The sequence below is a fragment of the Streptomyces sp. NPDC001002 genome (assembly GCF_053599215.1).
This window is the reverse complement of sequence record NZ_JBSFLV010000017.1, coordinates 1-99,782: the sequence shown is the minus strand read 5'-3', so window position 1 is coordinate 99,782 and position 99,782 is coordinate 1. Positions and strand designations below refer to the sequence as shown.

General features: G+C 69.1%; 86 protein-coding genes and 8 pseudogenes. 47 read left to right on the top strand and 47 right to left on the bottom strand.

All coding sequences use genetic code 11. From position 1 onward, the window contains the following. Positions 1 to 305: 305 nt before the first annotated feature. Positions 306 to 1,442, bottom strand: coding sequence for an amidohydrolase family protein (locus tag ACWDR3_RS11250; RefSeq protein WP_450352210.1), 1,137 nt, complete (start codon positions 1,440 to 1,442; stop codon positions 306 to 308). 628 nt (positions 1,443 to 2,070) lie between these two features. Here ACWDR3_RS11250 and ACWDR3_RS11245 point away from each other — a divergent pair. Beyond that, positions 2,071 to 3,755 (top strand): annotated as a pseudogene (locus ACWDR3_RS11245) (ISAzo13 family transposase). 88 nt (positions 3,756 to 3,843) lie between these two features. On the opposite strand, the pseudogene ACWDR3_RS11240 reads toward ACWDR3_RS11245, so the two are convergent. Beyond that, positions 3,844 to 4,462, bottom strand: a pseudogene (locus tag ACWDR3_RS11240) (transposase); the annotation flags it as partial. On the opposite strand from ACWDR3_RS11240, the pseudogene ACWDR3_RS11235 reads away from it, so the two are divergent. Next, a pseudogene (locus ACWDR3_RS11235) lies at positions 4,440 to 5,129 on the top strand (alcohol dehydrogenase catalytic domain-containing protein); the annotation flags it as partial. The pseudogenes ACWDR3_RS11240 and ACWDR3_RS11235 sit on opposite strands and share 23 nt — an antisense overlap. Before the next feature lie 190 nt (positions 5,130 to 5,319). On the opposite strand, the gene ACWDR3_RS11230 reads toward ACWDR3_RS11235, so the two are convergent. The 8 genes from ACWDR3_RS11230 to ACWDR3_RS11195 are packed head-to-tail and all read right to left on the bottom strand — an operon-like array spanning position 5,320 to position 12,618. Beyond that, positions 5,320 to 5,640, bottom strand: coding sequence for a hypothetical protein (locus tag ACWDR3_RS11230; protein WP_450352209.1), 321 nt, complete (start codon positions 5,638 to 5,640; stop codon positions 5,320 to 5,322). 56 nt (positions 5,641 to 5,696) lie between these two features. Beyond that, positions 5,697 to 6,812, bottom strand: a complete 1,116-nt coding sequence (locus ACWDR3_RS11225; RefSeq protein ID WP_450352208.1) for an acyl-CoA dehydrogenase family protein — start codon at positions 6,810 to 6,812, stop codon at positions 5,697 to 5,699. Then, positions 6,809 to 8,029 carry an acyl-CoA dehydrogenase family protein gene (locus ACWDR3_RS11220; RefSeq protein ID WP_450352207.1) on the bottom strand — a complete coding sequence of 407 codons (1,221 nt, stop codon included), beginning with the start codon at positions 8,027 to 8,029 and terminating at the stop codon, positions 6,809 to 6,811. Before ACWDR3_RS11220 ends, ACWDR3_RS11225 begins: the two co-directional genes overlap by 4 nt. 13 nt (positions 8,030 to 8,042) lie before the next feature. Then, entirely contained in the window at positions 8,043 to 9,191 is a 1,149-nt protein-coding gene (locus tag ACWDR3_RS11215) for a thiolase family protein (protein WP_450352206.1), read from the bottom strand. Continuing rightward, entirely contained in the window at positions 9,188 to 9,631 is a 444-nt protein-coding gene (locus ACWDR3_RS11210) for a Zn-ribbon domain-containing OB-fold protein (RefSeq protein ID WP_450352205.1), read from the bottom strand. Before ACWDR3_RS11210 ends, ACWDR3_RS11215 begins: the two co-directional genes overlap by 4 nt. 4 nt (positions 9,632 to 9,635) lie before the next feature. Continuing rightward, the gene (locus tag ACWDR3_RS11205) at positions 9,636 to 10,547 is read right to left on the bottom strand and encodes an SDR family oxidoreductase (protein WP_450352204.1); all 912 of its coding nucleotides are present in this window, start codon (positions 10,545 to 10,547) and stop codon (positions 9,636 to 9,638) included. Positions 10,548 to 10,549: 2 nt separating this feature from the next. Further along, a complete protein-coding gene (locus ACWDR3_RS11200; RefSeq protein WP_450352203.1) occupies positions 10,550 to 11,281 on the bottom strand; it encodes a hypothetical protein in 732 nt (243 codons plus the stop codon). Continuing rightward, positions 11,281 to 12,618, bottom strand: a complete 1,338-nt coding sequence (locus ACWDR3_RS11195; RefSeq protein ID WP_450352202.1) for a phenylacetate--CoA ligase family protein — start codon at positions 12,616 to 12,618, stop codon at positions 11,281 to 11,283. Before ACWDR3_RS11195 ends, ACWDR3_RS11200 begins: the two co-directional genes overlap by 1 nt. A gap of 163 nt (positions 12,619 to 12,781) precedes the next feature. Between ACWDR3_RS11195 and ACWDR3_RS11190 the strand changes: the two genes are divergently transcribed. From ACWDR3_RS11190 to ACWDR3_RS11165, 6 genes are all read left to right on the top strand, one after another. Continuing rightward, the gene (locus tag ACWDR3_RS11190) at positions 12,782 to 13,543 is read left to right on the top strand and encodes an electron transfer flavoprotein subunit beta/FixA family protein (protein WP_450352201.1); all 762 of its coding nucleotides are present in this window, start codon (positions 12,782 to 12,784) and stop codon (positions 13,541 to 13,543) included. A gap of 107 nt (positions 13,544 to 13,650) precedes the next feature. Next, entirely contained in the window at positions 13,651 to 14,616 is a 966-nt protein-coding gene (locus ACWDR3_RS11185) for an electron transfer flavoprotein subunit alpha/FixB family protein (RefSeq protein ID WP_450352200.1), read from the top strand. A 175-nt stretch (positions 14,617 to 14,791) separates the two neighbouring features. Next, positions 14,792 to 15,871 (top strand): amidohydrolase family protein, encoded by a 1,080-nt coding sequence (locus tag ACWDR3_RS11180; RefSeq protein ID WP_450352199.1) that lies wholly within the window; start codon positions 14,792 to 14,794, stop codon positions 15,869 to 15,871. Positions 15,872 to 15,885: 14 nt separating this feature from the next. Further along, a complete protein-coding gene (locus tag ACWDR3_RS11175) occupies positions 15,886 to 18,303 on the top strand; it encodes a bifunctional acetate--CoA ligase family protein/GNAT family N-acetyltransferase (protein WP_450352198.1) in 2,418 nt (805 codons plus the stop codon). Next, the gene (locus tag ACWDR3_RS11170) at positions 18,300 to 19,274 is read left to right on the top strand and encodes an LLM class flavin-dependent oxidoreductase (protein ID WP_450352197.1); all 975 of its coding nucleotides are present in this window, start codon (positions 18,300 to 18,302) and stop codon (positions 19,272 to 19,274) included. Before ACWDR3_RS11175 ends, ACWDR3_RS11170 begins: the two co-directional genes overlap by 4 nt. Positions 19,275 to 19,329: 55 nt before the next feature. After that, a complete protein-coding gene (locus ACWDR3_RS11165) occupies positions 19,330 to 19,890 on the top strand; it encodes a PaaI family thioesterase (RefSeq protein WP_450352196.1) in 561 nt (186 codons plus the stop codon). Here the strand turns inward: ACWDR3_RS11165 and ACWDR3_RS11160 are convergent. Then, positions 19,884 to 21,035: an acyl-CoA dehydrogenase family protein gene (locus tag ACWDR3_RS11160; protein ID WP_450352195.1), complete on the bottom strand. Its 1,152-nt coding sequence runs from the start codon at positions 21,033 to 21,035 to the stop codon at positions 19,884 to 19,886. The two genes, ACWDR3_RS11165 and ACWDR3_RS11160, sit on opposite strands and share 7 nt — an antisense overlap. Positions 21,036 to 21,110: 75 nt before the next feature. Here ACWDR3_RS11160 and ACWDR3_RS11155 point away from each other — a divergent pair, with 75 nt between their 5' ends. Next, positions 21,111 to 21,443 carry an MmyB family transcriptional regulator gene (locus ACWDR3_RS11155; protein ID WP_450352194.1) on the top strand — a complete coding sequence of 111 codons (333 nt, stop codon included), beginning with the start codon at positions 21,111 to 21,113 and terminating at the stop codon, positions 21,441 to 21,443. Here ACWDR3_RS11155 and ACWDR3_RS11150 read toward each other — a convergent pair. Next, positions 21,408 to 21,497, bottom strand: a pseudogene (locus ACWDR3_RS11150) (hypothetical protein); the annotation flags it as partial. The gene ACWDR3_RS11155 and the pseudogene ACWDR3_RS11150 sit on opposite strands and share 36 nt — an antisense overlap. Before the next feature lie 203 nt (positions 21,498 to 21,700). Between ACWDR3_RS11150 and ACWDR3_RS11145 the strand changes: the two are divergent. Then, on the top strand, positions 21,701 to 24,391 hold the full coding sequence (locus ACWDR3_RS11145; protein ID WP_450352193.1) for a LuxR C-terminal-related transcriptional regulator: 2,691 nt from the start codon (positions 21,701 to 21,703) through the stop codon (positions 24,389 to 24,391). Between the two features lie 203 nt (positions 24,392 to 24,594). Here ACWDR3_RS11145 and ACWDR3_RS11140 read toward each other — a convergent pair whose 3' ends face one another. After that, a complete protein-coding gene (locus tag ACWDR3_RS11140) occupies positions 24,595 to 26,097 on the bottom strand; it encodes an MFS transporter (protein WP_450352192.1) in 1,503 nt (500 codons plus the stop codon). Positions 26,098 to 26,445: 348 nt separating this feature from the next. Next, positions 26,446 to 27,300: a LysR family transcriptional regulator gene (locus ACWDR3_RS11135; protein WP_450352191.1), complete on the bottom strand. Its 855-nt coding sequence runs from the start codon at positions 27,298 to 27,300 to the stop codon at positions 26,446 to 26,448. Positions 27,301 to 27,371: 71 nt separating this feature from the next. Here ACWDR3_RS11135 and ACWDR3_RS11130 point away from each other — a divergent pair, with 71 nt between their 5' ends. The 7 genes from ACWDR3_RS11130 to ACWDR3_RS11100 all read left to right on the top strand — a co-directional run bounded on the left by ACWDR3_RS11130 (position 27,372) and on the right by ACWDR3_RS11100 (position 34,860). Next, positions 27,372 to 28,235 (top strand): PhzF family phenazine biosynthesis protein, encoded by an 864-nt coding sequence (locus tag ACWDR3_RS11130; protein WP_450352190.1) that lies wholly within the window; start codon positions 27,372 to 27,374, stop codon positions 28,233 to 28,235. Next, complete coding sequence (locus ACWDR3_RS11125) at positions 28,232 to 29,233, top strand: ornithine cyclodeaminase family protein (protein ID WP_450352189.1); 1,002 nt, start codon at positions 28,232 to 28,234, stop codon at positions 29,231 to 29,233. The genes ACWDR3_RS11130 and ACWDR3_RS11125 overlap by 4 nt, the downstream gene beginning before the upstream one ends. 110 nt (positions 29,234 to 29,343) lie before the next feature. After that, positions 29,344 to 30,318: a threonine ammonia-lyase gene (locus ACWDR3_RS11120; RefSeq protein ID WP_450352188.1), complete on the top strand. Its 975-nt coding sequence runs from the start codon at positions 29,344 to 29,346 to the stop codon at positions 30,316 to 30,318. Between the two features lie 231 nt (positions 30,319 to 30,549). Continuing rightward, complete coding sequence (locus tag ACWDR3_RS11115; protein ID WP_450352187.1) at positions 30,550 to 32,721, top strand: MMPL family transporter; 2,172 nt, start codon at positions 30,550 to 30,552, stop codon at positions 32,719 to 32,721. A gap of 175 nt (positions 32,722 to 32,896) precedes the next feature. Then, positions 32,897 to 33,595, top strand: a complete 699-nt coding sequence (locus ACWDR3_RS11110; RefSeq protein ID WP_450352186.1) for a DJ-1/PfpI family protein — start codon at positions 32,897 to 32,899, stop codon at positions 33,593 to 33,595. Positions 33,596 to 33,833: 238 nt separating this feature from the next. After that, a complete protein-coding gene (locus ACWDR3_RS11105) occupies positions 33,834 to 33,983 on the top strand; it encodes a hypothetical protein (protein WP_450352185.1) in 150 nt (49 codons plus the stop codon). A 427-nt stretch (positions 33,984 to 34,410) separates the two neighbouring features. Then, the gene (locus tag ACWDR3_RS11100) at positions 34,411 to 34,860 is read left to right on the top strand and encodes a spore-associated protein (protein WP_450352184.1); all 450 of its coding nucleotides are present in this window, start codon (positions 34,411 to 34,413) and stop codon (positions 34,858 to 34,860) included. An 82-nt stretch (positions 34,861 to 34,942) separates the two neighbouring features. On the opposite strand, the gene ACWDR3_RS11095 is transcribed toward ACWDR3_RS11100, so the two are convergent. Both ACWDR3_RS11095 and ACWDR3_RS11090 read right to left on the bottom strand, forming a co-directional pair. Next, entirely contained in the window at positions 34,943 to 35,776 is an 834-nt protein-coding gene (locus ACWDR3_RS11095) for a PIG-L family deacetylase (RefSeq protein ID WP_450352183.1), read from the bottom strand. A gap of 434 nt (positions 35,777 to 36,210) precedes the next feature. Next, complete coding sequence (locus ACWDR3_RS11090) at positions 36,211 to 37,461, bottom strand: CynX/NimT family MFS transporter (protein WP_450352182.1); 1,251 nt, start codon at positions 37,459 to 37,461, stop codon at positions 36,211 to 36,213. A 183-nt stretch (positions 37,462 to 37,644) separates the two neighbouring features. On the opposite strand from ACWDR3_RS11090, the gene ACWDR3_RS11085 reads away from it, so the two are divergent. Next, a complete protein-coding gene (locus ACWDR3_RS11085; RefSeq protein ID WP_450352181.1) occupies positions 37,645 to 38,664 on the top strand; it encodes an NADP-dependent oxidoreductase in 1,020 nt (339 codons plus the stop codon). Positions 38,665 to 38,792: 128 nt separating this feature from the next. Further along, complete coding sequence (locus ACWDR3_RS11080; RefSeq protein ID WP_450352180.1) at positions 38,793 to 39,365, top strand: TetR/AcrR family transcriptional regulator; 573 nt, start codon at positions 38,793 to 38,795, stop codon at positions 39,363 to 39,365. Positions 39,366 to 39,393: 28 nt separating this feature from the next. On the opposite strand, the gene ACWDR3_RS11075 is transcribed toward ACWDR3_RS11080, so the two are convergent. From ACWDR3_RS11075 to ACWDR3_RS11065, 3 genes are all read right to left on the bottom strand, one after another. After that, entirely contained in the window at positions 39,394 to 39,573 is a 180-nt protein-coding gene (locus ACWDR3_RS11075; protein WP_450352179.1) for a hypothetical protein, read from the bottom strand. An 89-nt stretch (positions 39,574 to 39,662) separates the two neighbouring features. Then, positions 39,663 to 40,118, bottom strand: coding sequence for an ATP-binding protein (locus tag ACWDR3_RS11070; RefSeq protein WP_450352178.1), 456 nt, complete (start codon positions 40,116 to 40,118; stop codon positions 39,663 to 39,665). Between the two features lie 308 nt (positions 40,119 to 40,426). Then, positions 40,427 to 41,137: a DUF4232 domain-containing protein gene (locus ACWDR3_RS11065; RefSeq protein ID WP_450352177.1), complete on the bottom strand. Its 711-nt coding sequence runs from the start codon at positions 41,135 to 41,137 to the stop codon at positions 40,427 to 40,429. Positions 41,138 to 41,777: 640 nt separating this feature from the next. Here ACWDR3_RS11065 and ACWDR3_RS11060 point away from each other — a divergent pair. Both ACWDR3_RS11060 and ACWDR3_RS11055 read left to right on the top strand, forming a co-directional pair. Continuing rightward, complete coding sequence (locus ACWDR3_RS11060) at positions 41,778 to 44,918, top strand: discoidin domain-containing protein (RefSeq protein WP_450352176.1); 3,141 nt, start codon at positions 41,778 to 41,780, stop codon at positions 44,916 to 44,918. A gap of 116 nt (positions 44,919 to 45,034) precedes the next feature. After that, positions 45,035 to 45,553, top strand: coding sequence for an N-acetyltransferase family protein (locus ACWDR3_RS11055; protein ID WP_450352175.1), 519 nt, complete (start codon positions 45,035 to 45,037; stop codon positions 45,551 to 45,553). Here the strand turns inward: ACWDR3_RS11055 and ACWDR3_RS11050 are convergent. After that, positions 45,546 to 46,217 carry a TetR/AcrR family transcriptional regulator gene (locus tag ACWDR3_RS11050; RefSeq protein WP_450352174.1) on the bottom strand — a complete coding sequence of 224 codons (672 nt, stop codon included), beginning with the start codon at positions 46,215 to 46,217 and terminating at the stop codon, positions 45,546 to 45,548. The two genes, ACWDR3_RS11055 and ACWDR3_RS11050, sit on opposite strands and share 8 nt — an antisense overlap. Before the next feature lie 112 nt (positions 46,218 to 46,329). On the opposite strand from ACWDR3_RS11050, the gene ACWDR3_RS11045 reads away from it, so the two are divergent. From ACWDR3_RS11045 to ACWDR3_RS11035, 3 genes are all read left to right on the top strand, one after another. After that, the gene (locus ACWDR3_RS11045; RefSeq protein ID WP_450352173.1) at positions 46,330 to 47,064 is read left to right on the top strand and encodes an SDR family NAD(P)-dependent oxidoreductase; all 735 of its coding nucleotides are present in this window, start codon (positions 46,330 to 46,332) and stop codon (positions 47,062 to 47,064) included. A gap of 457 nt (positions 47,065 to 47,521) precedes the next feature. Then, a complete protein-coding gene (locus tag ACWDR3_RS11040) occupies positions 47,522 to 48,091 on the top strand; it encodes a PadR family transcriptional regulator (RefSeq protein ID WP_450352172.1) in 570 nt (189 codons plus the stop codon). A 22-nt stretch (positions 48,092 to 48,113) separates the two neighbouring features. Further along, complete coding sequence (locus tag ACWDR3_RS11035) at positions 48,114 to 49,094, top strand: NADPH:quinone reductase (RefSeq protein WP_450352171.1); 981 nt, start codon at positions 48,114 to 48,116, stop codon at positions 49,092 to 49,094. A 105-nt stretch (positions 49,095 to 49,199) separates the two neighbouring features. Here the strand turns inward: ACWDR3_RS11035 and ACWDR3_RS11030 are convergent. Then, positions 49,200 to 49,310 (bottom strand): annotated as a pseudogene (locus ACWDR3_RS11030) (oxidoreductase); the annotation flags it as partial. Positions 49,311 to 49,468: 158 nt separating this feature from the next. Next, positions 49,469 to 50,314, bottom strand: coding sequence for an SDR family oxidoreductase (locus tag ACWDR3_RS11025; RefSeq protein WP_450352170.1), 846 nt, complete (start codon positions 50,312 to 50,314; stop codon positions 49,469 to 49,471). Between the two features lie 174 nt (positions 50,315 to 50,488). On the opposite strand from ACWDR3_RS11025, the gene ACWDR3_RS11020 reads away from it, so the two are divergent. The 3 genes and pseudogenes from ACWDR3_RS11020 to ACWDR3_RS11010 all read left to right on the top strand — a co-directional run bounded on the left by ACWDR3_RS11020 (position 50,489) and on the right by ACWDR3_RS11010 (position 52,307). Continuing rightward, a complete protein-coding gene (locus tag ACWDR3_RS11020; protein WP_450352169.1) occupies positions 50,489 to 51,358 on the top strand; it encodes a helix-turn-helix domain-containing protein in 870 nt (289 codons plus the stop codon). Positions 51,359 to 51,409: 51 nt separating this feature from the next. Continuing rightward, positions 51,410 to 51,869 (top strand): annotated as a pseudogene (locus ACWDR3_RS11015) (oxidoreductase); the annotation flags it as partial. A gap of 27 nt (positions 51,870 to 51,896) precedes the next feature. Beyond that, a complete protein-coding gene (locus tag ACWDR3_RS11010) occupies positions 51,897 to 52,307 on the top strand; it encodes a hypothetical protein (protein ID WP_450352168.1) in 411 nt (136 codons plus the stop codon). A gap of 66 nt (positions 52,308 to 52,373) precedes the next feature. On the opposite strand, the gene ACWDR3_RS11005 is transcribed toward ACWDR3_RS11010, so the two are convergent. Next, positions 52,374 to 53,333, bottom strand: coding sequence for an NADP-dependent oxidoreductase (locus tag ACWDR3_RS11005; protein ID WP_450352167.1), 960 nt, complete (start codon positions 53,331 to 53,333; stop codon positions 52,374 to 52,376). A gap of 152 nt (positions 53,334 to 53,485) precedes the next feature. Between ACWDR3_RS11005 and ACWDR3_RS11000 the strand changes: the two genes are divergently transcribed. Beyond that, the gene (locus ACWDR3_RS11000) at positions 53,486 to 54,328 is read left to right on the top strand and encodes a helix-turn-helix transcriptional regulator (protein ID WP_450352211.1); all 843 of its coding nucleotides are present in this window, start codon (positions 53,486 to 53,488) and stop codon (positions 54,326 to 54,328) included. Between the two features lie 184 nt (positions 54,329 to 54,512). Here the strand turns inward: ACWDR3_RS11000 and ACWDR3_RS10995 are convergent, their stop codons facing one another. Next, complete coding sequence (locus ACWDR3_RS10995) at positions 54,513 to 55,271, bottom strand: SDR family NAD(P)-dependent oxidoreductase (protein ID WP_450352166.1); 759 nt, start codon at positions 55,269 to 55,271, stop codon at positions 54,513 to 54,515. A 148-nt stretch (positions 55,272 to 55,419) separates the two neighbouring features. Between ACWDR3_RS10995 and ACWDR3_RS10990 the strand changes: the two genes are divergently transcribed. After that, on the top strand, positions 55,420 to 56,073 hold the full coding sequence (locus tag ACWDR3_RS10990) for a TetR/AcrR family transcriptional regulator (RefSeq protein ID WP_450352165.1): 654 nt from the start codon (positions 55,420 to 55,422) through the stop codon (positions 56,071 to 56,073). Positions 56,074 to 56,373: 300 nt separating this feature from the next. On the opposite strand, the gene ACWDR3_RS10985 is transcribed toward ACWDR3_RS10990, so the two are convergent. The 3 genes from ACWDR3_RS10985 to ACWDR3_RS10975 are packed head-to-tail and all read right to left on the bottom strand — an operon-like array spanning position 56,374 to position 58,047. Continuing rightward, entirely contained in the window at positions 56,374 to 56,745 is a 372-nt protein-coding gene (locus ACWDR3_RS10985) for a DUF2255 family protein (protein ID WP_450352164.1), read from the bottom strand. Between the two features lie 42 nt (positions 56,746 to 56,787). Further along, positions 56,788 to 57,021, bottom strand: coding sequence for an aldo/keto reductase (locus ACWDR3_RS10980; RefSeq protein ID WP_450352163.1), 234 nt, complete (start codon positions 57,019 to 57,021; stop codon positions 56,788 to 56,790). Positions 57,022 to 57,066: 45 nt separating this feature from the next. Then, entirely contained in the window at positions 57,067 to 58,047 is a 981-nt protein-coding gene (locus ACWDR3_RS10975; protein ID WP_450352162.1) for an aldo/keto reductase, read from the bottom strand. Positions 58,048 to 58,265: 218 nt separating this feature from the next. On the opposite strand from ACWDR3_RS10975, the gene ACWDR3_RS10970 reads away from it, so the two are divergent. Then, positions 58,266 to 59,132 (top strand): helix-turn-helix domain-containing protein, encoded by an 867-nt coding sequence (locus tag ACWDR3_RS10970; protein ID WP_450352161.1) that lies wholly within the window; start codon positions 58,266 to 58,268, stop codon positions 59,130 to 59,132. Here the strand turns inward: ACWDR3_RS10970 and ACWDR3_RS10965 are convergent. From ACWDR3_RS10965 to ACWDR3_RS10940, 6 genes and pseudogenes are all read right to left on the bottom strand, one after another. Next, positions 59,029 to 59,283, bottom strand: a pseudogene (locus ACWDR3_RS10965) (hypothetical protein); the annotation flags it as partial. The gene ACWDR3_RS10970 and the pseudogene ACWDR3_RS10965 overlap by 104 nt on opposite strands. A gap of 171 nt (positions 59,284 to 59,454) precedes the next feature. Continuing rightward, complete coding sequence (locus tag ACWDR3_RS10960) at positions 59,455 to 60,564, bottom strand: Gfo/Idh/MocA family protein (protein WP_450352160.1); 1,110 nt, start codon at positions 60,562 to 60,564, stop codon at positions 59,455 to 59,457. A gap of 69 nt (positions 60,565 to 60,633) precedes the next feature. Then, positions 60,634 to 61,755 (bottom strand): XdhC family protein, encoded by a 1,122-nt coding sequence (locus tag ACWDR3_RS10955; protein ID WP_450352159.1) that lies wholly within the window; start codon positions 61,753 to 61,755, stop codon positions 60,634 to 60,636. Then, complete coding sequence (locus tag ACWDR3_RS10950) at positions 61,748 to 63,874, bottom strand: xanthine dehydrogenase family protein molybdopterin-binding subunit (RefSeq protein ID WP_450352158.1); 2,127 nt, start codon at positions 63,872 to 63,874, stop codon at positions 61,748 to 61,750. The genes ACWDR3_RS10955 and ACWDR3_RS10950 overlap by 8 nt, the downstream gene beginning before the upstream one ends. Continuing rightward, complete coding sequence (locus ACWDR3_RS10945; RefSeq protein ID WP_450352157.1) at positions 63,871 to 64,863, bottom strand: FAD binding domain-containing protein; 993 nt, start codon at positions 64,861 to 64,863, stop codon at positions 63,871 to 63,873. Before ACWDR3_RS10945 ends, ACWDR3_RS10950 begins: the two co-directional genes overlap by 4 nt. After that, on the bottom strand, positions 64,860 to 65,438 hold the full coding sequence (locus tag ACWDR3_RS10940; protein ID WP_450352156.1) for a 2Fe-2S iron-sulfur cluster-binding protein: 579 nt from the start codon (positions 65,436 to 65,438) through the stop codon (positions 64,860 to 64,862). Before ACWDR3_RS10940 ends, ACWDR3_RS10945 begins: the two co-directional genes overlap by 4 nt. A 239-nt stretch (positions 65,439 to 65,677) precedes the next feature. Between ACWDR3_RS10940 and ACWDR3_RS10935 the strand changes: the two genes are divergently transcribed. After that, complete coding sequence (locus ACWDR3_RS10935) at positions 65,678 to 66,256, top strand: TetR/AcrR family transcriptional regulator (RefSeq protein ID WP_450352155.1); 579 nt, start codon at positions 65,678 to 65,680, stop codon at positions 66,254 to 66,256. 30 nt (positions 66,257 to 66,286) lie between these two features. Here the strand turns inward: ACWDR3_RS10935 and ACWDR3_RS10930 are convergent. After that, positions 66,287 to 66,432, bottom strand: a pseudogene (locus tag ACWDR3_RS10930) (SDR family oxidoreductase); the annotation flags it as partial. A gap of 221 nt (positions 66,433 to 66,653) precedes the next feature. Here ACWDR3_RS10930 and ACWDR3_RS10925 point away from each other — a divergent pair. Next, on the top strand, positions 66,654 to 67,607 hold the full coding sequence (locus tag ACWDR3_RS10925; protein ID WP_450352154.1) for an AraC family transcriptional regulator: 954 nt from the start codon (positions 66,654 to 66,656) through the stop codon (positions 67,605 to 67,607). Positions 67,608 to 68,090: 483 nt separating this feature from the next. Here ACWDR3_RS10925 and ACWDR3_RS10920 read toward each other — a convergent pair whose 3' ends face one another. Then, complete coding sequence (locus ACWDR3_RS10920; RefSeq protein ID WP_450352153.1) at positions 68,091 to 70,265, bottom strand: FUSC family protein; 2,175 nt, start codon at positions 70,263 to 70,265, stop codon at positions 68,091 to 68,093. A 292-nt stretch (positions 70,266 to 70,557) separates the two neighbouring features. Between ACWDR3_RS10920 and ACWDR3_RS10915 the strand changes: the two genes are divergently transcribed. Continuing rightward, complete coding sequence (locus ACWDR3_RS10915; protein ID WP_450352152.1) at positions 70,558 to 71,007, top strand: DUF1931 family protein; 450 nt, start codon at positions 70,558 to 70,560, stop codon at positions 71,005 to 71,007. Positions 71,008 to 71,080: 73 nt separating this feature from the next. Here ACWDR3_RS10915 and ACWDR3_RS10910 read toward each other — a convergent pair whose 3' ends face one another. From ACWDR3_RS10910 to dnaK, 8 genes are read right to left on the bottom strand one after another with little or no spacing between them, the layout of a single operon-like run. Continuing rightward, entirely contained in the window at positions 71,081 to 72,862 is a 1,782-nt protein-coding gene (locus ACWDR3_RS10910) for an FAD-dependent oxidoreductase (protein WP_450352151.1), read from the bottom strand. Further along, positions 72,862 to 73,125, bottom strand: coding sequence for a UBP-type zinc finger domain-containing protein (locus tag ACWDR3_RS10905; RefSeq protein ID WP_450352150.1), 264 nt, complete (start codon positions 73,123 to 73,125; stop codon positions 72,862 to 72,864). The genes ACWDR3_RS10910 and ACWDR3_RS10905 overlap by 1 nt, the downstream gene beginning before the upstream one ends. 5 nt (positions 73,126 to 73,130) lie before the next feature. Continuing rightward, positions 73,131 to 73,577 carry a thioredoxin gene (gene trxA, locus ACWDR3_RS10900; RefSeq protein ID WP_450352149.1) on the bottom strand — a complete coding sequence of 149 codons (447 nt, stop codon included), beginning with the start codon at positions 73,575 to 73,577 and terminating at the stop codon, positions 73,131 to 73,133. After that, on the bottom strand, positions 73,574 to 76,213 hold the full coding sequence (clpB, locus tag ACWDR3_RS10895; RefSeq protein WP_450352148.1) for an ATP-dependent chaperone ClpB: 2,640 nt from the start codon (positions 76,211 to 76,213) through the stop codon (positions 73,574 to 73,576). The genes trxA and clpB overlap by 4 nt, the downstream gene beginning before the upstream one ends. Then, positions 76,204 to 76,572, bottom strand: a complete 369-nt coding sequence (locus tag ACWDR3_RS10890) for a chaperone modulator CbpM (protein WP_450352147.1) — start codon at positions 76,570 to 76,572, stop codon at positions 76,204 to 76,206. The genes clpB and ACWDR3_RS10890 overlap by 10 nt, the downstream gene beginning before the upstream one ends. After that, positions 76,572 to 77,507: a DnaJ C-terminal domain-containing protein gene (locus ACWDR3_RS10885; protein ID WP_450352146.1), complete on the bottom strand. Its 936-nt coding sequence runs from the start codon at positions 77,505 to 77,507 to the stop codon at positions 76,572 to 76,574. Before ACWDR3_RS10885 ends, ACWDR3_RS10890 begins: the two co-directional genes overlap by 1 nt. Before the next feature lie 6 nt (positions 77,508 to 77,513). Then, entirely contained in the window at positions 77,514 to 78,098 is a 585-nt protein-coding gene (grpE, locus tag ACWDR3_RS10880; RefSeq protein ID WP_450352145.1) for a nucleotide exchange factor GrpE, read from the bottom strand. 10 nt (positions 78,099 to 78,108) lie between these two features. Then, the gene (gene dnaK, locus ACWDR3_RS10875; protein ID WP_450352144.1) at positions 78,109 to 80,019 is read right to left on the bottom strand and encodes a molecular chaperone DnaK; all 1,911 of its coding nucleotides are present in this window, start codon (positions 80,017 to 80,019) and stop codon (positions 78,109 to 78,111) included. Between the two features lie 387 nt (positions 80,020 to 80,406). Between dnaK and ACWDR3_RS10870 the strand changes: the two genes are divergently transcribed. Beyond that, positions 80,407 to 82,167 carry a PucR family transcriptional regulator gene (locus ACWDR3_RS10870; protein WP_450352143.1) on the top strand — a complete coding sequence of 587 codons (1,761 nt, stop codon included), beginning with the start codon at positions 80,407 to 80,409 and terminating at the stop codon, positions 82,165 to 82,167. Between the two features lie 187 nt (positions 82,168 to 82,354). On the opposite strand, the gene ACWDR3_RS10865 is transcribed toward ACWDR3_RS10870, so the two are convergent. Further along, positions 82,355 to 83,260 (bottom strand): LysR family transcriptional regulator, encoded by a 906-nt coding sequence (locus tag ACWDR3_RS10865; protein WP_450352142.1) that lies wholly within the window; start codon positions 83,258 to 83,260, stop codon positions 82,355 to 82,357. 137 nt (positions 83,261 to 83,397) lie between these two features. On the opposite strand from ACWDR3_RS10865, the gene ACWDR3_RS10860 reads away from it, so the two are divergent. Then, positions 83,398 to 84,216: an inositol monophosphatase family protein gene (locus tag ACWDR3_RS10860; RefSeq protein WP_450352141.1), complete on the top strand. Its 819-nt coding sequence runs from the start codon at positions 83,398 to 83,400 to the stop codon at positions 84,214 to 84,216. 42 nt (positions 84,217 to 84,258) lie between these two features. Then, positions 84,259 to 84,855 carry an NADPH-dependent F420 reductase gene (locus ACWDR3_RS10855; RefSeq protein WP_450352140.1) on the top strand — a complete coding sequence of 199 codons (597 nt, stop codon included), beginning with the start codon at positions 84,259 to 84,261 and terminating at the stop codon, positions 84,853 to 84,855. Between the two features lie 128 nt (positions 84,856 to 84,983). Here ACWDR3_RS10855 and ACWDR3_RS10850 read toward each other — a convergent pair whose 3' ends face one another. Next, positions 84,984 to 85,883, bottom strand: coding sequence for an alpha/beta fold hydrolase (locus ACWDR3_RS10850; RefSeq protein ID WP_450352139.1), 900 nt, complete (start codon positions 85,881 to 85,883; stop codon positions 84,984 to 84,986). Positions 85,884 to 85,940: 57 nt separating this feature from the next. Here ACWDR3_RS10850 and ACWDR3_RS10845 point away from each other — a divergent pair, with 57 nt between their 5' ends. Then, on the top strand, positions 85,941 to 86,549 hold the full coding sequence (locus ACWDR3_RS10845) for a TetR/AcrR family transcriptional regulator (protein WP_450352138.1): 609 nt from the start codon (positions 85,941 to 85,943) through the stop codon (positions 86,547 to 86,549). Positions 86,550 to 87,041: 492 nt separating this feature from the next. Next, positions 87,042 to 87,836: a S1 family peptidase gene (locus ACWDR3_RS10840; protein WP_450352137.1), complete on the top strand. Its 795-nt coding sequence runs from the start codon at positions 87,042 to 87,044 to the stop codon at positions 87,834 to 87,836. Between the two features lie 133 nt (positions 87,837 to 87,969). Here the strand turns inward: ACWDR3_RS10840 and ACWDR3_RS10835 are convergent, their stop codons facing one another. Beyond that, positions 87,970 to 88,476 carry a MarR family winged helix-turn-helix transcriptional regulator gene (locus ACWDR3_RS10835; protein ID WP_450352136.1) on the bottom strand — a complete coding sequence of 169 codons (507 nt, stop codon included), beginning with the start codon at positions 88,474 to 88,476 and terminating at the stop codon, positions 87,970 to 87,972. A gap of 115 nt (positions 88,477 to 88,591) precedes the next feature. Here ACWDR3_RS10835 and ACWDR3_RS10830 point away from each other — a divergent pair, with 115 nt between their 5' ends. Continuing rightward, complete coding sequence (locus tag ACWDR3_RS10830) at positions 88,592 to 89,725, top strand: ABC transporter substrate-binding protein (protein WP_450352135.1); 1,134 nt, start codon at positions 88,592 to 88,594, stop codon at positions 89,723 to 89,725. Between the two features lie 291 nt (positions 89,726 to 90,016). Continuing rightward, on the top strand, positions 90,017 to 91,261 hold the full coding sequence (locus tag ACWDR3_RS10825) for an MFS transporter (RefSeq protein WP_450352134.1): 1,245 nt from the start codon (positions 90,017 to 90,019) through the stop codon (positions 91,259 to 91,261). 138 nt (positions 91,262 to 91,399) lie between these two features. On the opposite strand, the gene ACWDR3_RS10820 is transcribed toward ACWDR3_RS10825, so the two are convergent. Then, positions 91,400 to 92,311 (bottom strand): LysR family transcriptional regulator, encoded by a 912-nt coding sequence (locus ACWDR3_RS10820; protein WP_450352133.1) that lies wholly within the window; start codon positions 92,309 to 92,311, stop codon positions 91,400 to 91,402. Positions 92,312 to 92,443: 132 nt separating this feature from the next. Between ACWDR3_RS10820 and ACWDR3_RS10815 the strand changes: the two genes are divergently transcribed. From ACWDR3_RS10815 to ACWDR3_RS10785, 7 genes are all read left to right on the top strand, one after another. Further along, positions 92,444 to 93,427, top strand: a complete 984-nt coding sequence (locus ACWDR3_RS10815; protein WP_450352132.1) for a fumarylacetoacetate hydrolase family protein — start codon at positions 92,444 to 92,446, stop codon at positions 93,425 to 93,427. Next, a complete protein-coding gene (locus ACWDR3_RS10810) occupies positions 93,424 to 94,386 on the top strand; it encodes a cyclase family protein (RefSeq protein WP_450352131.1) in 963 nt (320 codons plus the stop codon). Before ACWDR3_RS10815 ends, ACWDR3_RS10810 begins: the two co-directional genes overlap by 4 nt. A gap of 178 nt (positions 94,387 to 94,564) precedes the next feature. Beyond that, entirely contained in the window at positions 94,565 to 95,728 is a 1,164-nt protein-coding gene (locus ACWDR3_RS10805) for an FAD-dependent oxidoreductase (RefSeq protein WP_450352130.1), read from the top strand. Beyond that, positions 95,725 to 96,735, top strand: a complete 1,011-nt coding sequence (locus ACWDR3_RS10800; RefSeq protein ID WP_450352129.1) for an amidohydrolase family protein — start codon at positions 95,725 to 95,727, stop codon at positions 96,733 to 96,735. Before ACWDR3_RS10805 ends, ACWDR3_RS10800 begins: the two co-directional genes overlap by 4 nt. A 12-nt stretch (positions 96,736 to 96,747) precedes the next feature. Continuing rightward, on the top strand, positions 96,748 to 97,686 hold the full coding sequence (locus tag ACWDR3_RS10795) for a VOC family protein (RefSeq protein WP_450352128.1): 939 nt from the start codon (positions 96,748 to 96,750) through the stop codon (positions 97,684 to 97,686). Between the two features lie 107 nt (positions 97,687 to 97,793). Then, positions 97,794 to 98,765 carry a fumarylacetoacetate hydrolase family protein gene (locus tag ACWDR3_RS10790; RefSeq protein WP_450352127.1) on the top strand — a complete coding sequence of 324 codons (972 nt, stop codon included), beginning with the start codon at positions 97,794 to 97,796 and terminating at the stop codon, positions 98,763 to 98,765. Then, entirely contained in the window at positions 98,762 to 99,499 is a 738-nt protein-coding gene (locus ACWDR3_RS10785; protein ID WP_450352126.1) for an SDR family NAD(P)-dependent oxidoreductase, read from the top strand. The genes ACWDR3_RS10790 and ACWDR3_RS10785 overlap by 4 nt, the downstream gene beginning before the upstream one ends. The last annotated feature ends 283 nt before the right edge of the window (positions 99,500 to 99,782 follow it).

Below are 99,782 nucleotides of genomic sequence, written 5' to 3'. Positions count from 1 at the left end.
CCCACCAGCGCGGTCCCCAGACCCACCGCCGAGCCGAACACCGCACCCGCGGCCACCCGGGGCCCTCCTCGTCTCCTTGGTCTCCTCAGTGCCTGTTTGCAAAGCTTCGCTGCGCGTTTGCCCAGCTCAGGATTCGAACGGCGCGGGTAGTGAATATGGCAGCGGACCGCCCGTCCAAACGGGCGCTAACAGCCTTTAGAAGAGCCTGTATGAGACCGCGTTATGGGGCAGCCGCGCACCGCATACTTCGGCCGTACTCTCGCCTTACAGCAAAGCATTCATTCACTTCGGCCGACATCAGCGTATCACTTCACGGGCACTTTCATTCTGAACAGTTTCTCTGCATTTCGGAATGCAATCTTTTCCTTGTCTTCGCGTGGCAAATCGACTCCGCGAAACCAGTCGGTCTGCTCCTTTATGTCCGCGAACGGGTAGTCGGTTGCGAACATCACTCGATCCACGCTTATGTACTTCAATAGGAGATCGAGCAGTTCGGTCTGGGGAAATGCGCTGGTTGTGACCCAGAAGTTGTCCTGGAAGTATTTCCCGATGGGCTTCTCGAGCGAGTCTTTGGTCGGCTCGCCCATGTCATTGACGATCCGCTCGTAATAGAAGGGAAGACCTTCGCCCATGTGGCCGATGATGATTTTCAGTCTGGGGAATCTGTCGAAAACACCGTACGTGATCATCCGAATGCATTGGATCAACACCTCCTGGTGCCAGCCATAGCCAGACCCACTGAAAATGTAGTCTTGGTACTCTTCCGTGTATTTAGACCGCGTGGTACTGTAGTAGATCTTGAAGACCTCGTCAGCCGGATAGCCGGGATGCAGGTAGATCGGCACATCGAGAGCAACGGCACATGCCAGTACAGGCTCGAAATCGGGATGATCGAGATACTTCTTCGCGATGTGTCCGTTGGTCAGTGCACCCAAGAAGCCGTCTTCCCGAACCGAGCGTTCCAGTTCATCCGCCGCCGCCTCCGGGCTCTGCAAGGGCAAGGTGGCGAAAGCCTTGAAGCGGTCCGGATATTTGGCGATTGGCCCGTCTACAAGTTGCCGGTTAAGACGATGAGCAAGGTCGATGCCCCTCTGCCCAGGGACATTTTGCACGGAGGGTGTGTGAGCAGAGAGGATTTGAACGTTGAGTCCCCCCGCATCCATATCGCCGATGCGGCGTTGGCCTAGATCCGAAAGACCAATTTCCTCAAGGAACGCTATGTGATCCTGATTGATGGAGTTCAGCTTCAACAACGTGGGAGTCGAAAAGGTCTCCTCCGTGCCGATGAAGGGCAGGTCCTGATCCCGCCGTGAAATGTCCAAAGTCTTGTCCGAAGTCTCGCTCTCGCTCGCTTCCGAGAGAATGGCGTGCGTGGACAGGCCGGCACCAATGCCAAGTGCCGTGCTGGCTGTGAGAAAGCCGCGGCGTCCCATGGGCTTCATGTCAGTCCCTCTCTTCAGGCGTTTGTGTGGTGAGGTATCCGTACGGCATCCGTCTGCGAGATGCTTCAGGGGGTCTTCGCGTCCTGCTCGCGCACCGCGGCAGCGCTCAGGTCGAGGAACCGCTCGCCAGTGCGCAGCGGCTGTGGTGGAGCTGACGACCGTCCGCGTGCGCGCTGTCCGGGCCGGCCGCAGCGAGCCCCGCACTGTTGTCGGCGTGTGACCCCGCATGCGGCGACAGGGAACGCCGTCGCCAGCGCCTTGGTGGCCACCCCGAACCTCCGCAGTGGACTATCAAGTTCCGGCATAGCCCCAACGCTAGGCCCGATTCCGTGCTGTTTCGTCATACTGCGGTCGTCATCCCTCGGGAGACAGGCGGTACGACGTTACTCCGACGGGAGTACGCTCTGGAGCGCCGTTCGACACCCGCACGAGAATCAAGGCCCGTCGCAACTGGGCCCGAAGTCCAGGGGCTGCCGGAAGATTTCAAGTCCAGTGAGACGGCCGTGACTTTATGAGGTTTGTGGTGCGGGTGCCCTGCGCTTTCCCCGGGTGCTGCGTCGACTGCCATCACTAAGGGCTCGCAGAGAATCAACGTGTTGCTTCGCGTGATCCGGCTCGTTGGTCTGCTGTGGGTGTTTCCGGTGAGGTTCGTGGTCAACTCGCTGTGAAGTTCGGGGTGTTGTTCCCACATCTGGACGAGCGGCAGCGGCGGCTGATGATGGGCGTCGAGGCCCGGATCCTGGGTCACGGCGGTGTCCGGGCGGTCGCGCGGGCGGCACAGGTCAGCGAGACGACGGTCCGCAAGGGCGTGGACGAGTCGGAGGCCGACGAAGAGCCTCTGGGCCGGGTACGCAGGCCCGGTGGTGGTCGGAAGAAGGCCGTGGACCTTGATCCGGATCTGAGGCCCGCGCTGCCGGCACTGGTGGAACCTGACGAACGGGGCGACCCGATGTCACCGCTGCGCTGGACGGTGAAGTCGACCAGGAACCTCGCGGCCGCGCTCACCCGTCAGGGACACCGGGTGAGCGCGGACACGGTCGGGGACCTGTTGCGGGAAGAGGGCTTCAGCCTGCAGGCCAGCGCCAAGACCATCGAGGGCAAGCAGCACCCGGACCGTGACGCCCAGTTCCGCTACATCAGCGAGCGCGCCAGGGAGTACATGGGCGCTGGCCAGCCGGTGATCAGCGTGGACGCGAAGAAAAAGGAACTCGTCGGCGACTACAAGAACGCGGGCCGCCAGTGGCGGCCGGCCGGTGAGCCGGTACTGGTCAAGACGCACGATTTCCTGGACCGGCAGGGGCCGGGCAAGGCGATCCCGTACTGGATCTATGACATCGCCGCGAACACCGGCTGGGTCAGCGTCGGCACCGATCACGACACCGCCGCGTTCGCTGTCGCCACCATCCGCCGCTGGTGGCAGGCCCGAGGCCGACACGACTACCCGGATGCCACCCGTCTGCTGATCACCGCGGACGCAGGCGGGTCCAACGGCTACCGCACCCGTACCTGGAAGACCGAACTCGCAGCCCTGGCTGCGGAGACGGGCCTGGACATCACGGTCTGCCACATGCCGCCGGGCACCTCGAAATGGAACAAGATCGAGCACCGGCTGTTCTCCCATATCTCCATGAACTGGCGTGGCCGCCCACTGACCAGCCACGACGTCATCGTGAACAGCATCGCTGCGACCACCACCCGCACCGGGCTGAAAGTCCACGCCGAACTCGACCCAGGCACCTACGCCACCGGCATCAAGGTCACCGACAGCGATATCGACGCTCTGCCCATGCACCGCCACCGCTTCCACGGCGACTGGAACTACACCCTCCACCCTCAACCTCGCGACACCACAGCCGATGCGGCCAAGAACCCGCGATCAGCCGGCCCCTCCCCGCAGTCCGGCACTGGGTGTCTACGCAACCCGGAGCTGACCGGGATGCCCGAACCGGCACTGGACGAACTCGTCGACAAACTCACCGCGAAACTCGATGAGTTACGTGAGCAAGGACGGCTCCACCAGCGAGGAGGTGAGCGCATCCGTGCTCGCGGCGCAGGCGCCAAGGACAAGCTGACCACCGCCGACAGAGTCCCGGCCACCGTGCTCTACCTGCGCAAACTCGGCACCCGAGACCTGCTCGCCCAAGTCTTCGCAGTCAACGGCAGCACCCTCACCAGAGCCTTCGCCAAGTCCAGCCCCTCCTAGCCGAGCACGGCTACACCATCCCACCCTCGACAGCCAGGTTCCGCACGCCCGCCGACATCACCGCGTTCCTCGCGAACAGCAGCCCCACGCAGATCAAATCAACACGTTGATTCTCTGCGAGCCCTTAGCCTCCGAGTTTCGGTTGGGAGTGATCGGCCGGGCTGATCGCGGCGACCCGTGGTTGTTGGCCGCTTGCCGTCAGGCGAGCATGGCTGAGGCCCGACGCTCGGGTCGGGTGCTCCACCAGGGCCAGGTAGCGGAGATCCGCAGGTAAAGGCGGCGCCCGCCGCGGGTGAAGCGGGCGGCTGCGTGCAGCAGCCGGTAGCGGAGCTTCTTCGGCTCGACGGAGGCCAATTCGCCGTTCAGTAGCAGAACTTGGGTCCAGGCAAGCAGGTCGACGGCGGTCAGAGCAAGCTCCAGCCAGGCAGCGTTGATGGCGAAGTGGCGGGAGGGGAAGCGGCCGAGACCAGTGTTCTTGCCGCAGCGGATGCGGTCCTCGACGCGGGCGTGCGCACGGTGGCGGACCTCCAGATGCTGCAGGGAAACCTTCGTCGTGGGGGGGCGGTGAGGAAACCTGGTGGCGCATGCCCTCGTCGAGATCGAACAAGGACAACTGGGCGCCGGGATGTGGGCGCTCGCGCCGGACGATGATCCGGGTGCCGTCCGGGTGGTCCGCCAGGTCCACCGTTCCGGTCAGTTCTGCCACTTCGGCGCCGGTGCGCAGGGTGCCGTCCTGCTCCAGCGCGGGGTGCCACAGGTGGTCGGGCAGGGCACGGATTGCGCGGCGGACTGGTGTCGAGGTCCTCGCCGCCAGCGTGGCGCCCTACGCGGCTGAGGTCTTCAGCGTCGAGCGGAACTACCCCCTGGTTCCTCCCGTCGTGCCCGGGATCGGCGGCGTGGGACGGGTCGTCCACGTGGGCTCCGACGCCACCCGGCTGCGCCCCGGCGACCTGGTGTGGTGCGACTCGACGGTGCGCTCGCGTGATGACGTCTTGACGCCCGACATCACGCTCCAGGGCTGGAGTTCCCGCGGCGAGGGGGGCGCGCGCCTCGCCCGGTACCTGCACGACGGTTCGTTCGCCGGGCTCATGCGAGTCCCGACGGAGAACGTCTTCCCGCTCCCCGCAGCAGCGGGGGACGACCCGGCCCGCTGGGCCGCGCTCGGCGTACACGTCATCCCTTACGGCGGGCTGCTGGACGGCGGGCTCGCAGCCGGTGAGACGCTGCTCGTCAGCGGGGCCACCGGCAACCTCGGCAGTAGCGCGGTTGCGGTGGCGCTTGCTATGGGGGCGGGCCGCGTGGTCGCCCCAGGCCGCAACCAGGCCGCGCTCGACCTCCTCGCCGATCGGTTCGGTCCGCTCGTGCGCCCGGTTCCGCTCACCGGGGACGAGGCCGGCGACCGCGCGGCGATGTCCGCGGCGGCCGACGGCCCGATTGACATGGTGATCGACCTGCTACCGCCGAGCGCACCCAGCTCGGCAGCAGCAGACTCATTCCCCCACGGCCTTCGTACTGGTCAAGTGCCTCTTTGGTCGGAGCACAGGATCAGACGAAGGCCGTGTTCACGTCCTGAGAATCCCCGTACGGGCAACCACGTTCGGGGCATCGTTCGAGGCCATCGTGTAGTCAGCCTCACGCCGCTTGGACGTCCGGCGGTCAGCGGAAGATACGTGGTCAACCAGATCGCTGGGCGCTTGGGCCGAGGTCGCGTCCGTCCAGAACTTCAATGTCGGTGATAGTGGTCCGGGAGGGATTCAAGCTCAGCCAGATGACGTCTATGCCATCGCGTTCGAGTTGGATCATCGAGGAACCCGACGAACCGGGCGGCGCGGTCAGCAGGTTGATGCAAGTCGCGGTACAGGTGCACGGGCCGTAGTAGGACAGGTCAGCAACCACCTCGGCCAGGGGTTCGCCCTCGGCACGCAGCAGTTCAGCGATCTCGGTAGCAAGGGCCGGGAACGCATCCGCCACCCGTGGGTACAGCCCGTCTGTCACCACGGCACCGTACATGTGGGCAGGCCATGAGAAGCACCAGAGGTTAAAGAACAAGCTCAGATCCCGAGCCGGTCCAGCAACCGCTCGTGGTACACGGCGGGCCCGCCGAACAGCAGCTGGGAGGACTTGGCGCGCCGGAAGTACAGATGCGCCGGGTGCTCCCAGGTGAAACCGATGCCGCCATGGACCTGGATGTTCTCCATGGCCGCGAACATGTACGCCCGTGAGCAGCACGCATGCGCCACGGCCGCCGCGACGGGGAACTCCTCGGAGCCCTCGTCGGCCAGTCGCGCCGCCTCCCGGGAGGCGGCCTCGGCCAGTTCGACCTGGACGAGCATGTCCGCGCACTTGTGCTTGACCGCCTGGAAGGAGCCGATCGGCCTGCCGAACTGATGCCGGGTGCGGGCGTATTCGGCGCTCGCCTCCAGACATCTGCGGGCCCCGCCCGACTGCTCGGCGGCGAGGGCGACCGACGCGATGTCCAGGACCTTGGCCATGGTGCGGCCTGCTGCTCCGTCCGAGCCGACGAGCGTTGCGGGCACCGCGTCGAAGGCCAGACGGGCCATCGCCCGGGTGGCGTCGAGGGTCTCCATAGCCTCTGCCGCCAGTCCCGCGGCCTCCCTCTCCACCGCGAAGAGCGAAGGGCCGGCGACGGTCCGGGCGACGACCAGGACCAGATCGGCGGTCGTACCGTCGATGACGAAGGACTTACGGCCGCTCAGCTTCCATCCGCCGTTCCCGTCCGGCACCGCACGCGCGGAGATCAATGCGGGGTCCCAGGACCCGCTGTCCTCGGCCACCGCGAGCGCTGCCGTCGTCCCGCCGGCCGCGATGCCGGGGAGATGACGGGCGCAGGCCTCCCGGTCACCGGAGGCGAGCAGAGCCTGGGCCGCGAGTACGACGGTCGCGAAGAAGGGCGCACACAACAGGGCACGCCCCATCTCCTCCAGTACGACGCCGAGTTCGACCAGGCCGAAGCCGTCGCCGCCGTACTCTTCCGGGATCACCAGGCCCGGCAGCCGCAGTTGGTCGGCCGCCTGTGCCCACACCGCCGGGTCGAAGCGCGGCTCGCTCTCCATGAGCTTGCGGACAGCTTCCTCGGGTGACTTGGCCTCCAGGAACTCCCGTACGGAGGCCCGTAGTTCGCGGAGTTCGCTCTCGTCGGCGGTCATGACCGCACCTCCTTGGGCAGTCCGAGGACGCGTTCGGCGAGGATGTTCTTCATGATCTCCTCGGTGCCGCCGAGGATGCGCAACGCCGGGGTGGCGAGGAGGAGTTCGGACCAGGCGTACGTTCCCCACTGCCCGGTGTCGGCGATGATCCGGGGTCCCAGCGCATCGGAGACGAAGTGCGCGGCGCGGGTGAGGTTCTGGGCGTACATCAGCTTCGAGACGGACCTCTCGGGACCCGGTGTGCCGCCGGCGCGCAGATCGCGCAGGGCACGGGAGTTGAGATGCCCGGTCGCCAGGACGTCCACCAGGAGTTCCGCGAGCCGGGCGCGCAGGGCGCGGTCGTCCCAGGTCCAGGTGGCACGCATCAGGGCCGAGAGGTGGTCCGGGGAGAGCGCGGCGCCCACCGGACCAACGCCCTCGCTGCCTACGGTCGCGCGCTCGTTCATCAGGGTGGTCAGGGCGACCGTCCAGCCGCCGTCGACCTCGCCGAGCCGGTGGTCGTCGGGGATGCGGACATCGGTGAGGAAGACCTCGTTGAAGTCGGCGCCGCCGGTCATCTGGCGCAGCGGCCTGACCTCGACGCCGGGGGCGTCCATCGGGACCAGGAAGGCCGTGATCCCACGGTGCTTGGGCGCGTCCGGGTTCGTGCGGGTGAGGGCGAGGCCGATCTGGCTGTGCTGGGCGACCGAGGTCCACACCTTCTGGCCGTTCAGCACCCAGTGGTCGCCCTCCCGGACCGCCCGGGTGGCCACGCTCGCCAGGTCGGAGCCCGCGCCGGGTTCGCTGAACAGCTGGCAGGCGACGGCGTCCCCGCGGTACATCGCGGGCAACCACCGTTCCTTGATGTGGGGTTGGGCGTGGGCGAGGATCGTCGGTCCGATCATGCCGAGGCCGATCACGCTGAGGACTCCGGTGTCGGCGACCTCGTACTCGGACTCGACGGCGTCGTAGAGCAGGTCGTGGACGGGGGTCAGGCCCCGGCCGCCGTACTCGACCGGGCCGGTGATCCACCCAAAGCCGTTCTCGTGGCGGACGCGTTGCCAGTCGCGCGCCCGTTGCACGTGCTCGCGTTCCGCCTCGGGCGGGAGGCTGCTGAAGTAGGCCATCGAGTCGTCGCCCTCGCCCCAGGTGGGGGCGGTGCGGTCGGGGGCCTTCGGCGCGTGGGCGTCGAGGAAGGCGCGTGCCTCGGCCGCGAAGTCCTGCATGTCGTCTGCCATGTCCGCTCTGCCCTCAGGTGCTCAGGATGGTGACCGCCGAGACGCCCGGCGCGCCGTACAGATGGGTGTAGCCAACGTGTGGTGTACCGGGGATCTGTCGGTCTCCCGCCGCACCGCGCAGTTGGAGCACGATCTCGTGGATCTGGCGCAGCCCGGACGCGCCGATCGGTTCGCCGTTGCCGAGCAGTCCGCCGTCGGTGTTGACCGGGAGTCTGCCGCCGATCTCGGTCGCGCCCTCGGCGATGAGGCGTTCCTGCTCGCCGTCCTTGCAGAGGCCGTTCTCGGCCATGTGGATGACCTCTGATCCGGCGTCGGTGTCCTGGAGTTGGGCGACGTCGACGTCCTCGGGGCCGATGCCCGCGCGTTCGTAGGCCTCCCGCGAGGCGTCCACGGTCGGGCTCGCGACGACCTCCCCGACCGGGAACGACGGGCTCTGCACCTCGAAGGCGCCGAGCCGGCGGCTGCAAAGGGCGGTGGACCGGATCCGTACGGGCTTCCCGGTGTACTTGTGGGCCTGGTCGGCCCGGCACAGCACGAGGGCCGCCGCTCCTTCGTCCGGGCCGCAGTACATGTACTGACGGAGGGGGTAGTTGAGCACGGGTGAGGCCAGAATCTCCTCCACCGACAGGGGAGTTCGGCGCCAGGCCTTCTCGTTCCGGGCCGCGTTGCCGAAGTTCTTGGACGCCACGCGCGCGAGCGTCTCGTGCGAGATGCCGTGGTCGTGCATATAGCGGTTGATCTTCATGCCGAAGAAGTGCGTGGTGAGGAAGAGGCCGGTCTGTCCGTACCAGGAGGGGATGCCGGCGACGGAGGGGTCGGCGGCGAAGGCCCCGCGCGGGTGCTTGTCCAGGCCGATCGCGATGGTCAGGTCGTGCTCGCCGGTCTCGATCGCGCGGGCGGCCAGGGCCACTGAAGTACCCGCCGTGGCGCAGCCGTTGAACACCCCGCGCAGGGGTACGCCGGTCAGGCCGAGGCGGGCGACGATCGCGTCCGGGTTGGCGACCTCATAGCTTCCGATGTAACCGCCCTGGATCTGCGGCCAGTTGACGCCCGCGTCGGCGAGCGCGAGCCGTACCGCGTCCGCCCCCATGTCCAGTGCGGGCTTGCCGGGGAAGCGGCCGAACGGATGGAGTCCCACCCCGATGATGACGGCCTCGGTCACGGTGTCTCCTCCTCAGCCGGAGCGAACGCGAACGTCATGACCTCGGTGCCGTCGTCCTGCACGCGGTACGGCACGAGCGTCAGCCGCATGTCCTGCCCGATCCGCAGCTTGTCCGGGTCGGGTTCGGTCAGGCGGGCCTCGACCAGCAACTCACCCGGGAGTTCGATGTAGCCGACGGCGTACGGCTCGAAGGCCTCGGGGCCGTCGTACGGCGGGGACGGCGGGCGGAAGTCCTGGGTGGTGTACGTCCAGAGCGTCCCGCGGTCCGCCAGGAGCCGTTCCTTGGATTCCGTGCTCGCGCACCGGACGCAGTCCGTGGCGGCGGGGAAGCTCACCAGTCCGCAGTCCGTGCACTCGGAGCCGATGAGACGAAGGGGCGTGCTCTCGTCGGGCGGCCAGGTGAACAGGCCGTCGGCGACCGGTATTTGAGTCGTCGTCATCTCCTCACGCCCCGTTCCGGTTGCCGAGGGCGTCGGCGTTCGGAGCCGCCTTGGCCACCAGGTTCGGGACGACCGAGGTGAGTTCCTCCGGTGTCCAGCGCGACTCCGCGCTCGCGCCGGGGCCGTTGACCCAGCCTTCGAGGACGGTGATGCGGTTGCCGACGACGCCGAAGACCCGGCCGGTGACCTCGCGCGAGGCGGCCGAGCCGAGCCAGACAACGAGCGGGGAGATGGCTTCGGGGGTGAGGTCCTGGGCCTCGGCGGCCTGTCTCATCATCTCGATGTCTTCGGTGAGGCGGGTGAGCGCGGTGGGTGCGATGGCGTTCACCGTCACTCCGTAGCGGGCGAGTTCGGCCGCGGCGATGACGGTGAGGCTCGCAATGCCGGCTTTGGCCGAGCCGTAGTTCGACTGGCCGGGGTTGCCGAAGATGCCGGACGGCGAGGTCGTGTTGATGACCCGGGCGTCGTTGTCGCGACCGGACTTGGCGCGCTCCCTCCAGTACGCGGCAGCATGGTGCAGGGTGGCGAAGCTGCCCTTGAGGTGGACGGCGATCACGCTGTCCCAGTCCCGCTCGGTCATCGACACGATCATCCGGTCCCGCAGGATGCCGGCGTTGTTGACCAGCACGTCCAGGCCGCCGTAGGTGTCGACGGCCTGTTGTACGAGCCGGCCGGCGCCGTCCCACGCGGAGATGTCGTCCGTGTTGGCCACCGCCTCGCCGCCGGCCGCGACGATCTCGTCGACCACGGTCTGGGCGGGCCCGGCCGAGGCACCTCCGCCGTCGCGCGCCCCGCCCAGGTCATTGACCACGACCTTCGCGCCGTGCGCGGCGAACGCCAGGGCGTGTGCCCGGCCGATCCCGTTGCCGGCTCCGGTGACGACCACGACCCGGCCGTCGACCACTCCTTCGGACATCCTCAACTCCTCGATGACGGTGACTGGTTGGCCTCGGCGAAGACGACCCGTGGGTCCTCGCTGCCGCAGGCGCAGCGGCCGGTGAGTACGCGTCCGGCGATGCCGAGCGGGGTCTCGGGAAGCAGTGATGTGCGCTCCTCCCCCGCCGCCACGGACAGCTGCCCGTCCCGCACACCGACCCGCCACTCGGCCGCGTTGACGTGCGCGCCGCCGCGCTCGGGGCACTCCAGGGCGAGGGCCGGTCCCACGGTCGCGATCACGGCGGCGGACACGCCCACCCCGCGCAGCACGGGTACGGCGGCGGGCCGGGCCAGCACGACCGGCGTCGTCCGGAACATCTCACCGACGTCGGCCGCACCGGCCAGCCCCTCCAGGGTCTCGGCCGACAGGCCGATGACCGCGTGCGGGTCGAGTTCGCGGTGGAAGACCGCGGTCCTCCTGTGGTCCCAGCCCATCGCCTCGGCGATGCCGTACGGCACCTTCAGCGCGCGCAGGGCGCCGATCACAGCGTGGCCCCAGAAGCCCTCGAAGCCGGAGGTGGTCAGCAACGCCCGCTGTCCGGCGGTCAGTCCGTGGTCCCGGAACCTGGCGGTCACCCAGCCGGTGTCGCGGGCGAGTTCGGACCAGGTCAGTTCCATGTCCCGGATGCCGTCGGGGGTGGGGAAGCGTACGAGGTAGGCGAGTTCAGGCCGGTCGAGGGTGCGGGCCCGGGCCAGGGTGTCGGCGCGGGCCATCAACTCTTCACCACCCGAGGGAACTTGGCGACACTGGTCATGGTCTTCAACAGGTCCTCCTCGGTGCGCATGTCGAGCACCGGCTTGACGCCGGTCCGCTCCCGCACGGCCTCGCCCAGGCGTCCGGCCAGGGCGTCGACATCGCCGGTGAGACGGGGGTCGTAGCCGACGCGCAGGCGCAGTTCGTCGACCTCGCGTCCGGCGCGGACGATCTGGAAGACGCCCGCCACGGTCTCGGGCTGGTCCTCCACCGCCTGCCAGATGTCCCGCAGGACCACGGAACGCCCCTGGACCAGGGTCTCGTCGCCGCGCCTGCCGGCTACCCACATGCGGGCATGGGTACGTCCGCAGCCGCAGCGGTCCCGGGAGAGGCGGACGAGGTCCTCGCTGCGGTAGCGGATCAGCGGCGCGGCCCGGTTGTCGAGGTCGGTGGCGACCAGTTCGCCGAGGTCGCCCTCCGCCGCGTCGCGCCAGCCGTGCTCGTCGACCTCGACGCACTCCGCGAAGACGGTGTCCTCCCAGAGGTGGAAGCCGTCGTGCTCACGGCACTCCCAGGCGGTGCCGGTGTCGGCGGCGCTGGTGTACTCGTAGACGTCGATGCCCCAGTCCTCACGGATCCGCTCGCGCATCTTCCGGCTGAGGGGCTGCCCGGCGCAGGAGGCGCCCTTGAGGGAGGAGAACGCCTCCTTGAGGTCCGTCCGGGCGGCCAGGTGCTCCAGCTCCACCATCTGCGGATACATCATCTGGAGGTAGGCCGGGCGGTAGGTGCGCAGGGCCTCGACGACCTCGTCCATCTTCCCGAGCCAGGTGTCCACCTCGATGACGACCGCGCCGAGCGCCTGGTAGCCAGGATCCATGAGGTTGCGGAAGGTGCCGGGCGGGCTCAGCACCCGGTCCCCGGGCCTGAGGCCGAGTTCCCACAGGTCACGCACCTGTGCGGTGACCAGGGGCGGCGCGTCCTCCCAGATCTCGGCGAAGAACTCCGGGTCGCCGGTGGTGCCCGAGCTGGAGGAGACGGAGGTCAGTTCCTCGGTCGGGACACAGAGCAGCCCGCCGAAGGGGTCGCCGGTGCGGGCCCGGTGGGCGCGCACCATGTCCTTGGTGATGAACGGGACGCGGGCCCGGAAGTCGTCCAGCGTACGGACGTCGCGCGGGTGCACCCCGTGCTCGTCCCAGAGTGCGCGGTAGAAGGCGGAGTTGGCGTAGGCGTACTCGACGAGTTCCACCACCCGCTCCTCCTGCCGTGCCCGCAGCTGGTCCCGGGCCATGGTCTCCACCTGTGGCTCGAAGTACCTGTCCCCGGTGACCCTGTCTCCGGTGTCCCTGTCCCGGGCCATGGCGCCTCCTCGCGGCTCAGCTGCCCAGATCTTCCAGCTATCAGCGCAATCAGTCAACTAATTCGACTGAATCGCGACGAACTCTCGCGCTCGCTCGATCTATATAGTTAACTATTAACACTCATTAGAGCCCCGGGAGGGCGATGTGAAGATCGTTGTCTGCGTGAAGCACGTGCCCGACGCCACGGCGGACCGCACCTTCACCGAAGACGGCACCACCGACCGCGCGGCGGTCGACTCACTGCTGTCCGAGCTCGACGAGTACGCCGTCGAACAGGCGCTGCGGATCGCGGAGTCGGGCGCGGACGTCGAGATCTGCTACCTCAGCGTCGGTCCGGACGACGCCAAGGACGCCCTGCGCAAGGCGCTCGCCATGGGCGGCGACTCGGCGGTGCACGTGGCCGACGAGGACATCGAGGGCAGCGACGTGTTCGCCACCTCGCTCGTGCTGGCCGAGGCGATCCAACGGCACGGCTTCGATCTCGTACTGTGTGGGATGGCCTCGACCGACGGCGGCGCCGGAGTCGTACCCGCACTGCTCGCGGAGCGGCTCGGCGTCCCGGCCGTCACCCACATCGAGGAACTGAGCGTCGAAGACGGGGCGTTGACCGGCCGGCGCGAGGGCGACACCGCGACCGTGCGGGTCCGGAGCGGTCTGCCGGCCGTCGTGTCGGTGACCGACCGTTCCGGCGACGCGCGTTACCCCTCCTTCAAAGGGATCATGGCCGCGAAGAAGAAGCCCCTGGAGACCCTCGGCCTCGCCGACCTCGGGATCGACGCCGGACAGGTCGGCCGTACGGCCGCTCGGTCGGCGGTGGACACCGCGACCAGGCGTCCGCCGCGCACCAAGGGAGAACTCGTCTCCGACGACGGGACGGGCGGCATCGGGCTGGCCACGTTCCTCACCGCCAAGAAGTTCGCCTGACCGACAAGTCTGCCCGGCCGACACGTCCGCCTGACCGCCCAGTCCGCCTCACCGGCACATTCGTCTGACTGGCCAGTTCGTCCGACCCACCCAAGGAGCCCGCAACCGTGGCCGAGATCCTCGTACTCGTCGATCACCTTGACGGCGTCGTCCGCAAGCCGACCCTCGAACTCCTCACCCTGGCACGCCGGTTGGGCGAACCGTCGGCCGTCTTCCTCGGCCCCTGCACGGACACTGCCGCCGAGACCCTCGGCCGGTACGGCGCGGGCAAGGTGTACGTCGTGGACGCACCCGAGGTCGAGGAACTCCTCGTCACTCCGGCCGTCGATGCCCTCACCCAGATCGCTGAGAGCACCGAGCCGGCGGCGATCCTGCTGCCGTCGGGCCCGGACGGCAAGGAGACCGCCGCTCGGGTCGCGCTTCGGCTGGGGTCGGGGCTGATCACGGACGCCGTCGACATCACGGCGGGCGCGGACGGCCGCCCGGTCACCGAGCAGTCCGCGTTCGCGGCGACCTACCAGGTGACGGCGCACGTCACCCGGGGCGCGCCGGTCATCACGGTGAAGCCGAACGCGACCGCACCCGAACCGACCCCCGTCACCGCCGAGTTGGAGAAGCGGGACATCGTCTTCGGCCCCGCCTCCGCCGCCGTGCAGGTCCTGTCCCGCACGCCCCGCGAGCGCGGTGACCGCCCCGAACTGAGCGAGGCGGACATCGTCGTCTCCGGCGGCCGGGGCGTGAACGGCGCCGAGAACTTCGCCGTCATCGAGCGCGTCGCCGACGCCCTGGGCGCTGCCGTCGGGGCGTCCCGGGCCGCCGTCGACGCGGGCTGGTACCCGCACAGCCACCAGGTCGGCCAGACCGGCACGCAGGTCTCCCCGCAGCTCTACCTCGCGGCCGGCATCTCCGGGGCGATCCAGCACCGCGCGGGCATGCAGACCTCCAAGACCATCGTCGCCGTCAACAAGGACCCGGACGCCCCGATCTTCGAACTCGCCGACTACGGCGTCGTAGGGGATCTCTTCCAGGTGCTCCCGCAGCTGGTGGAGGAGATCGAGCGACGCCGGAGCTGATCTCCGCCTATCCCGATCTCCACCTCTTCTGACCTCCGCACCTCCCGACCTCCACGCCTCCCGACCTCCGCGTCTCCCAGTCTCCGCTCCCCCGAACTTCCACCCGGCCTTCCACCTGGCGGCCGATATGATTAATATCGCTAACTGATTGCATCTATTGACCCGAAGGAGCGCCATGACGAAGATCTGGGTCAACTCCGGGGACTCCCATGTGATGGAGCCCGACGACCTGTGGATCCGAGCGCTGCCGCCGCGCCTCGCCGACCGGGCGCCGCGCAGTGAGCGCGGGGACAAGTACGAGGTCCTGTACATCGACGGCGAGCGCATCGACCGCCAGCTCAACGACTTCATGGACGCCATGCGGCCGCCGGGCGCCCGGGACCTCGACGTACGCCTCAAGGACCTGGACCAGGAAGGCGTCTGGGGTCAACTGGCCTTCCCCTCCATGGGGTTCTGGCTGGTGTCGATCACCGAGCGGGAACTCGCCAGGGAGACCGTGCGGGCCTGGAACGACTGGGCGCACTCCGAGGTCCTCGGGAAGCAGCGGCGAATCATCACCCCCGCCTGTGTGTCGACCGCCGACGTCGAGGACGCGGTCGCCGAGGTCGAGCGGGTCGCGGAGATGGGCTTCCAGTCGGTGTTCCTGCCGTGCCAGACGCGGCCCGGCGAGGAGTACGCCCTCGACCGCTGGGAACCCCTGTGGACGGCGGCCGAGCGGGCCGGTCTGGTGCTGGGCTTCCACATCGGCACCGGCGGCGAGAACGTCGTCTTCCGCGGTCCCGGCGGCGCGGTCGTCAACTACATGGAGACGACCTACCCGGGCATGCGCGTGGTGTCCCACATGGTCGCGGGCGGCGCCCTGGACCGGCACCCCGACCTGAAGATCCTGATCGCGGAGGGCGGCGCGGGCTGGGTGCCGGCCATCGGCGACCGGATGGACGAGGCCTACCGCCAGCACGGCATGTTCGTCCGGCCGAAGCTCAGCCGGCTGCCCAGCGAGATCATCAGGCAGCAGGTGTACGCCTCCTTCCAGCACGACAAGAGCTCGGTGGAGATCGTCGAGTCGACGGGCTACCGCAACGTGATGTGGGGCGACGACTACCCCCACCTGGAAGGCACTTACGGCCACACCCAGTCCACGCTGCACGAGCTGTTCGACGGCGTGCCCGCCGACATCCGTGAGCGGGTCACCCGCGGCACCTTCAACGAACTGTTCCGGCTGCCCGAGCAGACTCCCCAGGAGGCGGCCGTCTGAGCGGCGACACCCCGATGAGCAGTCCGCCGTATCCCGAGGATCTGGAGCGACCGGACCTCGTGCGCACCGGCCGGTCGACCTTTGTCCGGCCCGTCCGGCCGGAGGACGCCGACCGCCTGGTCGCCTTCGTCGGCGGCCTGTCCCGGGCGACCCTGGCGTACCGCTCGCTCGGCCCGGTGGTCCGCGCCCGCGACGACGTCATCCGGCGCGGCGCCCACGTGGACTACCTCAACGAACTGGCGCTCGTCGCCCTGGCCGGCGACGAGATCGCCGGCCTGGTGCGCTACGTCCGCGACCCCGAGGAACCGGAGCACGCGGAGGTCACCTTCACCATCCGCGACGACCACCAGAGCGAGGGGTTCGGCAGGCTGCTCCTGGAGCACATCGCGGCCGCCGCGCGCACCCGGGGCATCCGGGTCCTGGAGGCCGACGTCCTCGCCGACAACACCCGCATGATCAATGTGTTCCTCGGCTCCGGCTACCGCGTCGAGTCCGGGCCGCCGGGCCAGATCGTCCACTTCGAGATCGCCGTCGACCCACAGGCCCAGGCCGTCGCCCGCGCCGAACGCCGCGAGCACACGGCCGTACGACGCTCCCTGCGCCCCCTCCTCGAACCCCGCTCGGTCGCGGTGATCGGCGCGAACCGCAGCCCCCTGACCATCGGCCACGAGATCGTCGCCAACCTGCTGCGGGGCGGCTTCCGCGGCCCCGTGTTCCCGGTCAACCCGCGCGCCGAGCAGGTCGCCGGGGCGCGGGCCTATCCGAACCTCCGGCAGCTCCCCGAGGCGCCGGACCTGGCGCTGGTCGCCGTACGGGCCGAGGCGGTACCCGATGTCGTACGGGAGTGCGCGGAGGCCGGCGTCAAGGCGGTGGTCGTCGTCTCAACGGGCTTCGGGGAGACGGGAGTTGAGGGCCGGGCAACCGAGCTGGAGCTGGCCCGCTTCGCCCGCGCCTCCGGGATGCGGCTCGTGGGCCCGAACTGCATGGGCGTGGTCAACACGACGCCCGCGGCCCGGCTCGCCGCGACCTTCTCTCCCGCGCTGCCGACACCGGGCCGGGTGGCGATGTCCAGCCAGTCCGGGCCGCTCGGGCTCGCGGTGCTCGACTTCGCCCGGCGGCTGCGGCTCGGCTTCTCCGGGTTCGTGTCGGTGGGCCACGCCGTGGACGTCTCCACCAACGACCTGCTCCAGTGGTGGGAGGAGGACCCCGAGACCTCGGTGGTGCTGCTGCACGTCGAGACCTTCGGCAATCCGCGTCGGTTCGCTCGGATCGCGCGCCGGGTCGCGCCGCGCAAGCCCATCGTCGCGGTGCACCCCGGGCACGCGGACACGGCGGTCGACTCGCTCTTCGCCCAGTCCGGCGTCATCCGCACCCGCAGCCTCCAGGAACTCTTCGACGTAGCCCTCCTGTTGTCGCACCAGCCGCCCCCGCCGGGCAACCGGGTCGCCGTGATCACCAACGCGGGCGGCCCCGCCGCGCTGACCGTCGGCGCGTGCGAGGCGAGCGGACTGCGGGTGCCGGCACTGGATGAGCGTCTACGACACTCCCTCCGTACGGCGCTCTCGCCCCGCGCGGAGGTCACCAACCCGATCGACCTCACCCCTATGGCCACGGCCACGCACTACCGGCAGGCGCTGGACGCCGTACTGGCCGACGACGGCATCGACGCCGCCGTGGTCCTCTTCATGCCCCCGCTGGCGGACAAGCCGGACGAGGTGGCGGCGGCGATCCTCGACGCGGCCGAGTCCGCGCCCGAGAAGCCGGTGGTCGCGAGCTTCCTGGGCGGGGCGGGCGTCGCCGATCTCCTGCACCGGGGCGAACTCGTCGTACCGACCTACGCGTTCCCCGAGTCCGCGGCGACCTCGCTCGGCCACGCGGCGGCGTATCAGGCGTGGCGCAGCACCCCTGCGGGGGTCATACCGGACCTTCCGGGGGTCGACACCGACCGGGCCCACTCGCTCGTCGCCGGGTGCGTTCCCGGAGCCGTACCACCGCACGTCGCCGCCGAGTTGCTGGACGCGTACGGCATCTCGGTCCGGGACACGAACTCCCCTGGCCCGGACGCATTTTTCTCAGTCCGCGCGGACCCGGTCTTCGGCCCGGTGATCGCGTTCGGTCTCACCGGGGACTACGCCGACCTGATGGCCGACGTGGCCCACCGGATCACCCCGCTCAGCGACCGCGACGCCCGGGAGATGATCCGCTCCCTGCGGGCCGCTCCACTGCTGGACGGCCGGGTGGGCGGCCCGGGTGTGGACCTGACGGCCCTTGAGGAGACCGTCCTGCGGATCTCCGCGATGGTCGAGGACCTGCCCGAGATCGAGTCGATGGACCTGCGTCCGGTACGGCTGCTGCCGCCCGGGGACGGCGTGGCCGTCGCCCGCGCCACGATCCGACTCGCCGACAACACAAGGAGAGGTGGCCCCTCATGAAGGTCGGCATCTACTTCGACATGCGCAACCCCCCGCCCTGGCAACAGAGTTGGTCACGCGTCTATGGATTCGCCCTGGAGATGTGCGAGGAGGCGGAGCGGCTCGGCCTCGACTCGGTCTGGTTCTCCGAACACCACGGCTTCGAGGACGGATACCTCCCGCAGCCGCTCACCATGGCCGCCGCGGTCGCCGCCCGCACGAGCAGGATCAGGCTGGGCACCGCGGTCATCCCCGCGCCCCTGCACGCGGCCCCCGAGCTCGCCGAACAGGCCGCGATCGTCGACATCATCAGCGACGGCCGCCTGGACCTCGGACTCGGCACCGGCTACCGCGTACCCGAGTACCGGCTCTACGGCGCCGATCTCGCCCGGCGCTACTCCACGACGGACCAGCGGGTGCGGGAGATCCGCGGCCTGTGGTCCGAGTCCCTGGTCACTCCCGGCCCGGTCCAGGACCCGCTGCCGATCTGGCTCGGTTACCAGGGCCCGCAGGGCGCACGCCGGGCCGGACGGCTGGGCACCGGCCTGCTGTCCCTCAACCCGGCCCTGCTGACGCCGTACCGGGACGGACTCGCCGAGAGCGGCTACGACGCATCGGCGGCGCGGATGCAGGGTTCGTTCACCACGTTCGTCACCGAGGACCCCGACGGGGACTGGCCGGTGGTGCGCAAGCATCTGGCGTACCAGTGGGACAGCTATCGCCGGTACATGGTCGAGGGGACCGAGCAGCCCGTCCCTCGCCCCATCGACCCCGAGAAGTGGCGGGAGACGGGGCTGCGGGCGACCGGTGTCGGTCAGTTCCTGTACGGCACCCCACAGGACATCGCGGACGCCGTCAGGGCGTACGTGGCGGGGTTGCCGGTGGAAGGGGTGTTCCTGTGGGCATCGCTGGCGGGGATGCCCGAGGAGATGGTGGCACGCCAAGTCCAGCTGATCGCTGGGAAGTTGCGCCCGCTGCTTGCCGATGTCTGACCCGAATGTCTGATCCGTGTGGCCGATCCATGTGGCCGATCCGAGGAGAAGCAGCGTGACGAGTACGACTGGCGGGGCCAGGATGCCGACGGGGCCCTGGGCGGGCGCGGACTTCCAGGAGCCGCCCCGCACCTCCGGTGGCGTGGCACTGTGCGGTGCGTGCCGCGTCGTCGGTTCCTGCCGTCTGGGTGTCGAGGGCGAGCGGCTCGACGAGGACGGCGCGGCGGTCTTCGAGCTCACCTGTCCGCGCGACCAGGAGGGCGGCCCGAACGTCGCGCACGGCGGCTGGACGGCGGCCGTACTGGACGACTGTCTCGGTCATCTCCCGCTGCTGCACCGGGTGTTGAGCGTGACGGCGGAGTTGAGCGTGAGCTTCGTGAAGCCGGTGCCGGTGGAACGGCCGCTGGAGGTGCGGGCGTGGGTCGAGCGGCGGGAGGGCCGGCGCTGGTACATCGCGGGCGAGATGGTGCTGCTGCCGACCCGTGCCGTGCTGGCTCGGGTCACCGGGATCTGGGTGACCCGCGACCAGGGCCACTTCGCGCGGCACGAGGAGTGGCTGGCCGCCCAGGAGGCCGAGGGCCACAGCGCGGGCAACGGCAACGGCGGGGGTCAGTAGGAGCGCAGCCCCATGCTCCGGGCGATCCCGTTGCGTTGGATCTGGCTGGTTCCCCCGGAGATCGTGGCCACGATCGACTCCCGGTAGCGGAAGCTCATCACACTCTCGGTAGAGAAGCCGTGCCCGGCGCAGACCTGCATCCCGAGCCGGGCGGCAGCCACATAGGTCTCCGACCCCTTCAACTTGGCCATCGACCCCTCCCGGGTGCACGGCTTGCCCTGGGCGAGCAGCCAGGCAGCGCGGTAGGCGAGCAGCCGGGCGGAGTCGATCTCGGTCTGGAGGTCGGCCATGTCATGGGCGAGGGCCTGGAAGTTCCCGATCGGACGGCCGAAGGCGTGCCGCGTGCGGGAGTACTCCAGCATCTCGTCCAACGTGGCCTGCGCGGCGCCCAGATATCCCCCGGTGATGATCACCTTCTCCAGTTCGATGTTGGAGAGCATGACCTTCCAGCCCTCGTCGCGCGGTCCGACGAGGTTCTCCTTCGGGACGAGGGCGTCGTTGAAGAAGACCTCGTTGGTGCCGAGGATGTGCCGGGCCAGCGTCGGCGTCCGCCGCACCTCGACGCCGTCGGTCGAGGGGTCGACGAGCAGCAGGCTGATGCCGCCGTGCTTGGGTTCGCGGGGTCCGGTCCGCACGTAGGTCGCGATGGTCGTGTCGGGCAGGCCGCCGCCCGTGCACCACGCCTTCTGCCCGCGGACGAGGAACTGGTCGCCGTGATCCTCGGCGGTGGTGCGCAGAGCGGCGGCATCGGACCCGCTGTCCGGCTCGCTGAGGCCGACGGCGAGCCGATGGCGCCCGGTCATCACCTGCTCACGAATGAAGTCGCGCTGCGCCTCGCTGCCCCACCGGAACACGGTGATCCCCGGGATGAGGACGCCGATGTAGCACATGGCGACATCGAAACTGGCCCGCCCCAACTCCTCGGCGATCAGGATGAGTTCGAGCGGACTGCCGCCGTCGCCGCCCTCCTCCTCACTGAACGGGAGGGAGAACCACCCCAGGTCGGCCATGCCGCGGAACAGTTCGGGCGGCACGACGCCCTCCTCGTCCCACCGCTTGGCCTTCTCGGCCGGGCACACATCGGCGACGAACTGCCGTGCCGTCGCGCGCAACAGGTCCTGCTCGTCGGTCAACCCGAAGTCCACGGCCACTCCTCGCCCTCACCAGGCTATTCATCTATCTAATTATTCTATGTTAGCGGATACAGCGGCCCAACCGGAATGCGTCTCCAAGCGGCCAGCACGGTCGTGTCCCACAGGGACTCCACGCGGACCGCGCCGCCGGCAAGGTCGTCCAAGACCGCACTTTCGCAATCGACGAGGCGCGACGCCCTGCGGGTGGGTCGCCCATTCACCCATCCCGAGGCCGGCGACCTGACCTTGGGCTACCGGACCATGCACCTGCAGGGCTCCCCGGGCCACTCCATGGTCATGTACTACGCCGAGGCCGGCACACCCGAACACGACGCGCCGGATCTGCTCGATCTGTCCGCGGCCGACTCCGAGTTCACGCCGGAGGTCTCGCCGGACGGACAGCCCATCGACAACGCGTAAGGAGGCACCATCGGCGGCAAGAGGTTGCTCGACCTCGGCTGCGGCGGCGGCCACTACACCGCCCGCCTCGCCCGTGACCAACGCGCTCACGGCGACGCCGTCGACGTCGCCCACCCGGTACCAGCGTGCTGGCACGCATCCGACCTCTATCGCACTGTCTTCCTTTGGGCGGCGAGCGTCTGCACGGGCGACGCGGAGATGCAGTCCGCTTTGTCAGCCGGCCACTCCATGGTCGAGCCGGCGAACGTACGCGTAGCATGAGGGATCTGTCAGCCTCTGGACGGTACGTTATGCAGAGCTGGGAAGGCAGATGGCCACTCGTGGGGCGGCAGTCTCACCTGGACTCTTTCCGAAAGGAACTGTCCGTCGGCCGCACTCGCGGCTGGCTGGTCTGTGGACCCGCCGGGGTGGGAAAGACCCGGCTGACGCAGGAGTTCTTGGACCTGGCCGCTGCAGGCAAGCGGCGCACGGCCAACGCGGTGGCAAGCCGGGCGGCGGCCCAGGTGCCCCTCGGCGCGATCGCCCACATCCTTCCTGCCAGTGTCGACATGACCGACCCAGTGCAGGGATTCCAGGCCGTGGCCCAGGCGCTGTCAGAGCCGATCCAGCCAACCGTCATTCTCGTGGACGACCTGCATCTGCTCGACAATTCATCCGCTGCTCTGCTCGGTCAGCTCCTCGATTCCGGGACGATAGTCCTGATCGGCACCGCCCGCACCGGTGAGCAGGCCAGTGACGTCGTCAACGCCCTGCTGCAGCGCGGTGACCACATCCGCCGTATCGACCTTGACCACATGGTGCGCGACGAAGTCGATGAGCTCCTCCAGCACGTCCTCAAGGGTCCCGTGAGCCGACGCGCTCTCCACGCGCTGTTCGGTGCCAGCGGTGGAAACCCGCTGTTCCTGAGAGAACTCGTGCTGGGCGCGACAGCCCAGGGAAAGCTCACGCTCAACGACGGAGTCTGGGACACCACCGAGGAATCGCTTCCCGTCACCCCGCACCTCAAGGATCTGATTGCCGACAGGATCGCTTCCGCACCGCCGGCGGTACGGCCCCTGCTCGAAACGCTCGCCTTCTGCCGCGCGCTCTCCCTCTCCGATGCCACTGCACTCGCCGACCGCACGGACGTGGAGCACCTGGAGCGATCAGGCATAGTCGAGATCTCCGTCCAGGGGGCCCGGGTGGTCGTCGCCCTGGCGCATCCTCTGTACGCGGAGGTCATCGCTGCCGACACCTCCACTCTCCAGCGCTACGACCTTGCCCTCAGCCAAGCCGCGCGCATCGAATCCCACGGCCTCAGACGACGCGACGACGCCCTGCACGTCGCCTCCTGGCGACTGGCCGCCACTGGCACCGCCGCACCCGACCTGCTCCGACAGGCTGCCACGATCGCCATGAACTCCAACGACAACGAGCAGGCCATTGAGCTGCTCACCGCGATCAAAAGCGACCAGCACACCACGGAGAGCCGTGTGCTTCTTGGCCGGGCCCTCATGCACACCGGCCAGCTCGACCGCGCCGAAGTCGTCCTCGCCGAAGCCGACGCGCACACCCGCAACGACTACGAGAAGTTCCTCACGGCGACGACTCGCTGCACCAACCTCTTCTGGTCCGACCCCGACCCGGCCCAGGCTGTCGCCGTGTGCGCGGCAGCCCGTTCCACCCTGTCCGACCCGGGTGCCGCTCAGCAGCTCCACCTCATGGAAGGAGCCATGCTCACGGTGGGTGGCTCGCCGGTCCAGGGGCTGGAGATTCTCGATGACCTGCCCGATGACCCACCCCAGGAGGCTCTGGACGTCTGGCTGGCAACGATCAGTGCGAAGACCCTCGGTCTGACGTTCGTCGGCAACGTCGAACGGGCCCGGGCCCTGTCCGAACGCGCCAAGACCACCCACGAAGCAGTCGGCGAGGGCAAGCTGCTCCCCCACCCCTCCATGCAGGTCGCACCACTCGCCCTGGCGCTCATGGAAATGGGAGAGATAGACCAGGCCCGCCGGCTCTGTCTCGGCGCCGCGGACAGTTTGCAGGCCGCGCACTCGCCGGTGGCGCGTCAGTTCCTGGCTTTCGAGAGCGGCCGCACCGAGTGGCTGGCCGGCCGCCCGGTCAGCGCCCGCCGCTGGTACGCCGAAGGTGTCGCCACAGCACGCACGTACCACCTGGACAGGGTCACTCGGTTGCACATGTCGGGGCTCATGGCGTGTGCAGCGCTCATCGGCGATGTCGACACGGCCGCCTCGCTCGTCACCGAGTACGAAGCCATCGCGGCAAGCGGCGGCTTGAGCGGCGAGGAGTCGCTCGGTATGGCCTGGCTGCACGCTGCTCGTGGCGAACTCAGCCGTGCCAGGGGGCTGTTGCGTACCGCTGCGGACAGGGCTGGAGGCACTGGTCACCTCGTCTCCGAAGCGAATCTGCTGACGGACATCGCCCGTCTGGGGGACCCGAAGGCGGTACAAGAGCGCATGACCGAACTGTCCGCACAGGTCGACGGCGCATTCACCCCTGCACGCGCACGGTTCGTGACCGCCCTCGCGCAGAAGGATCCGCAGCCGCTCATGATGTGCTCGCAGGAGCTCGAACACATGGGTGCGTGGCTCCTCGCCGCCGAATCAGCGGCTGCGGCCGCCACCGCCTGGAGACGACAAGGAGACGCAAGGAAGGTCACGGCCGCCACCGCTGACGCGACGCGTCTCGCCGACCGGTGCGAGGGTGCCCGGACCCCCCTCTTGTCCACCATCGCCGGCGCTGTCGAACCGCTCACGAAACGTGAACAGGAGATCGCTCTACTGGCTGCCGCCGGAAAGACCAGCAAAGCCATTTCGCAGCATCTGACGCTCTCGGTCCGCACAGTGGACAACCATCTGCAGCGCATCTATCTCAAACTCGGGGTCCGCAGTCGCGCGGATCTCGCTCTGGTCCTGAAGAACGAAGAACCTTCTGAACGGGCGTAACAACGGGCGTAACACGGAACACGATCTCGCCGTCACGGGCCCGATCGCAGGACGGCCTGTCGAAGTCGGCGCGGACTGAGCGCCACGGGCAAACACGCCCGGACGCCGCTCGTCTCGGCGCGACGACAGGAGTCCGTACTGCTCCATCCAGTACGGACTCCTGCTGTCGCGGCGGGCGCCGCGCCACCTCCGTTCGTGTCGTGTCACATGGCGCGTGCCGGAAGGGCTTCGTCCTCAGGCGAGTCGATCGGAGGAACGGTGGAGGCGCGGTTGGAACGTCCCAGGAGGAGAGTGAGGGCTACGGCAGCCAGGACGGCGCCGCCGGCACCGGTGAGAAGGGCCAGATGCAGTCCTGATGAGAAGGCGTCACGCGCCTGTTCGATCAGTGACGCATTTCCTGTTTTGGTGCCCACCACGTTGGCCGCCGCGAGCGAGGAGCGGGCCGCGTCAGCGACCGGGGCAGGAAGTCCCTCGATGTCGAGGTTGCTCCGGTAGCCGGCGTTCAGGGCGCTCCCGAGGACCGCGATGCCCAGGGCACCTCCCAGTTCGCGGGACAGATCGTTCACCGCGGAGCCCACGTTCTGCAAGGCGGGTGGCAGTGCATCGGTGATGGCTGCTGTGGCCGGAGTCATGGCCAGTCCCATGCCCGCGCCCAAGGGGATGAGACCGGTCAGGATCAGCCAGTAGGAGCTGCCGGCGTCAAGCTCGGCAAGCACTAGGAGCCCTGTGGCGACAGCGATCAGGCCGACCACCCAGGGACGGCGTGCACCGTGCCTGGCTGCCAGACGTGGGGCCAGACGGGCACTGGGAATCATGGCGGCGGACATGGGCAGCACGCTCAGGGCGGCGACGAGGGCGCTGTCTCCCCGTACGAGTTGCAGGTACTGCATGATCACGAAAATGAACCCGAAGAAGGCGAAGAACTGCAGTGTGATCGAGAGGGTTCCGGCTGCGAAGGGCTTGTTGCGGAACAGCCTGGGGTCCAGCAACGGGTGAGGGTGCCTCAGCTCCCAGCCGACGAAGCCGGCCAGGACTACGAGGCCGATGCCGATGCCGCTCAGCGTGCGGACGCTGCCCCAGCCGTGTTCGGGCGCCTGGATGACCGAGTAGACCAGTACGCCCAGTCCGACGACGGTGAGAGCGGCTCCGACCGCATCGACGCGGTGCTTCTCGCGCTCTGCGGACTCCGGGACGAAGAAGTAGGTCCCGATGACGGCCACCGAGGCCAGAATCACGTTCAGCCAGAACACCGACCGCCAGGACCACACTTCAAGTACCGCGCCGGAGGCAAGCAGTCCCAGAACGGCGCTGGCACCCGCGACCGCAGCCCAGATGCTGACCGCCCGAACCCGCTGAGCGGAAGGGAAGGTGCTCGTGATCGTCGACAGCGTGGCGGGCATGACGAATGCCGCCGCCACCCCGAGCACGGCGCGAAGAGCGATGAGAGCCCCTGGATCCGAGCAGAACGTCGCGGTCACCGACACTGCCGCGAACAGTCCGAGCCCGCCGAGGAGTGCCTTCCGGCGTCCGAAGCGGTCACCGAGAGTCGCCGCGAGGAGGAGGAGAGAGGCGAAGACGAGGCTGTAGGCGTCGATGATCCACGACAGCTGGGTCTGGGTGGCGTGGGTCTCACGGGCGATGTCGGGCAACGCCACGTTCAGTGAGGCCATCGCCGAGACGACCGTTGCCAGAGCCAGGCAGGTCACGGCCAGAACGGCACCGTGGCGGACCTTTCGCACTGGATCGTCGGGCCGGCCTGACGATGTGTGTCCTGCGTTCATGAGAAGACATCCCTTGGATCGAGATCAGCGAGGACGCGCGTGCGCGCAGTTCCAGCCGCGATGATCCGCCGAAGTCAGCAATGCCTGCTCACCTGCGACGTTGCGTCGCATCGGGGCCGAATACCAGGGTTGCTGCCAGGCCCGTAGTGAGGCATGAGCAATAGATACTCACCTGCGCGGCCTCATCGGCGGCGTGACCGTGAATTCAAACGCGAAGCTGGTGGGCAGCGTGAGTGATTTCCTGCTCTTACGTGCTCCGCACCGGGATCTCACTCAGCCTGATGACGCCGCCAGGTCGGTCAGTCGTCGCAGGAGATTCTCCACCTCGTCGAGAAGCAGGTCACCGTCAGTCCCGGCAGGGCGGACGAGGGCGATCTCGACCTCGGGGAGGGCCGGAAGCGCGTCGGTTGCCGTGCCGGGTCCCACGTTTGCCGGGAGCAGCGCGGTGGCACCGAGGCCGGCACGGACAGCAGCCTGTACCGCACCCAGGGCTGTGCTCTCGAACACGACATCCCACCCGCGGCCTGCGGCTTCCAAAGCATCGATCACAGGAGCCCGCCAACGGCACGGCTGGGAGAAGAGAACGAGCGGGAGAGGGTCCTGGCGCACGTCGAGATCCCTCCCCGCCGACCAGACAAGTGGAAGACGGACCGTCCAGCGAGGTGTCTCTGCCAGGTAGAAGGGATCGCACAGGGCGAGCTGGATCCGCCCTTCGGCGAGCGCCTGCTTCATCAGACGACCCGGACCGATCACCAGCTCCAGCTTCGCGTTCGGGTGCAGCCTGCTGAAGTCGCCGAGCGCCTCGACCAGGGACGGCGTCACGAAGTCCTCCATCAGTCCCACGCCGCAGTGTCCGGTGACGACAGGACCGGCCGCCGAGAGCGCCTGAGCGGAGAGCGCGAGGATCCGCTCGGCATAGGGAAGGAAGACTTCTCCCGATTTGGTCAGGGAGACTCCGGTCGTTCCACGGTGCAACAGCTCCTGCCCCACGGTGCGTTCGAGCCTGCGGAGCTGATTGCTGAGAGCCGGCTGACTGTGGCCGAGGGCGACGGCGGCACGGCTGATGCTGCCAGACCGCACAGAGCTGACGAATGCGCGCAGCAGTGCCGTCTCAAGATCGGGGGCCATAACAACATGCTATGCCCCCTCTGTCGGATGGACGGGTTCCTTTCGTTTCAGCCCATCGGTAACTTCGGTCCATGCACTACTTCCATGTCGACGTCTTCACCAAATTGCCTTTCAGCGGAAACAGCCTGACTGTTTTTCCCGATGCGGCCGGCGTGAGTGGCTCACAAATGCAGCGGATCACCCAGGAAATGCGTCACTTCGAATCCATTTTCCTTGAGGAGACGAACGGAGTCGGCGATGCCTGGCGCGCCCGGGTCTTCGATCTCAGCGAAGAGCTGGACTTCGCCGGACACCCGGTCATCGGGGCGGCGAGCGTTCTGCATGCCATGGCGGGCGGCGATACCACCCGCACATGGTCGCTCGACTTGAAGGCCCGGACGGTAGAAGTGATCACAGAACGCCGTGGCCGCGGGCGGTACGCGAGCGTTCTCGACCAGGGCCCGCCACAGTTCCTCGGGCAGCCGGTGCTCACGGACCTGGCCTCCTGGTTCTCGCTGGACCAACGAGATCTCCACGACGGACTGCGTCCCGAGATCGTCTCGACCGGGCTGGACTATCTGATCGTTCCTGTACGGACGGGCGCCCTGCAGCGGGCGAGGATCACGAGCGACATCGGGCAGCCGCTGGCCCGGTCGGGAGCGCAGTTCGCCTACCTGCTGGACGCCGATGCGTTGGAGGGACGGCACTGGAACAACGACGGTGTCGTCGAGGATGTGGCCACCGGCAGCGCCGCCGGGTGCGTGGCCGCCTACCTTCGGCGACACGGACGGCTCGGGGACGGCGACCGGCAGGTGCTGCGTCAGGGCAGGTTCTGTGGCCGCCCGAGCGAGATGACGATCAGCGCCCACGGCGACTCGGCGGACATCACCTCGGTGCGAGTGGGCGGCGAGGTCGCGGTCGTCGCCCAAGGTCGCCTCGAAGAGCTGCCGCAGTGACGGGCGCTCCCGCCTACTTCTCCCCGGAGGAGATACGCGGCACAGTCGGCTACCGGGACGTCCTGGAGCCGGTCGCGGCCGCCCTGCGTGACCACAGCCGGGGGCTCGGTGACTCACCGGCCGCGGTGTTCGCACCCGCGGGCCCCGACGGTGACGTCCATGTGAAGTCGGCGTGGCTCCCGGGGCGGAAGGTCTTCACCGTCAAGGTCGCCTCGTGGTTCCTGGAGCGCGCCCGCCGCGGCGGGACACCCAGCAGCGGCGTCGTCGCCGTGTTCGACGCCACGACCGGCGACCTGCGGGCGCTCCTGGACGACGAGCACCACCTCTCGGACGTACGGACGGCCGCAGCGGGAGCCCTCGCCGCACGGACGATGGCCCGTCACGACTCCCGAGTGCTGGGGGTCGTCGGCACCGGCACGCAGGCCTATCTCCAGACGCTCGCCGTGGCCGACGAACTCCCGCTGCGCGACGTCCGGGTGTGGGGTCGGCGCGCGTCCCAAGTCCGGTCTCTCGCAGCGGCGTTGCGCGCAAGGCGACCGGACCTGCGCGTCACCGGCGTGAACAGTGCCCAGGCCGCGTGCGAGGGTGCCGACATTCTGGTCACGGCGACCTCCAGCACCCAACCCCTGGTGCACGAAGCATGGTTGACACCTGGACTGCACATCAACGCGGTGGGTGCCGACGATCCGACGAAGGCGGAACTGACCGCGGGAAGCCTGATGCGGGCAGACCGGATCGTGGTCGACAGCCGTGAACTCACGGCCCTCTACGGCGACTTGTCGCGGCTCCCGGAAGAGGGCCGCCGGTTCCACGCGGAACTCGGCGAAGTCCTCGCCGGAACGGCACCCGGCCGGGAGAGCGACGAAGAGATCACCATCTGCAAGCTCGTCGGTCTCGGCGTCCAGGATCTGGCGGCCGCAGAGGTCGCTCTCGACATGCTCGGCGCACCACGCCGGCCCGCAGCGCTTCCGGCGCACGCCCGCGAGGTACATCGGTAGGCGACGCCAGCGCACGTCACAGGTCGAGTATCGGTTGCTCATGTCGGATGTGCTGCGGATGCCGATGGTGGAGGCCCGACATCGCAAACCGACCTCACAAAGGAGCTGTGATGACACTTCTGGGCCTCGATGACATCCGTGCCGCGGGCCGGCGCCTCAACGGCGTGACTCTGCGCACGCCTCTCCTGCCGTGCCCGTGGGCCGATGACGCCTCACGAACGCTTCTGCTGAAGCCCGAGAATCTTCAGGCCACCGGATCCTTCAAACTGCGCGGTGCCTACAACCGACTGTCTCTGCTCTCCGGCGAGGAACTCGAGCGCGGAGTGGTGGCGCAGTCGAGCGGCAACCACGGCAAGGCCCTGGCCCAGGCCGGCCGGGCCCTGGGGGTGGAGGTCACGGTAGTCGTGCCGGACACTGCCGCGCAGGTGAAGGTGGACGCCATTCGGCATCTCGGCGCGAACGTGCGCAAGGTTCCGGCCGCAGACCTCGCCGCAGCCGCACAGGCACTCGCCGAGGAGTACGGCTATGTGGTGGTGCCGCCCTTCGACGATCTCGACATCATCGCCGGCCAGGGCACGGTGGGGTTGGAGATCTTCGAGCAGACGGAGCAGATGGGCGTGATGCCGGACACGGTCGTCGTTCCCGTGAGCGGCGGAGGCCTGATCTCCGGGGTCGCGGTCGCCCTCAAGCAACTGCTGCCCGACGTACGGGTTGTCGGCGTGGAGCCCGAGACGGCCGCCGACGCCCGGGAGAGCTTTCACAGCGGGCGCCGCGTCAGCTGGCCCACGAACGTCACCGGCCGCACCGTCGCGGACGGCATGCGCAGCAGTTCCGTAGGCAGAATTCCCTTCGCACACATCCAGAAGTACGTCGACGACATCATCACGGTGTCAGAAGACGAGATCCGTGACACGGTCGCCGTCTTGGCACGCGAGAGCCACATCGTGGCCGAACCCTCGGGCGCCGTCGCCACGGCGGCGTATCTCCACCACGGCAACGAGCTGCCTTCCGGCAAGCTGCACGTCTGTGTTGTCAGCGGCGGCAACATCGACAGCGGACTCCTGTCGCGTCTCGTCGCCGGATGAGGCCACGAGCTGACCGCGGCCCCGGTGAGGTGGAGCCGGGGAAGGCTCCCGGCCCCGCTCTCGCGGGAGGTTGAGCACCGTTTACTCAGGTGCTCGCATCACTCGTAGCCCACCGTAGGCATCAAGAGGACGTGTCCATGGATGGTCTCCGCGTTCCGCTCTCACCACGTCTGGGGACGCCACCACCGCGGCGCGTCTTTGACTGTCCCCCCAATCCGACTGGGAGCCTCCGTGGCTACGTTCCTCTATCTGCTGTCCAGGGCTGCCTTTCGGCGCCGCCGTCTCGTCGCCGTGATCTGGGTCGTGCTGCTCGGCTGTGCCGCGGTGGGCGCGAGTGTGGCCTCCAGTACCGTCGCGTCGTCGTTCTCACTTCCAGGAACAGAGGCCCAAAAGGCCGTCGGGCTTGTCGAAACGCGCTTCCCCGGGATTAGCCCCGATGGCGCTGTAGCTCACATCGTTTTGAAAGCCCCCGCATCGGAGAAGGTGTCCGACCCGGTCCACAAGGCGGCCGTCAGGGCTCTCGTGGAAGAGCTGAGGTCGAGGCCGGATCAAGTGGTGTCCATCACTGATCCGTACGAGGAAAAGGCCGTATCCCCCAACGGGTCGACCGCCTTCGTCTCCGTCACCTACAAAAACCCTCCGGGGTCTTTGACGGACGCAACTCTCAAGTCACTTGATGACGTCGCCACCGACGCTCGCGAGAGTGGTCTGACCGCCGAGGTGGGTGGGACGGCACTCCAGACTTCACCAGAGCCCGGCATCGGCGAAGTGATCGGCGTAGTCATCGCCGCGGTGGTCCTCGTGGTCACCCTTGGATCACTGGTGGCCGCCGGACTGCCCCTGCTGACCGCACTCTTCGGAGTCGGCATCGGCATCTCCACCATCACTGCGCTGGCGAGCACCTTCGAACTCGGTTCCACCACTTCGACCTTGGCGATGATGATCGGACTCGCGGTCGGCATCGACTACGCGCTCTTCATCGTCTCGCGCTACCGGGCCGAACTCGCGGAGGGGCACGATCGCGAGGAGGCAGTGGGCCGGGCCGTCGGCACGGCCGGCTCCGCCGTCGTCTTCGCAGGCCTGACCGTGGTGATCGCCCTGGTAGGACTGGCCGTTGTCAACGTTCCGCTGCTGACGAAGATGGGCTTCGCTGCCGCCGGCACTGTGGTCCTTGCCGTTCTCATTGCCCTGACGGCGATTCCTGCCCTTCTCGGCTTCGCCGGCCGGCGCGTCTCGCCCCGCACGGCAAGCCGGGCCTCGGCAACGCCCAACGGCGGCGTTCGGTGGGCGCGCTTCGTGCTGCGTCGACCGGCCGCCGTGTTGATCGTGGGTCTGCTCGGCCTTGGCGTCTTCGCCATCCCTGCCGCGTCACTGCAGGTGGGCCTGCCCGACGACGGCTCTCAGCCGGTCAGCACCACGCAGCGCAGAGCGTACGACCTGCTGTCCGAAAGCTTCGGTCCGGGGTACAACGGACCTCTGTCGGTGGTCGTCGACGGCGACCGCGATGCCGCCTCCGCCACTCGCACAACGCTCCAGGACATGGAGGGTGTTGCCTCGGTCTCCGCGGCGACGATCAACAAGGCCGGCAACACCGCGATGATCACGGTCATCCCCAAGGATCGGCCCTCCTCGGTCGCCACCGAGCAACTGGTGCACTCGATCCGAGACACCACCGACGATCATGTCCTGGTCACCGGCACGACAGCGATGAACATCGACTTCTCGCAGCGCATGAACGATGCACTGCTGCCGTACCTGACGCTGGTGGTAGGCCTCGCGTTTCTGCTCCTGATGCTGGTCTTCCGGTCGGTGCTCGTCCCGCTCAAGGCCGCGCTCGGCTTCCTGCTCTCCGTAACGGCAGCACTCGGCGCAGTCGTCGCGGTCTTCCAATGGGGATGGCTGGGCTCCCTGTTCGGCGTCGAACAGGCAGGCCCGATCATGTCCATGATGCCGATCTTCATGATCGGCGTGGTCTTCGGGCTCGCCATGGACTACGAGGTCTTCCTGGTGTCACGCATGCGTGAGTCGTATGTCGGAGAAAAACGGCCGGGGACAGCCGTCGTCACCGGCTTCCAGCATGGAGCTCGGGTGGTCACCGCAGCCGCGGTGATCATGATCGCGGTCTTCTCCGGGTTCATCGGTTCAAGTGAGCCGATGATCAAGATGATTGGCTTCGGACTGGCCATCGCAGTGTTCATCGATGCGTTCGTCGTCCGGATGACGATTGTCCCGGCGGTCCTCGCACTGCTCGGGCACAAGGCCTGGTGGCTGCCCCGCCGGCTGGACCGGCTTCTGCCCGACGTTGACGTGGAGGGCGAGAAACTTCGCGCGAGGCTGGATTCCACCGCACAGGGAATTGCACCCGAGGAACCGGACGAGAAGCGTCAACTGTCCCGAGTCTGACGCCTGTTCCCGCGCTGCAACCGACCGCCGATCCGGTTGCTCCGGCCCCGACATCGCGCGCCCTCAGCAATGTGAGTACCAGGTACTCATTCGGGAGTGTCGAGCCCCTCTATACGTTTCAGGCATCCGAAGAACCACACACAAGCGGGAAATCCGCTGAACAAGGAGTATCACCATGAACGACATCAGGAGGATCCTCTTCCTCGCTTTCCCGAACGTCGGCGAGCAGGACCTCTTCGCACCCTGGGAACTGTTCAAGGCGCTTGCCTACGACCTCAGCCAGCAGGGAGAAGCCCTGGAGGTCACCCTCGGCAGCTTCGCGGGCGGAACAGTGACCACCCACATGGGCGCGCAGATACAGACCGAGAAGGTCAGCCCCGACGACCGGTACGACCTCATCTACGTTCCCGGAGGTATCGGGGGCGGCGCAGCCTCCCGCGACCCGCAGATCCTTGACTTCATACGCGCGCACCACAGCGCGAATCGCTGGGTGGCCGCGAACTGCGCAGGAGTCGGCGTCGTCTTCCGATCGGGCATCCTCGACGGCACCCAGTTCCAGGCCGCCGCCGTTCTCGGCCGTCGGCTGAGGGAACTCGGAGCGGACGTGGCGGAGCCGCGTCGCGCATGGTCGGTCCTGCCGGAGGCGAAGGTCTTCACCGCCGGCGGCGCCGCCACAGTGCACCCGAGCACCATCGCGCTCGTCTCCCACCTCTTCGGTGAGGACCGCGCCCGAGCGCTGGCCGGCACCTGGGACACCCTGCCGCTGCATGGCGAGTCGCTCTTCGCCCTGGAGGGCCCGGTGTCGAATGACGACGAGCGCTTCGTGAAGGGCCTGCGAGACGGCATGGAGAAGGTCTTCCTCCCCGAGGACTGATCATCCATGAAGGAGAAGCGGTGCGAGGCTTTGGGCTCCAGCCTCCACCGCACCTCCGGCGGAGGCGCCTGCAATCAGCAGGGAATCTCACGCACATCGCCCTCAGAGCGTCCTAGTCGGCCCGGCGGGCGCACCATGCAGCCCAGGGACGCCGATGCGTCGATGTCGTAGCTCACTTCTATGCTCCTGCGATGACGTCATACGAAGGTGCGCCTCCTGGCCGGACAAGCTGCCGCACATGGCCCAGTGGGTCGAGTCCCGACGTGGCTGGATGCTCATCGACTTCCCGGCCTCCGACCTACCGGAACCGACCCGGCGCCTCCACGAGCACGTCGCCGGCCGTTCCGTGCCGCCCACCCCCGCCGACTGGAGCACGGTCGGCCGCTAGGGAACGGCGCCGCGTGCCTCCGATCGGACGCAGGGCGGCGCCGACCGTCCCGCTTCAGGTCGCCTCAGCAGTCTCGCCTGTCTTGCTCACCCCGCCCGCCCCTGCTGGGGCCACCCGAATGTCAAGGGTCCAGGTCCATCAGGGGTTGCGCCGAGAATGCGTCAACGTACGGACTCGGCGGGGGCGGGGCCGCATCTGCCCCGCTGCCTGGTGTTTTGCCTCTGTGCGTCTGCGCCGCTTCCACAGGACTGCGGGCGTGGCATTGGCTCCGCACCCCTTCCCAGTGAGGTCACAGCCGTCCGGCCGCACTCCGGCTCCGCTCGACCAACTCGGCCTGATCGAGCCGGTATTGAGTCACAACCTCACACAGACGGCACGTGTCTGACCTGTCAGGAGCAAAGCACAGCTAACCGCCCAAGGGGGAAATATGAGATTCAAGCGTTCCGTACTCAGCGGTACCGCCGCGGCGGCCCTGGCGGTCGGTGCCACGACCGCACTGGCCGGGCCGGCATCCGCAGCCCCGAACACCACCCCGCAGAAGGTCTGCGGGAGCAGCTACAAGACCGTCAACTCAACGCCGGTCGGCACGCAGGGCACGGTCTACCTGACCTACAACGCCTCCAACGGCAAGAACTGCGTCGCGACCATCCGCACCAACCCCGGTGTCGCCCGGGAGATGGGTGCGTACGTCTACATTCCCGACACCGACGCGTACGCCGAGGACGAGGGCCTGTACACGTCGTACGCGGGACCGGGATATGTGTACGGCAAGGGCCACTGCGTCGACTGGGGTGGGCACATCGACAACGTGTACACCTACGTGACGGGCTCCAACTGTGCCTCGCTGAAGGAGCACCGAGTCACCACGGTCCGCTGACCCGGGCGTGAGCGCGGTCCCGATGGGTTCCCGTCGGAAGGGAGCCCGCCGGGACCGCCCACGGCATGGAAATCAGGCGGGATCAGCGCAGTCCGGCGAAGAGGTCGTTCTCGGGCAGAGCCGTGCCGGTGGGGTCCTGGACACGTACGAAGGTCTCCGTGCCCATCAGTTCGCCGAACCTCTCTTTGCCCAGCTTGAGGAAGAAAATGTTGTCTCCCTGGCTGGCGTGCGCGGCCAGCGCGTCGAACTTCTGCCCGCTGAAGGCGAGGGTGTCCACCCATGTGGTGATCTCGTCGTCGGGAAGGCCGATCTCCGCCATCTCGGCGGCCTCGGCGGGATCAGGCTCCGGCATGTCCTCGCCGAACTCGCGCATGATCTCGCCGAACCGCCGCATCATCGAGCGAGGCATCGTGGTCCAGTACACCTTCGGTGTCAGCTCGGTCATCTCCAGCGCCGCCATCGTGATGCGGTGGGCCTGGATGTGGTCGGGGTGGCCGTAGAAGCCGTTCTCGTCGTACGTGACGACCACATCGGGTCGGTAGTGCCGCATGAGGTCCGCAAGCCGTGCGGCGCTCTCCTGAACGGGGGTCTGCCAGAAGGCTCCAGGCGCGTCGTTGCTGGGCCAGCCCATCATTCCGGAGTCGGCGTAGTCCAGCATCTCCAGATCGCTGATCTTCAGGACATCACGGCTCTCTTCGAGTTCTTGACGGCGCATCCGGGCGACGGCCGCCGGATCATGGCCGGGATCGCCCGGCTTCACACCCCCCGGCCCGTCGCCGCAGCCGCCGTCGGTACAGGTCACGAGAACCGTACGGATGCCTTCCGCCGCGTACCGAGCGAGAACCCCTCCGGTTCCGGTGGCCTCGTCGTCCGGGTGGGCATGTACCGCCATCAGCGTCAAGGGCCGGTCAGTCATGAAGAAGTCCTCCTGCAGAAGTACGTACGTCGTGATGCGAGAGCGCGGCAGGCGTACCGCGACCCGGGGCCCGAGTCCCGCTGGGGTGGACGACCGCATGGTCTCCGTGTTCGCCGCCCGTGCGCAGCCGGTCTCACGCTCGGTGCAACCGTCCCGACAGCACCGGCTGTTCCCGGCGCGGCCGTTTGGCCTTCAAGACATCGGCGTTCCGAGCGAACGAGGTACAGGCCCAGTGCCACGTCGGATCAAACGTCCGCCTGACACAGGCAGGCGGATGACATCCGCTGTGCCGTCCGGCCAGGCCACCTCGACCAGCACGGCATCACCCTCCGGGAGGATCTCGATCCGCGACGGATCTGCTGGTTCCGTGCCGCCGAGGTGGATCGCCGACGCATACGCAGTGCCGTGGTCGGCCTCCGCTGTCGCCACCTCGGTCAGCCGATCTGGCGGTCTCGCCCGGCGAGCCAGCCGGCGACGAGCTGAGGCAGCATCAAAAGGGCCATCAGGGCGAGTGGTGTCCGCCAGCTCCCGGTGTGCTGGTAGAGCGCTCCGACCAGAATGGGACCGGGGATCGACAGTAGGTATCCGGCGCTCTGGGCGAAGGCCGACAGGCGAATCACCGTGGCACTGTCGCGTCCGCGCATCCCGATCATCGTCAGGGCCAGCGGGAAGGAGCAGTTGGCCACTCCGAGGAGTACGGCCCACAGCACCGGCGCGGCGGCCGGTGCTGCCCACAGCCCGGCGTAGCCGGCGATCCCGAACAGACCGATCGTGACTGCCGCGCCGCTCTGCCGGTGCAGCCGTCCGGCGACAGCAGCCAGCACGAACGACAGAGGTACGCCGAGCACGGAGGTCACGGCGAACAACACACCCGCGCCTTCCGCGGACAGCCCGGCGTCCCGAAAGATCTGCGGCAGCCAGCCGATAACGACGTATGCGGCGGTGGCCTGGAGTCCGAAGTAGACGGCGAGTGCCCAGGCGGTCGGGCTTCGGGTCATACGGACGCCGGGACTGGGCGGCGAGTCACGCGGGGCGGTGGCCGTGTCCGCGATGCGCTCGGCGGGCCGCCGAGCGAGGGGCAGCCACGGGGGTACGGCGAGGAGGCCGAGGGCGGCCCACGACCCCAGGCCGATCCGCCAGTCACCGCCGAAGGCCTCGGCAAGCGGGACGGTGACGGCGGCGGCGCTAGAGGCGCCCAGGTTCAGGGCCATGGAGTACAGGCCGGTCATCATGCCGACCCGGTCCGGGAAGCGTTGCTTGACGACGACGGGCAGGAGGACGTTGGCCACTGCGATCCCCGCAAGGGCGAGCGCACTCAGCGCGACGAACGGGCCGGTTCCCGCGACGAGGGGACGCACCGCGAGCCCGGCTGTCATCGCTGCCATGCCGAGGGCGATGACGCCCTCGGGCCCGAGACGACGGGCGAGGCGGGGCGCGGCGGATCCCACCAGCGCGAAGCACACCGCGGGCACGGAGGTGAGCACACCTGCTGCCGTGGCACTCATCCCGAGGCTTTCGCGCACCTCTTCGAGTACGGGGCCAAGGCTGGTGACCGCAGGCCGGAGGTTGACCGCGGCGAGCAGAAGGGCAACGACCGCAACGCGACGCACCCAACGCGTGGACCGTGCTGGTGCGGCGTCGGCTTCCGCACGCCGGTGGGCCTCGACGGGTTCCTCGTTCGGCATGACTCGATCCCTGTGGTCCGGCGCCCGTGACAGGAGCCACGGCCCGCGTTCGCCCGTAGGACTCCCCTGCGCAGACCCACCGAAAGGCGATTCGGGGTCCATCCTGTGTTCGAGGACCTGAAGGCACCTGAGTAAACGGTGCTCATCCCTGACCAAGGCTGCGTCTTCTTTCGTAGGCCTTGCGTGAAATGGAAGACCTACTGGGTGGCGGATGTTGAGCATGGACTACTCACGTCTCCTCACCATCCGTCGGATTTCGATGGATACATGCGACGAGTAATGCAGAGCAGGTTGGGTGGCCCGCACGTTCTCGAGGTTGTCGAGGTCGATGTGCCAGAACCGGGACCAGCAGAGGTCCTGGTCGAGGTGAAGGCCGCCGGCGTGAATCCCGTCGACTGGAAGATACGCGCCGGTGGGGGGCTGGGTGACCCGCCCTTCTCGGTGGGCTGGGACATCTCAGGGGTGGTGGCGGCCGTGGGAGCGGGTGTGACGCGCTTCGTGCCAGGAGACGAGGTCTTTGGAATGCCACGGTTTCCCGCCGAGGCAGGAGCCTACGCAGAGTTCGTGACCGCTCCGTCGAGACACCTTGCTCTCAAGCCGCCCGGCATGAGCCACGTCCAGGCGGCGGGCCTGCCCCTCGCGGGTCTTACCGCTTGGCAGGCGCTGGTGACGGTGGCCGGGGTCGCTGCCGGACAGCGAATACTCATTCCGGCCGCTGCGGGAGGCGTGGGCCACCTCGCCGTTCAGATCGCCAGGGCTCGCGGCGCCCACGTCATCGCAACAGCCAGCGGAGCAAAACACGAATTCATCAGGGGCTTGGGTGCCGATGAGGTCATCGACTACAGGAGCTCAGACGTGAGCTCGCAGGTGAGCGACATCGATGTTCTGCTGGCCACCGTCGCTGGGCAAATCCAGGGACTGGTCAAAGTACTGGCGCCTGACGGCCGGATCGTCGCGCTCAACGGAGCCGACGCGAGAATGGTCCGGTGGGCCAAGGACAACGGTCTCCGCGCCGATTTCATGCTCGTCGAGCCTGATCGCGCCGACCTCGAATCCCTGGCTTCTCTCGCCGAGGAGGGTCGACTCATGGTCCACGTCGACAGAATATTTCCTCTTGCCCGGGTGATCGACGCCCACCGTCTCGGCGAGGAAGGACGAACCACAGGGAAGATCATTCTGATTCCGGCTTCCGCCGGAGCCTGAGGAGGTCTTCCGTGGCTGCGTGGCTGCAAATGAACCCGAGAATCCAGGCACCCCCGAGCAACGCACAGAAGCCCCGACCATCTGGCTGGCATACGTGTCCTGGGCGTTGCCGAACTCGCACACGTTCGGTGAAGGCCGACCAGATTCCCACTTCGCGACGATCTGATCGAACGCGTGCCGCCATCTTGAACGCCGCCCGCCGACGCTTCGCCGACCGAGGCTTCGAGCGCACAACGATCCGTGCCATAGCCGCCGACGCAGACATCGATCCGTCCTTGGTGATGCGCTACTACGGCAGCAAGGCACAGCTATTCGACGCCGCCCTCGACATCGCTCTCAGTCTTCCCGATCTTTCGAGCATTCCCGCCGACCGCTTGGCCGAGGAATTGGTGCAGTGCTTCCTCCATCACTGGGACAGCGTGGGCTCCGACGACGCACTGCTCTTGCTGCTGCGATCTGCCGTTACCAATGATCGGGCCGCCCAGCGCATGCAGGAGATCTTCGCAGCTGAGATAGCCCCCGCCCTCGGTCGGAGCAACGCGGCCAGAGCCGGCCTGGTATCGGCCCAACTTCTCGGCCTTGCACTCACCCGCCACCTGCTGCGTATCCCCGTAGTGGTCGACATGAACCAAGAGGAGATCGTGGCCGCCTACGCTCCCGCCATCCGGGCCACTCTGGGAAATCTCCGAAGTACGTCGTGACGCAGATGCCGGTCCACCAAGGCCGTCATCAGTCGTCAGTCGGCTGTGGAGGGAGGGCGTACTCCAGCAGGATCAGCGCGCCGCTGGATGCCGCGCCCGGGCTGGTCCAGGCGGGTCTGGCCTGTCGGCAGAAGCGGGGCTCCAGGCTGCTGGTCCGGCAGGTCGGAGCCCTGCGCTCATCCGTGATCGACAGGGAATTGCCGTGCATGCGGGTACTGATGCGACGGGGCGTCAGCCCGGTGATGGAACTGGGTGAACATCCCTGACTCAGTGTCAGGATCGCCGCCAGGTGTGTGGTCACGCAGCGTCGAAACTCGCCCAGTGGTCGATGAGACCTTCGCTCTCGCGTCCGGCTCCGGCCCGGCTTGTGAGGGCAGCGATGATCATGTCTCCACGGCCGTGTTCCTCAACGGGCCTGGCAGCCGCCCAGTTGTCCGGGGCGGTCTCGGGTCCGCCGTCGCTGACATGGACTTCGACGGGCCCGGACCCTTCAGTGGAGGCACGCAGGTACAGCACGACGGGAGGCAGAGCGTGGGAGACAGCGTTGGTGACGAGTTCGGAGATGACCAGGAGGGTGTCGTAGACCTGGTCTTCGTCCAGTCCCCACGCGACCAGAACAGGGCGCGCATCATGTCGGGCCGAGGCGGGAGCGTGAGGTCCGTGCTCCAGAAGCAAACTGAACACGTGCTCGCCGGAGAAGGCGGCATGCGGCTCGGGACGTTGCAGCCGGCGCGGGGTCGTGGTCGTGGTCATCGAGATCACTGCCTGAGGAGCTGGAATGGATTTCCTGGCTCTTCCAGAACACCTCCAGATGACCCCGAATCCATGAGCAATCCATACCCAACCGCGGAAGACCGGCGATGCGGCGTCTCGACGTGGGCCGTCGCTGACATCCACCCGTCGTCGCCGGCGGACATCAAGAGGATTCGGCACATCGACTATGGGCAGGCTGGATGGTATAGCGGCGTCTTCATCGAGACGAACAGACCGTCTTCGTCCTGCGGCCGACCGAGTTCGTGCCGCACCACATCCCCGTGTATCCATGCCCATGGTCGGCATGCTCAGAAGTCGTAGGGCTTCTCGGTGTTCCAGTTCAGCACGTCGGCCTCGTTCCAGCTGAACTGCGGTTTCTGTCCCTTGGTGTCGACGGAGTAGAAGGGTCCGGTGTGACCGTCCGCGCCGCGCAGCGCGATGGCGAACGAGTGCGCCGTGTGGTTCTTCGAGCCGTAGACGAAAAGGTTGACCGCGCTGTACACCTTGCCCCCGGGCCGGAGCGTGATGCGCTTGTCGCCGCCCGGGTTGTCCTTCTTCGAGTGCGGAAGCGCGGCGGTGTCGATGTCCTCGCCGAGCTTCACGACCGGGTAGGAGGTGACCCAGCACGGCTTGCTGCCCTCGTTCGACGCGGTCACCAGCAGGTGATCGCCCTGCTCACCGGCGAACCGGTGCACGGCGGTGACCAGCAACTCGTCTTCGCGGCACTGCTTGGCACCGGAGGTTGTGGCCTTGCCCGTGGCCGCTTCCGACCCGCCCGAGGCTGACGCCGGGCGCGCTCCCACTGTGGTGACACCGACGTTTCCGGCCCGCTTCGCACTGCCCGTGTCGGCCCCGTTGGGCACAGACCGCTCCTGCGCGGCGTCAGCGACGCGGTTTCCGCCTGCCGCCTTCGAGCCGTCGTGGGCGCCACCGCAAGCGGTCAGACCCAGCCCCAGCGCGGCGGTGACGGCGACCAGGCCGGCGGTGCGGGCGGTACGGCGGGCGCGGTGCGTGATCATGATGAAAGGACCCCCTTGGTCTGTCGCGGATGCGGCACCGTCCCTGCTTCCACGGGGAGACCGACCGCATCTGCTGTTTCGCTGCACCCCATGAGATGAGGCCCGAACGGGCGCCGTTCAGTCGGTTTTGTCCGTATCTGGTAACAAGGTAGCTGGCTGTAAGCACTCCCCTGTTCCCGCCGTGCCGATCAGCTGTGCGGCGCATCCGGCTGCTGCGATACCGCGCCACGAATCATCACCATCTACTGGCTTCGTGGGAGAACCCGAGATCGCACTGAGCCGCGAACAGGGCGAGGTTCGCGACCACCGAGTCCAGTAAGACCGATCAGACGGACAGTTCGGGCGAGGGCGACGGCGAGCCCGTCGCCGATGCCGGATCCCGGCCCGCCGAGCCTGGTGGCGGCGTCGGTATCGGTGGCGGTGGCGGCGTCGGTGACGATGAGGTCGACGGAGACCGGGTCGCCCGCTCAGGCACCAGGTCCCAGCCCCGTCGACCGCGCGTCACCCCGACCTGACCTCGCGCGGGCTCCCTGTGAATCAACGGCCGCGTGCGCCAGGCCTCTTGACTCTCCGAGAAACAGGACTGAAGAATTGCCGCCACTCCGGCTGACAACGTTGTCTAAGCCTGAAAGGCCCGCGCATGGTCCCGAGATCACAGCTCGACCGCCGCCGATTCGTCCAGCTCCTCAGCGCCTCCGTCGGCCTGGCGACCCTCCCGATCGCCGCAGGAGGCAGTACCGCCCAAGCCCAGGAAAACTCTCCTACAACCCCGGCCTCGACCCCGACCCCGGACCCGGTGGCGGAGACCTACTACCGCGTCCTGCTGAACCACACCCACTGGTCGGAGACCCAGTGGGACGCGGCCCGCGGCTACTACACCGCCAAGGACTTCGGCTTCGCCGTGGTCCTCGGCAACGCCGTACTACTCACGCACGGCACCTACGACGCCGACCGGGCCGGCGTCGACGAAGAGACCCTCAGGTCCAGGACCCTCGCCACGATCAAGCACTTCGCCGCGAGCAACCGGCTCACCGGTGGCACCGAGTGGGGCCGGACGCTGTTCTTCGACACCACCTTCCAGCTGTACTTCCTGCTGGCCGCCCGTCTGCTGTGGGACGACCTCGACAGCGCGACGCGCACCGACATCGAGACCATCACGCGCGAACAGGCCGCCTACACCACCGGGTTGGGCACCGGCAACGACCCGGGTTCAGGCGGGTGGACCCCGAACGGACTGCTCGGCGGTTACGAAGCGGACACCAAGCTGGAGGAGATGGGTGTCTACGCCCAGTCCCTCGCTCCGGGTCTCGCCTGGGCCACGGACGACCCGCGGCACGCGGACTGGGCGCAGGCGTTCGGCCGCTGGTCGCGCAACGAGACGGGCCTGCCGCAGGCCGATGCCGCGAACCCGGCCCTCGTGGACGGCGTCCGTGTCTCCGAGAACACCGCGCGCAACACCTACGACACCTTCATCGTCGAGAACCACGGCTCGTTCGGACCGCACTACCAGGAAGAGCTGTGGCGCACGTCGGGCCGCAATGCCGCGCACTTCATCACCGCGGGCCGGCCACTGCCCGAGGTCCTCACCAACCAGCCCAACGCCGACGCCTTGTGGCGCACTCTCCTGAGCGTCATGAGCGACGCTGGTGAGCCGCTCATGCCCATGGTCAACGACCGGGAGCATCTGTACGGACGCGATGTCATACCCCTCGCGTTCCTCGCCCAGGTCGGCGGGGACCGCGCGGCGGCCCGGGCCGAGACAGCCCTCGCGGAGCGGCTGGAGGCGTACCAGCAATACCCGCCGCAGTACCGGCTCGCGAAGTTCTCCGGTGAGCCGAAGTACGAACCCGAGGCGCGCGCCGAACTGGCCATCAGCTACCTCCTGCACCACTGGGCCCGAGCCCTCGGGCGGGTCGTCCAACCCCTTTCCCAGGCCGCGTTGTTCGCCCGCTCGGCGGGGGTGACCGACTTCGGCGCCGGACCCGGACTGCTGTCCCACCAGTCCGCGGCCGCCTGGGCGGGAGCCGTCACCAAACCGGGGTTCGTGAAGTTCGCCTGGCAACCCGCCCACGACGACTGGCTGTTCCGTGTCAGTGGAGCGACCCCGATGTTCCTCCCCGGCACGTCGACCGCGGTGACAGGACGGCAGGTCCATGTGTACGACGGCCGCCGCGACGGCTTCGACGGCAGTGCCACGCTGCTGCGCCTGGCGTCGGGCTACGCGGGCCTGACGACTCTGCCGACGGGAGCGGTCGTCTACGCGACGACAGGCATCGCCGCGGGTGAAGGGCGGCTGGAGGTCCACAACTTGACGATGCCGGGCGTGCCTGGCCTGACGGGTTCGCGGACCTACCGATACGCCGAAGGCAGCACCACCGTCACCGCCCAGGACTCCCGCCCGCCGACTCCGACTCCTCGCGTCGACGAGGTGACGTTCACGCCCGCCGAGGTCCGACACGTGCGCATGCTCGGGGTCAGTCCGGACCCGACGTACGGGTACTCCGTCTTCACCCTCCAGGTCCGTGACGGGGCGGGCGGAGCCGACCTCGCCCAGGGTCGTACGGCAACGGCGTCCTCCAACGACACAGGCCGGGAGCCCGCGTTGGCGGTGGACGGCAACGACACGACCCGATGGGCGGTGTCGCGGGCCGACCGGCCCCGAGCGGACAGCTGGCTCGCCGTCGATCTCGGCGCTCCTCAGCTCGTCGACCGCGTCACCCTGCGCTGGGAAGCCGCCGCGGGCCGCGCCTACATCGTGCAGGGGTCGACGGACGGAGCGACCTGGAACAACCTCGCCTCCTGGCCGGTGCCCGATGTCTCCAGCCGGGGGAACTGGCTGGAGATCGACGGCCGGGCCGGCCTGCGGGTCACCGGCTCCGAGCACCCGATCACCGTTTCCGGCGACGCCGTCGTGCTCGCCGACGGCCCGGCCGCACCGCTCCTGGTGGAAGGCTTCGCCGACACGTCCGTCAGCGAACTGCGCGCCCTGGCGGACGACGCCGTCCCCCTCGCCACGGCCGAGGCGGTCCGTGCCGCACTCACCGACAGCCACCTCAGCCTGTTCAACCTGTCCGGATCACCGGTCTCCACGACGGTCGACATCCCCCAACTCGGCTCCACAGCGGTCGTGTTCGAAGGCCGGCAGGTGTTCACCAAGGAGGGCAGTTCGTACGAGGCACATCTCGACGCGGCGGAGGCACGCCTGCTCCCGCCTCGCATGACGTTGCGGCCTCTCACCGGAAATCGGCTCCCAACGGGCCTGCGAGTGGAGGTCGTCGACGGCGCGACGGCGCGCCTCACCGGACCGGCCTGCCGGATCCAGGTCGCCGGACAGGGGCAGAAGAAGACGGTGGTGATCCGTGCGGGCCGCGCCACGACCGTCACCTTGCCCAGGGCGACCGCCTACCCCCTGGACAATCTCGCGCTCGGCCGCGTCGTGTTCCCGACCAACCCCCTGCCGCCCGGCATGGCGGATCCCGAAGCCGCCGTCGACGGCAGTGCGGCAACCGCGTGGACGCCCGGTCCGCACGGCCGAATCGTCGTGGACCTCGGCGATCAGCACCGCGTCCGTGACGTCCGTGCCGAATGGACCGGTGGCCAAGTGCCGGTCCTCCGGGCGGAGTACAGCACCGACGGCCTCACCTACCGGACGGCCGGACAACTCACCGGCCACGGCCGCGACCGACGTCTCAGCACGGACCTGACCGCGCGTTACATCGCGCTGGCGACCGACGCGAAGGACGAACGGAGCGCCCGACTGATCAACCTCATCCTGCGCTGAGAACGTCCAAAAGATGTTGCTGTGGTGCTTGCCGCTCAGCCCGGCCACGCGGGACTGAGCGGCATGGCCCCGCTCCGGCGAATCGGTGAGCCCCGTCGAGCGCGACGGCGCCTGCCATGATCGTCACCATGGGGATACACATCGCACCGGCCCAAGTGGGCGACTTCCACCAAGTCCTGGCCGACCACCCCCGGTACTGGGGCGAACGCGACCTTCGGTCGCTGCATCTGCTGGCACTGGTCCAGGAGTTCGGTTCCACCTGTCTGGTCGCCCGGGCCGAGGACGGAATCCGTGGGTACGTCTTCGGGTTCGTCACCCCGGACGGCACCGGCTACGTGCATCTGATCGCCACACGCGACGACACCCGCGGCACCGGTCTCGGGCGTGACCTTTACACGGCGTTCGCCGAAGCGGCGGAACGTCAAGGTGCGCGGCGGTTGAAGGCGATCACGTCGGTCGGGAACACCGGCTCGATCGCGTTCCATCGCAGCCTCGGCTTCGACACGAAGATCGTCGACGAGTACAACGGCCCCGGTCGACCCATGGCCGTCTTCCATCGAGACCTGCCCCTGACCGTCGATCGCGGCGAGCGTGGCGATGAGGCCGGTACGCCGGCGGCACCCGTCCCTAGGTGACGACGCTGGACGGGCCGGGCGTACGTGTACGCCGTTCTTCCGCGGTCCTCGTGCGATCTTCGATGTGGTCGAGCATGGCGTCCAGCGCCACCTCCAACGGCCTGACCTGGCGCTGCAGTTGGGTGAGCAGCAGGCCGCCCTGGAGCGCGGCGAGCGTGGCGAGGGCGAGGTCGTCGGGGTCGGCGTCGAGTTCACCGCGGTCGTGCATCGTCTGGAGGCCGTTACGGATCGCCGACTCCCAGCGCAGGAAGCCGCTGGCTGCGGCGAGCCGTGCCTCGGGGTTGGTCTCGGCGACCTCGCTGCCCAGGGAACCGATCGGGCAGCCGCCGCGGCACTGCAGCCGGAGCTGGTATTCCACCAGCGCGTCCCGCCACTGCCGTAGGCCTTCCATAGTGTCGAGCCCGGCGAAGAGCGGCTTCTGCATGTCGAGCACGGCCTCGGTCTGGAACTCGATCACGGCCAGCAGCAGTTCCTGCTTGTCGGCGAAGTAGTGGTAGATCTGCGAGCCGCTCACCCCGGCGGCCGCCCGCACGTCCTCCAGCGTCGCCTCGGTCACGCCCCGCTCGTACATGAGCTGTGCGGCGGCGGCCACGATCCGGCGCCGGGTCTCCTGCCCCTTGCGGGTCAACTTCTTCTCGGCGGGCCGCCGCGCCTCGGTAGTCATACGCGCAACGCTAACAGATTCTGGATTGGACAACCCATTTTTCTCGCACCATTGTGGGTCACCTAACCCATTCCAGCCGCCGTGCGCGGCCGGATTCCTGGAAGGACCCGGCATGGAGCTCTCCGACAAGGTCGCCCTCATCACCGGCTCGACGGGCGGCATCGGCGCCGAAACGGCCCGGCTGATGGCCGCAGCCGGCGCCGAGGTGATCGTCTCCGGCCGCAACGCCGAACGCGGCGCCGCGACCGTGCGGTCGATCACGGACACCGGCGGCAAGGCACGCTTCGTCGCCGCCGACCTCACCGACCCGGCCGCGCTGCGCCACCTCGCCGAAGCGGCCGGACCCGTCGACATCCTGGTCAACAACGCCGCGATCTTCCCCGGGGCGCCGACCGTGGACCAGGACCCCGACACGCTCGACGAGAGCCTTGCGGCCAACGTCCGCGCGCCGTACCTGCTCACCGCGGCCCTGGTACCCGCCATGATCGCCAAGGGCTCCGGCAGCATCGTCAACGTCAGCACCATGGCCGCCCGGATCGGCATGCCCGGGCTGTCCGTCTACAGCGCCACCAAGGCCGCGCTGGAGTCGCTGACGCGTACCTGGGCGGCCGAGTTCAGTCCGGCCGGCGTGCGCGTGAACACCGTCGCGCCAGGCCCGACGCGGACCGACATGGTCCTGGCCACCATGGGAGAGGAGGGCGCCGAGCAGGTCGCGAAGACCACCGTGCTCGGCCGGCTCGCGACTCCGCGGGAGATCGCCGAGGTGATCCTCTTCCTCGCCTCGGACCGCGCGAGCTACCTCACCGGCGCCACCCTCGCCGCCGACGCAGGACGCACCGCCGTCTAGCGCGCCGACGGCACAGGCTCGCCGGGGCGTCAGGGCTGCGGCGAGGAGAGGGTATCCGCCCCAGCGGATGCCCTCTCGCTGCGGATGCGGGCACCTTCCTTGCGTTCGGCGGCCAGGGTTCCGCACGCCTTCGAGGGGATCCGGAGACGGCCTACCTCTACGGACGCGCGTCCTGTGCGAGGCGCCTCGCACAGGACGAGAAGTGGCAGTGGTACAGCCGGTGAACCGACCACGACGAGGCGACGGCCCACCACACCGGACGGTGGCCTGCGAACCGGCTCCTCGGCGGCCTGCGCTCCAGGGTCAACTGCCCGCCCACAGCTGAGCCGTGGTCGTCACGGGCGTCCCGGTGCGGCCGGGCGAGGTGGCCCCGGCCAGAAGAGTCGATCAGGATCTACACCGTAGCATCGAATCGATGTGCACATCGATTCGATGCAGGTCGTGTGATGATGGAGCCATGCTGGAACTAGCGATCCTGGGCTTCCTGGCCGAGGGACACCTGCCGGGGCACGAGCTGCGCCGCCGCGTCTCGCAGCTGACCGGATACACGCGGCCGGTCAGCGACGGCAGCCTCTACCCGGCGATCAACCGCCTCGCGAAGGCGGGCCTGCTGGAGCGGCGCGCCGACCCATCCGCAGGTGGTGCGAGGTATGTGCTGAGCCTGACCGAGGCCGGGCACACCGAGCTGCTCGGACGCCTCCGCAAGCCGGCCGACCACGAGATCACCGACTTCACCCGGTTCTTCACCCTCCTGGCCTTCCTCTCCCACCTGCCCGACGTGGCCGAGCAGCACGCGGTGCTCCGCAGACGACTGGAGTTCCTGGAGGAGCCGGCGAGTTTCTTCTACGACGGCGAGAGGCCGCTGCGCGCCGAGGCGGTCGCCGATCCCTACCGCCGCGGAATGCTGCTCACCGCCCGTGCGATCAGCACGGCCGAACGTGCCTGGCTGCAGGAGGCTCTCGGCGAGGAGCCGCCCGCAGCGCGCACCGACAACGATCCCCCTAGGCTCGAAGCACCCGCGAGCTGACCGGCCCCGGAGGTACCTGCCCATGCTTGCGTCCTGGTACGACGAACAAGGTCCCGCGGTCGACGTCCTGCGCGTCGGCGAACTGCCCGATCCTCAGCCCGGCACCGGCGAGGTCCGCGTTCGTGTCACCCTCTCGGGCGTCAACCCGGGCGACACCAAGAAGCGGCGCGGCTGGCTCGGCTCGTCCATGCCCTACCCGCGGGTGATCCCGCACAGCGACGCCGTCGGCGTCATCGACGCGGTCGGCAACGGGGTCGACGCCCGCCGACTCGGCCAGCGGGTCTGGGTGTACGGAGCCCAGTCCTACAGGCCCTTCGGCACCGCCGCCCAGTACACCGTCGTACCCGACAACCAGGCCGTGCTCCTGCCCGACCACCTGAGTGACGAACTCGGCGCGAGCCTGGGCATCCCCGGGATCACCGCCCACCGCACCGTCTTCGCCGACGGGCCGGTCGAGGGAAAGCTCGTGCTCGTGCACGGCGTCCTCGGAGGTGTGGGCTCCCTGGCAGCCCAGCTCGCCCGCTGGGCAGGCGCCGACGTGCTGGCCACCGTCCGCCATGGTGCGGACCTCGACCGCGTCGACCCGGCCGTTGTATCCCATGCTGTCGCCCTGGACCAGGAGGATCCGGCAGCGGCGATCCGTGCGTACGCACCCCAGGGCGTCGACCGGATCATCGAGGTGGCGCTGTCGGACAATGCCGACCTCGACAACGCCGTCGCCGCGAACAACGCCGTGATCGCGGCCTACGCCACTCGCACCGACCGCACTGAGATCCCATTCTGGCCTCTGCTGTTCAACAACGTCACCCTGCGGCTGCTTGGCAGTGACGACTTCCCGACTGAGGCCAGAAGCCAGGCGACCCGCGACCTGACCTCCGCGGCCGCTGTCGGCGCCCTGAGCGTCGATGTTGGCGACCGCTACCCGCTGGAGGACATCGCCAAGGCCCACGACCGCGTCGACACCGGAGGCCGTGGCCGGGTCCTGCTCGCCATCCCCCAATGACGCAGAGTCGGAACTCGATGGGCGATGCGGTGGATTCGACTGATCTTTCATGATCTCTGCCATGGCGTCGGCCTGATTCTCGACCATGTCTGCGGCCATGGGAGTCTCGTGCTTCATGCTTGCCCCGATGCCGCGCAGGTTGACCGGGTTCACGTGGTCGAAGTTCTCGGCGAGGTCGTCGGCCGCGTCACTGGGCGGTGCCTGCACACCAGCGTTGCCCGCGAGGGCTCCTGACCCTGGTAGATGACGTCGAACCAGACGTCACCAGTGAACATGTTCGCGGGGCTTTTTGCGGACGGCGGCTGGCTGAGGATCTCCATCATGACTTCTTCGAAGAGTGCCGCTGCCGCTGTTCAGGCGACAGCCCGCGGTTTTCAGGCGGATGTGTCGTCGTGGGCGAGGCTGCCGCCGAGTTCGCGGGAGGCTTCGGCCTGAGCGAGGAGTTCGTTGGCCTTGGCCTTGACGCCTTCGATGGCGTCGGCGCCGGCGACGAAGCGCTGCAGGGGCTTGTCCTGGTCGGCGATGGCAAGCAGGGCGCGGGCGAGCTTGGCGGGGTCGCCGGTCTGCTGACCGTTCATGCTCTTCCAGGCGGCGACCGTGGCGGTGGTGCGCTCGGCGTAGTCGTCGATGGTCGGCGAGGGCCAGATGGTGGAGCCGTCGACGAGCAACTCGGTGCGGAAGAAGCCGGGTTCCACGACCGTGGTGTGGATGTTGTACGGCTCGACGTCGTAGCGCAGCGACTCCATCCAGCCCTCGACGCCGAACTTGGAGGCGGCGTAGGCGACACAGAACTCCTGCCCGATGATGCCGGCGGAGGAGGAGAGGGTGATGACGTGGCCGGCGCGCTGCTTGCGCAGGACGGGCAGGACAGCGCGGGTGACGTTCATGGGCCCGAAGAGGTTGGTCTCGATCTGCTGGCGCATCTGGTCGGGCGTGATCTCTTCGAAGTAGCCGGCGAAGAAATTCCCGGCGTTGTTGATGAGGACGTCGATGCGGCCGAAGCGGTCGACGGCCGCCTCAACGGCGGCCTGTGCGTCTTCAAGGCTGGTGACGTCGAGCTTGGTGACCAGCAGATTGTCCTGCGGTCCACCGAGGGTCTTCTCCACCTCTTCGGGGCGCCGTCCGGTGGCGACGACCTGGTGGCCCGCCTTGAGGGCTTCGCGGGCGATGTCGGTGCCCAGACCGCGTCCGGCGCCGGTGACGAGAATGACCTTGCTCATGAGGGTTCCTTTCAGATGCCGAATCCGGCACCCGGATTTGTGCGGTGTGCTACGTCATCGACTTTGGCACCTTCACGCGCATCCGCAAGGGGAGAATTCCTTACCCGTATGAAAGGTTCCAGGTATAAATCCTTACCCCCCATTTTCGGTTCATTCGGTGCCACACTGGCCGCTATGACTCGCAACGCGCATCTCAACGAGCTGGGCGAGTTCCTCAAGGCCCGCCGGGCCGAACTGAGCCCCCGCGCCGTGGGGCTGCCCGAGACGGGCGGCCTGAGGCGGGTCAAGGGACTGCGCCGTGAGGAAGTAGCTCAGCTCGCCGCCATCAGCACCGAGTACTACACGCGCCTTGAGCAGGGTCGCATACAGGCATCAGGGCCGGTGCTGTCCACTCTGGCGCAGGTACTACGTCTCGACGACGCCCAACGGGACTACCTCTTCGAACTTGCCGGCAAGTACCAGGCCCGGCCTCGCCGCCGCGCCGTGCAGAAAGTGCAGCCGACGCTGCAACGCCTCCTGGACAATCTGATCGACACCCCCGCCATTGTTCTGGGCCGCCGTACGGACATCCTCGCCTGGAATTCCCTCGCCGCCGCCCTGATGAGCGATTACGCGGAAATTCCGGAGAAGAAAAGAAACCACACACGGATTCTTTTCACCGATCCCGCGATGAGGACGCTGTACACGGACTGGGAGGAGGTCGCGCACACCACCGTGGCGCAGCTGCGGATGCAGGCCGCCAAGTATCCCGACGATCCCCGGCTGGCAGCCCTCGTGGGAGAGCTGTCCGTGCAGGACTCGCACTTCCGCCGCTGGTGGGGCGACCACCACGTCGCCGCCCGCACGATGGGCACCAAGACGTTCCGCCACCCCGTGGCGGGCGACCTGACTCTCGACTGGGACACCCTCACCGCCAGCATCGACGCCGAGCAGCAACTCGTCGTGCTGACTGCCCGACCGGGTACCCCTTCCCACGATGCGCTGCGCATCCTCGCCTCCTGGGCCACGAGCCGCCAGCAGCCCGCACCCGACGCTGCCTCCTGACCACGCCATCACAAGGCGAGCCTGCGACGGCCGACGCAATGCGGCACAGCCTCCGCCGCCTCGGATGGGCCGCAGACCGGAGTGCCGACCGACTTCCACCTCGCCCACCTGTCCATCCGGGCTGCCGGCGGGGCAGGGCTGGTGATGGCCGAGGCGACCGGGATACGGCCTGACGGGCGTATCACTCCCTGGGACCTGGGGCTGTGGAACGACCGCCAGCAGCAGGCGTTCACTCGTATCACCGCTGCCATCCGTTCCCACGGGGCGGTGCCGGCCAGCCAGCTCTGCCATGCCGGACGCAAGGCATCCGTCGACAAGCCCTGGCTCACCGGTCGGTACATCCCCGAGGCGGAGGGCGGCTGGAAGGCGGTCGCGCCCGGCCCGGAGCCGTTCGCCGGTCGGTCCATGCCGCGCGAACTGACGGTGGACGAGATCCAGCAACTGGTGTGCGACTTCGCCGGGGCGGCGAAGCGTGGCCTGGCCGCGGGCTTCCAAGTGGTCGAGTTGCATCATCGCCGTCGGCTCACGCCCGAACACGATGACCCTCGCGACGCAGTACGGGGCGACCGACCTCATCGACTACAAGAAGGGCGATGTCCAGGAGCAGATCATGACGCTGACCGGTGGCGTGCAGGTCGGCACGGCCATGAGGCTCACGAAGTTCGGCGGCCACGTGTCGGTGGTCTCGGGCTTCTTCGACGACGAGACGGTGACCATCCCGATGAATGTCTGGAACTACGGGGTGATGGAGAAGTTCCTCACCGCAGCCCAGGCCAACCAGGGGCGGGACTACATGGAGCGACTCTGGCTGCTGATCGCGAACGGCAAGCTCGACACCCAGCCGCTCGCGACTCACGTGCTGCACGGCTGGGACAACCTCGGCAAGGGCCTCGAACTGATGCGGAGCCGCGACCAGACCGTCGTCAAGCCGGTAGTCATCATCGACTGACGGTAACTGAGCGGTGAGCGACCTCTCTCTGCCGCCACCGCACCCCGCACCCCCAGCCGGGCTCTGTCAGAGGACACCGCGCGGCACTGTCACCACGTGCTTGCCCACGACCCCTCCGCGCTCGAATGCCTGGTGTGCGGCGGCGACATCCGCGAGCGGGTACACGCTGTCGATCACCGGGCGCAGGGCGCCCGAGGCGACATGGTCGGCCACATCGCGCAGGACGGGGGTTTCGGGGTTGGCGCTGAAGGTGCGGATGCGGCGGGCGCCGTGGACGCTGGAGACGGCGATCGCGGCCAGCGCGGAGGGGGACAGTCCGACGGTGACCATCCGGCCGCCCTTCGTCAACCGGCTCCGGTAGCAGTGCAGTTCCGTGCCTACGGTGTCGACGATGACGTCGAAGGGGCCGATCTGCTCCGAGGCGGTGGCACGGTAGTCGAGGACCTCGTCGGCGCCGAGGTCGGTGAGCAGGTCGGCGTGTCGGTCACGGGCCAGCGCGGTGACGTGGCCGCCCATGGCGTGCGCCAACTGGACGGCGGCGGTCCCGACTCCACCGGCCGCGCCCCGCACCAGGACCCGCTCCCCGTCCGCGAGGTGCACGCTGTCGCGCAGCGCGATCAGCGCCGTAGCACCTGCGACGACCAGGGACGCCGATTCGACCGCCGAGAGGTCCGCCGGGGCGAGCGAGATCCGTTCCGCCGAGACGACGACGTACTCGGCCGCCCCGGCCATCGAGTGCCGTCGACGGGGATGCACCATGCCCCACACCCGGTCCCCGACCCGGTAGCCCTCTATGCCGGCGCCGGTCGCAGCGACGGTGCCCGCGAAGTCCAGTCCCACGCCGATCGGGAAGCGGCGTCCCGACACCATCTTCAACTCTCCCGAGCGGACGATCACATCGTGCCCGTTCACGCTGGATGCCTCGACCGACACCAGCACCTGGCCCGCACCGGGAGCGGGGCGCTCGACGTCGTTGACCCGCAGGACGTCCGCCGTACCGAAACCCGTGATCTGAACGGCCTTCATGTCGCTGTTCCTTCCGTGACCGGCTGTGGTGGATCCAACGCTGGACCTCGCACGCGACATCACGGTCGTTCTCCTTCTCCTGGGTCTCGCAGACCCACCCTCACGGACCGAGCCGGCGGCATACTGGCGCCGTGACCGACTCCTCCCGTGCCATGAGCGACGATCCCCGACGCGAACTCGCCGACTTCCTGCGCACCCGCCGAACTCGGCTGCGGCCACAGGACGTTGGGCTGGAGCCCGGCCCGCGGCGGCGCGTCGCCGGGCTGCGACGCGAGGAGTTGGCCCTGCTGGCGGGGGTGAGTTCGGACTACTACCAGCGCATGGAGCAGGGCCGCGACGTCCGCCCCTCCGAACAGGTCCTGGATGCCCTCGCGCGCGCTCTGAACTTCACCGCCGAGGAGGCCCGGCACCTCCACAGCCTCGCCGCCGCCGCACGTACCCCGACCCAACTGCCGCGCGTCTACGAGCCGGAGGAGGTACCGGACACCACGCGGCGGTTGCTGCACACGATGACCTCGCCCGCTCTGGTCGTGGGCCGGTTCCTGGACGTGCTGGCCTGGAATCCGCTCGGCGGTGCCCTGCTGGGCGAGTTCACCCGGCAGCCGCAGTGGAAGCGGAATCTGCTGGCGCTGTTCCTGCGCCCCGAGGCCGACCGGACCTGTCCGAACCGGGCGGCCACCGTCGCCGAACTGATCGGGATGCTGCGGACCCAGGTCGCCGCCGATCCCGGCCACCCGCGCGCGGTCGCGCTGGTGGGCGAACTAGCCGTCCGCAGCGACGAGTTCGCGGCCCTGTGGGCCCTCCACGACGTCACGGAACCCACCCGCGGCCAGATGCGCCTCAACCACCCCCAGGTCGGCGAACTGAGACTGGACTGGGACGCCTACCCGATACCGGGCAACCCTGGTCCCGCGCTCATGGTGTGCACCGCCGCCGAAGGCAGTCCCGACGCCACACGACTCCAACGGCTCACCGACCTGCTGGGCACCCCTTGACCATTGGACGGCGCGCATCGCAAGGTCACAGGCCGACGGGTCTGGTATGAACGACGAGCCGAATCCTCGCGCCGGTCGGCGACCGGTCACCATTACGTGCGCCGGAGCTGGACGAGGACGAGACCGGCTGGGAGTGAGTCGGGGCCGTCGTTGCCTGCGTCTCTGCAGGCCGTCGCCCGGTCGCTCAGAGGAGGACGCCGCCGGAGACCTCAATGCGCTGGGCGGTGACCCAGCGCAGGCCCTCGGAGGCCAGCACGGCGATGGCGTCGCCGATCTCCTCAGGTTCGCCGACGCGGCCGAGCGCGGTCTGTCCTGCCAGAACCTGGCGCATCTCGGCGTCGTCCCGCATCGCTCCACCGTTGAAATCCGTGGCGGTCGGTCCCGGGGCGATGGAGTTGACCCGGATTCCGCGCGGGCCGAGTTCTGCGGCGAGGGTGCGGCTCAAGGCTTCGACGGCGGCCTTCGAGGCGGAGTAGACCGAGGTGGCAGGGCTGGTGTGGCGGGTCAGTGACGTCGAGACGTTGATGACGCGCCCGCCTCGGGTCAGCAGCGGCACCAGTGACTGGACGAGGAAGAACGTGCCCCGGACGTTGGTGCCCATCACCGTGTCGAAGTCGTCGATCGTGACGTCCTCCAGCGGTCCGAAGATCCCCACTCCCGCGTTGTTGACCAAGATGTCGAGCCGCGAAGCACCCCAGCGCTCCAGCTGCTCCCTCAGTTCGGAGGTGAAGGACGCGAAAGAGGAAACGTCGCTGATGTCGAGCCGGAGAACAGCGGCAGTCCCACCCACTGCCCGCACCTGTTCCGCCGTCTCCTCAGCCCCGGCCGCATCACCGCGGTGGGTGGCCAGGACCCGCACCCCGCGGGTGGCCAGAGCGATGGCCGTGCCACGTCCGAGGCCGCGATTCGCACCGGTCACCAAAGCGATCTTGTCGATCGTCATGAACTGTTCCTCCACCGCGCAGCTACCGGAAGTCACCCGGCGCCACAGATACGATGCGAGTCACTCGACTCGCCTTTCTCTCGTACCGTAAGCAGGACCATCGAGGCGAGTCAAGTGACTCGCCTCGGGTCTGCGGCATACTGTCCGCATGGCAGCAGAACTCTCCGCACACCACCGCAGACTCGCTCAGCAGAAACGCGAGGCGATCACCACCGCAGCCACAGAACTGTTCTTGGATCGCGGCTACGACGGCACCTCACTGGCCCGGATCGCCGAAGCCGCCGGGGTCTCGAAGTCCACCCTGTTCAAGCGGTTCCCCACCAAGGCAGCCCTCTTCGAGGCCATCGTCACCGAGTCCTGGCAGCGTGACGCCGGCGACGCTGCCGCGCGGCCACAGACCGGAGATCTGCGCTCCGGACTGACGGCCATCGGCCACCGCTATGCCGACCTGGTCGGCCAGCCCGGCATGACAGCCCTGTTCCGGATCGTCATCGCCGAACTGCCTCGTTTCCCCGAACTGGGACGGATGCAGTTCCAGCTCGGCAAACTGCCCTACTTCACCTCCGTTCAGCACTACTTGGAATCCGAGCACGAGGCGGGCAACGCTGATGTCCCGGACGCGGCGAGCGCCGCGAACCAGTTCCTCGGCATGATCGCCAACTACGTCCTGTGGCCCCGCATGCTGCTGACCGACTGGAACCCCTCAGCCTCCGACATCCACAACGCCGTCGAACAGGCCGTCCAGACTATGCTCGCCAGATACACCCCGACCCGCCGACCTGACCCGAAGCCGGAACGTTGACACTGGCTCCATCGCCGCCCTCGCCCGCGACCACGGCGTCAGCCGCGGCACGATCCGCGCGGCCGTCGCCTGCCTTCTGCCCGTTCCCATCGGCGTCGAGGAGGACATCCCCGCCCCGGTGTTGCTGGTCACCCTCGGCATGCGCGCAAGGTCGTCGACTTCCTTCACTCGGCCGACCTGGAGCCTGCCGGGCGGGCCGCGCTCGACGAGGGGGCGGCCGTACGGCGAGGCCAGGGCTACACCCTGCGTGTGACCCCCGAGGCCGGGCTTCGTCATGAAGTCGGGGAGCAGCGGACGGGTTCAGCGGGGCGAGATGCGGACCGTCGCCGACTTCGGTCCCTCACCCTGCATGATCGGGACGGCGGGACTGCCCGGATACTTCGCCTCGTAGGCGGCGTCCACAGGGGCGTCGATGTCGCTGTCGGCGGGTTCGAAGGTGACTTCGTAGAACTCACCGGCGACGCGTACGCGACCGGTCTTCTGGCTGATGGCGGCCTGATACCACTTCGACTGCTGTCCGTTGGCGGCACGCACGTACACCTTTCCGTCGACGACGAGAGCCCAGGTCTGGGTCGGGGTGCCGTAGGTGGTGCCGTCCTCGCGGAACGGGGCAACGAAGAGGTCCGTGTTCTCAGCGATCGCGCGGAGCTGTGTCCGGCTCCAGGAGCTCATGATGGTCTTCTCTCAAGGGTGCGGGTCAGTTGTTCGGGGCGACTAGAAGTAGGAGAGCTCGCGCAGCATGTAGTGCTCCTTGGTCGCACCCACGACCGGGGCGTCGACCACAGGGTTCTTCAGCACCCAGGCAAGCGCGATCGTGGCCATCGACACGCCCCACTCCTTCGCGATGCGTTCCACCGCGTCGATGGTCGGCTTGTCGCTGTCCAGCCACAGCGGACGCCCGTCGAAGTCCGTGCTCGGGTTGCCCTTGCCACGCTTCGTGTCGCTCACACTCCACGGCCTGAGACCACACCTGCGGCTGTGCGGCACGGGCGGTCAGCGGTCGATGCTGGCCATGTTCGCCTCGTCGTGGCGCTCGCCCGCGGCCGGCGTGAGGTTGTTCAGGCGGTCGAGCTGAGCGGCGCTCAGCTCAATGCCGTCGGCGGCGGTGTTCTCTTCGACGCGTGCGACCCTCCTGGTGCCGGGGATGGGGGCGATGTCGTCGCCGCGAGTCAGCAGCCATGCCAGTGCCGTCTGGGCGGGTGTGGCGCCGATCTCGGCGCCGATCGCCTGTACTTCGTCGACGATGCGCAGGTTGCGCTGGAAGTTCTCACCGGTGAAACGCGGGTTGGTCTTGCGCCAGTCGTCATCGGGGAAGTCGTCGACGGTGCGGATCTGACCGGTCAGCAGGCCGTGCCCGAGGGGTGAGTAGGGAACGAATCCGATACCCAGCTCGCGCAGCAGCGGGAGGATCTCGTCCTCGACGTCGCGGGTCCACAATGAGTATTCCGTCTGCAGCGCGGCCACTGGATGCACGGCGTGTGCCCGGCGGATCGTCTCGGGACCGGCCTCGGACAGCCCGATGTGGCGCACCTTGCCCTCGGCAACCAGCTCGGCCAGCGCACCGACGGTCTCCTCGATGGGGGTATTCCGGTCGACGCGGTGCTGGTAGTAGAGGTCGATGTGGTCGGTGCCGAGACGCTTGAGCGAGCCTTCGACCGCGGCCTTCACGTTTCCGGGGCTGCTGTCGACGGCACCGGGGCCGCCGCCGGTGTGGGAGACGAGACCGAACTTCGTTGCCACGACGACATCGTCACGCCGACCCTTGATGGCCTCGCCGACGATTTCCTCGCTGTGGAAGGGACCGTAGATCTCGGCCGTGTCGATGTGGGTGACTCCGAGGTCCAGCGCCCGGTGGATGGTGCGGATCGACTCGGTGTCATCGAGTCGCCCGCCCGTCGTGTAGGTGCCGGCCATGGTCATGGCTCCCAGGCCTATCCGAGAGACATCAAGTCCACCCAGAGAGATGTGCTTCATCACAGAACTCCGCTTCTCAGGTTAATTGCGGGAAAGACTCGGGCAACTATTTCTGAGACGCCGCCGCCTCGTTTCTGCCCGGTCGCGCATTCAGCGTCACATGCCCGCCAACCCTCTGCAAAGGGGAGGGTTTCCTACCGGGAATGAATGTTCCAGGTAGAGATCTCTACCCCCCAGCCGTGCTGTGCCGGGGCGGATTCCGCAGTACCGTGGCGCGCATGAGCAGGGACACACACCTCAACGAGCTGGGGGATTTCCTCAAGGCCCGCCGTGCCGAGCTGAGCACCCAGTCGATGGGGCTGCCCGACAACGGGAGCCTGCGCCGGGTCCCGGGGCTGCGCCGGGAAGAAGTAGCGTTGCTGGCTGCGATCAGTACCGAGTACTACACCCGCCTGGAACAAGGCCGTATAGAAGCCTCCGCCCCGGTCCTGACGACTCTGGCCCGGGTGTTGCGCCTGGACGACGACCAGCGTGACTACCTGCTCGGACTGGCGGGGAAGGAAAACGCGCGGCCTCGCCGGCGCGCAGCGCAGAACGTCCGTCCGCAGATGCGACGGCTTCTCGACAATCTCGTCGACACCCCCGCACTCGTCCTCGGTCGGCGCATGGACATTCTCGCGTGGAATTCTCTCGCCGCGGCCCTGATGACAGACTTCTCACAGATCCCGGAAAAGCAGCGTAATTCTGTACGGCTGGTTTTCACCGATCCTGCGATGAGAAATCTGTATACGGACTGGGAAGAAGTCGCCCGTACCAACGTGGCTTTTCTGCGTATGGAAGCCGCTGACAACCCGGATGACCCCCGGCTCAACGAACTCGTCGAGGAACTCTCCGCCCACGATCCTCAGTTCCGCGAGTGGTGGGCCGCTCACGACGTGGCCCATCACGCCATGGGCACCAAGGCCTTCCACCATCCGGTAGCCGGTGACCTCACCCTCGACTGGGAGACCCTCGCCTGCCCCACCGACCCCGAACAGCAACTTACCGTCCTGACCGCGGAACCCGGCACTGCCTCCCATGAAGCTCTGCGCTTCCTCGCCTCCTGGGCCGCCGCCCATCAGCCCAGCGCCGGCACCGTCGGCTGACTCGGGGCCATCCGGCCGAGGCCGTCAGGGCGCTTGTCACGCGGCTGTTCGTGCCGCCGATGAACGAGCACTCGGCGGGGGGGGGTTCCTCTGGGGTGCGGGCGCCGAGATCGAGTCCGATCGGGGAGCGCAGGCGAGCCAACTCGTTCGCCGGCCATCGAGTGTCACCAAGGGTGGGTAACGAGCCGGGATCAGAGAGAGACCGTGACCATCGAGATCGTAGGCGCACATGTCACTGCCACCGGGCACGACGCGGTGAAGGAAGTGCTCCACGTCGAAACGCCTCCCTTTAGCCAGCCCTATGTATGGGGCACCTCCAGCATCACGGTGGACTGCCCGCCCACGGCTGTGCCGTGGTCGTCACGGGCGTCCCGGTGCGGGCCGATTCCTCGCACGCCAGCGCCAGTAGATGGTCCTGACAGCCGTCGGCCAGCGGGTACGGCTGCGGGCCGGCGTCCCGTACCCACGCGCCCGTCCGGCACAGCAGGTCTACGACGGCGAGGTCGTCCTCCGACAGGCTCGCGCCCACGTACTCGTTGCGCCACACCACCTCGCCGTCGAAGGAGATGTGGTGGACCTCGGCCCCCTCCAGGTTGAGGTCGGTACCGGTACGGCGGCGCGTCAGCGCGGACTCCACCGGGGTGCGCGGGTCGGCCATACGTACCACCGTGTCGTCGACGATCTCGCCGAGCGAGCCCCGCACCACGATCCGGCGGGCCCGTAGCGGGTTCCACCATTGGTTGTCCGTGAAGTCGTACAGCGCCGTACGGGCCGCGCCGAAGTCCAGCAGGGCGAGGGTGGTGACGGCGTCCTTCGGAGTCAGGTCGTCCGTCCATCCGGCCGGTGTCAGCGGATCGGCCAGCGGGGCGGTGAAGGCCCGCGCGGTGACGGTCGCGGGCGCGAAACCGACGCCGAGCGTGTGCCGGATCAGCGACATCGCGTGGTACATGTGCGTCGAGCACACCTGTACGGAGGTGACCTCGCCGATCACTCCTCGCCGTACGAGGGCGAGGCGGGCGGCGTGGCCCGCCATGAGTGGGTACTGCTCCGCGACCTGGACGAGGGCGCCGCCTTCCGGGCGCTGTGCGGCGCCCACTGCGTCCCACAGCCGGACCAGTCCCTGCACGTCGGGTGCGGGCGGGGTCTCGGCGAGCACCGGTGTCCCGCGCTCGACGAGTTCCTCCACGACCTGTGGCGTGACCTCCCACGGCACCGACGGGATCACGAACTCCGGTGCGGCGGCGACCAGTTCGTCGGCCGTACGGAACGCCGGCACGCCCCAATCCGCCGCCACGCGGGCGGCGCGGTCGGCGGAGCGGGTCACTACGCCGACGACCGCGAGCCGTTCGGGCAGCGCCCGCGCCAAACGTACGAAGAACTCGGCCCGCCAGCCGCTGCCCACTATCCCGAACCGTATGGGTGCTGCGCTCACTGCCCACTCCTCCCGCATCCGGGCCGCGAGTCTAGGTCACGTCATGACGGTCGGCGCGGGCGGCGTGTCTCAGTGGACGCCGCTGTGGTGGATGGGCGTGCCCGCTTCGGTCAGGGGTCGGCCGGTCCCGCCGCGGCGGGTCGCGACGATCTCGGCGGCGATCGACAGGGCCGTCTCCTCGGGGGTGCGGCCGCCGAGGTCGAGGCCGATGGGCGAGCGCAGGCGCTTCAACTCCCCTTCCGTCAGGCCTGCTTCACGCAGCCGCCGGTCGCGGTCGAGGTGGGTGCGCATGGAGCCCATGGCACCTACGAAGGCGACGGGCAGCCGTAGGGCGACCTCCAGCAGGGGGATGTCGAACTTGACGTCGTGGGTGAGGACGCACAGGACGGTGCGGGCGTCGGTCGTCGTGCGGAGCAGGTAGCGGTGCGGCCAGTCCACGACGATGTCGTCGGCCTCGGGGAAGCGCGCCCGGGTGGTGAAGACCGGACGCGCGTCGCACACGGTGACGTGGTAGCCGAGGAACTTGCCCGCGCGCACCAGCGCGGCGGCGAAGTCGATCGCACCGAAGACGATCATCCGGGGCGCCGGCACGCTCGATTCGACCAGCAGGGTCAGTCCGCCGGGGCAGTGCGAGCCGTCCTCGGACACCTCGACCGTGCCGGTGCGGCCGACGTCGAGCGCGGCTCGTGCCTCGGCCGCGGCCGTGCGGTCCAGGTCCGCGTGACCGCCGAGGGTGCCCTCGTACGAGCCGTCGGGGCGCACGAGCAGTCCCGCGCCCAGGCGCGCCGCGGGGCCGCGGACGACGCGGACGAGGGCGACCGACTCCCCCGTGGCGGCGAGGTCCAGCGCGGCGCGCACCAGGGCCCGCAGCGGTGAGTCGACTGGCAGCGGGGTGACGAGGACGTCGAGGACGCCGCCGCAGGTCAGCCCGACGGCGAAGGCGTCCTCGTCGCTGTAGCCGAATCGCTCCAGCACGCTGAGGCCGTTGTCCAGGGCCTGTTCGCACAGGTCGTACACCGCGCCCTCGACGCAGCCGCCGGACACCGAGCCCATGACCGTGCCCTCGGCGTCGACGGCGAGTGCGGCGCCGGGGCCGCGTGGTGCGCTGCCGCCGACGGACACCACGGTGGCGACGGCGACATCGCGGTCCTCGGCGAGCCAGCGTCGTAGGTCGGCTGCGAGGTCAAGCAAGGCGACCTGCCGTCAGGACGCGGTCGGGGCGGATGGGCAGGCTGCGGTGGCGGACCCCCGTCGCGTGCCAGACGGCGTTGGCCACGGCCGCCGCCGCGCCGACGATGCCGATCTCGCCGATGCCCTTGATGCCTACGGGGTCCTCGGGGTCGGGATCGTCCACCCAGTCCGCGTCGATGTGCGGTACGTCGGCGTGGGTGGCGATGTGGTAGCCCGCGAGGTCGGCGCCGATCGGGCCGCCGTAGACGCTGTCGCGATGGGCCTCCTCGTGCAGCGCCATCGAGATGCCCCAGATCATGCCGCCGGTGAACTGCCCTTTGGCGGTCAGGGGGTTGACGATCCGGCCCGCGGCGAAGATGCCGAGCATGCGGCGCACCCGCACCTCGCCCGTGGCCGTGTCGACGGCGACCTCGGCGAACTGGGCGCCGAAGGAGTGGCGTTCCTTGCGGGCGAGCGCGGCGATGGCCTCGGTCGTGTCGGAGCGCACGGTGATGCCCTGCGGCGGGATCTCCATGCCCGGCACGAGCCGTTCGCGCAGTTCCGCGGCCGCCGCCATGACGGCCCAGGACCACGAGCGGGTGCCCATGGATCCGCCGGCGATCATCGCGGGTCCGTACGCGCTGTCCCCCAGCCGCACCCGCACGCGCCCGACCGGCACGTCGAGGGCGTCGGCGGCGACGAGCGTGAGTGCGGTACGGGCCCCGGTGCCGATGTCCGCGGCGGAGATGCTGACGGTGAAGCCGCCGTCGGCCTCCGCCGTGATCGTCGCGGTCGAGGGTGCGGCACCGGCGCCGAAGGATGCGCCGGCGGTGCCGGTGCCCAGCAGCCAGCGGCCGTCGCGGCGCACCCCGGGCCGCGGGTCGCGCTCGGCCCAGCCGAAGCGGCGGGCCCCTTCTTCGAAGCAGGCACGCAGGTTGCGGCTGGCGAAGGGCAGGCCGGAGACCGGGCCCTTGTCCGGTTCGTTGCGCAGGCGCAGTGCGATGGGGTCCATCCCGCACTGCTCGGCGAGTTCGTCCAGGGCGGCCTCCAGGGCGAAGGATCCCGGCGCCTCGCCCGGCGCGCGCATCCACGTGGGGCTGGGCACGTCGAGCCGGACGACCTGGTTCTCGGTGTGGTGCGCGTCCGCGTCGTACATCACCCGGGCCACACCTGCGCTCGGTTCGACGAACTCGTAGACCGTGGAGGTGCGGCTGAGGGCGCGGTGGTCCAGGGCGCGCAGGCGGCCGTCGGGGTCCGCGCCGAGCCGTACCCGCTGGATGGTGGGGCTGCGGTGTCCGGCCAGCGTGAACATCTGACGTCGGGTCAGCACGACGCGTACGGGCCGCTGCAGGACGGTGGCGGCCATGACGGCGGCGACCTGGTGGGCGCGTACGCCCTTGCTGCCGAAGCCTCCGCCCACGTGCTCCGAGGTCACGTGCACGGACTCCGGGTCGAGGGAGAAGAGGTTGGCGAGCTCCGCGACGACCCAAGTGGCGCCCTGGTTGGAGTCGGTCAGCTCCAGACGGCCCTCGTCCCAGCGGGCGGTGGCCGCGTGGGGCTCCATCGGGTGGTGGTGTTCCTCGGGCGTGGTGTACTCGGCGTCGACCACGAACGCCGACGCGGCGAGTTCGCTCTCCAGGTCGCCCTTGTCCGTGACGGCAGGCATGTGTCCGTCGACGGGGTACGCGTTCGGGTCCCCGGCGGTGAACTCGACGTCGTGGGGCTGGTGTTCGTAGTGGACGACGAGTGCTTCCGCGGCCTCGCGGGCCTGTTCGGGAGTTTCGGCGACGACCAGGGCCACCGGCCAACCCACGTGCGGCACCTGGTCGTTCTGGAACACGGCGCAGGTGGGGTCGGGCCTGGTCCCCAGCATGCCGACGAAGTCGGTGTGCAGGCGCAGGGCGTTGCCGTGGTGGAGGACGGCCAGGACGCCGGGCATCGCGAGGACGGGCTCGGTGTCGATGGCCTCGATGCGGCCGCGGGCGGCGCAGGAGAGCACCAGCCAGCCGTGCGCGAGGTCGGTGAAGGGGACCTCTCCCGCGTAGCGCGCCTTGCCGGTGACCTTGTCACGGCCTTCGACGCGGACGTGCTTGGTGCCGACGGCGCGTAGTGGCGCGCCCTTGACGGTGGTCGAGGTCATCGGCCGGCCTCCTCGGCGAGTTCACCGAGCACGGCCACGGTCAGGTTGCGCATCAGGGTCACCTTGTACTCGTTGTGCGCCAGCGGTCGGGCCGCGGCCAGTTCGGCGTCCGCGGCGGCGGTGAAGGTGTCGGTGACGGCCGGCGCCCCGATGAGGACGCGTTCGGCCGCGCGGGCCCTCCAGGGGCGGCTGGCGACCGCTCCGAAGGCCACGCGGGCGTCGTGCACGACGCCGTCACGGACGTCGAGCGCGGCCGCGATCGAGCCGATGGCGAAGGCGTAGGACGCGCGTTCGCGCACCTTGCGGTAGCGGGAGTTGGCGGCCACGGGTGACGGCGGCAGGGTGACGTGGGTGATCAACGCGCCGGGCGGCAGGGCCGTTTCGCGGTGCGGGGTCTCTGCCACGGGCAGGTACAGCCACCCGATGGGCACCTCGCCCGGGCCGTCGGCGGTCTCGTAGTGCACCACGCCGTCGAGGGCCGCCAGGGCGACCGCCATGTCCGAGGGGTGCACGGCCACGCAGTGCGAAGAGGCGCCCAGGACGGCGTGGTTGTGGTGCTCACCGCGGACGGCGGGGCAACCGCTGCCGGGCTCACGCTTGTTGCACGGCTTGGTGAGGTCGGTGAAGTAGCCGCACCGCGTGCGTTGCAGGAGATTGCCGCCGACGGTGGCCATGTTGCGCAGCTGACCCGAGGCGCCGGCCAGGACGGCCTGCGTCAACACCGGGTAACGGCGCCGCACTTCGGGGTGCGCGGCGAGGTCGCTGTTGGTGACGGTGGCTCCGATACGCAGTCCGCCGTCGGCGGTGGTCTCGATGCGGTCCAGTGGCAGTTCACGTACGTCCACCAGACGGGCGGGCCGTTCGACGCCGCTCTTCATCAGGTCGACCAGGTTGGTGCCGCCCGCGAGGAACCGCGCTTCGGGGTCGGCGCCGAGCAGTGCGACCGCGCCCGACACGTCGGCGGCCTTCTGGTAGGTGAACTCCTTCATGCCGCCTGCTCCTCCGAGTCCGCTCCGATGCCGGCCGGCTGTGCGGCCGTCGTTCCGGCCGCCTGTGCGACGGCGTCGACGATCGAGGCGTAGGCGGCACACCGGCACAGGTTGCCGCTCATGCGTTCGCGGATCTCCTCGGCCGTCAGCGGCGGCGGTCCCGACTCGGGCCGCACGTCGTCCGTCGCGGCGCTCGGCCACCCCGCGGCGTGCTCCTGGAGCACACCGATCGCCGAACAGATCTGCCCGGGCGTGCAGTAGCCGCACTGGTAACCGTCGAGGTCGAGGAAGGCCTGCTGGACTGGATGAAGCCGCTCACCATCCGCCACGCCCTCGATGGTGGTGACCTCACGCCCCTCGGCCGCCACCGCGAACTGGAGACACGCCACGGTGCGACGGCCGTCGACCAGGACTGTGCAGGCACCGCACTGTCCCTGGTCGCAGCCCTTCTTGGTGCCGGTCAGGTCGAGACGCTCGCGCAGCGCGTCCAGGAGCGTGGTGCGGTGGTCGACGGGCAGCGTGAACTTCTCGCCGTTGATGTGCAAGGTGATGACGCTGGACGTCGGTAAAGCCATGAGCCACTTCTTTCAGGGATCTCGACGGACATCGAAAGGGGCGTTCCGGGGGAATCGCGGCAAGGACCGGAAGCCGTTGCGCAGTGCGCGTCCAGCGACGGTGGACACGGGCTGCCGTACGAGTGGGGGCAGGGCTAAGATGGCCGAAACGGACAGCTGTCCGCTCTTCGGCAAACGTAGTGGACAGCTGTCCGCTTAGCAAGGTCGGGTTTCGGTCCCGGGCCCGTGAGGAGTCCCGCGTGCAGCAGAACGACAACGCGCCCCTGCGCTCGGACGCGCAGCGCAACCGCGAACGCATCCTCGATGTGGCCGTCGCGGAGCTGACGCAGTGCCCGGACGTGCCCCTCAGCACGATCGCCAAGAAGGCGTGTGTCGGCCAGGGCACGTTCTATCGGAACTTCCCCAACCGCGAGGCTCTCGTCCTGGAGATCTACCGCCACGAGATGCGGCAGGTGGCCGAAAACGCGACCAAGCTCCTGGAGCAACTGCCGCCGCAGGAGGCCCTGCGGACCTGGATGGACCGGCTGGCCGAGTTCGCCATGACCAAAGCGGGCCTGGCGGACGCGATCCGCCTGGTCACCAGCGCTCCGGGCACCCCCGCCAAGCCCTCCCCCACCCCCGTCGCCGACGCGGCCGACCTCCTGCTGCGCACGAACGAGGAAGCGGGCACCATCCGCCCCGGCGTCACCTCCGACGACTTCATGCTCGCCATCGCCGGCCTGTGGCAGATGACCCCCACCGAGAACTGGCGCCCCCGAGCCACTCGCCTCCTCGACCTGGTCATGGACGGTCTCCGCACCGGGGCGCTGGGCGGCTGACGGTGGGCAGGGGGCCGAAGCCGCCGGGTCAGGCAGGATTGAGTCCGCCTACCCCCGTCGACGCGCACCGCGCCGCCTGTCGTGGCTGACGCCTGCTCCGAGCTGAGGCAGACGACCATGTTCGCGATCTCCTCCGACTCGATCAGCCGTCGCAGCAGGGACTGGGGGCGATGTTGGACAGCCAGCCGGCCGCGCCTCAGCGGCGACCGGATGCCCTCGGCCGGGTTGAGGTCGGGCGCACAGGAGGGCAACCGGTAGACGGTCAGCCAGTCCTGCCGGGCGATGAATGCCCTGCCCCGTGCCATGAGCCACATGGAAAAATGGGCACGGTAGCAGGCAATGGGTAACGGTAACGTGCACCGTCCCTCGTACGGTCCAAGGCGCAGGAGGCCAGGATTTGCTGAAGTTCCGGACGACGGATGTGGACGAAGCCCGGCAGGTCATGCACGAACGCTTCTACGCCAACTTCATCGACGTGCCCGACGGCAGCGCGCAGTTCATGGCCCGGTACGACATCGCCGCACTCGGTCCGCTCACCCTCGGACGACTCTCCTTCGGCGAAGAGGTGCGCATAAAGTTCGGCGAACTCGGCTCCTACCACGTGGACATCCCCCTGGGCGGCCACCTGGCCTGGCGTCAAGGGGCGCACACCAACGCGGTGGCGACCACCGCGAACGCCGCCGTCTTCCAGCCGTACGGCGACACGACCCTGGATCGAGTGAGCACCGACTGCTCCATGCTGGCCGTGAAGATCGACCCCAAGGCCCTCAACGATCAACTCGAACGCCTTCTCGGCCGCCCCCTGGGCACCCCCGTCGTCCTCACGCCCGAACTCGACGTCGCTCACGGCGCGGGCCTGAGCTGGGTACGGATGATCCGCGCGGTGTTCGGCGAGATGCGGGCCGGCGGGCTGCCCACCCGGCCGATGGTCGCCCGCCCGCTCCAGGAGGCCCTGCTGACCGGGCTCCTCCTCGCCACCGGCCACCGCTACCGCGACGAACTCGACCGACCAAAACCCGCCCTGCGCCCGGGCCCCGTCAAGCGTGCCGTCGAGGCCATGCACAGCATGCCGCAACACCCTTTCACGGTAGGAGAGTTGGCCGTCCTCGCCGGGGTGAGCGTGCGGCGACTCCAAGAATCCTTCCAGCAGTACGTCGGCATGACCCCGCTGGCCTACCTCACCGACGTCCGCCTCACCCGCGCCCACGACGAACTGCGGCGCGGCACACCGGGCGAAGTGAACGTGGGCGAGGTAGCCCATCGTTGGAGCTTCGACCACCTGGGCCGCTTCGCGTCCCGCTACCGAGCGCGCTTCGGCGAGTTGCCCTCGCAGACGCTGCGTTCCGGGTGACCACGCCCCACGCCATCGCCCCGCGCTATGCGGACAACCGACGCGCTCAGCGGATCGTGCACGGCGGCTGCCACACCGTAGATTCCTGATGTTCGCGCGTCGCCTCTTCGGTCCGCCGCGCGGACATCGGCCGGCCCATCTCCACCCCTTCCGGCCGGTCACCGCCCGGCGGCGTCCCCCGACAGCCACGGGCGGGTCGGCAGCGCACATGCGGCCTCAACCCCGCCACGGTGTACTGCCGACACCGAAGAAGGTCCGGGCCGGGGTCGGCGCCGGCCCGGACCTTGAAGGTGTCTTGCCGGGTCGCGCCGGCACCCGGACCGGCTCCTCCCACTCCCACACCGCGGAACCACTCCAGGTTCACGACGGCAAGTGGACAAGTACGGGACGACCGGCAGGCAGCATCGCGGGATCAGCCGGGACGACGCACCGGGACACCGTTTCCCGCTCCAGGAGGCGCGGCGCTCCCTGTCGCCGGAGCCGTCACCCAGCCCGATGGGCGGGTCCTGATCCGTCGCCTTCCGCCGTCACGGCCGCCCGCACCCGCTGCTCCTCGCGAGCAGAGCCGACGTCCCGTTCCAGCGGTGTGCGACTCACGGCCGTCGAGAGGTCCTCCAAGGCCCGCTTCTGCAGCTCCGCCTCACGCCGCGCTACCGGGCTCCGGTCCCCGGTGGCGCCCTCCCACGCATGGAGCGCCTTCTCCACACGCCCCCAGTCCGGATTCCTGTGCTCGCGCACGTCGACCGCCGCCTGCGCGGTGTCCGCCTCCAGTGCCTCGGCGAACTGCTCCGCCTCGGGAACGAAACGGCCGTCGGCCCGCGGGACGTGGCTCTCCATGAGCATCGCCGCCCGGCCGAACCCCTTGAGTGCCTCCTGCGCCTCCTCCGCCTCGCGCGACGTCAGACCCCTGGGGCGGACCGGTTCCCGCGTCGCCCGGTCGTACGCCTCCTGCCAGGCAGCACGTGCCTCCCTGCTCGCCAGCAGCGCCCTGCGCACGTCGGCGCGGTGTTCCGGGGTCGGTTCGGCGTAGCCGCGGAGCACGGCGGCCGCGTAGCGGCCGTTGGCGGCGAGCCAGTCCGCGAGCCGGCCCGCCAGCCTGGGCGTCTCCCACGCGGGGAACAGCACGTACGCCAGCATTGCCAGGGCCCCGCCGAGCAGAGTGAGCACCACCCGCTCCGGGACCGTCTGCTCCCATGCCTGGCCGCCCATGCCGAGCAGGAAGACGACGTACGCGGCAGTGAAGCACTGGGAGTAGGCATAGCCGGTACGGATCAGCGTGTACGACAGGCCAGCGGAGACCACCGCCAGCGCGCCGAACACATGGGCGTCCGGTCCCAGGGCCCGCACCATCCCGGTGGCGAGCGCGACCCCCGCCAGGGTCCCGGCGAGACGGGCCACCGCACGCGCGTACGTCCGGTGGAAGTCCGGCCGCATCACCATCACCGAGGCGATGGGTGCCCAGTAGCCGTGGCCCAGGGGCAGCCGGTCGGCGATCAGACAGCCGAGCGTGGCCACCGCGGCCAGGCGGACGGCGTGCCGGAACACGGGCGAGTCCGGGCGGAGCTCCCGGCGGACCGCCCGAACGACGACAGGGACCAGCCGGAACATCGTCGGGCGCATCAAGAACTGGGCGTCCGCGGGGCCGGGCGGCGTGGGCGTCCTCCCGCGCGCGCCGCCGCTCCCGGCGATCTCCAACGCCTCGCCGAGCAGTTCCACGAGCCGCTCCGCGGCCTGCCGGGCAGGCCCCTCCAGCACCTCGTGCTCCTCGTCGACACGCAGGACGTCCGCGCTCCCGGGCGGCACCTCGGCGGGAGTGCCGCGGCGGATCGAACGGGCGGCCGCGTCCAGGACGTCGGCGGCCGTGTCGAGCAACTCCCGCGCGCGGTCCCGCCCGGGCCCCTCCTCCGGGGCGCCGACGTCCGGGTCGGCGAGCGCGGCGACGATCGGCCGGATGCGCTCGGCCAGTCCCCGGGGGCCGTGGAGGACGGAGGGACGGGTGCGGGCCTGTGACGGCGTCACGGCGGCCGCGTCCCGGGCCGTCATCAACGGTTCCGGTTCGAACGGAGCGGTCGGGTCGTACCGCAGCCGGCGGGCGTAGTCCGCCACGGCGGCCAGGGCGTCGGCGAGCGCGTCACGATGCGCCCCCCAACGTCGGATCGGGAACAGCAGGATCAACACGGCCTGCGCCACACCCCCGAGCGCGATGATCCCGGCGTGTTCCAGGGCTCGCCCGACGCTCGTGGGCAGGGTGACGGTCACCAGCATGCTGCCGACCGTCGTCGCTGCGACGATCCCGGCGGTCGATCCGGCGGCCCACGCCATCCCCGCGGCAAAGGCCCATACGGCCAGCAGCGGAAGGAACGTCACGAGTCGCCCCGCCGCCAGGTAGCCCACGAAGGTGCTGAGCGCCAGACCCGCGCCCGCGCCGAGCGCGATCACCTTGCGTGGACGCCAGGTGCGCTGGAAGGTGGCCCCACCCGCGGAGTAGGCACCGAGGGCGGCGGACGCGGCGTATTCGGGAGAGGCCAGCCACAGCACCGGCCCGATGACGATCGCCATCCCAACGGCCGTACGCAGCGCGAGCAGGGGCTCCAGCCGCGTCTCCTCGATCGTGAGCCCGGATCGCAGGACCTCGCCGAAGGCCCGCAGCCACGTCACAGGGGTGAGCCTAGCCGGAACGCCCTGCGGGGTCGCGCCGGCTGCCCTTACGTCCTGCCCTGCCTTTTCAGGGGGTGGAGGCTGGCGGTCTGCGTCATCCGCCTCCGGCTGATGTTCACCCGCACGACCGTCCGACTACGCGGGCAGTCGCACGCCTGGGCCTGGCAGGGCAATACAGGGAGGCCGATTGGGCCCGGCATGGGCATGCGTTCGCGCGCTCCCGTCGGCAAGGCTGACTGCGAAGCCAGGGAGCCGGGAACCACCCCGACGCCCGCAGCCGGAGGGTGCCGTCATGACCGTGATGTCCATCGCCAGGTTCGAAAGGTTCTTCCGCGCGGCCGCGGGACTGAACGTCGACAAGAACGATCTCAAGCGCCACAGCGACTTCGTGGACGCCAAGCTCTACGATCTGCTGACCGTCGCCCAGGCCACTGCCAAGGCCAACGGGCGCGACATCATCCGGACCTGTGACCTGCCGATCACGAAAGGCCTGCAGGAGAGCATTCACCACTTCCGGAAGATCGACCAGGAGGTGGAACTCAAGCCGATCCTGGAACAGCTCGCCACCCACCCCGCTCTGGACCGCACGCCCGACGAGGAGACCGAGGCGGCCTATCCGGACATCATCGGCGGACTCAGCCTGGCCCTCGCTCAGTGCTTCAAGATCCTCCACCCCGACCTGAAGAACCCCCAGACTCGGCACTGGGACGAGGCCCGAGCCGTCTTCGACCTCCTGCTGTGAGCGGCGACCGGACCCGACTCCGTCAGTGGATTGCGTGGCCGGCCCAGGGACCTGTCTCGTCGCCCGCCGCGGGTCATGCGAGCCAGGCGGACTCCTTCGGGCGGGTGTGCGGGGAGGTGTCGGTGCCGCCGGGCGCGGCCGTGTGACCCAGGTAGCGGTGCACGAAGTGGATGCTCATCGCGCCTTCGCCGACCGCGGAGGCCACGCGCTTCACCGAGCCGCTGCGGATGTCGCCGGCGGCGAAGACGCCAGGCAGGCTGGTCTCCAACGTCAGGCAGTCGCGGCCCTGGCTCTGCCACAGTTCGGGAACGGAGCACGCCTGCGCCTCCGCGCCGGTGAGCACATAGCCGCGCGCGTCGAGGGCGAGCGCGCCGGACAGCCACTCGGTGTGAGGGTCCGCGCCGGTGAAGACGAACAGGGCCCCCACCTCAAGGTGGCGATGCTCCCCCGTACGGTGGTCGACCACGGTGACCGCCTCCAGAGCCTTGTCGCCGAGTGCCTCGGTCACCTCGGTGTGCAGCAGGACGCGCACCCGCGGGTGGCGCTCTATCTGATCGATGAGGTAGCGGGACATGTGGGCTTCGAGGCTCGGCCCACGGACGAGCAGATACACCTGCGGTGCGTACGCAGCCAGGAAGAGCACGGCCTGGCCCGCGGAGTTGCCGCCGCCGACCACCGCCACCGGGTCGGTACGGCACTGCTGGGCCTCGTAGACGGTCGCCGAGTAGTGGACGCTCGTGCCCTCCAACGGCTGGATGCCGGGCACCTGGAGGCGGCGGTAGCGGGCGCCGGTGGCCAGGACGACGGTGCGGGCGGTGATCTCGCTGCCGTCGGCGAACCCGACGGCGTAGTGGCCGTCCCGCCGTTCGAGCCGGGCCGCCTCCGCCGGGACACTGATGCGAGCGCCGAACTTGTCCGCCTGGAGCACCCCGCGTTCGGTGAGTTCGGCGCCGGAGATGCCGGAGGGGAAGCCGAAGCAGTTCTCGATGCGGGAGGACGTACCGGCCTGGCCGCCGGTGGCCATCGCCTCGGCCACGGTCGTGCCGAGGCCCTCCGAGGCGGCGTTCACCGCGGCGGAGAGACCGGCCGGACCGGAGCCGACGATCAGGAGATCGCCGCGGCCGTTGCCCGACGGCAGGGGCGGCAGGCCGATGAACCGGGCCAGTTCGGCGTTGCTCGGATTGCGCAGCAGGGTCGTGTCCCGCCAGATCACCAGCGGCGTCTGCTCCGGACCGACCCCGAAGCGGCGCAGCAGCGCCTCGGCCTCCTCGTCCGTCTCCAGATCGATCCAGCGGTGCGGCAGCCGGTTGCGGGCGGCGAATTCGCGCAGCCGCCGGGTGTCGGGCGAATAGCGCGAGCCGATGATGCGGAAGCCTGCGCCCTGCCCGACGAGCAGGGCACGGCGGCCCAGGCAGGCGCGCAGCACCACATCACCGAGGAGGGAGTCCCGGGTCACCAGGTCACGCAGCTGGTCCATGGACAGGGCGAGGATCTCGCCGGGGTCCCTGACCACGGCGGTGTAGAAGGCCACCTGTCCGTTCAGGAGGCCGAGTTCGCCGATGAAGCGTCCAGGGCCGTGCACACGCAGCAGGCGTTCACCGGGCGTGCCGTAGCCCTCGACGATGGCGACCGAGCCGCCAAGGACGACGTAGAACGTCTCGCACCGCTCGCCCTCCCGGATCAGCACGTCACCGGCGTCGACCGGGCGCGTGCGGCCGTGCTGGGCCAGGCGGGCCATCGTGTCGTCCGGCAGGCGGGGATAGGCGCCGTAGATGTCGGGAGTCTCGAAGGGGACGCTCTCCTCGGCCTCCTCCGGCACGGGCGCTTGGCCCGTCCGCGTCCGGTCGCCGGGCATCACACGAACGCCTCGTGCGCGTAGCACCACCGCCAGTCCTCGCCGGGTTCCAGCGACGTCACGATCGGATGGCCGTGGGCGGCGGCGTGACGGCGAGCGTGCCGGTTCGGCGAGGAGTCGCAGCAGCCGACGTGGCCGCAGGTCAGGCAGAGCCTGAGGTGAACCCACGAGGAGCCGAGTACCAGACACTCCTGACACCCTTCCGGGGTCAGCGGCTGGACCGGCCGGACAAGCGCGAGGTGGGGGTCTGCGTGCAGGGTCATCCGGATCACTCCTCCCGGGCCGCGATCGACTGTTCGACCCACCGACGCAGAGCGGGAGCGGGCGCCGCCCCCGCCTGCCGGGCGATGGTCCTCCCCTTGTCGAGGACGAGCAGCGTCGGTACCGCCTGCACCTCGAACCGCCGCGCCAGCAGCGGGTTCTTGTCGATGTCGACCTTGACCAGTTTGATCGTTCCCGCGAGATCGGTGGCGACCTTCTCCAGCGCGGGGCTCACCATGCGGCAGGGGCCGCACCAGGTGGCCCACAGGTCGACGACGACGGGCACGGTGACCTGCTCGACGACCTCGGTGAAGTCGTCGTCGCCCGCGTCGGCCATCCACGGCAGCGGCTGCTTGCAGTTGCCGCACCTGGGCCGGCCCTCGGCGGCCACGGGCACCCGGTTGGTGCGCCCGCAGTGCGGACAGGTGACGTTGGTGGCTTGCACGGTACTCATGCCGCACTCGCTCCCTTCACGTCCTCGGGCTGCTCGTAGGTGACCACCAGTTCGCCGTGTTCGGCGTCGACGCGCACGGTCGCGCCGTCCTGGACGTCGCCGCGCAGCAGGGCGCGTCCGACCAGGGTCTCGACCTCGTGGGAGATGTAACGCCGCAGCGGCCGGGCCCCGTACACCGGGTCGTAGCCCTGGTGGGCGATCAACTCCCTGGCGGCATCGGTGAGTTCGACGGTGATGCGGCGCTCGGCGAGCCGCTGCCGCAGCTCGTCGAACTGCAGCTCCACGATCCGCTCGATCTGCCGCTCACCGAGCGGCTTGAACAGCACGATGTCGTCGACCCGGTTGAGGAACTCCGGGCGGAAGTGCCCGCGCAGTTCGCCCATCACCAGGGCGCGGGCGTCGGGCTTGATGTCGCCCTCGGCGGTGGCGCCGTCGAGGAGGTGCTCGGAGCCGATGTTGGACGTCATGATGATCACGGTGTTGCGGAAGTCGACCGTGCGGCCCTGGGCATCGGTGATGCGGCCGTCGTCGAGGATCTGCAGCAGGGTGTTGAAGACATCGGTGTGCGCCTTCTCGACCTCGTCGAACAACACGACGGAGTACGGCTTGCGGCGTACGGCCTCGGTGAGTTGGCCGCCTTCCTCGTAGCCGACGTATCCGGGGGGTGCGCCCATCAACCGGCTGACGGTGTGCCGCTCCTGGTACTCGCTCATGTCGAGGCGGACCATGTTCTCCTCGGAGTCGAACAGGGTCCGGGCGAGGGTCTTGGCCAGTTCAGTCTTCCCGACGCCGGTGGGGCCGAGGAAGATGAACGAGCCTATGGGGCGGCGAGGGTCGCGGATGCCGGAGCGGGCGCGGATGATGGCGTCGGTGACGAGCTTGACGGCCTCGTCCTGGCCGATGACGCGCTCGCGCAGGATGTCGTCGAGACGCAGCAGTTTCTCGCGTTCCCCCTCCTGGAGGCGGGATACCGGGATGCCGGTCCAGGCGGCGACGATCTCGGCGATCTCCTCCTCGGTGACGACCTCGCGCAGCAGCCGGTTCTGCCCTTGTTTGGCCGCCAGTTGCTCCTCCTCCGCGGCGAGTCGGCGTTCCAGGTCCTGGAGGCGGCCGTAGCGGAGTTCGGCGGCGCGGTTGAGGTCGTAGGCGCGTTCGGCCTCCTCCGCCTCGTGGCGGACCTGCTCCAGTTCCTGGCGCAGTTCCTGTACGCGGCGGATCGCCTGCCGTTCGGCCTCCCACTGGGCGTGTTTGGCGTCGGCCTCGCCGCGCAGGTCGGCCAGTTCCCTGCGCAGTTCCTCCAGGCGGGTCCTGCTGGCGGGGTCGGTCTCCTTGGACAGGGCCGCGTCCTCGATCTCCAGGCGGGTCACCCGGCGGGTGATCTCGTCGAGTTCGGCGGGCATGGAGTCGATCTCCGTGCGCAGCCGGGCGCACGCCTCGTCGACGAGGTCGATGGCCTTGTCGGGCAGGAAACGGTCGGTGATGTAGCGGTGGGAGAGCGTCGCCGCCGCGACCAGCGAGGTGTCCTGGATCTTGACACCGTGGAAGACCTCGAGGCGTTCACGCAGTCCGCGCAGGATGGAGACGGTGTCCTCCACGCTGGGTTCGTCGACCACGACCTGCTGGAAGCGGCGTTCGAGGGCGGCGTCCTTCTCAATGTGCTTCCGGTACTCGTCGAGGGTGGTGGCGCCGATCATGTGGAGTTCGCCGCGGGCGAGCATGGGCTTGAGCATGTTGCCCGCGTCCATGGCCCCTTCGGCGGCGCCCGCGCCGACGACGGTGTGCAGTTCGTCGACGAAGAGCAGGATGCGCCCCTGGGCCGCCTTCACCTCGGACAGTACGGCCTTGAGGCGTTCCTCGAACTCGCCGCGGTACTTGGCGCCAGCGACCAGTGAGCCCATGTCGAGGGCGAACACGATCTTGTCGCGGAGTCCTTCGGGCACGTCGCCGCGGACGATGCGCTGGGCGAGGCCCTCGACGATGGCGGTCTTGCCGACGCCGGGGTCGCCGATCAGGACGGGGTTGTTCTTGGTCTTGCGGCTGAGGATCTGGGTGACGCGGCGGATCTCGGCGTCCCGGCCGATGACCGGGTCCAGCCGCCCGGACCGGGCTTCAAGGACCAGGTCGCGGCCGTACTTCTCCAGGGCCTCGTAGGCCACCTCGGGGTTGGCGGAGGTCACGCGCTGGTTGCCGCGGACCTGGGTGAGCGCGCCGAGGAAGGAGTCCTGGGTCACGCCGTGCTCCTTCAGCAGGCGCCCGGCGGCGGTCGCCGAGCCCTCCGCGGTCAGCGCCAGCAGCAGGTGTTCCACGGACACGTACTCGTCCTTGAGGCGTTTGGCCTCCCGCTCCGCCGCGTCCAGCAGCCGGGCCAGGCGTTGGGTGACGAAGACCTGGCCCGGCGCCGCGCCCGGGCCGGTCACCTTGGGCCGGCGCGAGAGCTCCTCGCGTACGGCCGCGCGCAGCTCCTTGGGTTCGGTGCCCGCCTGCTGCAGCAGCCGTGGGATGAGGCCCTCCTCCTGGTCGAGGAGAGCGAGCAGCAGGTGTTCGCCGTCGACCTCGGTGTGGCCCAGGCGGCCAGCGGCGCTCTGGGCCTCCTGGAGGGCTTCCTGTGACTTCTGGGTCAGGCGGTTCATGTCCATGGTGGTAGATCACTCCTCATGCCTGCACGCCGCAGCGCGGATTCGAGCAAGCTGATGCGGTCGAGCAGATCGAGCACCAGACCGAGGGATGCGTAGTTCAGGCACAGCCCGGTGCGCAGACGTTGGACGCGGGCCAGCGCGGCCGGGGCCGCGGGGCTGAACACCAGCCGCCCGGAGGCGTCATGGCCGGCGTCCACCAGTCCGAGGGCGACGAACCGACGGATCAGGTCGGGATGGAGGCCCGAGCGGCGGGCCGCGGTCTCCAGGGAGAGCACGGGCACGGGCACGATCGCGTACCGCGCGCCCACCTCGGTCGTGCGTGTGTGGGACGGGTGGGCCTCGGCAGGTCGGTCGGTCATCACGTCCTCCTGGGGTCGAACGAGGAGACGGCGGCAAGTTCCTCCAGCAGCTCCCGCTCCCGGTCGCTCAGCCGGGGCGGCACCATGATCCGCAGCTCCGCGTACAGGTCTCCGTTCGCGCCGCGCGGCCCCGGCATGCCCTCGCCGCGCAGTCGCAGGCGCCGTCCGCTGGAGGACCCGGCGGGCACGGTCACCTTCGCCGTGTCACCGCTCGGTGTGCGCACCGGCACGGTCGCTCCCAGCGCCGCCTCCCACGGGGTGACCGGAAGCCGCACGTGGACGTCCCGGCCGTCGAGGCGGAACTCGGGGTGGGGCTGGATCCGCACCCGCAGGTACAGGTCCCCGGCGGGAGCGTCGTCGCCGCTCCCGCGCCCGCCCTCCCCGGCCAGCCGGATGCGCTGCCCGTCGATGGTGCCGGGCGGCACGTCGACCTGGTACCGCCGCTGCCCGTTGGGCCCGGCGAGGGTGACCGTACGGCGGCCGCCCCGATAGGCCTCCTCGACGGTGAGCGGCAGTTCGGCCTCCTGGTCGGCGCCGGGCACGCGCATCCGCCCGGCACCGCCGAACAGCGAGCCGAACAGATCCTCGACGTCGACCCCCTCGCCATCGAAACCTGCCGTGGAGTACCGCACCCGGGGACCGCCGCCGGTGGTCCGACGGGAGCCGCTGCCGGCTCCCGCGCCGGCGGCGACCCGCTCCTCCCAGTCCTCCGGGACCTGCCGGAAGTCCTCGCCGAAGCGGTCGTAGCGGGCTCGCTGCTCCGGATCGGACAGGACGCTGAAGGCCTCGTTGATCTCCTTGAACCGCTCCTCCGCCTGGGGGTCCTTGTTGACGTCGGGGTGGTGTTTGCGGGCCAGGGTGCGATAGGCCCGCTGGATCTCGTCCCGGTCGGCGGTGCGCGAGACACCGAGCACCTCGTAGAAGTCGCGTGCCATGGCCGCTCACTCCCGCTTGGCGACGGTGACGGCGGCGGGCCGCAGCTGCCGCTCGGCCTCGCCGTAGCCGGGTCGCAGCACCTGGACCACGGTGTTCGGCTCCGCGTCGGGATCCTGGACCACGCCGACCACCTCGTGCAGGGCCGGGTCGAACGGCGCGCCGATCTCCGCGTGGCGCGGGTAGCCCAGCCGCTCCAGGACGTTCACGGCCTGGTCACGCACAGCGCGGACGCCTTCGACGATCGCACCGGGGTCGGCGGCCGCGTGGCTCAGGGCGAGTTCCAGGTTGTCGATGACGGGCAGGAAGGCCGCAGCCGTACGGGCGCGTTCGGCCGCGCCCTCCCGCGCCAGCTCCCTGACATGGCGTTTGCGCAGGTTGTCGAGGTCGGCCAGGGCGCGGCGCCAGCGGTCCTCGGCCTCTCGCAACGCGACGGCGTGTGTGTCGTCAGGTGCGGCGGCACCGGTTGCTGCGTCGGGCCCCGGTTCGGCCTCCTCGGTCGGCGGTCCGGGCTGCTCAAGGTCCCCGCGCGGCGGCTGTACGGCGCCTTCCGGCGGCGAGTGGGGCTCTGAGCCCCGGGGTGGGATGGGCATGGCCGGCACCTCAGCCCTTGTCGAACTCGGCGTCGATCACGTCGTCGTCCCCGCCGCCCGGCGCGGCACCGCCGGCACCGGATCCGTCCGGTGAGCCGGCGCCCGCCGGACCGCCCGCGGCGGCTCCCGCCTGGTGGGCCGCGAGCCCCGCGAAGACCTGCTGCAGTTCGGATGTCAGCGGCCGGACCTTGTCCGCCCCGGCCTCGTCCTTGACCGCCTCACGGGCCTCGGTCACCAGCATCTCGGCGCGGGCCTTCTCATGTGCGGGCGCGGCGTCGCCGAGCTCACCGAGGCGCTTCTCGACCTGGTAGGCGATGGCGTCCAGTTCGTTGCGGGCGTCGACCGCCTCGCGCAGGGCCTGGTCCTGGTCGCGGTTGCTGTCGGCCTCCCGGACCATCCGTTCGACCTCGCCACGGTCGAGGTTGGAGCTCTCGCTGATGGTGATGCTCTGCTCCTTGCCGGTGTCCTTGTCGCGCGCGGTGACGTTGAGGATGCCGTTGGCGTCGACGTCGAAGGTGACCTCGACCTGCGCCTCGCCGCGCGGCGCTGGGCGGATGTCGGTGAGCTGGAAGCGGCCCAGAACCCGGTTGTCGGCGGCCCTCTCCCGCTCCCCCTGCAGGACGACGACATCGACGGCGGGCTGGTTGTCCTCGGCGGTGGAGAAAGTCTCGGTGCGGCGCACCGGGATGGTGGTGTTCCGCTCGATGATCTTCGTCATCACGCCACCGCGGGTCTCCACGCCCAGCGACAACGGGGTGACGTCGAGCAGCAGGACGTCCTTGACCTCGCCCTTGAGGACCCCGGCCTGGATCGCGGCGCCCATCGCCACGACCTCGTCGGGGTTGACGCTCATGTTGGGGTCCTTGCCGCCGGTCAGCCTCCGCACCAGGGCCTGGACCGCGGGAATGCGGGTGGAGCCGCCGACGAGGATGACCTCGTCGATGTCGTTGTCGCTGACCTTGGCGTCGTCCATGGCCTGCCGCACCGGGCCCAGGCAGCGCTCCACCAGGTCGCCGGTGATCTGCTCGAACGTGGACCGCATGATCGTCGTGGTCAGATGCTTGGGCCCGGAGGCGTCGGCGGTGATGAACGGCAGGCTGACCTGCGTCTGGGTCACTGAGCTGAGCTCCGTCTTGGCCTTCTCGGAGGCCTCGAACAGACGTTGCAGCGCCTGCGGGTCCTTGCGCAGGTCGATGCCGTTCTCCTTCTGGAAGCCGTCGGCGAGCTGGTCGACCAGCCGGCGGTCGAAGTCGTCGCCGCCCAGATGGGTGTCTCCCGCCGTGGATCGCACCTCCACCACGCCGTCGCCGACGTCGAGGACGCTGACGTCGAAGGTGCCGCCGCCCAGGTCGAAGACGAGCACGGTCTCGTGCTGCTTCTTGTCCATGCCGTAGGCGAGAGCGGCCGCGGTCGGCTCGTTGATGATCCGCAGCACTTCCAGACCGGCGATCCGTCCGGCGTCCTTGGTGGCGGTGCGCTGGGCGTCGTTGAAGTAGGCGGGCACCGTGATGACCGCCTCCGTGACCCGCTCGCCCAGTTGCTTGGAGGCGTCGTCGGCGAGCTTGCGCAGCACCTGCGCGCTGATCTCCTCGGGCGCGTAGAGCTTGTCGCGCACCTTGAAGCGGGCGGCGCCGCCGTCTCCCTCGACCACGTCGTACGTGACGGCCTTGGCCTCTTCGGAGATCTCGTCGAAGTGTCGGCCGATGAACCGCTTGGCCGAGTAGATGGTGCCCTTGGGGTTGAGGATCGCCTGGCGGCGGGCCAGCTGGCCCACCAGGCGCTCGCCGGTGTCGGTGAAGGCCACCACGGACGGCGTCGTACGGTTGCCCTCGCTGTTGGGTACGACCGTCGACTCGCCGCCCTCCCAGACGGCGATCACCGAGTTCGTGGTACCCAGGTCGATGCCTACTGCCTTGGCCATGAGGAACTCCTTCCGGGACGGGCGCCCCCCTTCGCCCTCGGAGTCGCGCCTGATCTTCCGCACTGGCTCAGGTGACCGCGGGACCGCTCCGCGGGCGGCTGCTCTCGAAAGCCGCGCCGCGTGTGCTGGTACCGGTCCCGCCGTTCGACGCGGCTTTCACCGGTGCGCCCGACGATCCCTGACAAGCCCACAGTGGCAAGTGGGCAGCGCGCTCCGCCTGACCCCGGCAGGCCGGAAAATGACGCAGCCGGTCGGTCCACGAGAACAAGGCCCAAATTCGGACAAGTTCGATGTCCGCGCCTAGGCTGGGTACTCGGGGTTCGCCCAGACACGGATCCCACGATTCGCTCGATCGCCTCCGATGTCCGGAGGAGAACGGAGTGATCAATGGACCGCCACCCGACACGGAGGCTGTCCTCCCACGTCTCCGCCATGGAAGTGACCCACCACCCGAGCAACACCGCGGGCACCGAACGGCACGACCCCCGTCCGCTCGCGGCGCTGGACCCACACGGGCTGCTGGTGCTGTCCCACACCCTGTTCACCTGCGCGGAGCAGAGTGAGATCCTGCGGTTGGCCATGCGGCATGTCAGCGCCCTCGGCCCCTACCGCGCCGAGGCCGGATACCTCGCGACGGGCGACGGTCTGTCCCGCGTCCCCGGCCCCGATGGCGGAGCGACAACGGTCGCTGACGCACGGATGAAGGAGCTGGGCGCGGCCGACGGCTCCGTATCCCTTCCAGAGTCGTCCTGGACCTGGGCGTTCGGCCTGCGCGGGGCCGGCCGCCTGCTCGGCTACATCGTGGTCTCCTCCGCGTCCGAGCCCGATGAGCAGGGACACTTCCTCCTCTCGACCCTCGTGGGGCTCACATCGGCGGCTCTGTCGATGGCGGCCACGCGCCCCGCGCACCATGACAACGCCGGCGAACCGAGTCGACTCCGCACCGAACGGGACACCGCGCTGCGGCAGTTGGACACGATGCGCTCCGAGCTGCATCTGCAGGAGACCGTGCACGAGACGCTCGCCCGTGTCGCCGCCCGGGGTGGCGGCGAGGACGCCATCACCCAAGCGCTGTACGAGCTCACCGGGCTGTCGGCACTCATCGAGGACCGCTTCGGCAACCTGAGGTCCTGGGCCGGTCCCGACCGGCCCGACCCCTATCCGGTACGGTCCTCGACCCACCAGGACGAGATGCTGCGGCAGATCGCGCACGAGGCGGGCCCGGTCAAGGTCAAGGACCGGCTGATCGCCCTGGCCCGGCCGCGCGGCGAACTCCTCGGCGTACTCGCCGTCGAGGACCCCGAGGCGACGGCCGACGAGCACACCGTGTTCGCCTTGGATCACGCCCAGCAGTTGCTCGCCCAGGAGCTCATGCATACGCGCGAACTCACCGAGGTCGGAGTGCGGCTGCGCCGCCAGCTGATCGACGACTTGTTGGAGGGCACGGACGAGACGAGTGCCTACGCCCGGGCCGAAGCCGTCGGCCACGACCTGCGACGTACCCATTACGTGGTCGTGGTGCTGTGGCCGGGCGACGCCCCGGACGACTCCTTCGCCCGTGCCGTCGAGCAGAACGCGGCCGCCACGGCGACCCGTCCGCTGATCACCCGTCGCGGTGACCGGGTGGTCCTGCTGACCGAAGCAAGGCCGAACGACGATGCCGTGCACGCGGCCCTGGCCCATGAGCTGGGGACGCCCGACGGAGCGATCGGGGTGAGCACCCCCTGCGACTCCCCGGACGCCGTCCCCCGCTGCTATCAGGAAGCACTGCGGGCCCTGGAGGTGCGGCAGAACTCCCGCCAGCGCAGCGGAACCACCTTCTTCGACGAACTCGGGCTGTACCGGATCCTGGGGCCCGGCAACTCACTCCGGGAGCTCGAAGGCTTCGTGCGGGAGTGGCTCGGCCGGCTGATCGACTACGACGCGGGGCACGACGCGGAGTTGGTGGAGACGCTCTCGCGCTACTTCGACTGCGGAGGCAACTACGACGACGCGGCCGCCGCGCTGACGGTCCACCGCAGCACCCTGCGCTACCGGCTGCAGCGCATCCGTGAGATCACCGACCGCGACCTGACGGATGTGGACACCCGGCTCAATCTGCAGGTGGCGACACGCGTCTGGAAAATCATCCTGGGCGGGCGGCACTGACCGCGGATACCCGCGGGACCGGCGCAGACTATCGGCCCAGCACTGGAACAGGTCGTTGTGGCCTCCCCGGACGCATCAAACCGGTCAGAGTCGACCGGTTGGCAACCGGGCGCCGGATGACCGCGAGCAACCGGGCCGGCTGCGAGGGCCTCTCGTGCCGGCGGGCCAGGCCTGTCATGTTCGCCGGCTACGACGCTCCGCTCATGGTCAGCGCTGTCCGTGCCAGCCCGCGCAGCCAGGTGTGCGCGTGGTCCGTGTCGTAGCGCTGATGCCACGACAGGTATATCGGGGCCGACGGAAGTTCGAGCGGCAGGGGGAGCAGAACCAGGCCGCGGTCCGCCGCCGCGGAACGTGTGGTGGCTTCGGGGGCGGTGATCAGGAGATCCGAGCGGCGTGCGAATTCCAGCGCGGCCGCCTCCGTCGGAGCGGTCGCCACCACGCGACGGGTGAGGGTGAGTCGCGCGAGGGCGTCGTCTAGGGCGTTGCTGAGGCTTCCGCGTCGCGAGATGTTGATGTGCTCGGCCGCGGCGTACCGCTCGGCGGTGACGGCCTTGACTCGGGTGAGGGGGTGCCCCTGCCTCACGGCGATGACGAGCCGGGTCTCGCCCACGTTCTCGGCGCGGATGTCCGGTGCGGTCGGGCGGTTGGCGTTCGCCTCCAAGTCGACCTCGCCGCGACGCAGTTCGGGGGTGTCGGTACTCGATTCCGCGATGAAGCGCAGTCGCACGCCGGGTGCCTGTCCGCGCACGGCCGCGAGCAGTGCCGGGCCGCTGAGGGCGACGAGGGAATCGTGCCAGCGGAGTGTGAAGGTGCGCTCCAGCGTCGTGAGGTCGAGTTCGCGGCTCGGCGCCAGCACGCCCTGGACCTGCTGGAGCAGCTCGTGCACCTGCTCCCGGACGGCGATCGCGTACGGCGTCGGAGTCATCGTGCGTCCTGTGCGTACCAGGATCTGATCCCCCGTCGTGCGCCGGATCCGGCCCAGGCTCCGACTCATCGCGGGGGCGGTGACGTGCAGGCGCGCGGCTGCCCCGGCCACGCTGCCCTCTTCCAGCAGCGCGTCGAGCGCGGCGAGGAGGTTCAAATCCAATTGCATGGGAGTAATCCTAGGCGTGCCTGACATGCAGTTGAAGTTAATGACGGGGGTGCATACCTTCGAGGCGAGAGCGCGAGACGGAACGCGCAACTCGGCCCGACCGACCTCATCACCCCTGCTCACACGGGAGTTTCACCATGTCCGAAACGCTTCAGACCACTGACGTCGCCACCTCCGACGCCGACCTGCTCGCGCACACGGTCATTGCCGTACGTGCGGCGGGTTCGGTGCTGCAGGAGCGTTTCGGTGACGTGGTCCGCTACCAGACCCGTGAAGAGCTGATGCGCGCGCTCGCCGCCAACGACGACGCTGCCCTCGATGTCCTGCGTCCCCGTCTCTCCCAACTGCGCCCGCAGGCCCGCTGGGTGGAGGACGAGCTTGCGGGCGGGGCCCTGCCAGCTGGCGAATGGTGGGTCGTGGACCCGGCCGAAGGCAACGTCAACCACCTGCACGCGCTGCCCGACTGGGCCGTAACCGCCACCCTCGTACGCGACAACCAGCCGGTGCTCACCGCGGTCCACCTGCCCCTGACCGGCGAGACCTACACCGCGCTCGCCGGCGCCGGCGCCCACCTCGACGACCGGCCCCTGCACGTCTCCGACACCGCCCACCTCGGCCTGAGCATCGTGGCCACCAGCCAGGCCAGGCCCGACGAGGACGAGCAGGTCGTGCGGCGCGTCGGCTCCTCGATCACCGGCATGCTCCTCGACGCACTGGTGGTACGCACCTCGGTGCCCGCCACCCTGCACCTGCTGAACGTGGCCGCCGGCCGGATCGAGGCCTTCTGGCAGTTCGCCGGAGCCCGCGCGGACCTGCTTCCCGGAGCACTGCTCGTCACCGAGGCGGGCGGACGGATCTCCGACGCCGAGGGTCGCCCGTGGACGCCGGCGAGCGAGAGCTTCCTGGCCGCCGCACCCGGCGTACACGCTGAGGCCGTCGCCACGCTCTCGCGCTGACCGCACACCACGACCTGCAAACACGCGAAGGACCAGATCATCATGAGCAAGATCGCAGTTCTCGGGAACGGCCGTGTTGGCGGCAGCCTGGCCACAGCTCTCACCCGAGCCGGGCACGAGGTGACCGTGGCGGACCGCTCGCCCGGCTCTGCCTCCGACGCCGCCCGGACCGCGCGGATCGTCATCAACGCCACGCCGGGAGAGAGCTCCCTGGAGCGGCTCACCGCGCTGAGCGAGGAACTGCGGGACAAGATCCTCGTAGACGTCTCCAACGCCACCGTCGACGGACCGGACGGACTCCCCGCCGACCTGCTCTACCCCGGCTCGAGCCTCGCCGAGCAACTCCAGGAGTCGCTCCCCGAAACGCGTGTCGTCAAGACTCTCAACACCATGCTCTTCTCAGTGATGACCGCGCCCGCCACACTCACCCAGGCACCCAGCGCCTTCCTCTCCGGCGAGGACCCGCAGGCCAAGCAGATCGTCCGCGAACTGCTCATCGATCTGGGCTGGCGCAATGAGTGGATCACCGACCTCGGCGGGATCCAGACCGCTCGCGCCACCGAGGCCGCGATCCTGTTCGTCCCGCACGTGATCCGGTCCAGCGGATTCGCGCCCTTCGCCCTCTCCATCGCCCGCTGACGGAGAGCGGAACATGTCCCCCGCAGAGCACGACAACCAGTGACGGGAAGCAGGCCACCACGACAGTCGTCGGCCATCACGGACAGACCACACTGAGCACAGACGTCGGCGTGGGCCTCGCCGCGGAGCTACCGGTTGGCCGCGAGGAAGTCCTCCAGAATCTCGACGAACCGCGCCGGCTGCTCCTCGGCCGGGTAGTGGCCGCAGTCGTCAAGGACGACCCCCGTGACGTCGTCGGACGCCAGCCGCATCGTCTGGGCCGCACTCTCGCCGCTCCACAGCGCACCGCCGACGGCGAGCACCGGCAGCGTCAGCCGGGTCTTGCCGCGCTGCTCGTTCTGCGCGATCGTCTCGTCCAGCGCCCGGTAGTACGCGAAGCTCGCCCGCAGCGCGCGCGGATCCGCGGTGATGGCGTCGACGTAGACGTCGACGGCGTACGAGGGGATCGAGGTCGGGGTGGCGGCCTTGGTGGCGAACTGCCAGCCGAAGAAGAGCTGTTCGCGTCCCCGGACCAGTTCCTCGTTGAGGTCGGTGAGCCGGTTGAAGCCGAACTGCCAGAGCCTCAGGTTGGCCGCGGCGGGGCCGAAGAACGGCGGGGACGGCGTGAGACCGGGGATCGCCGCTTCGACGATGGCGAGACGGCCCACCCGCTCGGGGTGATCGGCGGCGAGGGCGTATGAAGTCCACGTGCCGATGTCGTGGCCGACGACGTCGAACCGGTCGTGGCCGAGCTCGGTCATCAACGCGACCAGATCGTTGGCCAGCGTGCCGGCGTCGTACCCGTCGTCGGGCTTGTCGGAGAGCCCGGCTCCGCGCGAGTCGACGGCGACGACGGTGTGCCGGCGGGCGAGCGCGGGCATCACCTCCCGCCAGGCGTACCAGGTCTGGGGCCAGCCACCGATCAGGAGCAGCGGCGGGCCGTCCCCGCCGGTGACCGCGTGCAGCCGCAGTCCGTTCACTTCCACGAGCCGACTGGTGAAGACGTCGAGGAATCCTTCAGGCAGTCGCAGCGAACTCAAGTTGGTCATGCCGGCGACCATACCCATCCTTGAACGATCGTTACAAGATGTGTAGAGTGACGGACCATGGCAGGCCGCAAGCAGTTCGACGTGGACGAGGCGCTACGACGTGCGATGCACGTCTTCTGGCGCTGGGGGTATTCGGAGGCGTCGATCGATCGCCTGACCGAGGGCACGGGCCTGGGCCGGGGCTCGCTCTACGGCACCTTCGGCGACAAGAGCGCCCTCTTCCGAAAAAGCCTCGAACGGTACGCGCAGACCTACCAACCGCAGTACGAGCAAGCGCTGTCCGGCCCCCACCCGAGCCCGAGCGCCGTGGTGGCCGCCTACTTGCAGGTCGCTCTGAATCGCATCGCCGACCCGACGGTCCCGGACGGCTGCCTGCTCACGATGTCGGCAACGCAGCTCCCGGCGCTCGACGCGGAGGGGCAGGCGATGGTCCGCGCCACGATCGACGGATTGCGGGGGAGGCTGGAGCAGGCGTTCCTGGCGGCGGGGGCCGGTGAACAGGAGGCGGCAGAGCTGGCGTTGTGCACGCTGGCGACGAACAAATCCCTGGCGGTACTGAGCCGCGCCGGCTTCTCGGGTGACGATCTGGCGACCGTCGCGGCAGCCGCCGCCAAGAATGCCGAGGCTCTGCCGAATCGACCGGCCGAACCGTCGGGGCCTCGATAAACGGGAACAACTCCGTTGCCCACGGATCTGCAGAGACCTTGGGACAGCCGACGGCTCGGCTGGAAGTGACTCGGCACAGCCCTCATGGGGACCTGGCGACCCGGGACGGTTCCCATTCTCGCCCGGCTGCTCGTGTGACATCACCACGGGCGCCGGACAGTTGTCCCGTCACGGAACGCCCGCAGCGGTGAACCGGGCTTTTCAGCTGTGGCTGAAGGAAGTTTCCGCTTTTGCGGATCAATGGCAGCGTGTGAGGCGTCCGCCGAGTTCATTGGGTATCCACGGAGGTCCGCATCAACGGAAGCCGGGTTCCGGGGGACGACTACGAACTCCGGGTTCACTACTGGTGACTTCGGCCGAGCGGTTCGGTCACCGCGTAAGCCGCACCGGCGCTCCCAGCAACCGACCGATGCCCGCGACATGCCTTCACCACCGACCAAAGGATGCGACGGCCGACCGGCCGCGCACCACGCAGTTCAGGGGGAAACCGTCATGACGATCCGTTCCGCCGTCAGATCCTCGCGCGCCGCGATGCGTTCCGCGGCCGTCGTCACCGCCACGCTCACCGCGGCCGCACTCTGGGCCGCCGCCACACCCGCCTCCGCGGTGAAAGGCGGCGGTCCGGCCACGACCGACGCCCGACCGTACGCCATGAAGATCGAACTCGACGGCGGCCCGTTCTGCGGCGGCACGCTCGTCACGCCCACCAAGGTGCTCACCGCCGGCCACTGTGTGGAGAGCGCCGGGGACGTCTCCGCGCTGCGGGTCATCGGTGGCCGCACCAAGGTGGACAGCACCGGCGGCACCGTGCGGAAGGTGACGTCCTACCGGCTGGACTCGCGCTACGGCGCGCCCGGTTACGCCTACGACGCCGCCGTCCTCACCCTGGACCGGCCGATGCCCTACCGCACGATCCCGGTGGCGGGCCCCAAGGATGCCAAGCTGGTCGCCGACGGCCGCAAGGCCACCGTGCTCGGCTGGGGGCGTACCGGACCCGGCGAGTCCGCGACCCGGCTCAAGCAGGCCACGTTGCTCCTCTCCCCCGTCGCGGACTGCCAGCCCTATACGGACCCCGACACGGACCCCGCGACCATGCTGTGCGGCATGCCGAGGCCGGGAACCACCGACAGCATCTGCCCGGGCGACTCCGGCGGACCGCTCGTCAGCGGTGGCAAGGTGGTCGGCATCGTGTCGTCCGGCAACAAGTACTGCGACGAACAGTTCCCGGTGTCGGTCTTCGTCCGCGTCGACTCGGTCGCCGCCGACCTGGGTCTCCACACGTCCTGACCTCGGCCGGGTGTCATGGTTTCGCGGTCCTTGACCCCGGGGACGCTCGTGAACCACAGGTGTGAACCAGCCCTGATCGAGAGCACCTTGATCCGACTGGAGGTCGACCGGCAGCCCGCTTGGCCAACCGTTCCTACCGCCGACGCCAGGGCAGCGTCTCTTCCTCGTCCTGAGCCGCGTCCACGTGTTGAAGTGCGGCGTTGATCGCTTCGCCGATCTCCGCGAACTGGCGGACCTGATCAGGCGTCAACGCGTCGAAGATCGCGTGCCGTACCGCCTCGACATGCCCCGGGGCCACCCGCTCCAGAAGCCGACGTCCTCCGTCAGTGAGCACGGCGAGCTGATTGCGCCGGTTCGCGGGGTCGTCGCGGCGGTCCACGTAGCCGGCCTGCTGAAGGCGGGTCACGGCGTGCGTGAGCCGACTACGGGTGATCTTCAGGCGCTCGGCCAGCTCCGACATGGTCAGAGCCTGGTCGGGGAGCGAAGAGAGGTGCGCAAGAAGGGTGTAGTCGGCGTGCGTCAGCCCCGCGTCGCGTCGCAGCTGGCGGTTCAAGTGATCGGACAGATGAGTGGAGAACTCGACGTACGCGAGCCAGGCTCGCCGCTCCTCGGCATCCAGCCAGCGTGGACCAGTGGACATGATCACACCCTATCGACCCTTGTTTGAAATCTCAAACTGCACGGCGTAGCGTGCCCCGCATCGCAACGTTTGAAATGTCAAACGATTGCCTGCACAGGAAAGGCACCACAACGCCATGCAGCAGAGGAACAAGCTGATCGGCGCGGCCATCGCCACCGCGCTCGCCCTGACCGCCCTCACCACGACCGCCATGGCCGACACCACCACGCACCGGCACACCAGCGCGAGCGAACAGGACCAGCTCCAGGCGCTCTACAAGACGGCCAAGGCCGAGGGCGGCAAGGTCACCGTCTACATCGGCGGCGACGCCCCCGGCCAGTGGGACAGCCTGGCCGCCGCGTTCCACCAGCAGTTCCCGGACGTCCAACTGCACCTGATCACCGACCTGAGCAAGTACCACGACGCGCGCATCGACAACCAGCTCGCCACCGGCCACCTCGTCGCCGACGCCGCGATCCTCCAGACCACCCAGGACTTCGACCGCTGGAAGAAGCAGGGCGACCTGCTCAAGTACAAGCCGGTCGGCTGGGACAAGGTCTTCACCAACGCCAAGGACAAGGACGGCTACTACACCGGCGTCTTCTACGGCGCCTTCTCCTACCTCGTCAACGCCAAGCAACTCCCCACGAAGCCGGGCGACTTCAAGGCCACGGACCTGCTCAAGCCCGCCTACAAGAACAAACTGATCCTGACCTACCCCAACGACGACGACGCCGTGCTGTTCGGCTACAAGCAGATCGTCGACGAGTACGGATGGAACTACCTGGCCAAGCTCGTCCAGCAGAACCCCAAGCTCATCCGCGGGGTCCCTGGCTCCGCCGCCGGGGTGGCGAGCGGCGACTACCTCGCCTCCATCGCCGTCGGCGGCGACGCCCGCCCCAACGGCGCCCAGGTCTTCTCGAACTCCGAGCGCTTCAACTCCTGGGCCCAGCGTGGAGCCATCTTCAAGAAGGCACCTCACAAGGCCGGCGCCAAGCTCTTCCTGAGCTGGCTCGATTCCCAGGTCGTCCAGAAGAACGCCATCGCCACCTGGACCTGGTCCGTCCGCAAGGATGTCGCCCCGCCCGCCGGCCTCAAGGCTCTGGCCTCGTACAAGAACACCGACCCCGACGCCTTCGCGAAGTTCATGAGCGACCGTGCCGCCGTCGAGCGCTTCCGCTCCCAGGTCGAGCTCTACTTCGGTCAGGTCAAGGGCGTCGACCCCGGCGACCCCACAGGCACCCTCGGCCGTACGCCCGGAGCCTTCTGACCCTCACTCACGCCAACCCCGGGCGGTTCCACCACGGCGAAGGCGGTGGAACCGCTCTGCGGCATGCCCTCGTTGCGCCCAGGGTGTACGGGCAGCTCATCCATGGTGTGGATAGGCGGGATAGAGGATTCGGATCCCGCGAAGGATGGCGACCGGACCCCTGACGACCCATAGTCGTCCCTACCCGCACGCCGCTGTCCGGACCAGCCGCCGGTGTGCGGCGTCCCCCAGCGTGCCGTGCGTCCTCGCCGTCAGGCACGCCTGCTCCCGTACACCGTCCCTGGAGTCGCCATGCCCGGTTCCGTTCCGTCACCGTCTCCCGCCGCGGTCGACGATGCCGCTTCATCGTCCGTTCCCGTCTCGGGGCCGGCTCATCTGCTGCGCGTGACCTTGTTGATGGCAGGGAGTTGTCTGCCGATCCTGGGCGCGGTGCTCATCGCCCCGGTGCTGCCGAAGATGCAGGACCACTTCGAGTCGGTCCCCGGCGCCAAAGCCCTGGTGCCCCTCGCGCTGACCGTGCCGGCGTTGGCACTGGCTCTCCTGGCCCCGTTCGCCGGTGTGATCGTGGACCGGCTGGGCCGCAAGCGGCTGTTGATCGTGGCGACCTTCCTCTACGCCGTGTTCGGTACCGCGCCGCTCTGGCTGGACTCGCTGGGGGCGATCATCGCCAGCCGCGCCCTCGTCGGCGTCACCGAGGCCGCGATCATGACGTGTTGCACGACACTGATCGGCGACTACTACTCGGGGCGCCGGCGGGTGAAGTATCTCGCCCTGCAGACCATGTGCGCCTCCGCGTCGGCCACCGTCTTCTTCGTGCTCGGCGGCGCCGCCGGGTCGGCGGGCTGGCGCGTGCCCTTCTGGGTCTACGCCGTGAGCCTGGTGCTCGCGCCGCTGATGGCCACCGTCCTCACCAACCCGGCACCCCGCACGACCGCGGAGGACACCCCGGCCGGGGTCGCACTCCAACGCGTCTTCCCCTGGCGGCAGTTGGCGGGCATCTGCGCCCTCACCTTCTTCGGGGCGATGGTCTTCTACACCGTCCCGGTCGAGATGTCGTACCTGCTCGACGACCTGGGGGTGGAGAACTCCGGCGTGATCGGCCTGGCCACCGCGATCGCGAGTGCCGCCACCGTCGGGGGTGCGGTCGCCTTCGCCCGTCTCAAGCGCTCCCCCGACCCGATGCTGCCCGCCGTTCTCGCGGTCTGCGCCGTCGGCTTCGGGATGATGTTCCTGGCGGGAAACGCCCCACTGCTGGTCGTCGGAGCCGTCGTCAACTGCGTGGGCACCGGCATGTTGCTGCCCGCCCTCCTCACCAGCGCCATGTCCCGACTGGCGTTCGAGGACCGCGGACGCGGCACGGGACTGTGGTTGGCGGCCTTCTTCGGCGGCGAGTTCGTCTGCCCGCTCGTGCTGCTCGCCGGCGAGTCGGCGGTCGGCAGCCTCGCCGGGGCGGTGGGCGTGCTCGGGCTGGTCGCCGCAGCCGTCGCGATGGGTCTGTGGGCACCCCATAGGCGTACGGCAGGACAACCCACGTAGGGGCGCGGGGAACTGCGCGACCAGCCACGAAACAGTCGCACCCGCCGATGCACAGTCCGTGGCAGCTGCGACCGCTGCGTGTCGGTGGCTGGTCGCGCCCACGCGGCGGAGCCGCACATTGATACAGCCCCACGCCCCTTAGGGGGCTTCCGTGAGCGTTGCGCCTACCTCCGCGGCCTTCCGCCTCAGCCAGATATGCGCCGCATCCTGCGCATGCACCGGATGCCACCACATCGCCTCCTGCACCGGCACCGCCTCGAACGGGCAGGGCAGGACCCGTACCGCGGCCGAGCGGACCGCCCTGCGCGCCAGACGCTCCTGGATCATCGCGACCCTGCGGGTGCCCTCGACCATGTGGGGCAGCAGTTGGAAGGTCTGCACCGAGACCTCCACCCGGGGGCTGATGCCGATCATGCTGAGCTGGCGAGCGGCCGGGGCGTCGTAGGGGCGCTGGTAGACGGCCCAGGGCAGGCGGGCCAGCTGGTCGAGGGTGAGTTCGTGGCCGACATCGGGGTTGTCGTCAGCGACCATGCACAGCCAGCGGTCCTGGTGGAGGTCGACGGCGGGGAAGCCGTCGATGATGCCGTGCGGCAGCAGCAGCCCGTCGACGGTGCTCAGCATCGTGGCGGTGTTCTCCACCGCCGCCGGCGTCGAGTGCTGGAACGCGAGCCGGATGCCGGGCGCCTCCCGGTGCAGGGCACGGGCGAGCGCGGACCCGAACACGGCGGCGCCATAGTCGGAGGCGAGCAGGGTGAACTCGCGGCTCTCCGCGGCGGGATCGAAGTCGGCCTGACTGGCGAAGACCCGTTCCAGCAGGTCGCACGCGGTCGCGCTGCGATCCCGCAGGGCAACCCCGAGTGGTGTCAGTTCGTAGCTGTTGCCGGTGCGGGCGAGCAGTTCGTCGTCGAAATGGCGGCGCAGTCGGGACAGCGCGGCGCTCATCGCGGGCTGGCTGAGCCCGACGCGCTCGCCGGCCCGGGTGACGTTGCGCTCCTCCAGCAGCGCACGCAGCGCGAGGACCAGGTTGAGGTCGAGTCGGGACAGGTTCACCAGGCACCACCAATGCGAGACCTATTCGAGCAGGAACCATCCACGCCATGGATTCACTGCATCCACAGGATCTATTTCCGTGATTAGTCGATCGAGGCCACAGTAGACCGCAACCCAGCAGGAGGAAATCTGATGGCAACGCTCGCGCAACCTGCCGGCCCGTTCGCGCTCGGCACGTTCTCCGCTCAGGACGGTGATCCGTTTCCCGGCCTTCTGGCTGAGGGCCGTGTACTCGACCTGAGCAGCACCCTGAACTGGGCACCGGCCGACCTGCGCGCCGTCGTGGAGCGATGGGAGGAGACCCTCCCCGTCCTGCGCTCCCTCGCGGACGACGACACCCTCGGCTGGCGCCCCCTGGAGGACCTGCGGGTGCACGCCCCGATCGAGCCCCGCCAGATCTTCCAGTCCGGCGCCAACTATCGGCAGCACGTGATCGACCTGGAGGTCGCCCACCGCTCCCCCGACGACCCGCGCACGGTCGAGGAGGCGCGCGCGGAGATCGCCGCGGTCATGGACCGCCGGGCCGCCGAGGACCTGCCGTACGTGTTCATCGGCCTGCCGAGCGCGATCACGGGCCCGTACGACGATGTCGTCCTGCCCTCCTGGGCCCAACAGCCGGACTGGGAACTGGAGTTGGCGGCCGTCATCGCCAAGCCCGCGCACCGGGTGTCGGTCGAGGAAGCCCTCGCGTACGTCGCCGGGTACACGATCGCCAACGACCTCACCGACCGCGCCACCGTCTTCCGCCGTGACATGAAGGCCATCGGCACCGACTGGCTGCGCAGCAAGAACGCCCCCGGCTTCACCCCGCTCGGCCCGTGGCTCGTCCCTGCCGAGTCGGTCGCGGACCCCGGCGACCTGCGCGTCACCCTCAAGCTGAACGGCGAGACCATGCAGGACGAGTCCACCAAGGACATGCTCTTCGGCGTGGCACGGCTGGTGTCGTACGCCTCCCAGAGCGCTCAACTCCTTCCCGGCGACCTGGTGTTGACCGGCAGCCCGGCCGGCAATGGCATCCACTGGGGACGCCTGTTGCGCGACGGTGACGTCATGGAGGGGTCCATCACCGGCCTGGGCGCGCAGCGCACCCGTTGTGTGGCGGAGGTGCTGGCATGAACCTGGACCGGCGCGACCCGGAGGGCGCGATCGCCGAGGCCGCCAAGGCGTACTCGAACTGGGGTCGTTGGGGCGAGGACGACGTGCTGGGCACCCTCAACTTCCTCGACGAGGCCAAGCGCCGCGAGGCGGCCGCACTGATCCGCCGGGGCGTCAGCTTCTCGCTCTCGCAGGCCTTCGACATGGACGGCCCGCAGAAGGGCTGGCGCCGGCGCACCAACCCGGTGCACACCATGCTGGACACCGGGACCGACGCCGCCCTCGGCAACCAGGGCTTCCCCCACGGTATAGGTGGCGCCGACGACGTGATCGCGATGCCGTTGCAGTGCTCCACGCAGTGGGACGGGCTCGGGCACATCTTCGACCACGGCAAGGCGTGGAACGGCCGGGCGGCCGAAAAGGTGGTCACCTCCGACGGCGACCTCGTCACCGGCATCGAGCACATGGCTCCGCACGTCGCCGGTCGAGGGGTCCTGCTGGACGTGGGTCAAGTCATCGGAACCGACGGCGAGTTGGCCGACGGCTTCGCGATCACCGAGGAACACCTGACCGCGACCGCGGAAGCCCACGGCGTGCGTGTCGGCCGCGGTGACATCGTGCTCGTCCGCACCGGGCGGCTCACCCGCGCCCGACGGGAAGGCTGGGGCGAGTACGCGGGCGGACCCGCCCCCGGGCTGTCGTTCACCACCGCCGACTGGCTGCACTCCACCGAGATCGCCGCCATCGCCACCGACACCTGGGGCTTCGAAGTGCGGCCCAACGAGTTCGACAACGCCTTCCAGCCGCTGCACCAGGTCGCCATCCCCAACATCGGCCTGCTCATCGGCGAGATGTGGGATCTCGACGCTCTCGCCGACGACTGCGCCGACGACGGTGTCCACGAGTTCTGGCTGACCGCCGCTCCTCTCCCCATCACCGGAGCGGTCGGCTCCCCCGTGAACCCGATCGCCGTCAAGTAGCCCCTTCCGCATCGCCGTCAGGTAACCCCAGCAGTCTCCGGATGTGCCCTTCCCCGGACAGCAAACGGCGTATCCGGCCCGCATCCCCGTCCCCACCCCTGGCCCGCACTCCCCGGCGGGCAAGCCGCACCCCTGCCGCCCGAAGCCGCGCGGCCCGACCCGGGAGGTATCCCCCGACATGGCTGACAGCCCAACCCTTCCCCGACCCCCGGCCCGGGAGACACCCACCGTCCTGGTCATCGGCGGGGGCGCGTCAGGAAACGCCATCACGATCCTGCTGCGCCGCGCCGGCATGGACGTGGACCTGATCGAGGCCCGACCCGACTGGAACGCCACCACCGGCTCGGGCATCACCCTCCAGGGCAACGCCCTGCGGGTCCTGCGCGAACTGGGCGTGTGGGAACAGGTGGAAGTGTCCGGTTACGCCTTCGGCTCGCTGGGGGTGACCGCTCCCGACGGCACCGTCCTGTTCGTCGCCGAGGACATCCAGACCGGCGGGAAGGACCTGCCCGCCACCCTCGGCATGCAGCGCCCTCAGCTGCAGCAGATTCTCATCGACGCGGTCCTCGCCTCCGGCGCCGGCATTCGACTGGGCACCACCGCCGAGATCCTGGACCAGGACGCCGACGGCGTCTTCGTACGCCTCAGCGACGGCACGACCGGCCGCTACGACCTCGTGATCGCCGCCGACGGTCTGGGCTCGGCCACCCGCGCCGCGATCGATATCACCGACAAACCCGAGCCGACCGGCATGGCCATCTGGCGCATCGCCGCCCCACGGCCCACGAGCGTCACAAGGACCGACCTCGCCTACGGCGGCCCCGCCTACATCGCCGGCTACTGCCCCACCAGTGACAACACCATCTACGCCTACCTCGTCGAGGCGTGCCGTGATCGCGCCGCCGTCGATCCGACGGCCTACGCCGACGAGATGCGCCGCCTGGCACAGGGCTACGGCGGTGCCTGGCCCGAGATCACCGCGCACATCACCGACCCGGACAAGGTCAACTACACCTGGTTCGACCGCCTGTTGGTCGAGGGCTCCTGGCACCGCGGCCGGGTCGTGCTGATCGGCGACGCCGCCCACTGCTGCCCGCCGACCATGGCCCAGGGTGCGGCCATGTCCCTGGAGGACGCCCTCGTCCTCGCCGAGCTGCTCAGCAGTGGAAAGGACTGGGGCGACAAGCTGTTCCAGGCGTACTACGACCGTCGCATTCCTCGGGTGCGCACGGTCGTCGAGGCATCCGTGCAGATCGGCCAGTGGCAGCTGGACGGCGTGCGCGATGCCGACATGCCCGGGCTGATCGGCCGCACCATGACCCTCCTCAAGGAGCTCCCGTGACCGCCATCGCGTCCTTCGCTCCGACGATCGACGTCCACGCCCACCTCCTGCTTCCCGAGGTCGAGGAGACCGTCGCCGGTCGTCCCGGCCTCGCCGAGGCCCGCGCCCTCGACGCCCGCCGCAACGGCCCGGCCGCCCTGGCCGTGAACGGCCCGATGGTCGGCGCACGCGTGCCGAAGCTGACGGAAGCCGCCGTACGTCTAGCGGCCATGGACGCGCAGGGTGTGGACATCCAGCTGGTCAGCCCGTCCCCGTCGCACTACCACTACTGGGCCGAGCCCCAACTGGCCTCAACGGTCTGCCGGTTGGCCAACGAGGGCACCGCGGCGCACTGCGCGAAGGCTCCCGATCGGCTGCACGGCCTGGGCCTCGTCCCGCTCCAACACCCCGGCCTCACCGCCGAGTTGCTCGACCATGCGCTGGAGCAGGGACTGAGGGGTGTGGAGATCTCCTCGCACGCGCCCGGCCGCGAACTGTCGGACCCCGCGTACGAACCCTTCTGGTCCCGGGCCGAGGAAACGGGAGCCCTCCTCTTCCTGCACCCCTTCGGCTGCACGCTCGACGAGCGCCTCAACCAGTGGTATTTGTCCAACACCGTCGGCCAGCCCACCGAGAACGCCGTCGCCCTCTCCCACCTGATCTTCTCCGGTGTCCTGGACCGCCACCCGGGCCTGAAACTGATCGCGGCACACGGCGGCGGCTACCTCCCCACCCACATCGGCCGCTCCGACCACGCCTGGCGGACCCGCCCCGACACCCACGGCTGCGCCCGAGAGCCAAGCAGCTATCTGCGGCAGCTCTACTACGACTCGCTCGTCCACGGCCCGCACGTACTACGGGAGTTGGTGCGCGTCGCCGGTGCCGACCGGGTCCTGCTCGGCTCCGACTTTCCCTTCGACATGGGCACGGACGACCCGCTGGCCGCACTGCGCGCGGCGGATCTGACCGACCACGACTTCCACTCCGTGCGCGGCACGAACGCCGCCGCCCTGCTCAACCTCGTCTGAGGAGGAACCCCCATGAGCAACCGTCTGCTCACGCACCTCCGGCACGTCGACCTCGCCGTGCCGGATTACGACAAGCAGCTCGACTTCTACTCCGGCGTCTGGGGCCTGACGCAGGTCGCGGAGGACTCCGGCATCTCTTTCCTCGCCGCCGAGGGCAGCCCGGAACAGTACGTCGTACGGCTGCGCAGGGCCGACGAGAAGCGCCTCGACCTGGTCTCCTACGGCGCCGCCTCAGCTGCCGACGTGGACACGCTCGCCGAGCAACTCCAGGCCGGTGGTGTCCAGTTGATCTCCCAGCCGGGGAAGGTGGACACTCCCGGCGGCGGTTACGGCTTCCGCTTCTTCGACGTCGACGGCCGCACCATCGAGGTCTCGGCCGACGTGGCGGTCCGACAGCACCGCAGGATCGAGGAGAAGGAGTCGATCCCGGTCAAGCTGTCGCACGTGGTCCTCAACTCGCCTGACCTGGACAGGACTCGCGCCTGGTACGAGCAGCATCTGGGCTTCCGCCTCTCCGACACGCTCGGCCATCCGCACGTCGGTGACGTGATGCACTTCATGCGGATCAGCAACCAGCACCACTCCATGGCCATCGCCAAGGGCCCGCACACGTCCTTGCACCACGTCTCCTTCGAAATGCGCGGCATAGACGAGTACATGCGTGGCTCCGGTCGTGTGATGCGGGCCGGCTTCCGGAAGGTCTGGGGCCCGGGCCGGCACACGGCGGGCGACAACACCTTCACCTATTTCCTCGACCCGCACGGCAACACCGTCGAGTACACGACGGAGCTGGAGGAGCTGGACGAGGACACCTGGCACCCCCACGTCTACGACTCCTCTCAGCCCGAGGTCACCGACCAGTGGGGCACCGCCAACCCCATGAACGAACTGGTCACCAAGGAGTCCTTCAACGACGTCGACCGCGGTGTGTTCGTCGCCCCGCCGGTCTGACCGGTCGGGCCCCCGCCCGTCGGGGGCGCGGCAGCCTTGTCATGCCCTGACTCCCCGCCGCGCCCCCGGCCTCGTTCCGCCCGCCTCCCTGCCGACAGGACCCGCCCATGCGTTTCGCCACGTACGAGTACCGCAACCGACGCCAGGTGGCCGTCGTCGATGAGGACGGCACGCTCTACCCCCTGCCCGGCGTCAGCTCACTGACCGGCCTGCTCGCAGCAGGAGGGGGTCTGCCCCCGCTGCTCGACGCGGGCTCCGTGATGCTCGACATCCCGGCCGGGCCGCACGTCTCCGACGTACGCCTGCTGCCGCCGCTCCAGCCGCCCAGCGTGCGGGACTTCGTCACCTTCGAGGAGCACGTCGAGGGCGTACGGCGGTCCGTGGACGGCGCCGCCGGTGTGCCCGAGCGGTGGTACGCGGCCCCCACGTTCTATTTCGCCAACCCTTACGCGGTGTACGGCCCGCACGACGACATCCCCGTGCCCCCTGGATCGAGCGTGCTCGACTTCGAGCTCGAAGTCGCCGCGGTGATCGGCAAGGAGGGCCGCGACCTCACCCCCGAGCAGGCCCGTGACCACATCATCGGCTACACCGTCTTCAACGACTGGTCCGCCCGCGACCTGCAATCCGCCGAGATGAAGGTCGGCCTCGGCCCCTGCAAGGGAAAGGACACCGCCACCACACTCGGGCCGTACGTGGTCACCGCGGACGAGTTGGAGAGGTACCGCGACGCGGACGGCTTCCTCCGGCTGGCGCTGACAGCGGAGATCAACGGTGAGGTGGTCGGCAAGGACCTTCTCTCCAACATGAGTTGGACCTTCGAGGAGATGGTGGCCTACGCCTCGCGGGGTACCGTCGTCCGACCAGGTGACATCCTCGGCTCCGGAACGTGCGGCAACGGCGGGTGTCTCGCCGAACTGTGGGGACTGCGAGGCGAGCAGGACCCGGCGCCGCTCAAACCCGGCGACACGGTGACGCTCACCGTGGAGGGCATCGGATCCGTCTCCAACACCGTGGTGAGGGGCGTCGATCCCGTGCCGGTTGCCACCGCTCGGCGTCGCAGCCGGGAGCGGCCGTGACCAAGCGTCTTCTGGGCAAGGTGGTCATAGTGACGGGCGCGGCCGACGGTCAGGGGGCCGCGGAAGCCGAGGCACTGACCCGCGCGGGCGCCCGGGTGATCTCCACCGACGTGACCGAGGCGCCTGGCTGCCGCCGTCTCGACGTCAGCAGCAACGAGGAGTGGGCCGAACTCGCCTCCGGGCTGAGGGAGTCGTACGGCCAAGTGCACGGACTGGTCAACAACGCGGGCGTCACCTGGCGGGCCCGGATCGACGACGTACGTCCCGCGGACATGGCTCGAGTCCACGCGGTCAACGTCACGGGACCCCTTCTGGGCATCCAGTACCTGACACCGTTGATGCGCCCGGGCGCGTCGATCGTGAACGTCGGTTCGTCGGCGGCGCTAACCGCCCATTACCCCGTCGCGTACACGACCAGCAAATGGGCGCTGCGCGGCCTGTCGAGAACCGCCGCCATGGAACTGGGACCGCGCGGCATCCGCGTCAACACCATCCACCCCGGATTCATCGAGACCACGATGACCGCCTCCGCGGCCCCCGCGTTCCGCGAGGCGAATCTCCGCGAAACACCGCTCGGCCGCACCGGGACCGTCGACGACGTCACCCCCCTCGTGGTGTTCCTGCTGTCCGACGACGCGTCCTTCATCACCGGAGCGGAGATCCCGGTCGACGGCGGCCTCACCTCGCACGGCGGCGCCAAGTCCATCTCGGACGCCTTGCGAACGAACGTCTGAACCAGCAACAACGCACGCGAGTTCTGGCAGATGCAAAGAACGAACTGGAAGATCACGGCTGCGACGCGCGGTCGCCGCGGTCAGCACTTCGTCCACCTGACCGACGAAGGATCCACCCGGGGCAGAACAGCTGGTCCCGCCATCCCCACGTCCCTCTACCACCTGTCCGATACCACCTGATCGTACGATCCAGGTGTCCGGAGACCCCGGACGGGGATACACGGCTCGCGGTGTTGGAGATGCTGGGGCAACGGTGAGCACTCGGCCGAGCATGGTTGGATCC

Bases quoted from the DNA above. Each gene is read 5' to 3' on its own strand.
- ACWDR3_RS11250 (WP_450352210.1), bottom strand. From the start codon at position 1,442: ATGAAGCCCATGGGACGCCGCGGCTTTCTCACAGCCAGCACGGCACTT.
- ACWDR3_RS11225 (WP_450352208.1), bottom strand. From the start codon at position 6,812: ATGACCGCCGACGAGAGCGAACTCCGCGAACTACGGGCCTCCGTACGG.
- ACWDR3_RS11220 (WP_450352207.1), bottom strand. From the start codon at position 8,029: ATGGCAGACGACATGCAGGACTTCGCGGCCGAGGCACGCGCCTTCCTC.
- ACWDR3_RS11210 (WP_450352205.1), bottom strand. From the start codon at position 9,631: ATGACGACGACTCAAATACCGGTCGCCGACGGCCTGTTCACCTGGCCG.
- ACWDR3_RS11205 (WP_450352204.1), bottom strand. From the start codon at position 10,547: ATGTCCGAAGGAGTGGTCGACGGCCGGGTCGTGGTCGTCACCGGAGCC.
- ACWDR3_RS11200 (WP_450352203.1), bottom strand. From the start codon at position 11,281: ATGGCCCGCGCCGACACCCTGGCCCGGGCCCGCACCCTCGACCGGCCT.
- ACWDR3_RS11195 (WP_450352202.1), bottom strand. From the start codon at position 12,618: ATGGCCCGGGACAGGGACACCGGAGACAGGGTCACCGGGGACAGGTAC.
- ACWDR3_RS11180 (WP_450352199.1), top strand. From the start codon at position 14,792: ATGACGAAGATCTGGGTCAACTCCGGGGACTCCCATGTGATGGAGCCC.
- ACWDR3_RS11175 (WP_450352198.1), top strand. From the start codon at position 15,886: ATGAGCAGTCCGCCGTATCCCGAGGATCTGGAGCGACCGGACCTCGTG.
- ACWDR3_RS11170 (WP_450352197.1), top strand. From the start codon at position 18,300: ATGAAGGTCGGCATCTACTTCGACATGCGCAACCCCCCGCCCTGGCAA.
- ACWDR3_RS11155 (WP_450352194.1), top strand. From the start codon at position 21,111: ATGCGTCTCCAAGCGGCCAGCACGGTCGTGTCCCACAGGGACTCCACG.
- ACWDR3_RS11145 (WP_450352193.1), top strand. From the start codon at position 21,701: ATGAGGGATCTGTCAGCCTCTGGACGGTACGTTATGCAGAGCTGGGAA.
- ACWDR3_RS11135 (WP_450352191.1), bottom strand. From the start codon at position 27,300: ATGGCCCCCGATCTTGAGACGGCACTGCTGCGCGCATTCGTCAGCTCT.
- ACWDR3_RS11130 (WP_450352190.1), top strand. From the start codon at position 27,372: ATGCACTACTTCCATGTCGACGTCTTCACCAAATTGCCTTTCAGCGGA.
- ACWDR3_RS11120 (WP_450352188.1), top strand. From the start codon at position 29,344: ATGACACTTCTGGGCCTCGATGACATCCGTGCCGCGGGCCGGCGCCTC.
- ACWDR3_RS11110 (WP_450352186.1), top strand. From the start codon at position 32,897: ATGAACGACATCAGGAGGATCCTCTTCCTCGCTTTCCCGAACGTCGGC.
- ACWDR3_RS11105 (WP_450352185.1), top strand. From the start codon at position 33,834: ATGGCCCAGTGGGTCGAGTCCCGACGTGGCTGGATGCTCATCGACTTC.
- ACWDR3_RS11100 (WP_450352184.1), top strand. From the start codon at position 34,411: ATGAGATTCAAGCGTTCCGTACTCAGCGGTACCGCCGCGGCGGCCCTG.
- ACWDR3_RS11095 (WP_450352183.1), bottom strand. From the start codon at position 35,776: ATGACTGACCGGCCCTTGACGCTGATGGCGGTACATGCCCACCCGGAC.
- ACWDR3_RS11090 (WP_450352182.1), bottom strand. From the start codon at position 37,461: ATGCCGAACGAGGAACCCGTCGAGGCCCACCGGCGTGCGGAAGCCGAC.
- ACWDR3_RS11075 (WP_450352179.1), bottom strand. From the start codon at position 39,573: ATGCACGGCAATTCCCTGTCGATCACGGATGAGCGCAGGGCTCCGACC.
- ACWDR3_RS11070 (WP_450352178.1), bottom strand. From the start codon at position 40,118: ATGACCACGACCACGACCCCGCGCCGGCTGCAACGTCCCGAGCCGCAT.
- ACWDR3_RS11065 (WP_450352177.1), bottom strand. From the start codon at position 41,137: ATGATCACGCACCGCGCCCGCCGTACCGCCCGCACCGCCGGCCTGGTC.
- ACWDR3_RS11060 (WP_450352176.1), top strand. From the start codon at position 41,778: ATGGTCCCGAGATCACAGCTCGACCGCCGCCGATTCGTCCAGCTCCTC.
- ACWDR3_RS11055 (WP_450352175.1), top strand. From the start codon at position 45,035: ATGATCGTCACCATGGGGATACACATCGCACCGGCCCAAGTGGGCGAC.
- ACWDR3_RS11050 (WP_450352174.1), bottom strand. From the start codon at position 46,217: ATGACTACCGAGGCGCGGCGGCCCGCCGAGAAGAAGTTGACCCGCAAG.
- ACWDR3_RS11045 (WP_450352173.1), top strand. From the start codon at position 46,330: ATGGAGCTCTCCGACAAGGTCGCCCTCATCACCGGCTCGACGGGCGGC.
- ACWDR3_RS11040 (WP_450352172.1), top strand. From the start codon at position 47,522: ATGCTGGAACTAGCGATCCTGGGCTTCCTGGCCGAGGGACACCTGCCG.
- ACWDR3_RS11035 (WP_450352171.1), top strand. From the start codon at position 48,114: ATGCTTGCGTCCTGGTACGACGAACAAGGTCCCGCGGTCGACGTCCTG.
- ACWDR3_RS11025 (WP_450352170.1), bottom strand. From the start codon at position 50,314: ATGAGCAAGGTCATTCTCGTCACCGGCGCCGGACGCGGTCTGGGCACC.
- ACWDR3_RS11020 (WP_450352169.1), top strand. From the start codon at position 50,489: ATGACTCGCAACGCGCATCTCAACGAGCTGGGCGAGTTCCTCAAGGCC.
- ACWDR3_RS11010 (WP_450352168.1), top strand. From the start codon at position 51,897: ATGACCCTCGCGACGCAGTACGGGGCGACCGACCTCATCGACTACAAG.
- ACWDR3_RS11005 (WP_450352167.1), bottom strand. From the start codon at position 53,333: ATGAAGGCCGTTCAGATCACGGGTTTCGGTACGGCGGACGTCCTGCGG.
- ACWDR3_RS11000 (WP_450352211.1), top strand. From the start codon at position 53,486: ATGAGCGACGATCCCCGACGCGAACTCGCCGACTTCCTGCGCACCCGC.
- ACWDR3_RS10995 (WP_450352166.1), bottom strand. From the start codon at position 55,271: ATGACGATCGACAAGATCGCTTTGGTGACCGGTGCGAATCGCGGCCTC.
- ACWDR3_RS10990 (WP_450352165.1), top strand. From the start codon at position 55,420: ATGGCAGCAGAACTCTCCGCACACCACCGCAGACTCGCTCAGCAGAAA.
- ACWDR3_RS10985 (WP_450352164.1), bottom strand. From the start codon at position 56,745: ATGAGCTCCTGGAGCCGGACACAGCTCCGCGCGATCGCTGAGAACACG.
- ACWDR3_RS10975 (WP_450352162.1), bottom strand. From the start codon at position 58,047: ATGAAGCACATCTCTCTGGGTGGACTTGATGTCTCTCGGATAGGCCTG.
- ACWDR3_RS10970 (WP_450352161.1), top strand. From the start codon at position 58,266: ATGAGCAGGGACACACACCTCAACGAGCTGGGGGATTTCCTCAAGGCC.
- ACWDR3_RS10950 (WP_450352158.1), bottom strand. From the start codon at position 63,874: ATGACCTCGACCACCGTCAAGGGCGCGCCACTACGCGCCGTCGGCACC.
- ACWDR3_RS10945 (WP_450352157.1), bottom strand. From the start codon at position 64,863: ATGAAGGAGTTCACCTACCAGAAGGCCGCCGACGTGTCGGGCGCGGTC.
- ACWDR3_RS10940 (WP_450352156.1), bottom strand. From the start codon at position 65,438: ATGGCTTTACCGACGTCCAGCGTCATCACCTTGCACATCAACGGCGAG.
- ACWDR3_RS10915 (WP_450352152.1), top strand. From the start codon at position 70,558: ATGACCGTGATGTCCATCGCCAGGTTCGAAAGGTTCTTCCGCGCGGCC.
- ACWDR3_RS10910 (WP_450352151.1), bottom strand. From the start codon at position 72,862: ATGCCCGGCGACCGGACGCGGACGGGCCAAGCGCCCGTGCCGGAGGAG.
- ACWDR3_RS10905 (WP_450352150.1), bottom strand. From the start codon at position 73,125: ATGACCCTGCACGCAGACCCCCACCTCGCGCTTGTCCGGCCGGTCCAG.
- trxA (WP_450352149.1), bottom strand. From the start codon at position 73,577: ATGAGTACCGTGCAAGCCACCAACGTCACCTGTCCGCACTGCGGGCGC.
- clpB (WP_450352148.1), bottom strand. From the start codon at position 76,213: ATGGACATGAACCGCCTGACCCAGAAGTCACAGGAAGCCCTCCAGGAG.
- ACWDR3_RS10890 (WP_450352147.1), bottom strand. From the start codon at position 76,572: ATGACCGACCGACCTGCCGAGGCCCACCCGTCCCACACACGCACGACC.
- ACWDR3_RS10885 (WP_450352146.1), bottom strand. From the start codon at position 77,507: ATGGCACGCGACTTCTACGAGGTGCTCGGTGTCTCGCGCACCGCCGAC.
- grpE (WP_450352145.1), bottom strand. From the start codon at position 78,098: ATGCCCATCCCACCCCGGGGCTCAGAGCCCCACTCGCCGCCGGAAGGC.
- dnaK (WP_450352144.1), bottom strand. From the start codon at position 80,019: ATGGCCAAGGCAGTAGGCATCGACCTGGGTACCACGAACTCGGTGATC.
- ACWDR3_RS10870 (WP_450352143.1), top strand. From the start codon at position 80,407: ATGGACCGCCACCCGACACGGAGGCTGTCCTCCCACGTCTCCGCCATG.
- ACWDR3_RS10865 (WP_450352142.1), bottom strand. From the start codon at position 83,260: ATGCAATTGGATTTGAACCTCCTCGCCGCGCTCGACGCGCTGCTGGAA.
- ACWDR3_RS10860 (WP_450352141.1), top strand. From the start codon at position 83,398: ATGTCCGAAACGCTTCAGACCACTGACGTCGCCACCTCCGACGCCGAC.
- ACWDR3_RS10855 (WP_450352140.1), top strand. From the start codon at position 84,259: ATGAGCAAGATCGCAGTTCTCGGGAACGGCCGTGTTGGCGGCAGCCTG.
- ACWDR3_RS10850 (WP_450352139.1), bottom strand. From the start codon at position 85,883: ATGACCAACTTGAGTTCGCTGCGACTGCCTGAAGGATTCCTCGACGTC.
- ACWDR3_RS10845 (WP_450352138.1), top strand. From the start codon at position 85,941: ATGGCAGGCCGCAAGCAGTTCGACGTGGACGAGGCGCTACGACGTGCG.
- ACWDR3_RS10840 (WP_450352137.1), top strand. From the start codon at position 87,042: ATGACGATCCGTTCCGCCGTCAGATCCTCGCGCGCCGCGATGCGTTCC.
- ACWDR3_RS10835 (WP_450352136.1), bottom strand. From the start codon at position 88,476: ATGTCCACTGGTCCACGCTGGCTGGATGCCGAGGAGCGGCGAGCCTGG.
- ACWDR3_RS10830 (WP_450352135.1), top strand. From the start codon at position 88,592: ATGCAGCAGAGGAACAAGCTGATCGGCGCGGCCATCGCCACCGCGCTC.
- ACWDR3_RS10825 (WP_450352134.1), top strand. From the start codon at position 90,017: ATGCCCGGTTCCGTTCCGTCACCGTCTCCCGCCGCGGTCGACGATGCC.
- ACWDR3_RS10815 (WP_450352132.1), top strand. From the start codon at position 92,444: ATGGCAACGCTCGCGCAACCTGCCGGCCCGTTCGCGCTCGGCACGTTC.
- ACWDR3_RS10810 (WP_450352131.1), top strand. From the start codon at position 93,424: ATGAACCTGGACCGGCGCGACCCGGAGGGCGCGATCGCCGAGGCCGCC.
- ACWDR3_RS10805 (WP_450352130.1), top strand. From the start codon at position 94,565: ATGGCTGACAGCCCAACCCTTCCCCGACCCCCGGCCCGGGAGACACCC.
- ACWDR3_RS10795 (WP_450352128.1), top strand. From the start codon at position 96,748: ATGAGCAACCGTCTGCTCACGCACCTCCGGCACGTCGACCTCGCCGTG.
- ACWDR3_RS10790 (WP_450352127.1), top strand. From the start codon at position 97,794: ATGCGTTTCGCCACGTACGAGTACCGCAACCGACGCCAGGTGGCCGTC.